The organism is Pseudomonas sp. Pdm06, from assembly GCF_014851795.1.
Lineage (GTDB): Bacteria > Pseudomonadota > Gammaproteobacteria > Pseudomonadales > Pseudomonadaceae > Aquipseudomonas > Aquipseudomonas fluorescens_AA.
Genome location: NZ_JACVAH010000002.1, coordinates 1 through 115,343, shown reverse-complemented (window position 1 = coordinate 115,343; position 115,343 = coordinate 1). Strand labels below are relative to the sequence as shown.

Here is a 115,343-nt window from a genome sequence, read left to right as displayed (position 1 = left end):
CTTGGGGTTCACCAGTTGCAACCCGGCGGCCCCCGCCAGGCCCAGTCGCGGGCCTTCAACCGGACGGTCCGGGTCGATGGCCTGGGCCGGGGCGCGAAAAATCTGCCAGGCCATCCAGCTCAACCAGGCAATGCCGGCCCATGACAGCACGGTCTGCACCCTGGCGTGGCGCGCCAGCACGTCGCCCAATCCGGTGCCCACCAGCAACACCAGCAAAGCCGCCGCGGCGCAGGCACCCAGAATGATCGGCAAGGTGGTGGCCAGGCCAAAGCGCGAGCTATGGCTCAGCACCAGGATATTGGTTGGGCCCGGGGTAATGGAGGCGACAAAGGCGAACAAGGCAAACGGCAGTAACTGGTCCATGGAGCAACGTCTCGGTGAATGATCGTCACTCGATCATCCCCACGAAGGCCCGCTCAGTCTGGAACAATTGAGCAGCGCTTGCGGTAGTCCGCCGGGCTCAGGCGATAGGCACGCTGGAACCAGCGCCCCAAGTGACTCTGGTCGGCAAAACCAAGCATGGCCGCCACCGCCCCGGCGCTCTCGCCAGAGGCCAGCAAGCGCCGGGCGCGGGCCAGGCGCAATTGGATCAGATAGGCATGGGGGGCCAGGCCGAAAGCCGCCTTGAATGCACGGCTCAGGCGAAAACGATCCACACCGGTAACCTGCGCCAGATCGTCCAGACCGATGTCGTCGCTCAGGTGACTGTGCAGGTAATCCCGGGCCTGCTGCGCCACCAATGGCAACCGCGGATCCGGGTTGATCCGCGCGCGCCAGTGCAGGTGTTGGGTCAGGTTGGCCAACAAGGTATCGAGGGCCGTCTGGCGCACGATGCGGATTTCCTGCTCATGCAGGCTCTGGAAGGCCAGGGCCGTGGCACTCGCCAGCCGCGCATCGTCGGTCAGGGTGGCGGCGAATCCCAATTGGGCGTTGTCCGGCGCCACGTCGAACAAGGAACGCAATTCGCGCTCCAGCCATTGGGGTTCCAGGTACAACGTGCGGTAGGTAAACCCGTGGTCGTGGGGCGCGTTGCCGTCATGCAACTCGCCGGGCTCGAGCAGGAACACCTTGCCCGGCGTGCTGTTGTGCTGCTGGCGACGGCAATGAAACTGCTGCACACCCTGCTCGGTCACGCCCACCAGATAGCTGTCGTGCCAGTGGGGATCATAGGCATGCCCCTCGAAATGCGCGCGCACGGTCTCGATACCGGACGTGGCGTCCTGCTTGAGATCGATCCAGTTGCGTGCCGCCATGAGCCGCCTCGTTTTGTGTATCCGACCGAAGCAGATTAACCGCTCGTAGGGATGACGTCTGGAAGATTTGTGCAATTGGGTGGGAGCGGGCTTGCTCGCGAAGGCGGTGTATCAGCCACCCCATGCATCGACTGATACACCGCCTTCGCGAGCAAGCCCGCTCCCACAGGTTATCAGCCTCGTCCTCAGCGTCAGGCTTGCGGGGTGATAGGCAGCACCGCTTCCACCGCCAGTCGGGCCAATTCGGCGTCTTGCTCGGCCTTGACCCCAGACACCCCGATAGCGCCGACGCACTGGCCGTCGTGGCGGATGGTCACGCCGCCTTCAAGCATGCCCTGCAGGTGCGGAGCGCTGAGAAACGCGTAGCGACCACCATTGATCATGTCTTCGAAAACCTTGCTGTCGCGCCGCCCCATGGCGGCGGTGCGGGCTTTTTCCGTCGCGATGTAGGCCGATAACGGCGAGGCATCGTCCAGGCGCAACAACCCGAGGGGATGGCCACCGTCGTCCACCACGCAGACCGAAACGGCCCATTGGCGCTGGTGCGCCAGTTCCTTGGCCGCCACAAGCAACTGCGCGACATCCTGTTCAGTGAGTACCGCTTTGCTTTTCATGGATCACTCCGTGCTGTGTCACAGGAAGCCCGCAGGCTAGACCTGCGGGCAAAAAAACAGCCTCGAACGTCATTCACCGTAGATATCGAAATCGAAGTACTTCTGGCGAATCCTGTCGTAGGTGCCGTTGGCGCGAATGGTCGCCAGTGCCTGATTGAAGCGGCCCGCCAGCGCATCGTTCTTGCGTACCGCAATGCCGATACCCGTGCCGAAGTATTGTTCTTCGGTGAAATTGGGCCCGACAAATTCAAAATCCTTGCCCTCGGGACGCTTGAGCAGGCTTTCATCGATCACCACCGAACTGGCCATGGTCGCATCCAGGCGTCCGCCCAGCAGGTCGAGGAAAATTTCATTCTGCGAACCATAGCGCACTACTTCGGCACCCGCCGGGGCAAAGTGATCGGTGACATAGCGATCGAAGTTGGTCGCCCGCTGTACGCCGATCCGCTTGCCCTTGAGCTGTACCGGGATGTCGTTGATAGCACTGCCCTTGCGAAACACCAGGCGCGCCGGGATCCGGTAGTAGCGGTCGGTGAAATCCACCGACTTCAAGCGCTCCGGGGTAATGGACATGGAGGAAATCACCGCATCGACCTTCTTCACCTTCAGCGCCGGGATCAAGCCATCGAACTCTTGCTCCTGCCAGACACAGCGGACCTTCATCTCGGCGCACAATGCCTGGCCGATGTCATAGTCGAAGCCGACGATGGCGTTGTCCGGGGTTTTCGAGGCGAATGGCGGGTAAGCCGCCTCGATGCCGATACGCAGCGATGATTCGGCGGCTTGCAGGCTCGCGCCGAACGCCAGCAGCGAGATGAAACCCAGGTTCAGGGCAATGCGTTTAACGTTCATTCATTTGCTCCAGATGCGATGTTATTGAGTTCGGGCGCTCCACAGAAGTCGCCCGTTATGGCAGCAGCAATGTGAACAAGCCCGGGCGGCGACTCTGGCGGTTGCCTACCCGGTGACAGCACAACGGTGATCCGGCCGGCGGCCTCAGACCGCCGCCGTGACAATCAACTCCAGCAAAATCTCGGGATCGTCGAAGGCCACTTGGGCGGTGGCCCGCGCCGGGGTGTGCGCGGCATCGACCCAGTCACTCCACAACGCGTTCATCGCCGCGAAATCCCGGACCATGTCTTTCATCCAGATCTGCACACTGAGCAGCCTGTGCTTGTCGCTGCCGGACGCGGCCAGCAGTTCATCGACCCGCTGCAACACCTGGCGGGTCTGACCCTGGATGTCCTGGCTGCAATCGGCGGCGACGACACCGCTGAGCCAGGCCACGCCGTTGTGCACGACGCTGCGGCTCAGGCGTGGGTTGCTTTCGATGCGTTGAATACTCATGAGGGTTCCTCGACAGAGAGACGCTCGCCCGCCAATTGGGCGAGCGTGATGGGTTTGAGGGGCGAACGGATGCGGTAATAGCCCACCTCGGTGGGTGAGACGTGACGGCGTTCGGCGATGATTTCGGTGACGCTCAGACCACACTGGCGTCCCTGGCACGGGCCCATGCCGCAACGGCCGAAGGCCTTGGCCTGGTTGGGCCCCAGGCAACCCAGGTCGACGTAGCGGCGGATGTCCCCGGCGCTGACTTCTTCGCAGCGGCACACGGTGACGTCGTCGGCGGGGATACGATTGCCGACCTGGGGGCGATACAGGGCGTCGAGCAGTGGCCGTGCGGCGCGGGCGCGGCGTAGTGCGTATTGCAGGGGCCGCGCCTGCGCCTGCTGGCCGGCAATGGCCAACGCGGCCAGGCGTCCTTCTAGTTGAGCCACCTGGGCTCCGCCGATGGCGCCACCGTCACCGGCGATGAAAATGCCCGGCATGCTGCTTTCACCCCATTGGTCGCGGCGGGTCACCCAGCACAGCTGCTGCTCGCTCCAATCATGCTCCAGGCGCAACGACCAACTGACCTGGGTGTTCGGCACCACGCCTTGATGCAGCAGGATCAAATCGGCGCGAATGCGCTGCGAACGGCCTTGGCTGTCGAAGCTCAAGGCGCAGGCCCGATCCGCGCCTTCAATCTGCAGGTTGCTCGCGCCGCGAAAATGCCGGACGCCGGCCCGCTTGAGTTCCGTCAGCAGCCCCAGCCCTTTGAGCAGGTCGCGCCAACCGCGCAGCGCACCGGGGATGTGTCGCCAGGCCCGCAGCAGATCGCTTCGGTGGCTGGTATCCACTAGGGCTTCAAGGACGATGCCGGCACGCAGGTATTGCACCGCCAGCAGGTAAAGCAATGGACCACACCCGGCCAGTACCACGGGCGTGGCCGGCACCATGGCCGCGCCTTTGAGCAGGATCTGCCCGGCGCCAGCGGTCATGACGCCCGGCAAGGTCCAGCCGGGAATCGGCATCGGCCGTTCGAAAGCCCCCGTGGCAATCAACAGGTGGCGCCCTTGCAAGACTTCGGCGCACCCCTCGACCAGGTAATGCACCTGGCACTGCGGCGTCACCTGCCAGATCGCCGCATTGGGCAAATAGCGAGCACCGCATTGGAGAAAGTCGGTGGCCAATGTCGCCCCGGCCCCGTAGTCGTCACCCAATACGGCGCGGCGACGTGCGTCAGCCTGGAGCACCTGGCGATAAATCTGCCCGCCTGGACTGGCCTGCTCATCCAGCACGACCACCGACAGGCCGTGGCGCCTGGCTTCGAGCGCAGCACTCATTCCCGCCGGGCCAGCGCCGATGATGATCAGGTCGATGACCGCGTTACTCATCGCCCTCCTCCTCCCACGGTGCCAGGCAAACGGCCCCGCGTTGACGACGCACGCGCATGCCGGCACGCACCGGCACCAGGCAGGCCTGGGTATTGGCTTGTCCGTTCACCTCCACCAGGCATTCGAAGCACACCCCCATCATGCAATAAGGCGCGCCGGGGCGGCCGTTGATGGCGCTCTCGCGGGTGTGTCGGATGCCGCAACCCAGCAGCGCCGCCGCCAGGGATACCTCGGCGGGTACCGTGAAGGGCGTGCCTTCGAATTCGATTTGCACGGTGTGATCTTCCGAGGCCAATGGCCGGAACAGACTGTCAGCAGACATGGCGCGCCTCTGTTGGCAAGTTGAAACGTTGCAGCCCGAATGGCTTCACCGCCGAATCATCGAATTCGCCGGCGATCCACGGCGCCAGGCGCAAGGCATGGACAGCGGCCAGCGTCACGCCGCTGTGGCAGCTGACAACCGACAGCCCCGGGCAGCTTGGCGGTGTTTCGTAGATTGGAAAGCCATCGGCACTCATCACTCGCAGCGCCCCCCAGGCCCGCACCAGTCGTACCTGGCCCAAGCGCGGGAAGCACTGCACCGCGCGCCGGGCAATGGCGGCCATGACCTGGCTGCCGGTGCCGTCATCCAAGCCCGTCGACTCGTGAGAATCACCCAGCTGCAGCGTGCCCTCGTCGGTCTGGCGGACATAGGTGGTGGGGTAATGCAGAAATGGCTCGAGCCGTTCGGTGACCAGGATCTGGCCACGATTCGGCTGCACCGGTACATCCAACCCCACCATGGCCCCCAGCGCCCGATTGCCGAGGCCGGCGGCCAGCACGACCTGGCGGGCAGACCAGCACTGCGCTCCAGCCCGCAGCTCGAACCCCTTGGCAATCGCGTCGATCGCATCGACACGATGGCCGTTGATGAGCCTGACCCCGCGAGACTGGCAGGCGGCAAAAAGCGAGCGCAGCAGCTTGAGCGGGTTGACGTGACCGTCCATGGGTGAAAAACAGCCGCCCACCACATCCGGCCCAATGCCGGGTAAGCGCGCGCGCAGTTGCGCGGCGTCCAGCTGTTCAAAGGGGTAGTCGCCGGCAAAGGCATCGCGCAGCCAATCCAGCCGACGGCTTTCTTCGGCCATTTCCGCGTCGCTCAGGCACAACTGGAAGCCACCCCGTTGGCGCAGATGAATGTCGATGCCGGTATCGGCTTGCAACGCCGCGGCAAACCGAGGCCAGAGCGCCACCGATTCCCGCGTCCACTGGGCATACGGACTCATGCGGTAGCCCTTGCCTTGGACCCAGAGCAAACCAAAGTTGCCCCGGGCGGCGCGAATAGCGTCATCGCCCTCGTCGAGCACGCTCACCTGGCGCCCGAGCAAAGCCAGTCCATAGGCGATGGACATGCCCACCAGGCCACCCCCTACGACAATGACATCAGTTTTTAGCATGGCTTTAGGATCGCTGTTTTCGGCGCCGATGATTCAATCAGGTGCCGGCCTATGGCTGGTTCAAGTGCTTTCGGTCGATCCTAGGGCGATGACAACGCCTTGAAAAATGCTTTATTTTGGCAACCTCATGTCTTTTTGTTATGGGTTGGTCCGCACCATGAATCTCCGTCAGTTGGAAGCCTTTCGCGCCGTCATCCTGGGCCAGACCGTGACCCGCGCCGCCGAAATGCTGCACATCTCACAACCGGCGGCGACCCGGCTGATCGCCAGCCTGGAAGAGGACATCGGTTTCAGCCTGTTCGACCGGGTCAAGGGACGGTTGCAACCCACCGCCGAGGCCATGACGCTGTATCAGGAAGTGCAACGTTCGTTACTGGGCGTGGAACGCATCGCGCGCACCGCCCAGGACATCCGCACGCTCAAGCGCGGTTCGCTGCACATTGCCTGCGCACCGGCCATGGGCCTGTCATTCGTACCTCGGGCGATTGCCGCGTTCATGGCCGAACACGATCAGGTACAGATCTCGCTGGTGGTGCATTCGTCCCGGGAAGTCGTGGACCTGGTGGTGGGTCAGCGCTGCGACCTGGGCCTGATCGTATTGCCTAATACGTACCCAAGCCCCCGCGCCGAAAAACTGCTGGCAACGCGCATGCTCTGCGCCCTGCCCGCTGGCCATCGCTTGCAGGACCAGACCACGATCCGCCCGGAAGACTTGCAAGGCGAACCGTTCATTTCCTACCCGCAGTCGATTGCCTCGCGCCAACACATCGATGCGATCTTCGCCGCCCATGGCGTGGACCGAGAGCTGCGGCTGGAAACCCAACTCTCGCTGCCCATGTGCGCATTCGTCGAACAAGGCTTGGGCGTGGCGTTGGTGGACGCCATCAGTGCCGTCGAGTACCGCGGCCAGGGCATCGTCTTCCGGGCCTTCGAACCGGCGATAGAAATGGACTTCAGCATGCTCCTGCCCATCCAGGGGCCGGTTTCCAGGCTGCAAGCCAGCTTTCTGGAGCACATGCAGCGATTCATTGAGGCGCAGGTGCCGGCGGCCTACCGGTTCTGACGCGCTCGTAAACCGGCAATCAATGGATCCACTGAACAAGCCAATCATCCATTTATCCAGCAAAACCGTTGACAATTAAATTAGTTAAGAGAGTTAATGGATCCACAGACAAGAACAACATCCGCCTGGAGATCCGTCATGTACCCCAAAAATGCCTGGTACGTTGCCTGCACCCCCGATGAAATCGCCGACAAACCCCTGGGCCGGCAGATTTGTGGTGAAAAGATGGTTTTTTACCGGGGCCATGAAGGTAAGGTCGCAGCCGTGGAAGACTTCTGCCCCCATCGCGGCGCCCCGCTCTCCCTGGGCTACGTCGAAAACGGCAACCTGGTGTGCGGCTATCACGGCTTGGTGATGGGCGCTGATGGCAAGACCGTCGAAATGCCGGGGCAACGGGTACGGGGATTTCCCTGCAACAAGACCTTCGCGGTGCAGGAACGGTATGGCTTCATCTGGGTCTGGCCCGGTGACCAGGCGCTGGCCGACCCGGCACTGATCCATCATCTGGAATGGGCTGAAAGCGATGAATGGGCCTACGGTGGCGGCCTGTTCCACATCCAGTGCGACTATCGCCTGATGATCGACAACCTCATGGACCTGACCCACGAAACCTACGTCCACGCCTCAAGCATCGGCCAGAAGGAAATCGACGAGGCGCCGCCAGTGACCACCGTCGAAGGCGATGAAGTGGTCACCGCCCGCCATATGGAAAACATCATGGCCCCGCCGTTCTGGCGCATGGCCCTGCGCGGCAACAACCTGGCCGATGACGTGCCGGTGGACCGCTGGCAGATCTGCCGCTTCACCCCGCCCAGCCATGTGCTGATCGAAGTGGGCGTGGCCCATGCCGGCAACGGCGGTTATCACGCCGCGCCGCAGTTCAAGGCGTCGAGCATCGTGGTGGATTTCATCACACCGGAAACCGAGACCTCGATCTGGTATTTCTGGGGTATGGCCCGGCACTTCCAGCCGCAGGATGAAGCCCTCACCGCGTCCATTCGCGAAGGCCAAGGCAAGATTTTCAGCGAAGACCTGGAAATGCTCGAACGCCAGCAGCGCAACCTGCTGGACCATCCGCAGCGCAACCTGCTCAAGCTCAACATCGATGCCGGTGGCGTGCAGTCACGCCGGGTGCTGGAACGCTGGATCGCCCGTGAGCGCGAGTCCCAGGCGGGGTTGATTGCCAGTACCCATCAGCCACAACCCGTGGAGCAACGGCCATGATCGAAGTTCAGGTCGCGGCGCGGCACAACGAAGCCCTGGACATCTGCAGCTACGAGCTGACCCGTGTCGATGGCGAGCCATTGCCGGCCTTCACCGCTGGCGCCCACATCGATGTGCACTTGCCCGACGGGCTGATTCGCCAGTACTCGCTGTGCAATCATCCCGAGGAACGGCATCGTTACCTCATTGGCGTGCTCAAGGACCCGGCGTCCCGTGGTGGTTCGCGCAGCCTGCATGAGCTGATCCAGCCAGGCATGCGCTTGCGCATCAGCGAACCACGCAACCTCTTTTCCCTTGCGCCCCACGCCCGGCGCAGCCTGCTGTTTGCCGGAGGCATCGGCATTACGCCGATCCTGTGCATGGCCGAGCACCTGGCCCAGAGCGGTGCAGCGTTCGAGCTGCATTACTGCGCCCGCTCCCGAGACCGTGCTGCCTTTGTCGAGCGCCTGCGCCAGGCCCCTTACGCTGACCGGGTGTTTCTGCATTTCGATGAAGCACCAGAAACCCTGCTGGACGCCGCCAGGGTGCTGGCCGCACCCGATAACGACCTGCACCTCTACGTGTGCGGGCCCGGTGGTTTCATGCAGCACATCCTCGACACAGCCAAGGGCCAGGGGTGGCAGGAAGACCGCCTGCACCGCGAATACTTCGCCGCCGCCCCTACCGACACCCGTGCCGACGGCAGCTTTTCAGTCAAGCTCGCCCGCACCGGCCAGGTCTTCGAAGTGCCGGCGGACCGCAGCGTGGTGCAGGTCCTGGAGAGCCATGGCATCGAGATCCCGATCTCCTGCGAACAAGGCGTGTGCGGCACTTGCCTGACCCGCGTGCTGGAAGGCGTGCCGGAGCATCGGGACATGTTCCTGACCGAGGCTGAACAAGCCTGCAACGACCAGTTCACACCGTGTTGTTCCAGGTCGAAGACCCCGCTGCTGGTGCTGGATCTCTAACACGAAACACTGTGGGAGTTGTGGTGAGTAAAAATCCTGCAATCACCCGAAAAACCATTGTGGGAGCGAGCTTGCTCGCGATAGCGGTGTGTCAGTCGCCATCAATGCTGCTGAGCCAACGCCATCGCGAGCAAGCTCGCTCCCACAAGGGCTCTGGGTAAGAGAAATTCTGCCGGGCGAGTTACTCCGAACGCAGAATCACCGTCATCCGCTCGTCAGCCAGCGTCGAGCCGAACACTTCGGCGTAGCGCAGGGTCGCATTGGCATGCTCGCGCATGATCGCCTCGGCACGGCCGCTCTGGCGATTGATCAGTGCGTCGAACACCGAATGGTGTTGCATGTGGGCATAGTTGAAGCGGCGAAACTCGCCGGCCATGTTCTGGCGATCCACCGCCAAGGCGGTGACTGAAGCGAAAGGCAGATGATCGTTGCGAGCCAGGGCGTCGGCGATCGCCGGGTTGTGGCTGCCTTCGACGATCACCTGATGAAAGCGCATGTTGAGGTCGTGATAGACCTCCAGGTCGTCCTCGGTCACATAACCTTTGGCGAACAGTTCATCCCCCTGCACCAGGCATTGCTCGAGTATCGCGCGCGCTTCTTCAGACAAGCCATGCTCAGCCGTCTGCCGTGCGGCCAGGCCCTCCAGCACGCCACGGACCTCCACAGCCCCGGCGATTTGCTCGGCACTGACCGAACGCACCTGAAAACCTCGCCCGCCAAAGCGCACCAGCAGCCCTTCCTGCTCCAGGGTGCGGAACGCCATGCGCACCGGCATGCGCGATACGCCGAACAACTCAGCCGTGGGAATTTCCATCAAGCGCTCGCCAGCGGCCAGCTCACCCGAGGCGATCATCTTGCGCAGCGCAACCAGCACCGTTTGGCCGGGCTTACTCATCCAGGCGATTCCAGAGAAAAGAAGCCGTCATAGTAGAAGGCTTGGCGCAACGTGTCACGGCAGTGCAAGGCCTTGATAAAAGCCGGTGGTTCTCAAATGCCCGCCAATTCCCGCAACTGCGCCAAAGTCCGCTCGTCCAGGCTAATCCCCTGCTCATTGGCCTTGCTGCGCTCGCGATGACGACGATCTCCCGGCAACCGCCGCAGCCCGACGCCATGCATCTGCCTGACCAGTTCCCGGCTGCGCTCGGCAAAGTCTTGCCCGGCGGCCTTGCTGGGGTCGATCACGATCAACAACTGGCCAGTCCACGGCGTCTTGGCGCCCGGATGATTGCTCCAGTCGAACTCGAAGGAAAAATTACCCCCGGTCAGGGCCGCCGCCAGCAACTCGACCATCATCGACAATGCCGAGCCCTTGTGCCCGCCAAACGGCAGGAGTGCCCCACCTTCGAGAATCGCCTTGGGGTCGCGGGTTGGTTGGCCAAGGCTGTCCACGCCCATGCCCGGCGGCAACAACTCGCCCTTGCGTGCAGCAATCTGCACGTCACCGTGGGCGATGGCGCTGGTGGCCAGGTCGAAGACAATCGGCTCACCGTCGGCCCGTGGTGCGGCGAAGGCAATGGGATTGGTGCCGAACAGTGGCCGGTCCGCGCCATGGGGCACCACGCAGGTCATGCTGTTGACCACGCTCAACGCCACCAGGCCTTCGTAGGCAAACGGCTCGACATCCGGCCAGAGCGCCGCGAAGTGATGGGAGTTGCGAATGGCCAGGACAGCGATACCGGCGCTGCGGGCCTTTTCCACCAGCAATGGCCGCGCGGCAGCCAGGGCTGGCTGGGCAAAGCCATTCCCGGCATCCACCGCGACGAACCCTGACGCCACGTCTTCGACCACCGGCACGGCCTTGCCGTTGACCCAGCCGCTGTTCAGCGTCGAGACATAACCGGGGATGCGGAACACCCCATGGCTATGGGCACCGTCGCGCTCGGCCCCGGCGCAGTTTTCAGCCAGGCACCGGGCGACTTCGGTCGACGTGCCATGACGCAGGAAAATCTTCTCCAGCAAGCTCACCAGAGCATCGAAGGACAGGGTGCAAGAGGCGGCATGATCGGATGGTGCAGACATCTGAAGCTCCGGAATGATTGTTGGAGGTAGCAACAGCGTGAAGGACCCGCCCGGTGATTAAACACTGTTTCAGGCGCGTACTGTCAATCCTTCCCCACTGCCGATCAAAGAAGCCCGGTGTGCAATAACTATGTACCACCTTTGCCCATCCATCGCTGCCTAGTCTGAGCGCTTACGCCCCATTCACGGCGCCTTGATCGAGAAGCAACGATGACCACTGAAACCACGCCACTGCTATTTCCCGAGGTATTGAACGCCACCCGCCTGGACCAACTGACCGCTCCCCACGGGCTGACCCAGGCCGACCTCGACTGGTTGCACCATGTCTCCCTGCCCAGCCATACGCAACGTGCGGCGCAGATGCCGCCGATGTCCGCCGAGACAATCCTGCTCCAGGCCGAGGACAAGGCACCGATTCCATTGGCCGGCTGCTTTACCCTCAAGGCCCTGCCAGATAACGACGCAGCCGACCACAAGTCTGCGTTCCTTTACACGCCGGACAAGGGGATTACCCAGTTCAGCGACCCGCAAGCCCTCGAGAACAAGATCGATGAAATGCTGCAGGACACCGCGGGGCGCGACGATCTGTTTCGCTACCTGTCGATTTCCCAGCGCAGCGAACTGAACAGCACGACCGACATCACACAAACCAGCCAGATCATCAACGAAGACGTTTTCAAGGCGCAGATCGAATCCATCGAATACGCCCAGCGCCTCAATGCCCTGGCCATGGTAGATGAGCTGATCAAACTGCCCGCACTGACCTCGATGCTTGACCAGGCATTGAACGAGCGGCTTCCCGACTTCGATCAACGACAGGCCCGCGTGGCGTTGCGCAAGGGTGTCCCGCTGGGCGATACCCATGCAATTCCGGTCACTGAGAGCATTGCGCTGAGCGACGCCGTGCTGGTGTACTTCCACCATCAGGGTTGGCCTGCCGGGCATGACGTCGACCTGACGCACCCCGGTACGAGCGCGCACACGGCGCAACAATGGGAAAACATCATCAAGGCCACGGCCAGGAACCTGATCCCCAAACTCAGCCAATGCATCAGTGCCTACTGGGAGGCGAACAGCCCCTTCCACCTGTCGCGCCGCCACTTTCTTGCCCGGGTCATTCGTGACGCACTGCGGGCCGCGATCCTGATCGAGCGCGAAAAAGGACAACTGACCCAAGCCCAGAGCCAGGAGCTGCTTCGACTGTTCAGGCCTTCGCGCCGGGAAGAGCCACTGCTGTTCATCGAAACGATTCGCCTCTGGGAATATGCGCCGCGCTTTGTCGAACTGGCGGGTTCGTTGATGATCAGCGGCAAGGATCATTATCTCTACACCCCCAGCCATGGCCTGCAGAAGGTCGCCAACTACCTGGGTTTCAAGGATGCGCTGTTCAAGCCCCCCGCCACAGTCGAGCCCGGGCAAGCGCTCTACAACCTCTTGAGCCTGGAAGAACGCAACCGTTTTCTGCGCTTCGACCAGCCGCAAGTGTCGGGCGAATCGGTGAACTTGCCAGTGGCCGAATCCCTGGCCGACGCGATCATTGCCAAACAGCTGGACAACTTGCACTACGCGTTGGAAATGTCCCGCCAGGGCGACGTCAACCTCCATTCACTCATCGACAAGGCGCTGGATATCCGCGCCTTGATCAACAAAAGCCTGCTGGATCAGAAAACCGATGGGCATTGGGGCACACGACCGGTGTTTTACGGAGACCTGCGACCGTCCAACTTCATGGCCGACCAACTGGAAAGGAAGATCAAGAGCTACACCGATGTCGAAGACGCCTTTCACACCCACTTCATCAAGCTGCCGCCCGCCAACACGGCCTTGCTGCACAGTGGGCTGGACAAGCTGCAGCCTGAACTGACCAACGTTTTCTCACTGGGCCTGCGGGCCGAGGCCGAACTCAGGGAGCGTGACGCAACGCTGCCGGCCGCCGCCCATGACTTGATCAGGAACGTTTTCGCCTACGACGCCGACTACCCGGACCGCACGCAGCGCCTGGGCGTCAGAGGTTTTCAACCGGATGTCTATTCGTTGAAGCTGACGTGCCGTACTGAAGAGCGCGTGATTTCCCTACACCTGACCAACTGTTTTTTAATGACCGAGCGCGGCGGCCTGGATACCCCCTACTCGGGCATGGCCATCCTTTGGTCCCCCGCCGGCGGCCTACAGGCTTTTGCGAACGTCGACCTGGCCACGGAGCAATTGAACAAAAACCTGCTGGACACTGGCAAACGCTTTGCCTGGCTCTCGAACCTGGCGCCCGCTCAACGCCTGCCCCACGGACGCTACCAACTCCAGGCCTATGAACTGCTGGAAGACAATGTGCTGGTGAATCGGATGAATTCGTTCATCGAACAGTTCAAGACCGAGCGCAATTACTTGAGCACGTTGAAGGTCGGGGATTGGAAACTCAGCGGATCGGCGTTGCGCAACAGCCTCGACGCCTTGCTGGCCAAAGGCGCGCCCACCAATCTGAAGCGCGCCGTGGACATCGCCCAAGCCAACAGGCGACAACAGACACTGCCCGCCTGGCTCGGTACGGCATCCCTGGAAGATCGACGCCTGCACATCGAACTGCTCGAGCAGTACAAGAACAGCGTGGTCGATGCCGATGCCAAGGACTATCTCGACGGTATCGAGCCATTGCGCACCTACGTGCATAAAAAGCTCAAAGCGTCACTGGACGCACGTTTCCCTGGAAAAAACCTCGACCCCGACACCCTCCAGATCACACCGAACCTTGCCGTCGTGGGGCCGGCCAGCGCGTTGACCGACTTTGCCTTGCATCATGTCGATGTGACCCGAAACGGCTTCAAGATTTCGTCAACCTCCACGCACAAACTGCCTGACGGCTTGAACGAGATGGCGGTCAGGCAAATATTATCGTCATTGGATATTCCCACCGCCTATAAAGCACAGGTCATGGACACGCTGTCCGGCTCTGCCGCGCCGGTCTTGCAAAGGAAGCGACGGTTCCGCCGACAACTCCCCTGGCAACTGCTGCAACACGCTCATGCCCGGCACCTGCAGCAACATCTCTCCAGCAAGGCATTCGACCTGATTCGCCAGGTACTGGACATGCCGGACGCCATCGCCCGTAGCGCGGTCGAAGGCGCCAGCGCGGTGTTTCGCCCAGTGGAACTGCTCAAGACCGGCGGCGCGGCGGCGGTCAAGGCCCTTGGGCTTTACCTGGTGGGTTCGAGCGCCCAGGCAAGCAACCCCCTTGTCCTGTATGCCCCTTATCACTCCGGTCATTGCTTTGCCGAATTCAAGGACGAAGCGAGTGTGGTCGCGGCATTCAACACGCCCGGCGCGCTCCAGGATTTGCTGATCCGCCGGCTTCCCAAAGACCAGCAAGCCATTTTCAAGAACCTGTTCGCTTCGACACTCGGGCACCTTTCGGAAATCACCCTGGGTTCCAACCCTGTTCGCACAAACCTGCTCGACACGCTGTTCGATGACAACACGAGGTTGCTGGCAGAGCTGTTGGGTTCCCAGGCACAGGACAAGCGCCAATTCGACTGGAGTACCGTCTTGCACCTGTTCAGCTCGGGCATCCGGTTAGTGGGAAGACAGTTGCCAGGCAAACTGACGTTCATAGAAACGCTGTGGGACAGTTACCAGGACTTCAAGGCTTCTTCCGAGGCCCTGCAAGCACGTGACTGGCAAGCCGGCTTGCACAACTTCATCGCCGGCGCCGCCGAGATGGTCTCGCTGGGCCTGCTCAATCGCGACGATACATTCGGTCTGCTCGATCCCGTTGAACCCGCCTTGCCAAGTGTCCCGTCGACGCTCAACTGGAAGGACATCGCTTCCACCGGCCAACTGCGTACCGACCTGGGCGTCTTCGAAGCCACTGGCGTCAGTCTGTCCAACCTGCAAAAAAACCTGGTTGATGGAACTTACAAGGCCATGGAAAACGGCAAGCTTTACATCCCCTTGGCCGGCAAAGTCTTTCAAGTGGCAAAAGCCGGCCAAACCTGGCGAATCATTCATGAACACGGCGAAGGGCCGTTATTGAAAAACTCCTCGGATGACCGGAAATGGGGGATCGACCCACAACGCCAAGCCATCCGCTTTGGCAAGGCCGGGTCGAAGATGGCCATCACCTATAGCGACTTCAAAGCCAAAGGTTCACTGAATATTGAAGCGCGAGGCATGACGGAAATACGCCGGAAATATCAGCATCGGGCAAATGCGATCGTGCAGGCCCTGGAGACCGCGCGGTTCTACTCGTTCAATGCCCTCCACAACCTCCATCAGCTCAAACAACAGGCTCTTCCAGGCTCCCGCCTGGACAGCTACCTTAAATTGTTTTTTGGTGTCAGCAACGTCGACGCCAGTCTGCTAAGCAAACTAGAGACAGCGATATCGCCAATATGCCGGGCATTGGCCGATCCCACCTGGGAACTGCAAAACGCGAACCGCATCGTTGTCGGCCACCTCAAACACCTGGAGGACAGAGCCACTGCATTCGTGCTCGAACCGGCCGCCGTTGGAAGAATCTACCTCACACAATTCTTCTTCGACATGGGATTGGATTGGTACAAGACCGTCGTCCCCGACACCTTTAATGTCGACGCCCATGCCCAGGCAGCGACCTTCATCCATGAAATCTCCCATCAGCTGCTCGACACCTTCGATATCATCTATCTGGACGCGGTACTGCCATTCCTCGACTTGATTTCAACAGCGACTTATCCAGGGCAAGTGCAATACACCAGGCAAAATGACCTGCAACTCAACGGACTTTCGTTGACCACCCCAAAATCCAAACTGTTCACGCAATGGGATAGCGCAGAAAACACCTACAAGAAGTTGGAGCTGCTGCCTTTATACAAAGAAACAACCCGGGAGATCCTGAAGATCACTGGCGCCAAAACCATGGACATCGCCCGCGATGATTTTCTGGATCCGATTTTGCCGGGCAAGCGCATCGACGTCATACTCCGCAACGCCGACTCGATCACGCTATTGATTTGTGAATTAGGACGGCAACTCGATGCGAGTCCCTCCCGGCAACTTGCCGTGCCGTGAGTTGCACAAGAGGGGGTTGTTGATCTTTTTTTCACGCAAAGTATGCGACGGTAGGCTACGACTGATGTTTGAGCGAAAAAAACAGGCTCATTGATGCGCAAACGCCATGACGGCAGTTCTCGGCAGCTCATGCCGAAGGTTAGAATGCGGCAAACCAGGACGAATCAATGACCGAACATACCCTCTCGGAAGCCGAATACGACGCCATTACCGATGCCGCAGCCCATTGGTGCATGCGATTGCATGCCGTCGACTGCACCGATGCCGAACGGCAGGCATTCAAGCAGTGGCACGATGCCGACCCCCTGCATGCTTTCGAATACGAAGCCATGCTGGAAATCTGGGATGTTGCCGATCATCTGCCGCGTGTCGAGGCCGCAGCCGCCACCGCCACTCCAGCGCCCAGGCCCCGGTCGCGCTGGAGCCGGTTGGCTGTCGCTGCCGCAGTGTTCGTCGTCGGCCTGCCCCTGGCCGCCTACACCGGCTGGAACCTGGACTGGATCGCCAATTCCTACCAGCGGTTCGAAGCCGGAACGAGCGTGCGCCATATCACCCTGAGCGACGGCAGCCAGGTGGAACTCAACCTGGGTAGCGAGCTGACCTTCGCCAACTACAAGAACGAGCGCCGGGTCACCCTGGAAAAGGGCGAGGCGTTTTTTGACGTCAGCCATGACAAACAGCATCCGTTTGTCGTGCGCGCGGGCCAAGGCCAGGTGCGTGTGACCGGTACTCGCTTCAACGTCTGGATGTACCAGGACCAGGTGTGGGTCACGCTGGTGGAAGGCTCGGTCAGGGTCACCAGCAACCAGGCGCTCACCCGTAACGGCCTGCAACTTTCGCCGGGCATGCAGGCGAGCTACAAGGCGGGCGATCATCAGCCCCAAGTCCGCGAAACGCCCCCGAACGACAGCTCGCTGGCATGGCGCAACGGCAAGCTGGTACTGGATGACCTCGCCCTGAGCGATGCACTGCCGTTGATCAACCGCTACCTCGAGCGTCCCGTCATGCTCGCTGACAACAGCACCGGCGGCCTGCGTGTCGGCGGTGTCTACAATATCAGCGAAGTACAGAACCTCGTGGCTTCATTGCCCAAAGTCCTGCCGGTCTACCTGACCCAGAACAAGGACGGCAACCCGGTGCTCAATTCCATCGGGCAGCGGCCGGTCCAATAACTGAAAGTCTCCCTGTGGGAGCAAAGCTTGCTCGCGATAGCGGTGGATAGATCTGCCTCGATCTGGAATGTACCGCCCTCATCGCGAGCAAGCTCGCTCCCACATTGGACGTGTGGGCAGCCCCCCCCTGTGGGAGCGAGCTTGCTCGCGATGACGCCTGCAAGCACAACAGCGGTTACTGCGTCGCCACCCTGCCCGCCTCATCACGCTCACGGATAATCACGGCCTGATAATGCGGATCGGCCTTGATCTGCTGTTCGGTGAAAGGCAGCACACTCCACTGCTTCTGCGAAAACGCCTGGGTCTGGTCGGCCGAATACGGTGAAGCGGGGTCGCTGGAAATGGAGAACGCCAACAATCCCTGGGCTTGCGGACCTTTACCGTCAAATGTCACCACTTGCAGGTAGCTGGTACCGCTGACCACCTCCCGCTTGCCGTTCGCTCCCGGCACGCTCTGGATCGCGTTATAAATGCCCAACTCCCCGGGGCCGCCGTGGATCGGCGTCTGTCGGCTGCCGCTGCTGGCCACCTGGACGTCCTGCCATCGGCTGTCCTTGGACAACCCCGCAACCTTCACCGCCTCCACCGAAGCCAGCATGGCCTCGCGCACAGCCTTGAACACCGGCGGTCGCTCGATCGCCAGGCCGCGGGGGGTGCGTTGCGGGTCTTTGGGATCGAACGCAACACGCCATGAATCCGGCACCGCCTGCAGCCGCTCCATGATCTGCTGGAAATACACAAACCCCAGACCGCTGTTCAGGCCGGCCTTGCGATCCCAGGCCTTGATGCTGGCACAGGCCTCGGCCAATGCCGGCGCATCGCCCCCCAGATCACCGGTGCAAACGCCGAGCAGGTCCGGCATCACCTGGTCAGCCAGGTAAACCTGATCGTCCATGACCATGCGCTGCAAATCCTCCACCTTCACCGGCCCATCCTTGGCCAACTGGCCCACCCGCTCCAGCGCAAAACGCGCCCGCAGACCCAGCGGCTGGCCTTGCTGGCTGATCACCGGGGAATAACCGGACAACGGCTGCGCAGGGTTGACCATCCAGGCCGAATCGTTGGAGTTCTGCACGTAATCGCGGCGCAGCAACTGCGGAAGCTTGTCGGCGGCATAAATGCCTTTTTGCACTGCGTTGGAATCGCTGCCCCAGGCACATTCGCTGCGGCTGCCATCCAGCACGATCAGCTGCAATCCGGCCCTGGGATCGCTGCACCGGGCCAGCTTGTCGGCGTCGACGTTCGGCACCACCGACACGTTCATGTAGAGGCTTTGCCCCTGGTCGTCCACCGCCAGGGTATTGACCCAGGGAATGCCTTGGATCTCATGGACAGCGTCCTGCAAATCCTTGAGGGTGACGGCCTTGTTCATGGCGTACCACTGGGCCAGCACGCGATCGTTTTCCAGGTTCGCGTCCCGCAGGCTATAGGCGAACTGGTTATCCCAGTCCAGCCGGCCGGGCCATTGCACGATCGGGCCGAACTGCGAGCCATAGACCACGCGGGAAACCGTCTGCACCTGGCCGTCGGGTTGCTTGATGTCCACCGCGACCGTCTGCTGGCTCATCGGCACGGATTTGCCATCGAGCAGGTAGCGGGTCGGATCTTTCGGGTCGAGCTGCAGCCGGTACAGGGTGAAATGCTTGGAACTGTCGACGGTGTGGGTCCAGGCCAGGTGCTGGCTGAAACCGATGTTGATCATCGGCAGGCCTGGCAGCGCCGCGCCCATGACGTCCAGCTTGCCGGGAATGGTCAGGTGCATCTGGTAGAAACGCATGCCGCCCACCCACGGAAAATGCGGGTTCGCCAGCAGCATCCCACGACCGTTGAACGAACGCTCACTGCCGATGGCCAGGGCATTGCTGCCGCGTTCCAGGGCAAAACGCTGCTGCCGGGTCGCGGCGGCGGCGAAACCGGCGACCGGGGCGTGCGCGCGTGCCGTCGCCTGGGGCGGTTGTGCGCCAGCCAGGGCTTCGGCGAACTGGCCGACGCCGCCTTCCACCAACAACCGACGGGTCAATTTGACCAGGTCCAGCGCAGTGATCGGCCGCACCCAATCGCTGGCGCATTGCTCGGGCAAGCCCTTGGCCTTGCGCTCGGCCAACGCGCGGTTGTAACCCGCCGCATAACCTTCGACCAGTTGTTGCACTTGAGGCGTCTGGGCCTGCCAGAAACCGGAGACCGCTTGCGGCGTGTTGAGCCAGCTGAAAAACAGATCGCTGACGCGGTTCTGCCGCTGCTCGACCGTGACCTGCTCGGGCCCGAAATAACGCGAGCGCTGGGCATTGACCGTGACGATCTCATTGGCCAGCAGGCACAGATTGTCCTGGGCGTAGGCATACCCGATGCCATAACCCAGACCACGCTCGTCCTGAGCCCGGATATGTGGCACGCCAAAACGGGTGCGACGGATCTCGGCACTGGCCTGTTGCCCATCGTCCTGTGCACTGACCACGGGGCTGAGCCCGAGGGCGATCCCTAGAAAAGCACCTGCAAGGCCAACCCTCGATAACTGCCCGGACATTCTCACGTTCACTCCTGATGAAAACTGCAGAAACCAGGACGGCTACCGGTGCGCCAGTAGACAAGCACTCGGCCCGCCTGGGAAATCACACGCCGTGTGCTGAACCGGAATGTGCCTACCTTGAAAACGAACCGGATGAAAAAAAATTAATGGCCGGACGCCGTTTGAATACGGGGGTTTGACGAAGCAGGGGCAATTTTTTCACATCACCGCCCTCATGATTGCGCATCCTCGTTCGTCCTATAACAGGAGAGTATTCGTGACCTTTTCTGATCTGGCTGGTAAGGAGTTTCTGCATGCGTAACGCGCAACTGCCCATGGAGGGCAAGCCAAGGCCGACCGGCGTCTCGCTGAGCGCCACCCACCGTGAATTCGAGAGGCCGCCAGAGCGCGGCGGCAATGACCACATCAGGCGCCTGCTCAAGAGCTTCGGGCTCAGGACCAGCCTGATTCGCCTCAAAGTCATCGACGCGTTGCTCAAGGCCGCCCACGAAAACCGCTGCCTGGGCGTGCGTGGTGTGCACAGCCAGTTATTGGGGCTGGACATTCCGTTGTCCTTTCTCAGCGTGCGCGAGGTGCTGAAGCGCCTGTGCAGCGAGGGCGTCGTGACCCTCAACCCCGATAAAAGCTACCGCCTGCACCCCAGCGCGATGGCCGTGCTCGAGGCCGAGGAATGAAGGCGGCGTTCAGGGCTTGACCTTGCGCCGCATCACGCCATTGATCACCACCACGATGACCGCCACGGCAATGGCGATGTATTGAAACAGCTGCTCGCTGATCATGCCCTTGCCCTGCATCCAGGACAGCCCGAGCATGATTGCCAGGACGACGAGGACGATCAGAATCGAGTATTTCAAACGTTGCGAATGAGTCATTGCCAATTTCCTGAATGTATCCGTTCTGTATCCGAAGGCTTGCCGATCCATACCTCATCTACCGGAATGACGACTCACCGACGGGGCCCTATGGTACAGCCGAAGGCGCGTCTTCGTGCAATCCGCTCGTTTTATCCCTTGGCTACCGACACCTAAAGCTGCGTCCCCCCAGGCCGATATATACGGAACTGCCCATTCGCCAGTTCCAGAAAATCGCCTTCGTGCAAGGATTCCTCGTATGCCCTCACTCCGAACGATCCAGGCTCGCTATACCCTGTTTCTGGTTATTTTCATGCTGGTGTTGTCCCTCCTGACCGTGGTGGGCATCAGTTACCTGGTCGCGCCCAAGCTGCGCCAGACGGAAGAGCAAGTGGCACTTAACCGCATCGCCGAGGTTGCCGAGCAGATCCAGGGCGAACTGAACAAGGTGCAGGCGCAGCAACGCAGCATTACCCAGACCATCCCGCTGCTCGACAGCGATGCCATCGACAAAGTGTTGCCGGGGCTGGTGGACCAGTACGGCGAGCTGAAAGTCTTCGGCGGCGGGATCTGGCCCTTGCCCAACCAGCGGGCCGAGGGACGCAGCAAATTCAGCACATTCTGGCACCGCGACGCGTCCGGCAAACTGGTGGTCAATACCTTCTGGAACAGTGACGCCGCGCCCAACTATTACGAACAACCCTGGCACAAGGGCGGCATGGCCACCCCACCGGGCAAATGCGCCTGGGCCGCGGCCTATAAAGACGACGCCAGCGCCGAACCACGCACCAACTGCGCCATGGCCATCCAGAAAAACGGCGTGCCTTACGGCGTTTCCACCATCGACGTGACCCTGGGCTTCTTCAATGAGCTGGTGGCACGCAAGGAAGCCGACCTGAGCGCCGAGATGCTGATCGTCGAAGGCGACGGCAAGATCATCAGCAACAGTTCGCGCATCAGTGGGCCGATCGTGCTGAAGAACATCAGCGAACTGGCGGCCACCTCGCCATTCGCCGCCCAGGTCAAGGCGGGCCTGGCCAAACGCGACCAGCCGCTGCAACGTGTGGAGTTCGACAACAAGGGCGAGGCCAGTACCTTCTTTATGCGCCCGATCGAAGGTTCGCCGTGGTTCCTTGCCACCGCATTGCCGACCCGCCTGATCACGGCCCAGCGCGATGATGTACTGAGCACACTGAGCCTGCTGCAGATCCCGATGGTGATCCTGCTGGTCTTGATGCAGCTTTACGCGATCCGCCAGTTGACCCATCGCATGAAGGTTCTCAAAGGCAACATCGACGCCTTGTCCACTGGCGATGCCGACCTGACCCGACGCATCACCATCCGGGCCGAGGATGAACTGGGGGCGATCGGGCACTCGGTCAACCGCTTCATCGCTTACCTGCAAGGCATGATCGGTGAAGTCACCCAGGCCACCGGCGCCATGGCGTCGAGCCTGGGCGATCTGCAGCGGACCTCGGCCCACACCAGCGAAATCCTGATGCGCCACGCCTCGGAAACCGACCAGACCGTGACCGCCATCACCCAAATGAGCTCCACGGCTGAAAGCGTCGCGCAAAACGCGGCCGAGACCGCGGCGTTCACCCAACGCGCCAACGAGCATGCCGATCGCTCCCGCGTGGTGGTCGGTGAGGCCTCCAACAGTGTGGTGGCCTTGATCGATGAAGTGGCCAGCGCCACCCGCAAGGTCGAGAGCATGCAACAGGACGCTCAGCGCATCACCGAGATCCTCGGTGTGATCGGCGCCATCGCCGGGCAGACCAACCTGCTGGCGCTCAACGCCGCCATTGAAGCCGCCCGGGCCGGCGAGCAAGGCCGTGGTTTTGCCGTGGTGGCCGACGAAGTCCGCGCCCTCGCCGCCCGCACCCAGGCCAGCACCTCGGAAATCAACGAAATGCTGACCCGCCTGACCCAAGGCGTGAGTTCGTCGGTCTCGGCCATGGAAAACACCCAGGCCAGTTGCCAGTCGGCCGCCGACGCGACCTCCCGCGTCAACTCGGGCCTGGACGAAATGGCCGGCTCGGTCAGCCAGATCAACAGCCTGAGCACCCAGATCGCCACGGCCGCCGAGCAACAAAGCGCGGTGACCGAGGAGATCAATCGCAGCATGGTGCAAATCCGCCACATGGTGGAGGAACTGGTGGAAAGTGGCCTGGCCAGCGAAACCAACACCCGGCAACTGCTGGAAGCCAACACACGGGTGAATGCGATCATGGGTCGGTTCAAGGTTCGCTAAAACCTCACCCTCCCCCTGTGGGAGTTGAGTTTCTGTGGGAGTTGAGCTTGCTCGCGATGCAGGCGACTCGGGGTCAAATTGCTACCGAGGCGCTGCTATCGCGGGCAAGCCTTGCTCCCACAAGGCCTTTCCCCCACAAAGCCTCGCTCCCACAGGACTGTATTCGCCCTCCCAACCTGACAATTCTGTAATCCCCGCCTCAGCCCCCTGTCAGCTCGTGCTCGCTACTCTGTTATCCTTGCGCCAAACCGTTCGACACGAGACCTCCTTCATGGCCAATCCCCTGCACCTGCTCGCCTTGAGCGCCCTGTTCATGACCACCCTGGCCCAGGCCGCCGAACCGGTCACCATCGATGTGCACCGTGACGCCAATTGCGGCTGCTGCAAAAAGTGGATCTCGCATTTGCAAGAAAACGGCTTCAAGGTCAACGACCATGTCGAAGCCGACATGGGTTCGGTCAAGCAACGCCTGGGCGTGGCGCCAAACCTGCGCTCCTGCCACACCGCCGAAATCAACGGCAAATTCGTCGAGGGCCATGTCCCGGCCGACCAGGTACTGGCGCTGAGCAAGCGCGATGACTTGCTCGGTGTGGCCGCACCGGGCATGCCCATGGGCTCGCCCGGCATGGAAATGGACGGCATGAGCGACGCTTATCAAGTGATCGGCCTGAAAAAAGACGGGACCCAAACCGTAGTGGCGGATTACCCGGCCCACTGATGGGCCAAGCCTATATCGGCTTGTTCTTGGCAGCATTTGGCGCGGCGACCTTGCTGCCGCTGCAATCGGAGGCCTTGTTGGTCGGCCTGTTGCTCAGCGAGCACTATGCTGTCTGGCTGTTGCTGGGGGTCGCCACGCTCGGCAACGTCCTGGGTTCGCTGGTGAACTGGTGGCTGGGCACGCGCCTGGAACACTTCAAGGACCGGCGCTGGTTTCCGGTCAGCCCGACACACCTGGACAAGGCGCGCGTGCATTACCAGCGCTTCGGCCGCTGGTCGCTGCTGCTCAGTTGGTTGCCGATCATCGGCGATCCGTTGACCCTGGTGGCCGGGGTGATGGGTGAGCCATGGCGCCGCTTCCTGCTGATCGTGACCGTTGCCAAAGGCTTGCGCTATGGCGTTCTCGCCCTGGCCACGCTGGGCTGGATGGGTTGAACATTCGGGCCGTTCGGTTGCCTGTGGTTAATGTCGCCATAATCGGATCGCGCCAGGATCGGCGGCGGCCACAAGGAGATTGACCATGTCCCGAACCCCCACGCGCTGGTTGCCCAGCCTCTTGCTCAGCGCCGCCCTGCCCCTGCTCGCCCAGGCCGCCACCCCGCCGGAAGGCCCGGCCTACGGCGCCCAGTTGGAGGGCTTCGAATACCCCTATACCCTCAAACACTTCGCCTTCCAGTCCCAGGGCAAATCGTTGCAGATGGGCTATATGGACGTGCCGGCCCAAGGCAAGGTCAATGGCCGCACCGTGGTGCTGATGCACGGCAAGAATTTCTGCGCCGCCACCTGGGGCGATTCGATCAAGGTGCTGAGCGAAGCCGGCTACCGGGTCATCGCCGCGGACCAGGTCGGTTTCTGCACCTCGAGCAAACCCGAGCATTACCAGTACAGCTTCCAGCAACTGGCGACCAACACCCAGGCCTTGCTCAAGGCCCTCGGTGTACAGAAAGCCATCGTCCTCGGCCATTCCACCGGCGGCATGCTCGCCACCCGGTACGCCTTGCAGTTCCCCGATCAGGTCGAGCGCCTGGCGATGGTCAATCCCATTGGCCTGGAAGACTGGAAAGCCTTGGGCGTGCCCTACCGCACCGTAGACCAATGGTACGCCCGTGAGCTGAAAGTCACCGCCGAGGGCATTCGCAATTACGAGCGCACGACCTATTACGCCGGCCGCTGGAAACCTGAGTTCGACCGTTGGGTGGACATGCTCGCCGGCTTGAACAAGGGCCCGGGCCATACACAAGTGGCGTGGAACTCGGCGCTGATCTACGACATGATCTTCACCCAGCCGGTCTATTACGAGTTCAAGGACCTGACCGTACCTACCCTGTTGTTGATCGGTACCTCCGACACCACCGCCATCGGCAGCGACATCGCGCCGTCTGCGGTAAAGGCCAAACTGGGCCACTACGAGGTATTGGGCAAGCAGACCGCCGGGCTGATTCCCCGCTCGACCCTGGTGGAGTTCCCCAATCTGGGGCATGCCCCGCAGATGGAAGAGCCGGATCGGTTCCACAAGGCCCTGCTGGGCTGGCTGGACAAACCCATTCCCTGACGAGGTGTTCCATGGCGGTGCAAATAGCAGTCATAGACGATTGGCAAGATGTGGCACGCGGTGTGGTGGACTGGTCGGCGCTCGACAGCGTCGGCCAAGTGACTTTTCTCCACGACTATCCCGCCGACCGCGACACCCTCGCCGAACGTTTGCAGCGCTTCGAGGTGATCTGCGTGATGCGCGAACGCACCGTGTTCGACGAAGGCCTGCTGCGCCGCCTGCCCAATCTCAAGCTGCTGCTCACCGGCGGCATGCGCAATGCCGCCCTGGACCTGAAGGCCGCCGCCGAGCTGGGCATCCAGGTGTGTGGCACCGATAGCTACAAGCACGCAGCACCCGAACTGACCTGGGCGCTGATCATGGCCCTGGCCCGCAACCTGGTGCAGGAAGCCAACGCCTTGCGCGCCGGTCTGTGGCAACAAGGCCTGGGGGGTGACCTGCACGGCAAGACGCTGGCGATCCTCGGCCTGGGCAGCATCGGTACACGGGTGGCGCAGTTCGGCCAGGTGTTCGGCATGCGGGTCATCGCCTGGAGCCAGAACCTCAGCGCCGAACGGGCCGCCGAAGTGGGTGTGACCTACGTCAGCAAGCAGGCGTTGTTCGAACAGGCCGACATTCTCTCGGTCCACCTGGTGCTCGGCGAACGCACCCGCGGCCTGGTGGATGCCCAGGCGCTGGGCTGGATGAAACCCGAGGCGCTGCTGGTCAACACCTCCCGCGGGCCGATCGTCGATGAAACCGCCCTGATCGACGCCCTCCAGCACCGGCGCCTGGCCGGTGCCGCCCTGGACGTCTTCGCCCAGGAACCCTTGCCTCTGGCCCATCCATTCCGCACCCTGGAGAACGTGCTGGCCACGCCTCATGTGGGTTATGTCAGCCGACAGAATTACCAGCAGTTCTATTCCCTGATGATCGAAGACCTGCTGGCCTGGGCGGCGGGCCAGCCGATTCGGTTGCTGACGCCGGCGGGCTGAATCCTACCCAAATACTCAGGACAACTTCCTTCTGTGGGAGCGGGCTTGCTCGCGAATGCGGTCTGTCAGTCACACATTTGCCCGACTGATGCATCGCATTCGCGAGCAAGCCCGCTCCCACAAAAAGTGTGTTTTGAGTGCCTACAGTTGACATCGAAACGCCATCAATCAGCCCGCCCTCCAATGGTGCATCGCGCCATTCCATCGCGCACGCCAATGAACCAACGCCCTCCCCCTACACTTTTTTCTTTGCAGGAAACTGCACTTCGTCGGTGCGTATTCCCCTTCGTCGTGTAAGACATTGCCGCTAAAAAACGTGATTGTCGGACAATGCGACGAACCGAGGCGCACCGCTCTAGGATATGACCTAGACTGCCTAACCGGGGGGAAAACCGACCGGTCATCCAGACGAAAAAAAGTCGAAACTTTTCGCAACGGCGACAGGTCAGGTTAGAGGTAGGGCAACAGCGACTGGTGCAGTCCTTGCACTGGTCATTGCAACAGCTCCTTCAGCTGATTCGCTTCGCCGCGTTTGGGTAGCCGTCGCTTTCCTTGCGTAGCGCTTGTGCGCCTGGCCGCAGGATTTGGCCAATGAAACAACAGCTCTGGCGCTTGCCGGAAACAGATCGAGAAAATGGGAGATATTTATGATCAGTGCTGCCTTGGAACCACAACAAGTCCGTTCTCAATTACCGCCGGCGGCCGAATCGCCGACGGCTCCGGTGCTGGCCACCGGCGGCAAGGCACTGCTCCCCGTCGTTCGACAGAATCCCAATCGCAAGAAAGTCTTGTTCGTCACCTCGGAAATCGCCGACCTGGTCAAGACCGGCGGCCTGGGCGATGTGTCCTCGGCACTGCCTCGGGCCATGGCCGGGCTGCATGATGTCCGGGTGCTGATCCCTGGCTATCCGCAAGTGATGAACAGCGGCAATCCGATCCACATCGTCGGCGAACTGGGTGGCCACGCAGCACTGCCGCCCTGCAAAATCGGGCGCATGGACATGGCCGACGGCCTGGTGATCTACGTACTGATCTGCCCCGAACTGTTTGCCCGCGAAGGCTCTCCCTACGGCGCCAACAACGGTCGCGACTGGCCGGACAACCACATTCGCTTCGCCCGCCTGGGCCTGGCCGCCGCCGACATCGCCGCCAACCTGGCACAGATCCACTGGTGCCCGGACCTGGTCCACGCCCACGACTGGCCAGCAGGGTTGGCGCCGGCCTACATGCACTGGCGCGGGCAACGCACCCCGACCCTGTTTACCATCCACAACCTGGCGTACCAGGGCGTGGTCAGCCTGGCGTCCTGCCCGGAACTGGGCATCCCCGAGCACGCCCTGCAACAGGAAGGCATGGAGTTCTACGGCAAACTGTCGTTTCTCAAGGCCGGGATGGCCTACTCCAGCCATATCACCACTGTCAGCGCCACCTACGCCCAGGAGATCACCACCCCGGCGTTTGGTTGCGGACTCGACGGTTTCCTCGCAGCCAAGACCCAACAAGGCTTGCTCAGCGGCATCCCCAACGGTATCGATGAAAGCTGGGACTCGGCCACCGACACCCACCTGTTCCGTCAGTTCGCCATGGGCGACTGGGAAGGCAAGGCTGTCAACGCCAACCATGTGCGTGAACTGTTTGGCCTCGACGACTCCACTGGCCCGCTGTTCGCCGTGGTGTCGCGCCTGGTCTACCAGAAAGGCCTGGACCTGACCGAAGCGGTCGCCGAGTTCATCGTCGAATCCGGCGGCCAGATCGCCATCATCGGCCGCGGCGAACCGGAGGAAGAACAGGCCATGCGCGAACTGGCACTCCGCTTCCCCGGGCGCATCGGCGTGCGCATCGGCTTCAACGAAACCGATGCGCGGCGGATGTTCGCCGGCAGCGATTTCCTGCTGATGCCGTCGCGCTACGAGCCCTGCGGCTTGAGCCAGATGTACGCCCAACGTTTCGGCTCGCTGCCGGTGGCGCGCAATACCGGAGGCCTGGCGGACACCATCGAAGATGGCGTCACCGGTTTCCTGTTCGACGAGTCCACCGTGGAGAGCTACCAACAGGCCTTGAGCCGGGCCTTCAAGGTCTTCGAGTTCCCCGGCCTGCTCAACGCCATGCGCTGCCGGGCCATGTCGGCACCGTTCAACTGGTGCCAGGCCGTGGAACCCTACGCCGAACTCTACGAACAGCTGGTGGCGAAGTCACTGGGAAAATCGGCCAGACAATGAGGTAACAATGACGTCAAGGACGCCTGAGACATGGACCCACGGGGCGGTCATGCTGGATGACGAGCACACCCGCTTCGCCCTCTGGGCCCCGGATGCCTTTTTTGTCAGTGTCGAGCTCGACACTGGAGATTCAATACCGCTACTGCCCCAAGCCGACGGCTGGTTCATGATCCAGACCCGTTGCCCCGCCGGCACCCGCTACCGCTACAACATCGATGGCGAGCTGGAGGTGCCGGACCCGGCCTCCCGCGCCCAGGCCGGCGACATCGACCGTCACAGCGTGGTGGTCGACCCCCATGCCTACCCCTGGCGACACACCCAATGGTGTGGCCGTCCCTGGCACGAAGCCGTGATCTACGAATTGCACGTGGGCGCCCTGGGCGGTTTCAACGGTGTCGAACAGCATTTGGCCCGCCTGGCCGGGCTGGGCGTCACCGCCATCGAGCTGATGCCGCTGGCGCAGTTTCCCGGCGATCGCAACTGGGGCTACGACGGGGTCTTGCCCTACGCGCCCCAAGCCTCCTACGGCACGCCTGAACAGCTCAAGCATCTGATCGACAGCGCCCACGGCCATGGGCTGTCCGTCATCCTGGATGTGGTCTACAACCACTTCGGCCCCGATGGCAACTACCTGCACCGCTATGCCAAGAGTTTCTTCCGCGAAGACAAGCACACGCCCTGGGGCGCGGCGATCGATTTCCGCCGCCGGGAAGTGCGGGATTTCTTCATCGACAATGCGCTCATGTGGCTGCTGGAATACCGCTTCGACGGCCTGCGCCTCGACGCAGTACACGCCATCGAAGCTCCGGACTTTCTCCAGGAACTGGCGGCCAGGGTGCGCGAACAGGTGGACCCGGCCCGGCATGTCTGGTTGACCGTGGAAAACGAACACAACCAGGCCAGCCTGCTGGAACAGGGCTACGACGCCCAGTGGAACGACGATGGCCACAATGCCTTGCACGTACTGCTGACAGGCGAGACCGACGCCTACTACGCCGACTATGCCGAGCAGCCGACGGAACAACTGGCACGTTGCCTGAGCCAGGGTTTCGTCTTCCAGGGCCACACCAATCGCCACGGCGAATCCCGGGGCGAACCCAGCGGTCACCTGCCACCGAGCGCATTCGTGCTGTTCCTGCAGAACCATGACCAGGTCGGCAACCGTGCCCTGGGCGAACGCCTGCATCAGCTCGCCCCGTCCCAGGCCTTGCAAGCGGCGACAGTCTTGTTGCTGTTGTCACCGATGATCCCGCTGCTGTTCATGGGCGATGAGGTGGCCGCCGAACAACCGTTCCTGTTCTTTACCAGTCATCACGGCGAACTGGCAGAACTCGTGCGCGAAGGCCGACGCAACGAGTTCAAGGCGTTCAGTGCCTTTGCCGATCCGCAGAAACGCGAGCGGATTCCCGACCCCAATGCGGCCAGCACCTTCGAGGTTTCACGTCCAAGCCTGGAATCGCAACGCGTGGAGCAGCAGGCCAGCGAGGCGCTGTATCGCCAACTGCTGAAAATCCGCCGTGAAGAGATCGTCCCGCGCCTGCCCGGTGCCCAGGCTCTGGGGGCCGATGTGCTGGGCCATGGCGCTGTCAGCGCACGCTGGCGACTGGGCGATGGCAGTGTGTTGCGCATCGACCTGAACCTTGGCGACCAGCCTGTCGCACACCCTGCCCCGGAAGAGGCACGCATTCTTTTCGAACATCCGCAGCAGGTCGTGGGTCTGTTGCAACAGGGCGTCCTTGCGCCCTACAGCGCGCTGGTCAGTCTGACGCAGGCGACAACCTTGCCCAACATCACTGGAGAGCGCCTATGAGCGATGCGCAACTGGAAATCCTCGCCAGCCGAGCGGGCCTGGCGGTGGATTGGATCGATGCCAATGGCCGGGCCCAGAAAGTCTCGCCGGCGGTCTTGCGTTCGGTCCTCACGGGCCTGGGCCATCCAGCCGGCAGCGCCCAGGAAATCGATGCCAGCCTGCTGCAGCTGCAGGAAGATCAACAGAACCATAAACTGCCACCGCTGATCACCGCCGATGTCGGGGCCAGCCTGGACTTGAGCCGCTACTTCGAGGCCGGGATACCCTGCGAAATCAAACTTGAAGACGGCGCGACGCTGAATCTGAACCTCGATGCCGACGGCAAGCTGCCGGGCATGGTCCCGGTGGGTTATCAGCATGTCAGCATCCGGGACCAGCATTTCACCCTGGCCGTCGCGCCCGCCCGCTGCTACAGCGTGGCCGATGCGGTGGACGACCCGACGCCTCGGGCCTGGGGCCTGAGCGCGCAGCTGTATGCCTTGCGACGCCCCGGTGACGGCGGCTTCGGTGATACCCAAGCCCTGGAAGAACTGGCTCGGGTGGCTGGCGAGCGCGGTGCCGAAGCCATTGCCATCAGCCCGATGCACGCGATGTTCAGCAGCGACACCGGGCGCTACAGCCCCTACTCGCCGTCCAGCCGACTGTTTCTAAACAGCCTGTACGCCGCCCCCGGCACCATCCTCGGTGAACGCGCCCTGCGCACCGCCATCGACGCCACCGGCTTGACCAACCAACTGCGCAACCTGGAAGAGCAGCCGCTGATCGACTGGCCAGTCGCCGCCCAGGCCAAGCAGAAAATCCTCCGCGCCCTGTACGACGGGTTCAGCCAGGGCGCGCACCCGCTGCATGAAGACTTCAGCAGTTTCCGCCACACCAGCGGCGAAGCCCTGGAAAACCATTGCCGCTTCGAGGCCTTGCAGGCCGAACGCGCCGCCCGTGGCGAAAGCCTCGACTGGCGGCAGTGGCCGGAAGAATGGCGCGATCCGCGCAGCGCGGTCCTGGCCCATTTCGCCGAAGAAAATGCCGACGAAATCGGTTTCTACGCCTTTTGCCAATGGTTGATCGCCCGTTGCCTGGAACGCGCCCAGAGCGCAGCCAAATCCAGCGGCATGGGCATCGGCCTGATCGCCGACCTGGCGGTAGGTGCCGATGGCGCTGGCAGCCAGGCCTGGAGCCGGCAGGACGAACTGCTCGCCTCGTTGACCGTGGGCGCACCGCCGGACATTCTCAATCGCTCCGGCCAAGGCTGGGGCATTTCGGCGTTTTCCCCGGAAGGCCTGGTGCGCAACGGCTTTCGCGCCTTCATTGAAATGCTGCGGGCCAACTTTGCCCACGCCGGTGGCTTGCGCATCGATCATGTCATGGGCTTGCAACGGCTCTGGGTGATTCCCAACGACGCCCCACCCAGCGACGGTGCCTACCTGTATTACCCGGTGGACGACCTGTTGCGCCTGCTGGCACTGGAATCCCATCGGCACCAGGCCATCGTACTGGGCGAAGACCTCGGTACCGTGCCGGATGGCTTGCGGGACAAACTCAGCGCCCGCTCGATCCTCGGCATGCGCGTGCTGCTGTTCGAACAGGACAACACCCATTTCAAACCCATCCTCGACTGGCCGGACAACGCCCTCGCCACCACCAGCACCCATGACTTGCCAACGCTCAACGGCTGGTGGCACGGTCACGACATCGACTGGAACGCCCGGCTGGACCTGATCGACTCCCACACCGAAATCGACTGGCGCAAGCACCGCGAGCGCGAACGCGAAGGTCTGCGCCAAGTGCTGAATCAGGATCCGCAGAATTTTCGCGAAGAACACCGCGAGACCGACCAGGTGCTGGATGCCAGCGTGCGCTTCCTCGGCCACACCCGCGCACCGCTGGTGTTGTTGCCACTCGAAGATGCCCTGGGCATCGAGGAGCAGGCCAACCTGCCCGGCACCATCGACACCCATCCCAATTGGCGCCGCCGCCTGGCCCGGCAGAGCCAGGCGTTGCTGGATCACCCGGACGCCGCCCGGCGTCTGGAAATACTCGCCTGCGCGAGACTTCAGGCGAACGAGCGTGACCGATGAAACAGCCATTGATCCAACCTCTGCGGGCAACGTTGCGCCTGCAGTTCCATAAAGGCTTCACCCTGGACGATGCCATACCCCAGGTACCGTACTTCGCCGCGTTGGGCATCAGCCACATTTATGCCTCTCCGCTGCTCAAGGCCCGGGCCGGCTCCATGCACGGCTACGACGTGGTCGATCCGACCCTGGTCAATCCCGAACTGGGTGGCGAAGCCGCGCTCAAGCGCCTGGTTGCAGCCTTGCGCGAGCACAGGATGGGCTTGATCCTCGACATCGTCTCCAATCACATGGCCGTCGGCGGCAATGACAATCCCTGGTGGCTGGATCTGCTGGAGTGGGGTCGACTCAGCCCGTACGGCGAGTTCTTCGATATCCAGTGGCATTCCCCCGACCCGCTGATGGAAGGCCAGTTGTTGCTGCCGTTCCTGGGCAGCGACTACGGCGTGGCCTTGCAGGAAGGCACCTTGCAACTGCGCTTCGATGCCACCCACGGCAGCTTCTACGTCGAGCACTATGAACACCGCTTCCCGATTTGCCCGATGCACTACGGCGAGCTGCTCAAACCCGCCGAAACCCTGCCCGTCGAACAGGCCGAATCGCTCAAGATCCTGGCTGAGCGCTTCACCACGCTCAATTACCAGACCGATGCCCACGCTCTCGCTCGCCCGCTGCAAACGGAGTTACGGGACCTGGCGGCACCCGCCGGCATCCTGGCCGCCATCGAGGCCAACCTGGCTGGCTACGACTCTACCCAGCCCCAGGGTTTCGAACGCCTGCATCAGTTGCTGGAGCGCCAGAGCTACCGGCTCGCCAGCTGGCGCACCGCGGCGGACGACATCAATTGGCGGCGTTTTTTCGATGTCAATGAATTGGGCGGGCTGCGGGTCGAGCGTCCGGCGGTATTCGAAGCCACCCATGCCAAGATCTTCGAACTGATCGGCGAAGGGTTGGTGGATGGGCTGCGGATCGATCACATCGACGGTCTTGCCGACCCTCGTGGTTACTGCCGTAAATTGCGCCGACGTGTGAATTCGCTGTCGCCGACCCGACACCTGCCGATATTCGTCGAGAAGATCCTCGGCGATGGCGAGACGTTGCGGCGGGACTGGAACATCGACGGCAGTACCGGCTACGAGTTCATGAACCAGGTCTCGCTGTTGCAGCATGACCCGGCCGGTGCCGCCCCCCTTGCCGAATTCTGGAGCCGGCACAGTGAGCGGCCGGCGCACTTCATCGAAGAAGCCCGCCTGGCTCGCCAGCAGATACTCAATGGCTCCTTGGCCGGGGATTTCGAAAGCGTTGCCCAGGCCCTGCTGCAAGTGGCCCGGGACGATGTGATGACCCGTGACCTGACCCTGGGCGCGATTCGGCGGGCCTTGCAGGAATTGGTCGTGCATTTCCCGGTGTATCGCATCTACATCACGCCGTTGGGACGCTCTGCTGAAGACGAGGTGTTTTTCAATCAGGCCCTGGAAGGCGCCCGGCAAACCCTCAGCGAAGCCGACTGGCCGGTGCTCGACTGCCTGGCCGGCTGGCTCGGTGGAATGCCTTGGCGGCAGCGCCCCCGCGGCAGCCAGCGCAAACGCCTGCGCCACGCCTGCGTACGCTTCCAGCAACTGACCTCGCCGGCCGCCGCCAAGGCCGTGGAGGACACCGCTCTCTACCGCTCGGCGGTGCTGCTGTCGCGCAATGACGTGGGCTATGACACTGAGCGTTTCAGCGCCCCGGCGCAGGCGTTCCACCAGGTGTGCCTCGAACGCCTCGAGCATTTTCCCGACAACCTGATGACCACCGCCACCCACGACCACAAGCGCGGCGAAGACACCCGCGCCAGGCTGGCCGTGCTCAGCGAGCGCGCCGACTGGTACACCGCCTGCGTGGAACAATGGCGCATCCTCTCGCCTTCGCTGCACAGCGACCCGGCGGCGCCCTCGGCCAGTGATGAACTGATCCTGTACCAGGCGTTGCTCGGCAGCTGGCCGCTGGACCTCGATCTCCAGGACCACCAGGCGCTGGCCGCCTACAACGAGCGCCTGTGGCAATGGCAACGCAAGGCCCTGCGCGAAGCCAAGTTGCAAAGCAGCTGGGCGGCGGTCAACGACGCTTATGAGCAAGCCACCCAGATGTTCCTCGAACGCCTGCTGCTGGGCGATGAGGGGCTGCCCTTGCGCAACGCCATCGCCGAGGCGGTCCAGGCCGTCGCGCCGGCGGGCGCCCTCAACAGTCTGGCGCAAACTTTGCTGCGCATGACCGTACCCGGCGTACCGGACCTGTACCAAGGCAACGAGTTCTGGGACTTCAGTCTCGTGGACCCGGACAACCGCCGCCCGGTGGATTTCCAGGCACGCCGCGAAGCGATGCAGGCCGACAACACCCCAGCCGCGTTGGTACGCGATTGGCGTGACGGTCGGGTCAAACAGGCATTGATCGCCCGGACGCTGGCCGTACGAGCCGAGTATCCGCAGTTGTGGCGCCAGGGCCGCTACCAACCGCTGGAAGTGCTCGGTGAGCAGGCCCATCGGGTGCTGGCCTTCATGCGTGAGGACTCGCAACATCGGGCGATCGTTGTCGTACCTGTCCATGCGGCGCATTTGCTGGAAAACAGTGCCGTGCCGCTGGTGGCTGCGTCGGATTGGGGCGATACCCGCGTATCGTTACCGTTCGCCGCCAAGGATGAAAAACTGAAGGGACTTTTTTCAAGCGCAACAGTCACACCCCAAAGGGAGCTGCTGATCAGCACCGCGCTGGGGAATTTCCCGGTCAATGTCTTTATCCAACCTTGAGTTGAATCAGGAGCACTGCGATGAGTACCGACGATAAACGCATTCGCGAATTCGCCTATCAGATCTGGGAGTCCGAAGGTAAGCCTGCCGGGCAGGAAAAACGCCACTGGGAGATGGCGCGCAAACTGGCTGAAGCCGAAGCGCTAGCGCCGAGCAAACCAGCCAAGGCCGCGAGTAAATCGGCGGCCAGCAAGACCGATGGCGCCAAGCCTGCTGCAACCAAGGCCACCACGGCCAAGACCGCCGCGAAAAATACCACGCCCAAGGCCAAGCCAGCGGCCAAGCCTGCCGCAGCGATCGTGCCACCGGCGAACAAGAGCGCCGACAAAAAGCCGCGGGCACCGCGCAAGCCACCGGCGGTTTGATTCCTCCTATCGGTCTCCTCGTCAGGTGGGAGCAACGCTTGCTCGCGAAACAGGCGCCTCGATGTCCGGAGGGACGCATCGCTTCATCGCGGACAAGCCTTGCTCCCACAGAGAAGCAACTTTGTCCCACGTAACGGGATAAATACCCCTCGCCACAGGTGAAGGGTGATGCCATCCCTTTCAAGTGAACCGCATCGCTGTATCTGTCTGTTTTTTTGCAGGAGCAACTATGACCCGTCCAAACAAAACCACGCCGCCGCCCGTTATCGAGGCTTCGCGGATTCGTGAAGGGCTGCCTTTTCCACTGGGTGCAACCTGGGATGGCCTCGGGGTCAATTTCGCGCTGTTTTCAGCCAATGCCACCAAGGTCGAACTGTGCATTTTCGATGATGCCGGCGAAGTCGAACTCGAACGCATCGAGCTGCCGGAGTACACCGACGAGATCTACCACGGTTATCTGCCGGATGCCCACCCGGGATTGATCTATGGCTACCGGGTCTATGGCCCATATGACCCGGCGAACGGTCATCGCTTCAACCCGAACAAGCTGCTGATCGACCCCTACGCCAAGCAACTGGTCGGCCAATTGAAGTGGTCCGAAGCCCTGTTCGGCTATACCATCGGCCACCCCGACGGCGACCTCAGTTTCGATGAGCGCGACAGCGCCCCGTTCGTTCCCAAGTGCAAAGTCATCGACCCCGCGCACACCTGGGGCCACGACCAGCGCGTCAGCGTGCCTTGGGACAAGACCATCCTGTATGAAACCCACGTGCGCGGCCTCACCATGCGTCACCCGTCGGTGCCCGAGAACCTGCGCGGTACGTTCGCCGGGCTGATGGTCGACGATGTGCTGGAGCATATCCGCAAGCTGGGTGTCTCTTCGGTGGAACTGCTGCCCATCCATGCCTTCGTCAATGACCAGCACTTGCTGCACAAAGGCATGACCAATTACTGGGGCTACAACAGCATTGCCTTCTTCGCGCCCGACCCGCGCTACCTGGCCAGCGGCAAGATCGCCGAGTTCAAGGAGATGGTCGCCCACCTGCACGAGGCCAACCTGGAAGTCATCCTCGACGTGGTCTACAACCACACCGCCGAGGGCAACGAACAAGGCCCCACCCTGTCCATGCGCGGTATCGATAACGCCTCCTACTACCGGCTGATGCCCGACGACAAGCGCTACTACATCAACGACTCCGGGACCGGCAACACCTTGGACCTGAGCCATCCCTGCGTGCTGCAGATGGTCACCGACTCCCTGCGCTACTGGGCCACGGAAATGCACGTCGATGGCTTCCGCTTCGACCTGGCGACCATTCTCGGCCGTTACCATGACGGTTTCGACGAGCGCCACAGCTTCCTCGTCGCCTGCCGCCAGGATCCGGTATTGCGCCAGGTGAAAATGATCGCCGAACCTTGGGACTGTGGCCCCGGGGGCTACCAGGTGGGACACTTCCCGCCGGGTTGGGTCGAGTGGAACGACAAGTTCCGCGACACGGTCCGCGCCTTCTGGAAGGGTGATGACGGCCAGCTCGCCGATTTTGCCAGCCGAATGACCGCCTCGGGCGAGATGTTCAACCAGCGTGGCCGGCGGCCGTATGCCTCGGTGAACTTCGTCACTGCCCACGACGGTTTCACCTTGCATGACCTGGTGTCGTACAACGACAAGCACAACGAAGCCAACGACGAGAACAATCAGGATGGCAGCAATAACAACCTGTCCTGGAACCATGGCGTCGAAGGCCCGACGGATGATCCGCAAATCAATGCGCTGCGCCATCGGCAGATGCGCAACTTCTTCGCCACCCTGCTGCTGGCCCAAGGCACGCCGATGATCGTCGCCGGCGACGAGTTTGCCCGTACCCAGCACGGCAACAACAACGCCTATTGCCAGGACAGCGAGATTGGCTGGGTCAACTGGGACCTGAGCGAGGATGGGGCGACGCTGCTCAAGTTCGTCAAGCGCCTGATCAAGTTGCGCCTGACCTACCCGATCCTGCGACGCGGACGCTTCCTGGTGGGTAATTACAACGAGGACATCGGCGTCAAGGACGTAACTTGGCTGGCCCCGGATGGCAGCGAAATGACCATCGAACAATGGCAGGACAGCCATGGTCGCTGCCTCGGCATGCTGATGGACGGTCGCGCCCAGGAAACCGGTATTCGGCGCAAAGGGGGCGATGCGACGCTGCTGCTGGTGGTCAACGCGCATCATGACATCGTCAACTTCCGCTTGCCGGAAGTCCCGGAGGGGAGTTTCTGGACCTGCATGGTCGACACCAACCAGCCGACCGTTCGTGGGCAGGAGCGCTTCGATTTCGATTCCGAATACTCCGTCACCGGACGCTCGCTGCTGCTATTCGAACTGCAACGCGAAGAAGAGGATTGAAATACCTGCTGTAAACAGCCATAAGGAACCGCAAGGACGCGGTTTTTTTATTCCACACCGTCCAGTTTCAAGAAAAAAATGCAGCTCAGATGCACATGTCACGAGACGGATCGGCTGACATGGTCAATACTTCTCCCTGCGGTAGTCTCCAGGATTCGGAGCGCTGTGAATCGCAGTCATGCCCCATCGGCGCCATCGGACAGTAGGCCCGGTGCATGGCTGAAAGATTGAATACACACAAGGATGTCGCTTATGAAGCCCGCCTCTCGCCTGCCTGGCCGGCAGCACCCGCAAATCTGGAACAGTGCCGCGCAACTGGCCGATATTCCGATCATCAGTACCCAGACACTCATTCCCGCCGGCGCTCGCGCCGTCATCCTTGCCCCACACCCGGGCGATGAGATCGGGGCCTGTGGCGGATTGCTGCAGTTGCTGAACAACCTGGACCAGCCCATGTTGCTGATCTCGGTCACCGATGGCGCCCTCGCCCACCCCGGCTCACCGCTGTGGAACGACGAACGCCTGCGTGCGCACCGCCCTCACCCCCAGGAAAGCGTCGACGCCCTGCATCGTCTGGGCATCGCTGCCCATGGCCTGCAATGGGTGCGCGGCGGTTTTCCGGAAAAAAACCTGGCCGAACACGAAACCGAACTGGCCACGTTTATTGCCCGTCACCTGCGCCCCGGTGACGTGGTGTTCAGCACCTGGCGCCAGGACGGCGACAGCGACCACGACACTGTCGGACGCGCTGGAGCATTGGCCGCCGACAGGATCGGAGTGGCGTTCAACGAGCTGCCGGTATGGGCCTGGCACTGGCCGGTCCGCGAGCAGAATAAAATCCCCTGGCACCGGGCCCGCAAACTGCGCCTCGACGTCTGGACCACCGCCCGCAAACGTCACGCCATGCACGCCTACGTCAGCCAACTCAGCGGCGAACCGGCGAGCGGCATCGCCCCGCTGTTGCCCAGGGTCATCCTTGACCGGATGGGCTTGCCCTATGAGATTGTCTTCATCTGAACGCCTGCCTGTAGGAACTGGACTTGTTCGCGATGGCGGTGGTTCAGATACACCGCTATCGCGAGCAAGCTCGCTCCCACATTGGATCTTTGGGAATGCAACCTCTGCGTGCGCCCCCCTGTGGGAGCGGGCTTGCCCGCGAAGGCGGTGGTACATTCAGTGATGATGTTGGATGTACCGACGTCTTCGCGAGCAAGCCCGCTCCCACAATGGATCGGTGCTGTACGCAACATCTGGGCACACCGCCAAAAACTGTGAAGCGAGCGTGCTTGCGATAGCGATCGGCGGGGACACGAAAAATCCGGAACTGCCGGCGCTTTGGATCAGTCGCATGAACAAGTACGTCTGATTCAGGAGTGAACGTGACTCAAGATCCCGATTGGCGAGCCGTCGAACCAATGCCATCGGACGCGCCTGCGGCGGTTCATCGGCTGCGGGTCCTGACGGTCAACACTCATAAGGGCTTCACCGCCCTCAACCGGCGCTTCATCCTGCCCGAATTGCGCGAAGCGGTGCGCAGTACCGGCGCCGATCTGGTGTTCCTGCAAGAAGTGCTCGGCGAACATGACCGCCACGCATCACGCTACGACAACTGGCCCCAGACGTCCCAGTATGAATTCCTCGCCGACAGCATGTGGAGCGACTTCGCCTATGGCCGTAATGCGGTCTACCCCGATGGCCACCATGGCAACGCCTTGCTTTCCAAGTACCCGATCCGCCAGTTCCGCAATCTCGATGTGTCCATCACCGGCCCCGAGCGGCGCGGGTTGTTGCATTGCGTGCTGGATGTGCCAGGCCACGCCGCGGTCCACGGGATCTGTGTGCATTTGAGCCTGTTGGAAAGCCATCGCCAGTTACAGCTCAAGCTGCTCTGCCAACTGCTCGACTCGCTGCCCGAGGACGCCCCGGTGATCATTGCCGGTGACTTCAACGACTGGCAACTGCGCGGCAACCTCGCCCTCGCCCGCCGAGGTTACTTGCACGAAGCCTTCGAACACCACCTGGGCCGCCCCGCCAGGACCTATCCGGCCCGCTTCCCGCTGTTGCGCCTGGACCGCATCTACTTACGCAACGCCAGCAGTCATTCCCCGCAAATACTGGGCAACAAACCCTGGACTCACCTGAGCGATCATCTGCCGCTTTCGGTGGAAGTGCATTTGTAGAGCAGGCCTTTCCTCAGGCTTTCTGCCCGTGGACCTGTAAGTTCTGACAGTAGCGACACCCTTTATTCGTTGCTACGGTGCCATTCCATACAGCGAGCGTTGCCAGGCCCTGTGTGCCATCTGTTGTGCAACCGATGCTGAAACCGGTATCCATGGGGATGCCGATGCAGAGGGATAGCACATGATTCGGCACGATAAAGGATTCAATCGGCTGTTCAACGCCTTGTGGGTATCGGCTCCCTTCCTGTTACCCGCACCCGCCGCCATGGCAGCCTGCACGCTGGCGCCAACCGCCGGCAATGACACCTATGTCTGCGACAGCGGCACCAGCCCCGGGCTGACGGACCTTTCAGGTAACAACAGCCTGACCATGCCCGCCAGCGGCAGCGGCGTCATTAGCGGCGATGTCACGTTCGGCAGCGGCGTCGACACCATCGAGATCAACGCCAACGGCGTGATTGACGGTGATGTCGAGCAAGGCTCGGAAGCCGACTCTTTCGTCATGAACGGCGGCAGGATCCTCTCCCTGGCTCAAGGCGACGGCCTCGATGAGTTCCTGATGACCGGTGGCACCATCGTCGATGCGTTCGAAGACGGCGACATCGCCAAGATGACGGGCGGTACCATCGGCCGGGTCGACATGAAGCTCGATGACAACGTTTTCGATATGTCCGGCGGCAATATCATCGGCAACCTGGTGACCGGTTTCGGCCAGGACACCATCATCCTCTCCGCGGGACGCATCGGCGGCAATGTCAGTGTCAGCGGCGGCAACGACAGCATTACCGTCAGCGGCGGCGAAATCCTCGGTGAGGTCCGGGCCAGTGCCGGCGATGACCAGTTCCAGTGGAGCGGCGGCCTCATTCACTCGGCCATCCTGATGGGCGAAGGCAACGACACGGCGCTGTTGAGCAACCTCGACGAAACCGGACTGAGCATCACCCCCAACGTGAATGGCGGATTGGGCCAAGACGTCCTGACCTTTGAAGGCAGCACCTCCAGCACCGGCGCCCGCTACCTCAATTGGGAAACGGTCAACCTCACCCAAGGCTCGCAACTGGACCTTAACGACACGCTGACGCTGGGTGACAGCGCCACCGGCACCGGGACGCTCAACATCGAGAGCGGCAGCACGCTGACGGCAACCCAAGGCGTTATCGCCCCTTTTACTGCCGGTCAATTGGCGACGCTCAACAATGCCGGCACGATAGACCTTACCCAGGGCAACACCCGCACCAACGACACACTTACCGTCCAGGGCAATTACGTCGGCGACAACGGCCAGTTGCACGTGCAAACGGCCGTCGGCGCCGATGGCTCCGCCAGCGACAAACTGGTGGTCAATGGCGGGACACTCACCGGCAATACCGCCATTACGGTCACGAACCTGGGCGGCACGGGCGCACTGACGACTCAGGATGGCATCGAAGTGGTCCAGGCCCAGGGAGGCGCGGTCAGTGACATCGATGCCTTTTCCCTGGCGCAGTCCGTCTCGGCCGGCGCGTTCGATTACCGCCTGTTCAAAGGCGGCGTGAGCGGTAATCAAAACAACTGGTACCTGCGCTCCACCGTGGTCGCCGGACCAGTAGCGGCGCCCATCCCGACGGCGCCTCCCGCGCCGGGCGCGCCCCCCGTCCCGACGCTGCCGCCCTTGCCAACCGCAGTGCCCGGCGCGGCCCCCATCCCGTTGTATCGCCCGGAAGTGCCGACCTGGTCGGTACTGCCTCCGGCGGCGGCGCAATTGACGTTGATGGCCCTCGGTACGTTCCATGACCGTCAGGGTGACCAGCGCCTGCTCACGGAAACCGGCGCGTTCGGCGCGGGTTGGGGCCGGGTCTATGGCGTAGACCTGGATAAAACCTGGGCCGGTACGGTGACGCCGCAGTTCGATGGGTCGATCAAGGGGTTCCAGGTGGGCAACGATTTGTACAGCTCGCTTCTGTCCGGCGGCCAGACCCAGCGCATTGGCTTCTTCGTCGGGCACACGGAATTGAACGGCAATGTCAAAGGCTTCAACCTGGGTTTCGAAGGCCGGCGCGCCGGCAAGATAGAACTCGACGGCGACAGCTACGGGCTCTACTGGACGCTCACCGACCCCAACGGCGGCTACGTCGACGCCGTGGTGATGGGCACGCGATTGAACGGCGACAACCGTTCCGAGCGTGGCCTGAAAATCGACAATCGCGGGCACGCCTTGACCGCTTCGGCGGAGACCGGCTACCCCTTCAAGGTGACCACTGACTGGGACTTTGAACCCCAGGCCCAGATCATCTACCAAAAGGTCTCCCTGGATACGCAAAACGATGGGGTCTCCAAGATCGAATTCGATTCCGACGGTGCCTGGACCGGCCGCCTCGGTGCGCGCCTCAAGGGCCGCTACCAGGTCAGCGGCATGCCCGTGGAACCGTACCTGCGCGCCAATCTCTGGCATACGTTTTCCGGCACCGATTCGGTGATATTCGACGACACCGAACGGGTCGAGACCCAGCAGCGCGCCTCCACCGGTGACCTCGGGATTGGCGTCACCGTGAGCCTGGCGCCTAGCGTCGCCCTGTACGCCGGCGCGAACTACAGCCAAAACCTCGACAGCAACCAGCAACACAGTGTCATGGGCAACGTCGGTTTTCGGATCAGTTGGTAGGCAGGGCCTACGACAGAGGCTTGACGCCCGAATATCCACCACAATAACCAATTGAAATCAGCGCTTTATTAGCGCTGATTTCACCATGCCATTCATCGTTCATTTTCTTGACGCGCCGCCATCAGTCTTCTTGACTACACCATACTACCCCCGGAAATACAGTCAGGGGCAGGCCTCTGGAACCCGTCAAGACGGGCCGCCAGAGGCTTGCCCCAATCCATTCGGTCGCCCCTCATTCGGGGTAGGAGAGACGCCAAAAAAGCGAGAAACGCATGCGATTGCAAGGCAGGCCCCCATGAAAACTTCCCTCCGTCCACAAGAGTTCACCACCACTTTCCATACCGTCTCGACATCGTTGCTGCTGCTTTCATCCATGGAGGTCCAGGCCTGGCCTGCCGAGGAGACCGTGCAGCCCTGGTACGACCGAACATCATCCACCCACCTCGATACCGCACTTGTTGGAAGTGAACCTCCTTCCGGCAAAAGTCCCGCCCTGTTCACATTGCGCCACGGCGACGGTCATACCCAGCGCATGGGACTGATCAGTGGGCAACACCAGATCATTTCAACCGGTGGCGGCCTACTGGTGATGCCCGCGCTGGCCGACCCGGACAAAGATGCCCTCAACCTGAAAGGTTCGAGCCTCGGCGCCTATTGGAGCCTGACCGGCCCCGCGGGCTGGCACGTCGACCTGAGCGCCAGCGGCGGCCGGGTCAACGGCTACAGCCGCACCGAACAAGGCCAGCGCCAGGCCACCGAAGGCCATGCGGTGACGCTGTCGGTCGAAGGTGGCTTCCCTATTGGCATCAGCACCCACTGGGTGGTCGAACCCCAGGCGCAACTGATCAACCAGCGCGTCACCCTCGATACGCCGAATGCCGAGAGCGGCACCGGCGATGAATTGAGCAGTTGGAGCGGCCGCGTTGGCGCACGCCTCAAAGGTAACTACCAGGTCAACGGCCTCGGCGTGGAGCCTTACCTGCGAACCAACCTGTGGCACACCGTCCAGGGCGCCGGCACAGTGTCCCTGGATAAGGTCGACAAGATCAGCAGCAGCCGAAAATCCTCTACCGTCGAAGTCGGCCTGGGCCTGGTGGCCCGGGTCACGCCGGCGGTAAGCCTGTATGTCAGCGCCGATTACAGCAGTGACGTCGACGACAACGACCTCAACGGCATCATTACCAGCATGGGGGTGCGGATGCGCTGGTGACGTCAACTCTGTAGTCGATCCCCTTGTGTAGGAGCTGCCGGAGGCTGCGATCTTTTGATCTTTCGCTTGGGACTCAAGTGTCCGGGGGAAGATCGCAGCCTCGTTTCACTCGTCAGCTCCTACATCGCTCTTACGACGTCGTCCGGCGCAAGCGATCTGCTGCCACTTAAAAAACACCTCCATTAAGGCGTATAACGCTAAAAGCGTTTCATGCCTGCAAGCCGTTCGCCCATGGCTCATTTCATTGATGGAGTAACGACATGACCACAGCCCCCTTCCTCGCCAACCTGTTCCCCGGTGCCGCCGACATCCCCGACGCCTACCGCCTCGAAGGTCGGATCGAGCAGCGCGAATACCTGGTCGACGGCGTCCTGCAAACCTGGCAAGGGCCGCTGGCCGTCGTCCGCAGCCCCGTCTACCTGACCGGCGAGTTGGGTGATGAACAAGTGATTCTCGGCAGCACGCCCCTGCTGGATGCCGAGACCGCCCTCACCGCCCTGGACGCCGCCGTCCGGGCTTACGATCGCGGCCAGGGCCAGTGGCCGACGATGCGCGTCGCCGAGCGCATCCGCCATGTGGAAACCTTTCTGGCGCGCATGCGCGAGCAGCGCGAAGCCGTGGTCAAGTTGCTGATGTGGGAGATCGGCAAGAACCTCAAGGACTCCCAGAAGGAATTCGACCGCACCTGCGATTACATCGTCGACACCATCAATGCCCTCAAGGAACTGGACCGCCGCTCCAGCCGTTTCGAGCTGGAACAGGACACGCTCGGGCAGATCCGTCGCGTTCCCTTGGGCGTGGCCTTGTGCATGGGGCCCTACAACTATCCGCTGAACGAAACCTTCACCACCCTGATTCCGGCCTTGATCATGGGCAACACCGTCGTGTTCAAGCCGGCCAAACTCGGTGTGCTGCTGGTACGGCCGCTGCTCGAAGCCTTCCGCGACAGCTTCCCGGCGGGTGTGATCAACGTGATCTACGGCAGCGGCCGGGAAACCGTCAGCGCGCTGATGGCCAGCGGCAAGATCGACATCTTCGCCTTCATTGGCACCAACAAAGCCGCCAGCGACCTGAAGAAACTCCACCCGCGCCCGCACCGCTTGCGTGCCGCCCTGGGGCTGGATGCGAAGAATCCCGGGCTGGTGCTGCCGGATGTGGACCTGGACAACGCGGTCAGCGAGGCGCTGACCGGCTCGCTGTCCTTCAACGGCCAACGCTGCACGGCGCTGAAAATCCTGTTTGTCCATGAAGACGTGGCACCGGCATTCATCGAGAAATTCAATGCCAAGCTGGCCGGCCTGAAACCCGGCATGCCATGGGAAGCCGGTGTGGCACTGACGCCGCTGCCCGAGGCGGGCAAGGTCGACTACCTGCATTCACTGGTCGCCGATGCGGTCGCCAAGGGCGCGGAAGTGAAGAATGTCCACGGTGGCGAATCACGCAATTCGTTCTTCTATCCGGCGGTGCTGTATCCGGTGAACACGGCGATGCGGGTCTACCACGAAGAACAGTTCGGCCCGGTCGTGCCCATCGTGCCGTACCGCGACCTCAACACCGTGGTCGATTACGTACTGGAGTCCGACTTCGGCCAGCAGCTCAGCATTTTCGGCACCGACCCGGCACAAGTCGGCAAGCTGGTGGACACCTTCGCCAACCAGGTCGGCCGCATCAACATCAACGCCCAGTGCCAGCGTGGCCCGGACACCTTCCCGTTCAATGGCCGGAAGAACTCGGCCGAGGGCACCTTGTCGGTCCACGATGCGCTGCGCACCTTTTCCATCCGCACGCTGGTGGCGACCAAGTTCCAGGAGAGCAACAAGGCGTTGATCAGCGACATCATCCGTGAGCGGGATTCCAACTTCCTGACCACGGACTACATCTTCTGAGCCACGTGTTCTGATCCGCGCCCGAACGGTGGGCTACGACAGGGCTGGGCGACGCCACTTGATGCCCCAGCCCTGTTGCATGCCGGCAGCCGCCAGCAGGATCGCCGCCACTCCCAGCCATTGCAGCGGTTCGAGGCGATGGCCGAAGGCGAACCAGTCGACGAAGATCGCCGCGATCGGATAGATGAACGACAAAGCCCCGGTCAACGCGGTCGGCAATCGCTGGATGGCGCTGTACAGCAGCACGTACATCACGCCGGTGTGCATCATGCCCAGGGTCAACAGGCTGGCCCAGGCCTGGGCGTGTTGCGGTAACGCCGAGAAGTTCGCCCAGGGCGCCAGCAGCAACACGCCGGTGCTGACCTGGATCAGGGCGATCAGATGGGGTGGTGTGCCAGTCAGGCGCTTGATGATCAACGCCGCGACGGCGTACAGCAGCGCCGCCCCCAACGCCAACGCAATGCCCAGCAGATAGTCACCTCCGCCCTGCCCTTGCTCACCATGGGCACTGACGATGGCCAGCATTCCGAGAAACGACACCGCCAGCCAGAACAGTTTTTGCGCAGTGATTTTCTCCCCCAGGAACAACGCCGCCAGGCCTACCAACATGAACGGCTGGACGTTGTACACCGCCGTGCCGATGGCGATCGAAGCACGGGAGTAAGAGGCAAACAACAACACCCAGTTACCGACGATCGCCACACCACTGAGCACCGCCAGCAGAAAGGTGGTACGGGTGAGAATGCCGGGCCGCAAAAAGCCGAAACCGGCGCAGATCAGCAGCAAAGTCAGGGCACCGAACACGCAGCGCCAGAACACCACATCCAGCACCGGCAAACCGGAAACCAGCACGAACCAACCAATGGTTCCGGAGATCAGCATGGCAGCGGTCATTTCCAGCGAACCACGGCGCAAGGTCTTGTCCATCTTCAGGCTCCTTCAGCAAGTGGGCACAGTATGCCGAGCCGACCGGGGCCTTCTCCATGGCTTGAAAAAGGCTAAACTGCGTTTCGACCTTTTTTATCAAGGCAACTTCACGCATTCGCCTAATGGAGCTGAAATGACTGACGACATTGACCAGATCCTCATCAGTGCCCTGATGGAAGACTCCCGACGCTCCCTCAAGGCCCTGGCAAACCTCAGCGGCCTGTCCTCCCCCAGTGTCGCCGAACGTCTTCGCCGGCTCGAGGAGCGCGGCGTGCTCAGGGGCTACACCGTCGAGGTGGACCCCAAGTGCTTCGGCTATCAACTCCAGGCCATCGTGCGCATCCGCCCGCTACCGGGACAGTTGCAGGAAGTGGAGCGGCAGATCCAGGCCATCGCTGAATTCACCGAATGCGACAAGGTCACCGGCGACGACTGTTTCATCGCGCGCCTGCATGTGCGCTCGATGGAACAGCTGGATACCTTGCTGGACAAGCTCAATGTCCACGCCGAAACCAGTACGGCCATCGTCAAGAAGACCCCGGTCAAGCGGCGGTTGCCGCCGATGGCGTGAGTGGAAACCGGCCTCGGATCGCCCGAGGCCGGGAAAGCGTGTTATTCGAGCTCTTCCAACTCGGGACTGCGCTGCACTTTGTGCACTTGTTCCTCGGGCGCGTTGCTCGCTTTGATCAACCTGAGCGTCTGGAGCTTGGTGCAGGCATTGACGCCATCCGCATAGACGCCGCTGTGGTTGCACTTCCAGTCATAGAAATTAGCCAGGGCTCCGGACAGTTGCAGGCTGTAGTCCGTGCTTTGCGTGCCCGGGCTGAACGGTTGACCGGCTGGAATGTTCTGGAACCATTGCATCCAGACATCGCCTCCCACAGGTGGCGGGTTGGCCTGGAACGTCGGGTTCATGATCGCCAATTGCTGGTACTCGGCGGTCATGTGGCAACTCAGGCAGGACGCCTGGGGGTTATCCACCGGCCCATTGAGTCGCCCGTTCCAACCCAGGTGGGTCGGTGGCAGTTCCTGGGTGTTGGCGTTGATCGCGGTCTGTTTCAGGGCCGGGTTGATCTTGGTGACCACCGGCTTGGGGTTGGTAAAGTCGTTGCCGGTTTCCTTGGGATCATTGCCCCACATGATCCCCACCGGCACCAGGTTGTTCCAGTTCGCCTTGCCGGTCTTGGCGCCGTTGTATTGGAACGTGCCGAACAGCCAGCCGGTATCGCTCACGCGGGTGTCGCGCACGGCAATGTCCATCTGAATCAGCGCCACTTTGGTGACGTGCCGTTTGGTCGAAGTGAAGGTTTCGGCGGTGTAGGCGTTCCAGAGCAATGGGTTCGCCAGGAACGGCACCGTCTTGACGTCTATATCGGCGAACAACGCCTTGCAGACCACCGTGCCGTTGGCAAAGCTCTTGGGTTTGGAGGTATGGCTTGGGTCTGGATTATCCGGGTCTTTCCAGACCTGGCCGATAGTGTAGGCCCCTATATCGTTATAGATACCCACCGCGTAGGTCTGCCCGCTGTCGGTCTGCGTACTTGCCAGTTGCCCGGGCTGAATCGGTGCCTCCTTGGTCAGCCCGCTGATGCCTTCACGACCGTTGGGACCGTAATGCTGCCAAGGCATGTGATACCACTGGCGAACCTTGTTCTTCTGTACCTTCCAGCCAATTTCAGTATTGCCTTCCAAGCAATACTTTTTCACTTCCTCCATGTACGGGCGCCAGGTTTCAAAGTCATTGGAGAATGTCTTGGGCAAATGTTGAAAGAATGCCGGTACCGACGCTGCGCCCGGGGCCACCTTCGGATAATCCTGGCTGAGCTGGAACGGCGCTCCGGAGTATGCACTCTTGGGCGGGGCGTAGCCGAAATCGGGGAAGACTCCGGCATGGACGCTAGCGGTGGACAATGCCCCCGTCAGGACCAGCCACGCGATGATCTTTCCTTGAGGCTGCTTCATCAATATCTCCTTATAGGGAAACGCCTGCTATCGCATCGGATTCCTGGCCGATGTGCAGGGCCTCCTTCTGTTATCAGGCTGCAGCACGATGCCCAAGCCTGCTCACGGTCCTGCGGAGTCGCCTTGATAGCCCCTCAATCCCAACGAACGGCCACGACCAGACCGGGCTCGGTGGCCGAATACTTAATGGGGGGAAATTCAGGTAGGTAACCAAGCGATCCACTTCTTGCCTCCCATGGCAATACGCTTCCATTTCCTAGGTGTAGATCATTTATTCAAAGGTGCCATCTGTTTCAGATTTTTTGTTGGCCATTGGCCACAACTCAAAACACGGGCGAAAAAAAGCCCGCCGAAGCGGGCTTTTCGTTCATCGTGGATGCAATCAGTCGTCACGACCCATCAGGCCGAACAGCTGCAGCAGGCTGACGAACAGGTTGTAGATCGATACATACAGGCTGACAGTCGCCATGATGTAGTTGCGCTCGCCGCCGTGGATGATGGCGCTGGTCTGATACAGGATGCAGACCGACGAGAACAGCACGAAGCCGGCGCTGATCGCCAGTTGCAGGCCGCTGATCTGGAAGAAGAAGCTGGCCAGCACGGCCCCCATCAGGACGAAGAAACCTGCGGTGATGAAACCGCCGAGGAAACTCATGTCCTTGCGGGAAATCAGCACGTAGGCCGACAGGCCACCGAATACCAGGGCGGTCATTGCAAAGGCCGAGCTGACCACTTCGGCGCCGCCCTGCATTTGCAGGTAGCGATTGAGGATCGGGCCGAGCAGGAAGCCCATGAAGCCGGTCAGGGCGAAAGCCGACACCAGGCCCCAGGCCGAATCACGGAGTTTGTTGGTGAGGAAGAAAAGGCCATAGAAACCGATCAGCACGACGAAGATGTTCGGGTAACCCACCCGCATCTGTTGTGCGACGTAGGCCATCACACCGCTGAAAGCGAGTGTGAGTGCCAGCAGGCCATAAGTGTTGCGCAGGACGCGGCTAACCTCTAGCTGCTCAGCCTGCACGCTGTTGTTCACTGCGTAATCCTGTTCGCGCATGGCGACACTCCTCCGGTTTTGAAACATTCAGTGGCAAGGATCATAACAGACGCTCTGTAACAAGCTACGTAGAGAGTTTGACAGTGTGTTTCATTCGGGTATTATGGCGCCCGCAACGCAATACGGAGGTGTGGCCGAGTGGTTTAAGGCAACGGTCTTGAAAACCGTCGACTGTAACAGGTCCATGAGTTCGAATCCCATCGCCTCCGCCATCTTCTAACGTTAAAGCCCTGATTATTCAGGGCTTTTTCGTGTCTGGCATTCAGAACGCCAATTGCAGCTTTAACATTGGACACCGCTATGGCAAACCCTCCCAAGCCAATCAAGGAAAGAAAAGTGACCAGTAAAACCATCGGCTCCATCGGTGCTGCAATCATCGGCATCGTCTTGTTGTGCGTACTGTTCGGCAGTTGGTACACGGTCGACGAGACCGAGCGCGGTGTGCTGCTGCGCAACGGGGCGCTGGTCGGGGTGGTTGAACCGGGATTGTCCTTCAAGACGCCCTTCATCGAATCCGTACGCATGATCAGCGTCCAGAGCCAGGTCACCGCGTACGAAGACCTGCAGGCCTACAGCAAGGATCAACAGTCCGCCCAGCTCAAGGTGTCCGTGTCCTGGCATATCGCCCCTTCCGATGTGGCGAAGGTCTATACCCAGTTCAAGGACCTTGAAGGCATCCGCGACCGGATGATCAGCCGCCAGGTGCCGACCCAAGTGGAAAACGTATTTGGCAAGTTCAACGCCGTGGCTGCCGTGCAGAACCGCGTCCAACTGGTCAACGATATTTCCACGGCCATCAAGGCCACCATTACCGGCCCCGTGATCATCGACAGCGTCCAGGTCGAAAACATCGACTTCAGTGATGCCTACGAAAAAGCCATCGAAGCGCGCATGGCCGCTGAAGTCCAGGTCAAGACCCGCGAACAGCAACTCGCCACCGAGCAGGTCCAGGCGCAGATCCGGGTGACCCAGGCCCAGGCGGAAGCCGATTCGCAAGTGGCCCAGGCCAAGGCAGACGCACTGGCAACCGAGCTGCGCGGCAAAGCCGAAGCCGAGGCCATCAAGGCGCGGGCCCAGGCCCTGGCCAGCAACCAGAACCTGGTGGAGCTGACCAAGGCCGAGCGCTGGAATGGCGTACTGCCCACCACCGTGCTGCCGAACAGCGCCATGCCCTTCATCGACATCAAGTGACACCCCTGGCGCGGCCTGCCTGGCCGCGCCTGCTTCATCCCGAAGCGCCCTCACCAAGCACCGCCCCTCTCGTTAGCGCTACACTCGGCAATGAACCCGACTTGACTTCAAGTGTTTCCTCGCCGCATCGGGTCTGCTCAAGTTGCTGGCGAAGCGCTTCAAATGCCTGCCCACCACGTTCCAGTTGTGCGGTCTGTTCCCTGGCTAATCCCTCAGCCACAAGAAGCCGCTGGACGGCTTGCGTTCTTTGCTGCGCGAGCTGCTTCACACTGGCCCGCATATGCGGATAGGCGTCCAGCGCGTGTGTCTCAATCGCCTCACCGGAAAGCAATTGCTTCAGGATTGCAGTGAGTTCCTGCATCGGCATTTTTTCTTGAAGAACATTGGTCTGTCCTTTGCTCATCGAGTCGAAACTCAGGATCTGACAGCAAACCGACGGTGATTGCTTGTACGAGCCTGCTGAGCCGCTTGCTCCTGTCTGCCACACACAAAAGAAGCCTCCCTGCAGGTGCCATCGCATCGTGCATCTGTAGGATAGCTATCCTCTCTTAACCTGCCGATACTCGCCCTAAGGCCCTGCCCACGTCCAAACGACGTTCCGGCCCTTAATGACTTCGTGACGAAAACAATAAAAATGTCGCACAGAGGTACATACGAATGAGCCGTCATAATCATGGTCACGCCAGCCTCCTGGAGGCGTTTAGCGCGATGACACTGGAGCTTCAGCGCCTGGCGCAGAACAAAGACATCGAGCATTTCCACCAGGCCGCGCTGAGCTGCATCAGCCAATTGTTGCCCTTCGATAGCGCTTGGTGGGGCCGTGCAGCGCTGATTGACGGGTTGCCGGAAGAGCACAGTTCCTACCTCTACAAACTTCCCCGCAGCTATCTGCCGGACTGGCAATCGATTCGCCATATCGACGTGACCGTCGGCAAGGTCCATGACATCCCGGGACAAGCGGTCATCGTCGACATGCGTAACCCTTCCAACGGCCCCGGACTCAACTGGCTCGGCGAATCCTATGGTATTGGCGAATTGCTGTGCATTGTGTACGTCGACCCGCAAACCCACCTCAGCGATCACCTCACGGTATATCGCGCTCCCGACGCACCGCGTTTTACCGAGCAGGACTGCCTGTTGTTGAACAACCTCATGCTTCATCTGGTGGCGGCGGTATCGGCCAATCAGATTCGCACTCTGGTGGCCATGCGCGAAACCCTCACCAACCCGCGCAATCTGGCGCTCGCCGTGTGCGACCAGCGCGGCACTCTGCAATGCGCGGAGCGTGGTTTCGTCGACTTGCTGCTGAGCGAGTGGCCGGACTGGACTGGCCCTTGCCTGCCGGTAGCAATGGACGCACAGGGATATGAAGGCAAGCACTTGCAGGTCGAAGCCTCGACGGTCGGTGACCTGTTCCTGCTGGCAGCCCGCAGCCGCACTGTGCTAATGCAACTGAGTCCACGCGAAAACGATGTGGCTCAAGGCTTCGGCGAAGGAAAGACCTACAAGGAAGTCGCCCGCGACCTGGGCATGTCACCCAATACCGTGCGCCACCACATCCGCGCCATCTATAGCAAACTCGGGGTCAAGGACAAAGCCCGTATTGCCCATCTGCTGCACGCCCCACCTGACTGATCCACACCGCTGACTCTCGCTGACTTTTTCGCGGTCCTTCTGACCGCCTCGGGACGCTTTTGCCTTTTTTTTACCCCTCTGCCACGTACGGGCGATTCATTCGCCGCACAACAACTCAAAGAAGAGACGCAATGCCCATGACCAGTACCTTCACCCGCAATACCGCACTAGCCCTCATCAGTGGTCTGTCGAGTCTGCAAGCTGGTGCCGCCGACCTCAACGCCCGGGATTTTTTCGGCGCCCCTTCGGGTACCACTCTGGGCGTGCTGTATTTACCGGCAAGCCGCGCCAATGATTTCCATGGCCCGGCCGACAGTACCGGCAAGGCCGACCTGAAGGTCAACGCCGTTGCTTATCGCCAGGTATTTTTCACCGACATCTGCGGCACGCTATGCACTCCACAGTTCATCGTACCCTTCGCCGACATCAACGCCCGCCTGCCGGGTTCCAGCCAACACACCGGAGAAAGCGGTTTCGGTGATCCTCAGGTCGGCGGAACGCTGTTCTTCATCAACGACCCCGCCTCCCGCACCTACAGCGGATTGCTGACCCTGATAACCCTCCCGGTGGGTGAGTACCACGGCAAAAATCCAGATGTGTCGCCTGGTGCCAATCGCTGGGGCGCCACCTTCGTTTACAACTACACCCAGGGTATCGGTGAAAAATGGGTGCTGGAAGCCAACCTCGAAGCTCAGCTCTATGGCAAGAACGACGACTACTTCAGCAACGACCTGAAACAAGACCCGCTGTATCGCCTGCAAGCCTTTGCCTCCTACGACTTCACTGCAAGCACCTATGGCGCGTTACGACTGATCCACGCCGATGGCGGCGAGTTGCGGATCAATGACCAGCGCATCGATGACACCCACAAGCGCTACACCCAGGCGGGTTTCGAAGTCGGTCACTGGCTAGATAAACAGAATCAGTTGATGTTCAGCCTCTCGCAGAACGTTGCCACCGACAACGGCTATCACGGCACCGACGCGCTGCTGCGTCTGGTCCATGTGTTCTGAATTAATTCATCGGAGTTTGACCATGAACACCCAGACCAAACCGCTGACCAATCAAAGTCTGCTCGCACCATCCCAACTGGCATTGCTGGCGGCCATTGTACTGTTCGCCGCCATTACCCCAACCATCCTCATGACTGCACCGGCAGTGGCGGCGCAACTGGCGACTCAATGGCAGTTGAGTCCGTCACAAATCGGCGATCTGTTCTCCACCGAACTCGGCGCCATGAGCCTGGCCACCCTGCCCGCTCTCTGGTGGCTGAAACGTATCGACTGGCGCCGAGCCGCCTTGCTGTCCGGGGTTCTGTTTATAGCAGCCAACCTGTTCTCGATGCTTGCCCATGATTATTCGATGCTTTTGGCATTGCGCTTTTGCAGCGCTCTGGCGGGCGGTTCGTTGATGATCATTTGCCTGTCCAGCGCTGCCTCGACGTCCAACCCCGGTCGCGTCTACGGCTTATGGGTGATGGGGCAACTGGTGGTCGGGGCGATTGGTTTGAGCATCCTGCCACGCCTGTTCGAACACTACGGGCTGTCGGCCTGCTACTTGATCCTCGCCGGGCTTATGACCATTTTTCTGCCACTGACGCGTTACTTTCCCCAAGGCAGTCCTCCAACTGAAAAAACCGCCGAGCACGTAGCCCTTGCCTCGAAGTGGAAGGCCATACTGGGCATTCTTGGCATCCTGAGTTTTTACATCAGCCTCAGCGGTGTCTGGACCTTTATCGGCTCCATCAGCACCCACGCCGGCCTCTCTGCCGAGTCCAGCGGCGAGATTCTTTCCATCGCCACGATGACAGGCATTGTCGGTGCGGGTTGTGCCTCGCTAATTGGCAATCGTCTGCCACGCCTGCTGCTGTTGCTACTGGGTTACGGACTGATGGCAGGCTCGGTGCTGTTGTTGCTAGGCCAACCCGAAATGCTGCGTTTTGCGTTGGCAGCGCTGCTGTTCAAGTTCACCTGGACCTTCATTCTGCCGTTGATTCTGGCCTGCCTGGCCGACCTCGACCGTTCCGGAAAACTGATGAACGCCTCCAATCTGGTGATCGGCGGAGGCCTGGCCATCGGCCCGACAGTCGCCGGCCGGTTGATCGAAGCCAGCGGCAGTTTCCAAGCGCTGCTGATCGGAGGGACCTGCATCACCTTGCTATCTCTGGTGTTGATTCTGAGCTGCCGCCCTAGCGCATGAGCAGCCCTTTTACCCTAAAGAAAATGGAAACGACGATGAGCCGAAAAAGTGCATTTTTCTTCGACGAACTCAGCCTTTGGCATAGCGCCGGACTGCACGCCTTGACCTTGCCAGTGGGAGGTTGGGTGCAACCGCCCGCTGCTGCCGGCCACGCCGAATCGCCAGAAACAAAACGCCGGTTGAAGAGCTTGCTGGACGTCTCTGGCCTAACCCGACACTTACAGGTACGAAGCGCCAATGCGGCAACGCATGAGGACCTGCTGCGGGTTCATACGCCTGACTACCTGCAACGCTTCAAGGCCATGAGCGATGCCGGTGGCGGTGAATTGGGGCCGAACGCGCCCATCGGACCCGGCAGTTATGAAATAGCCAGGCTCTCCGCCGGGCTGGCCATGGCAGCGGTCGATGCCGTGCTATCCGGCGAGGTCGACAATGCCTATTCCCTTTCACGCCCACCGGGCCACCACTGCCTCGCCGACAGCGCCATGGGCTTCTGCTTCCTGGCCAATATCGCCATCGCCATCGAGGCCGCAAAAGCTCAACGAGGCCTGGGCAAAGTCGCAGTGATCGACTGGGATGTGCACCACGGCAACGGCACGCAATCCATCTTCGAAGATCGTGGTGATGTGCTGACCATTTCGCTGCATCAAGATGGCTGCTTCCCTCCCGGTTACAGCGGTGAGGCCGATCGCGGCCGCGACGCGGGATTGGGTGCGAATATCAATATTCCATTGCCCCCCGGCAGTGGTCATGAGGCTTATCTCTATGCGATGCAGCGTATCGTGATTCCGGCACTGGAGCGTTTCGAGCCAGAGTTGATCATCGTCGCCTGCGGCTACGACGCCAACGCCGTCGACCCACTGGCGCGGATGCTGTTGCACAGTGACTCGTTCCGGCAAATGACCCGATGTGTATGCAAAGCCGCCGAACGCCTGTGCCAAGGCCGTCTCGTTCTGGTGCATGAAGGCGGGTACTCCGAAGCGTATGTGCCGTTTTGCGGGTTAGCAGCGATTGAGGAACTGGCGGGCATCAGGACTGAAGTTACAGACCCCATGTTGGAGTTTGTGCAGATGCAGCAACCGAAGGAGGAGCTTGCCGCGTTTCAGCGGCACTTGATCGATGAGTTGGCCGAAACACGCTGAGATTTGGTACTGACAAGATTGCGGGTCAGTTGAGGCCCACGCGTGGCGAAAAAAAACCGATGCCATGACAGGCATCGGATTTTTTTGCCAGCAAAGATCAAGCGTCGGGCCTTGATTGCTCCTCTGGGCAAGCTTCGAACGGCTCTGGCAGCCACAGACATAGAGCCCGGCAGCCATAGTCAATGAATCGCTCCGGGTTTCGTAGACACCTCCATACCTTAAAATGAGGCCAATCAGGAGGTGCCATGAGCAACCCGCGTTATCCCGAAGAATTCAAAATCCAAGCGGTCGATCAAGTGACCGAAAAGAAGCTTCCCGTCGCTGACGTAGCGGCCCGTCTTGGTGTGTCGACGCATAGCCTCTATGCGTGGATAAAGCGCTACAGCAAACCTCAAGAAGAACGGCAGCAAGACGATGACCAGCACGCTGAACTGCGTCGACTGCGAGCGGAACTCAAGCGGGTCACTGAAGAGCGAGACATCTTAAAAAAGGCCGCCGCGTACTTTGCCAAGGAGTGCGGCTGAAGTACGTCTTTATCAAGCAGCGCGCGGGCGACTATTCCATTCGACGGCTTTGCCTGACGCTGAAAGTCCATCCCAGTGGTTATTACGCCTGGTTGTCTGAGCCGCAATCTGCACGCGCTAAAGATGATCAGCGATTGCTGGGTTTGATTCAGCATTCATGGCTGGAAAGTGGCGGAGTGTATGGCTATCGCAAAATCCATGATGATCTTCGCGAGGTCGGTGAAGATTGTCGTCGGCATCGTGTGGCGAGGCTGATGCGTCTTGAGGGGCTGCGCTCTCAGGCAGGGTATCGACGACGTCCTGGAAAGTACGGAGGTAAGCCAACAGTCGCCTCACCCAATTTACTGAAGCGCCAGTTCGATGTCGTAGAACCCAACAAAGTGTGGGTCACCGACATCACCTACATTCGCACGTACGAAGGCTGGCTGTATTTGGCTGTGGTGCTGGATCTGTTTTCTCGTCAGGTCGTTGGCTGATCAATGAAGTCGTAGATGACCAGTTGTCTGGATGCTCGTAGCGATGTGTTCGACTACATCGAGATGTTCTACAACGCAAAACGCCGTCATGGTTTCAACAATCAGCTGTCACCGGTAGAGTTTGAAAAGCGTTACGCAATGAGCTTGCAAGGTGTCTAGAGAATCCGGGGCGATTCACCCTCACCAAGCACTGCCCCTCTCGTTAGCGCTACACTCGGCAATGAACCCCACGTTCATCGTTAGCAGGGAGCTCAACGTGTACCCAGGCAAAATCAGACCGACACGCTCCACCGTACGACGCTTATCTCGCCTCCCCTTCGGCTCATGTCTTGAGCAACTCCCTCCCCTCGGCAATTCACCGACGCATTCGATAAGCACCCTGGACAGGAGAGTAGCGTGACCACTCTTATCAAAAAATATAAATGGCCCGCCCTGTTGGCCGTCGCGCTTATTGTGTTTTCCGCACTGATATTCTTTTTGATCAAGTCATACACGTACGACTCATCGACCTACTTCGAGTCCCGCGACTTCATTCGTCAACTCAAACAATCCGACGCGAACTGGAACGGCAAGATCCTGAGGAAAAAGATCGGCATCAACAACAACCTGTCACTGGCCGCGCCCCCGGAGGCCGACAGTCGCTGGCAGCAGTTGGAACGACTCAACAACTCCAGCCCCCTGGCGGCACTTTGGGCGTCCCGGCGCAACGGTTATGTGGATGCCGTCAAGAACAAGACCTTGCTGGTGGAGCAATTCGAACAACACAACGCCCGGCTGCGCACGTCCCTGGATGCGCTGCCGCAGGCCGAAGACCAGATTCAAACGCTGCTCAAGGACATGCATATCGAAAGCCCCTTGGAGCGCCTGACCGCGGCGTCCAATGTGCTTGAGTTGACCCTGACGACACTGGAGTTCGGGCTTTACGTCACGACGGACAAAGCCCGGGAAATACAAGGCAAGTTGACTGAGCTGGAGCCGTACGTTCACCAGTTGCCCGCCGCCTATCAGGCGCCCTTCATCAGCCTCATCCAGCACGTCAAGACCATTGTCCAGGAGCAACCGGTGGTCAATGACCTGCTTGACCGCATCAGCGTCATTCCGGTTGCCCAGGAACTGGACAACATCAATGAGCTGTTGAACGAGACACAGCGCAGGACTGCCGCAACCGACCGTCAATACCACATCTACCTGGCCGTGTGCGCCAGTCTGATGGCTCTGCTGATGATCTACCTGGCGGTGCGCCTGGTTCGCAGCTATGCCGTGATCAATCAGATCAACCAAGCGTTGCAATCGTCCAACGAACGCCTGGAAGAGCGCGTGCAGGAGCGCACCCGTGAGTTGATGGAAGCCGAACGCGAACTGGTGGATGCGGCCCGAATGGCGGGCATGGCCGAAATCGCGACGAATGTGTTGCACAACGTCGGCAATGTGCTCAACAGCGTCAATATCTCCGCCGAGCTGGTGACTCGCAAGTTAAGGAGCAGCAAGACGCAGGGACTCACGAAAGCGGTCAACATGATGAACGAACATGCCGAGGACCTTGGCCGGTTCATTACCCTTGATGAAAAAGGCCGGTTGCTGCCGCGTTACTTCAACGAGTTGGTCGACTCCATTGCCGCCGAACAGAAACTGCTGATCGATGAGTTGGCACAGTTGACCAAGAGCATCGATCACATCAAGGAAATCGTCACGACTCAACAGACTTACGCAGGGGCCGCCAGGCTGATCGAACCGCTCAACGTCAGCGACCTGTTCGAAGATGCGCTGCGCATGAATTCGGGCGCCCTGAGCCGGCACCACGTCACCGTCATCAAGGATTACCAGGACGTACCCGCGATCATGGGGGACAAGCACAGGTTGTTGCTGATCCTGATCAACTTGATCAGCAACGCCAAATTCGCCATGTCGCATATCAGCGAACATCCGCGTGAAATGACCCTGGGGATCCGTATCCTCGACGAAACCCAGCTGTGCCTGAGCGTCAAGGACCGCGGAGAAGGCATTTCCCCAGAAAACCTGGCGCGCATCTTCAACCATGGTTTCACCACCCGCAAGGACGGTCATGGCTTTGGCCTGCACAGCTGCGCCCTGGCGGCGGTTGAAATGAACGGCCGCCTCCATGTCCATAGCGACGGCCCCGGGCAAGGCGCGCTGTTTACCCTGGAGATCCCGTTGGAGTTGGCGCGCGCCTGACCAGCGAAGGACGCAGGTTGACCCACCGAGATCGCGAGCAAGCTCGCTCCCACAGGGGATCTATGATGGACGTACTCTTGATGCGCACCCGGGGAAAAACTGTGGGAGCGAGCTTGCTCGCGATAGCGGTGTGGCTGTCACCCAGATTTGAATCTACTGACCGCATCGCGAGCAGGCTCGCTACCCCCTATTTCGTGTTCCCAGGCCGGCCGCTACGGCTTCTCCGGGTCGGCAATGCCGCCGCGTAGGCCAGCGCTTCCTCCCGGGAAGCAAAGGAGCCCAACCGGTCAGCCTGGGTACAGACTCTCCATGGGCCGCTGTTTACGCTGAGCACGTCATAACCGTTGATGTGCATTTTCGTCATCATCGCAGTACTCATGATCACCTCCGACTTTAACAAGGGTGCATCGCCTACCATACACGCTGATTACCCACGGCTGCCGACCGGACGTCGTGAAGCCCACTGCACCCGTGGTGCCCTCAGTGGGAATCCGAATCCCACAACCAGTCCCACAATCCCGGCAAATGGACGGGCTCTGCGCTGTGATCGACCGTCCGGGCCAAGGCCGCTCGCTCCAATGCCTGGTGGTCATCGTAGAACGGCCTGGCGGCGGTCCTCATGCCGGTGGCCTGGGCGCTGTCGAGCAGGATCTGCAGGTATTCGCGGGCATGTCGGGCGGTATAACGATTGATGTCGTGAAAGGTCACCACCACCGGAATGACCCCATCCACCGCTGGCAGTTGTCCGGCGGCGATGCGCTCGCGCACCTCGGAGAGTTGTCGGGTCAGGTTGATCCGCCGCCGAGGGCTCATCGTGATGCCCCAGACCTTGCCGTCATTGGCGCTCAGGTCGGTCAACAAGATGTGCAGGCCATGTTGCCGGTAGGCAGCTGCGGTACGCCTGTCGAAACTCCAGAAAGGTGGCCTGACCAGGGACGGTGCCGAACCGGTCATGGCGGCAATATCACTCCCGCCGCGGGTGAGCGATTGCTCCAGCTCATCAGGGCTCAGGAACCGATGATTGGTGTGCCAGTAGGTCGCCGTGTGGAAACCCAGCACATGGCCTTCCTGCTGCTGCCGACGCATCACTGAGCGGCCGATATCACTGCCGCCGGCCCGCGGCCCGCGGGTCTGCAGAAAAAACACGGCCTTGATGCCGGGCTGTACCGGGTTGTCTGCGAGCGCATCCAGCACCTCCAGGCTAGGGTTCCAGATAGACGAGGCGCTGGGACCATCATCGAATGTCAGCAGGAAACGGATCGGGGGTTGTGCGTGCAAGCGTTGTTCGGTTTGCGGCGTCAGTTCGATGGGGGCGCCAATGCAGCCCGATAAACCGATGGCGAGGGCTGCGATGGACAGGACCCTGGCGATTTTTTTCATGTTTTGCCTTTAGTTGATGCCGCGTTGCTTCGCCTTTGATCCCTGGCCGACGGTGTTGAAGCCCACCTTGGAGAAGGGTAACCGGGTTTGGTTCCTTGCAGTAAACAATGGCTGTTCGCAAATTTTTTCGTTGCCCTGCGCTTGAGCTTGAGCGGTATTAATTTGACCGTCTGGAAATTCGATGGAATTTTCCGAATGTCTTTGCATCCATCCGTATAGGACTATATTAGGGAGGATTTATGGGCGGGCCATCGCTTTACATCATTGACTACATACTCCATGGCGAACCCAAGTCATTCATTATTCGCGCAGAAGTGATGAATAACTCCGAGGCTTGGCATTGGGCCAGTTGCGACGCGGGAGTCGGGCGCATACCGAAATTCGGCAGGGAGAAGGTCAAGCGGGTTTCCAAGCCCCTGGCGGAAAAATACGGCATTACCGATGTACGCTGGCGGGCGAGCGTCGCGCCGACCTGGGTCAAGGAGTCCGGCTGAAATAACGTGTACCACTTCCGGCGCGCCGGTTGTCTGGCCGGGCGCCGGATTCTTCGACAGATCCGAAATAACTCAACTACGCTTAAACCACAGCATGACCCGCCCCTGGCGGGTTTCGTGCTGCCTCATCAACCCTGAATGGAGGTGTGACATGTCCGAAAAAGAGTCCATCACCACCCTGCTCACCCTGCTCGAATCACGTCAGGCCAGGCTCACGGCAGCCTGCAAGGAAATCGCCGATTGGGTCGACCACCAAGGTGGGCACCCTACCGCGGTGCGTATCCGCGACCGGCTCAACGACATCGACAAAGACGCTCCGTCGATCCAGAGCGCGCTGACGTCACTCAAGCCCGCCGAGCCGCCGCTGCCCAAGTTCCGCTGACACGCTACGTCAGAGGTTTCCCTTGAGTTCTACCGGTCGGAAAACCGATGGAACGCGGCCATTTTTTGCGCCTCGAAATGGATAGGCACCGGGGCAAATCAAAGAATTTTCGCCCATGGCGCGTGCATGGCCGCGCTATCCCCGCTCATTCAGATAAGCGACCCACCGCTCATAGGCTTCATGTTGACGCTGAACCGCCTCATCCCAAGTCGATCCGCTCATCTGATGGACACATATGAGCTTCATCATTTCCGCTGTTGCCGTATCGAGCTCCACCAAGAGCTCGTGGGATTTGATCTTGAAGTCTTCAACGGTGGTCATCTGTCTGTCCTTCCCCTACCGGGGCCAGCCATTGCACCCAACATGGATTCATTTTTTCGAAGCTGATTCCCTTTGAGGCGATAGCCGGTCGAAAGCCCGGTGCTGACGGTAGAGAAGATCGACTGGAGCGATGACAAGCTCAAATGAACTCAGCTTTTCCCACCCCGTCATGGTCGTACGGATAGGACCCTGAAAAATCGATATTTGAACGAGCAACTAATGCCAGGCTCAAATATTGCAGATATATTTCAGTTTAATGACAGTCACGGATCGAACACCACCATGAAAATTCGAGCGACCGTCATCTGCGAGGACAATCGCCACGTCCTGCTGGTTCGCAAAGCCAATAGCCGCTGGGCGTTACCCGGCGGTACCGTCGAACGCGGGGAAACCCACGCGGGAGCAGCCATCCGGGAACTGGCGGAGGAAACTGGCCTGGACGTCGAGAACCTGCTCTATCTGATGCGAATCAATGACGGGCAAACCGAGCACCATGTGTTCGAAGCCTCAGTCAGCGACTCGTCGGCGGCCCGGCCACAGAATGAAATCAGCGATTGCCTCTGGCACCCGCTGGATGCCATTGCCCAACTGCAAATGAAAAAGGGCACGCGGGATATTCTCGAGGCATTTCGCCGGCGGTTGTAACGAGTCGGTACAAGCGGGAAACTGAAACGAACAAGGGTTTGCATTAGCTTTCGCTCGCAAACCCTTGATTTTAGATGGTGCCCGAAGCCGGAATCGAACCGGCACGCCCTTACGAGCGGGGGATTTTAAGTCCCATGCGTCTACCAGTTTCGCCATTCGGGCGGTAGCGCGGTTAGCCATGGGAACGTCGGCAAAATCCAATGGCCGAAGTCCTGGCTGGTGCAGCAAGAGGGGGAATATATACATCCCTCCCCTGTGAAGCAAGGTAGCTTATGCCCTTTTCAAGACAAAACCTTTCAATGCTTTGAAAATAAAAAAGCTCCGTAAATCATAGATCTACAGAGCTTTTTAAAAGTGGAGGCCGAAGTCGGAATCGAACCGGCGTAGGTGGATTTGCAATCCACTGCATAACCATTTTGCTATTCGGCCTCAAGACGCTTGATGCGATGCAGCCACATCAACCGCGGTACAAACCTGATCAGGAAACAAGCCACTTACTCAGCGCTATCCCCTTGAAAACATTGAGATTTTTTACGTCCCAGTGCGTTCGATGGGCGCAATTATGTACTCATTTGCCTAGGCTGACAACCCCTTGATTTCAAAAAAAATTCGTCCAACGGCCAGCTTCCGCCAGACAACTGCATTGGGGTGCCAGGTGGAGGGTGGAAGGCTTTTGGAGTCGCTGCGCAACCCAGTGGGAGCAAGTTCCCTCGCCACGGGGAACGCCACAGGCCTTAGAGACAGTCGCAGCCCTGCACCATTATGGGTAACATACCGGCCTTCCCGCAGCCCTTCTGCGACCTGCCAAATAAGCCCATTCCATGCCTTTCGAACTCAGCGTTGACCTCACTACCCTCGCTATCCTTGCCGTTGTCGCCTTCATTGCCGGTTTCATCGATGCCATCGCCGGTGGTGGTGGGCTGCTGACCACGCCGGCGCTGCTGACCGCAGGTTTGCCGCCTCACCTGGTCCTGGGAACCAACAAACTCAGCTCGACCTTCGGCTCGGCGACGGCCAGTTTCACTTTCTACAAGCGCAAGCTGTTCCACCCAAGGCAATGGACCCACGCCCTCGTCGGCACTCTGATCGGGGCCCTGACCGGTGCCATCGTCGCCCATTACCTGCCTGCCGAGTGGCTGAACAAGATGCTGCCGGTGATCGTCTTCGCCTGCGGCCTGTACCTGTTGTTTGGCGGCACGCCCAAGGCGCCTCTGGACAGCGACGCACCGATCAAGAAGACCTGGCAGTCGCCCCAGGGCTTCAGCCTGGGTTTCTATGACGGCGTGGCCGGACCGGGTACCGGTGCGTTCTGGACGGTCAGCAGCCTGCTGCTCTACCCCATCGACCTGGTGAAAGCCAGTGGCGTGGCGCGCAGCATGAATTTCGTCAGCAACATCGCGGCGCTGTCGGTGTTCATCTTTTCCGGACAGGTGGACTGGGTGATCGGCCTGAGCATGGGCCTGTCGGTGATGATCGGCGCGTTCTTCGGCGCTCGCACCGCCATCAGCGGCGGCGCGAAGTTCATCCGACCGGTGTTCATCACCGTGGTGCTGGGTTTGACCGTGCGCCTAGCCTGGCAACACTGGTTCAGCGTGGCCTAAGCGCCGCGCCACATAAAGGTCGATCAGGTAGCGAGCGATCGAGCGCGAAGCCGGCAACGGTGGCAGGTCGTGGACGTTGAACCATTGGGCGTCCTCGATTTCATCTTCCTGGGGCACGATGTCGCCGCCGGCATATTCAGCATGAAAACCGAGCATCATCGAATGGGGGAACGGCCAGCACTGGCTGCCCACGTACTGGATGTTCTTCACTTCGATACTGACTTCCTCACGCACCTCCCGCACCAGGCAATCCTCGGCCGACTCGCCGGGCTCGGCAAACCCCGCCAGGGTGCTGTAGACGCCCGTGACGAAACGCGGCGAACGGGCCAGCAGGACTTCATCGCCGCGGGTAATCAACACGATCATGCTCGGTGAAATCCGCGGGTAGTGGCGCAGGTCACAGGCATCGCAATACATGGCCCGCTCCAACGGAATCTGGCTCATGCGCTTGCCGCAACTGCCACAGAAGCGATGCTCCCGGGCCCAGGTGCCGATTTGTGCCGCATAGCCCAACACCTTGTACAGCGTGTGGTCGCCCTCGAGCATGAACGCCCGCAGGCCTTTCCAGTTGCAGCCGGGAATGTCCAGCGAGTTGTGCAATTCCAACAGGTAGACCGGCTCGCCATCCAGGTGACCGATGCCGTGCTCGGCGAGAATCGACAGGTCTTGGCGCTTGAGCCACTCGCGGGGGAACAGCGCGCCGTTGTCGTCGAACAGAAAGCCTTCCGGGCTACGGGCCACGGCCCAGCCGCCAGGAAGATCGGTATCGAGTACTGCGGTGGTCCAGCGTGAAATCATGGTCAGTCAATCCAGAAATTCGGGTTTCTGTTTGCTCATATGGGCGGCCATGGCCACGCGCAGGTCGGTCGATTGCAACATGGCGGCGTTCCAGGTGGCGACGTATTCCAGGCCGTCGTCAATGCTGTGGTCGCGCATGTAGCTGATCATTGCCTTGGTGCCGGTCACGGCAATCGGCGACTTGGCGGCGATTTCCCGGGCAATGCCCATCACGCCGTCAAGCAGGCTGGCGGTGTCGCTGTAGACACGATTGACCAGGCCGATGCTGCGCGCTTCTTCGACACCGAAGGTACGCCCCGTATAAGCGAGTTCACGCAGCATGCCGTCCCCGATGATCCGCGGCAAGCGTTGCAATGTGCCAACATCGGCAGCCATGCCGATATCGATTTCCTTGATGGAGAACTGGGCGTCCTCGGCGGCATAACGCATGTCGCATGCGGCGATCAGGTCAATGGCACCGCCCAGGCAATAGCCTTGAATGGCCGCGAGCACCGGCTTGCGACAATTGTCCACGGCGTTGAACGAGGCTTGCAGTTGCAGGATCTTGCGCCGCAACAGCCGTGCATTGCGTCCCACGTCCTTGCCCAGCTCGTTGGCCACGCCCGCCAGCATCATCAGGTCTATCCCTGAGGAAAAATGCTTGCCGGCACCGCTGAGCACCACCACCCGCGCCTCATCGGTGTCATCGATCCATTGGAAGATCTCGATGATCTCGCGCCAGAAATCAGCGTTCATCGCATTGATCTTTTCCGGGCGATTGATCTGCACATGGGCGATGTTGTCGGCGAGTTCGACGTTGAACGCTTGGTATTGCGGCATGGCAGTGATCCTTTATCGGCTGAAAAGAGGCCTGAACTATAACAAGCCATCGCGACAGGACGTAGGCAGTGCATCGGCCAAAAGCGGGACTTGCGTACCGCAGGATTCATTGTGGGAGCCGAGCTTGCTCGCGATGACGGCTGAACATTCAATATTGATGCAAGCTGACCCACCGCCATCGCGAGCAAGCTCGGCTCCCACAGGGGGGCATTGATGTGTGATTACTCGCGCGCCTCCATTTGCCCATCCCAACCACCGCCCAACGCCGCAATCAGTTGCACGCTGGCAATCAAGCGGCTCTGTTGCAGGCTCAGCATGCTGCGTTCGTTGCTCAGCGCGGTGGCCTGGACAGTGACCACGTCGAGGTAGGCAATCAATCCGGCCCGGTATTGGTTCTGCGTCAGGCGCAGGGATTCCCGGGCGGCGTCGAGGGCTTCCTGGCGCACGCGAGCTTCGTCTTCCAGCACCTTGAGCTGGATCATGTAGTTTTCCACCTCGCGCAAGCCATCGAGCACGGTCTGGCGATAGGTGGCGACGGTCTGGTCATACGCCGCAACGGTGCGGTCGACTTCCGCCGAACGCTGGCCGCCATCGAACAGCGTCATCGCCAGTTGCGGCCCTACCGACCAGAAGCGGTTCGGCACGCTCACCCAGTTGTCGTAGGTACTGCTGCTGTAGCCGCCGCTGAGGCTCAGGGTCAGGTCCGGGTAATACGCGGCCTTGGCGACGCCGATGTTGGCATTGGCGGCCATCACCGAGCGCTCTGCCGAGGCGATGTCCGGCCGGCGCTCGAGCAGTTGCGAGGGCAGCGCCACCGGGATCTGCGGCAGGCTTGGGATGTCCTGGACCTCCGCCAGGTTGAATTCCGCCGGTGGCAGGCCGATGAGTACGGCGATGGCGTTTTCGAACTGGGCTCGCTGCCAGATCAGGTCGATCAGGTCGCCCTGGGTGGTCTTGAGCTGGTTTTGCGCCTGGGCCACCGCGTCCTTGCCGGAGACCCCGGCACGGTACTGGTTTTCGGTCATTTTCAGCGAGCGCTGATAGTTGTCGACGGTGGTTTGCAACAAACGCTTCTGCTCATCGATCACCCGCAGTTGCAAGTAGTTCTGCACCAGTTCCGATTGCTGGCTCAGGCGCATCGCCGCCAGGTCGGCGAAACTGGCTTGTGCGCTCGCCTCGTCGGATTCCAGGGTGCGGCGCAACTTGCCCCACACATCCGCTTCCCAGCTGACGCCAGCCTGGGCGTTGTAGGTGTCGCGAATGCCGCTGGACGAACTGCTCAAGCTCGAACTGCTGCTGCCGGTGCCCTGGCTGGAGCGCGTCTTGCCAACGGTCAGGTCCACGGTGGGGAAAAACGCGCCACGAGCATTGCGCACCAGTGCCCGGGCCTGCCGGTACTGGGCTTCGGCCTGGGCCACGGTCTGGTTGGAGGCGTTGAGCTTGTCCACCAGGCCGTTGAGTTGCGTATCGCCGTAGAGCTCCCACCAGGCGCCCCGGGCCAACGCATCGCTGGGGTTGGCCTGGCGCCAGCCCTGGGCCTCCTTGTACTGCACCGGGGCGGCCGCCGCAGGGCGCTGGTAATCCGGGCCGACGGCGCAGGCGCTGAGCATCGCCACGCACAGCACCAGGCTCAGCACCCGCGAGCCACGGGCGGTCGCCAACGTTGCGGCAAGATTGAAAGGCGAACGGTCGGTCATAGCGGAGTTTCCAGGGCAGCATCAGTGCGCACGCCACGCCAGCGGTTGAAGCGATGGCGCAGCTTGTCGAGATAAAGGTAAACCACCGGCGTGGTATAGAGCGTCAGCACCTGGCTGAACACCAGCCCGCCGATGATGGTCAGGCCCAGCGGCTGGCGCATTTCCGCGCCTTCGGCGGCGCCGAGCAGCAGCGGCAAGGCCCCCAGGATCGCCGCCAACGTGGTCATCAGGATTGGCCGCAATCGCAGCAGGCAAGCGCTGCGGATCGATTCCAGCGGCGTCTGCCCGGCACGCTCCAGTTGCAGCGCCAGATCGATCATCAGGATGGCGTTTTTCTTCACCACGCCGATCAGCAGAAACAGCCCCAACAGCGAGATCAGGCTGAACTCGCTGCCCAGTGCGTAGATCGACAACAAGGCGCCGACCCCGGCCGATGGCAAGGTGGACAGGATGGTCAGCGGATGGATGTAGCTTTCGTACAGCACGCCCAGCACCAGGTACACCGCCAGCAACGCGCCGAGGATCATGAACGGCTGGCTCTTCTGGGTGGCGGCGAACGCGTCGGCGGTACCGGCCATTTTCGCGATGACATCCTCGGGCATCCCGAGCTTGGCAATCGCCCGCTCGATAGCCGCGGTGCCCTGCTCCACCGTGACGCCTTCGGCCATGTCGAAGGAAATGCCCTCGGAAGCGAACTGGCCTTCATGGCTGACCCGGTCGTCCTCCAGGCTGTTCTCGTAATGGGCAATGGCTGACAGCGGTACCCGCGCGCCGTCGGCGGTGATCACCTGGACCTGCTCGAGAGTGCTCGGGTCCTGGGCATACTTGGGATTGACCTCCATCACCACCTGATACTGGTTGAGACTGTCGTAGATGGTGGAAATCTGCCGCTGGCTGTAGGCGTTGTTGAGCACCGCGGTAACCATGTCCATGTCGATGCCCAGGCGCTTGGCCTGGTCGCGGTCCACCACCAGCGTCACCTGCTGCGCCCCGCCACCGTCGCGGGCATCGATGGCGGTCAGCTCCGGCAAGGCCCGGAAGGCCGCCACGACCTTGGGGTACCAGGTGCGCAGTGACGCCAGGTCGGCGCTTTGCAGGATGTAGGAATACTGCGAAGTGGTCTGCTCGCGCCCGCCACCGAACTGCAGGTCCTGGTCGGCCATCAGCATCAATTGGCCGCCGGGGACCTTGGGCATTTCCTTGCGCAAGCGCTCGATGACCTTCTGCGCGGAAATGCCCCGCTCCTTGATCGGCTTGAGGCGCACCAGCATGAAGGCGTTGTTGGTACCGTTGTTGCCGCCGATGAAACCGGCGACGCTTTGCACGGCCTCGTCCTTGAGCACGGCACGGCGGAAGATTTCCATCTTCGGCTGCATCACATTGAACGATAGCCCGTCGTCGCCACGCACGAAACCGATCAGTTGACCGGTGTCCTGCTGTGGCATGAAGGTTTTCGGCACCACCACATACAACGCGACGTTCACGCCGATGGTCACCAGCAAGCTGAGCAAGGTCAGGCGCCGATGGCGCAGCACCCAGTCCAGGCTGGTGGCGTAACCACGGACCATCCGCTCATTGAGCCCCTGGCTCCAGCGCTGCAAGCGGTTTTCCTGCCCCGGTACGTGAGGCTTGAGCCAGCGGGCGCAGAGCATCGGCGTGAGCGTCAGCGAGACCACCAGCGAAACCACGATGGAGGCCGCCAGGGTGATGGAAAATTCGCGGAACAGGCTCTCGATGATGCCGCCCATGAACAGGATCGACAGGAATACTGCTACCAGCGAGACGTTCATCGACAGCAACGTAAAGCCGACTTCTTCGGCCCCCAGGTAGGCGGCTTTCATCGGTGGCACGCCTTCGTCGATGTGCCGGGAAATGTTCTCCAGCACCACGATGGCGTCGTCCACCACCAACCCGGTCGCCAGGATCAACGCCATCAGCGACAGGTTGTTCAGGGAGAAACCGTACAGGTACATCACCGCAAACGTGCCCACCAGCGACACCGGCACCGCCAGGGTCGGGATCAACGAGGCGCGAAAGTTGCCGAGGAACAGGAACACGACCAGCACCACCAGGGCCACGGCGATCAGCAAGGTCATTTCCGCTTCATGCAGGGTGGCCTTGATCACCGGCGAACGGTCCATCGCCAGGTTCAGCTTGACGCTGGCCGGCAGCACGGCCTGCAACGCCGGCAACTGCGCCTTGATCTCGTTGACCGTCTCGATGATGTTGGCCCCGGCCTGGCGGTTGATCACCAGCAGCACGGCGGCATCGTCGTTGAAGAAACCGCTGTTGTAGCGATCCTCGACGCTGTCGGTGACTTTCGCCACGTCCTTGAGCCGCAGCACCGAGCCGTCCTGGTAGCGGATGATCAGCGTTTCGTAGTCCTTGGCCTTCTCCAACTGGTCATTGGCCTGCACCTGCCACATGCGCCGGTCGTCCTCCACCGAACCCTTGGGCCGGCGTACGTTGCTGTCGGCGATAGCGGTGCGCACATCGTCCAGGGCCACGCCGTACTGATTGAGCAACTGTGGCTCCAGTTCGATGCGCACCGCTGGCAACGAACTGCCGCCGATCTGTACCTCGCCGACGCCCGACACCTGGGACAGGCTCTGGGACAGGATGGTGGATGCCAGGTCGTAGAGCTGGCCTTTTTCCAACACATCCGAGGTCAGCGACAGCACCATGATCGGCGCCTGGGACGGGTTGACCTTCTTGTAGGTGGGCATGCTGCGCATGCCGCTGGGCAACAGGTTGCGCGACGCATTGATGGCCGCCTGCACTTCCCGGGCGGCGCCGTTGATGTCGCGGTCCAGGTCGAATTGCAGGATGACCCGCGTAGAACCCTGGCTGGAGCGACTGCTCATGGTGTTGACCCCGGCGATAGCGCCGAAGGAGCGTTCCAGGGGCGTGGCCACGGTGGAGGCCATGACCTCGGGGCTGGCGCCCGGCAGGCTGGCCTGGACCACGATCACCGGAAAATCCATCTGCGGCAGCGGCGAAACCGGCAGCAGGCCGAAGCACACGCCACCGAGCAGCATGATGGCGAAGCTCAGGAGCATGGTCGCTACGGGGCGGCGGATGAAGGGGCCGGAGAGGTTCATCGGCCACCGTTCCGGGCTTCAGACCAAAGACCGAAAAGAATGACCGGACTTTTGTGGCGAGGGAGCTTGCTCCCGCTTGAGTGCGCAGCGCTCACAAAGGGGGCCGCTGCGCAGCCCAGCGGGAGCAAGCTCCCTCGCCACAGAAAGCCCGTCCAGCCCAGGTTTGCGGGCTTCGTCGTCATACCCGCACCTCTTTCCCTTCCGGCTTGGCAAAGCGGCGGCCCAGGCGATCGAAATACAGGTAGATCACCGGCGTGGTGAACAACGTCAAGACCTGGCTCACCAACAACCCACCCACCATCACCAAGCCCAGGGGCTGGCGCAGTTCGGCGCCGGAGCCGGTGGCGAACATCAGCGGTATGGCACCGAACAACGCCGCCAGGGTGGTCATCAGGATCGGGCGGAAGCGCAGCAACGCCGCCTGGTAGATCGCCGTCTGCGGGTCCATGCCCTGGTTGCGCTCTGCATCGAGGGCGAAGTCGATCATCATGATCGCGTTCTTCTTGACGATGCCGATCAGCAGGATGATGCCGATGATCGCGATCATGCCCAGGTCATTGCCGCTGAGGATCAACGCCAGCAAGGCGCCGATGGCCGCCGAGGGCAAGGTGGAAAGGATGGTGATCGGGTGGATGTAGCTTTCGTACAGCACACCCAGGACGATGTACATGGTCACCACCGCCGCCAGGATCAGCAGCAAGGTACTCGACAACGACGCCTGGAACGCCTGGGCCGCGCCTTGGAATTCGGTCTGCACGCCTACCGGCATGCCGATGTCCTGCTGGACCTTCTCGATCATGTCCACCGCATGCCCGAGGGCCACGCCCGGCGCGAGGTTGAACGACATCATCACCGCCGGAAACTGGCCGATGTGGGCTATCGCCAGTTGCGCCTGGCGCTCTTCGACCCGGGCCAGGCTCGACAAGCGCACCTGCCCTCCATCGGTGGTCTTGACATGGATCTGGTCCAGCGCCTGCGGTCCGATCCGCTCCCCGGCCTGGGCCTGCAACACCACGCGGTACTGGCTGGCCTGGGTGTAGATGGTGGAGATCTGCCGCTGGCCGAAGGCGTCATACAGCGCATCGGTGATGTTCGACACCGAGACGCCCAGGCGTGAAGCCGCGTCGCGGTCGATCACCAAGTAGACCTGCAAGCCCTTGTCCTGCAGGTCGCTGGCCACGTCGGTCAGTTCCGGCTGGCGGCCCAGGGCCTCGACCAGGCGCCCGCTCCAGAGGCTGAGCAATTCGGCGTCCGGCGATGACAGGCTGAACTGGTATTGGGTACGGCTGACCCGGTCTTCGATGGTCAGGTCCTGCACCGGCTGCATGAACAGGCGAATGCCCACCAGTCGATCCAGTTGTGGCTGCAAGCGGGCAATGATCTCGGTGGCGCTGTCATCCCGTTCGCTGTGGGGCTTGAGGTTGATCAGCAGGCGACCGCTGTTGAGCGTGGCGTTGTCGCCGTCCACGCCGATGTAGGACGACAGGCTCTGCACCGCCGGGTCGGCGAGGATCACCTTGGCCAACTGCTGCTGGCGCTCGCTCATGGCGGCAAAGGAGATCGATTGCGGCGCCTCGGAAATGCCCTGGATCACCCCGGTGTCCTGCACCGGGAAAAAGCCCTTGGGCACGGCCAGGTACAGCACCACCGTCAGCACCAGGCTGCCCACCGCCACCAGCAGGGTCAGTGGCTGATGCTTGAGCACCCACTGCAACTTGCGCCCGTAGGCAGCGATCAACCAGTCGATCCAGGCGCCGCTGGCGCGGTAGAAACGGCCCTGCTCTGCTTCCTTGGGCTCGCGCTTGAGCAAGCGGGCGCACATCATCGGCGTCAGGGTCAGGGACACCACCAGGGAGATCAGGATCGCCACCGCCAGGGTGATGGCGAACTCGCGGAACAAGCGCCCGACCACGTCGGCCATGAACAACAGCGGGATCAGCACGGCGATCAGCGACAGGGTCAGGGAAATCAGCGTGAAACCGATCTGCTTAGCGCCCTTGAGCGCAGCCTGCAACGGGCTGTCGCCCTCCTCGATGAAGCGGGCGATGTTCTCCAGCATGACGATGGCGTCGTCCACCACGAAACCGGTGGCGATGGTCAGGGCCATCAGGGTCAGGTTATTGATGGAAAAACCGGCCAGGTACATCACGCCAAAGGTGCCGATCAACGACAACGGCACGGCCACCGACGGGATGATCGTGGCACTGACGCGACGCAGGAACAGGAACGTCACCATGACCACCAGGGCGATGGCGATCAGCAACTCATGCTGCACGTCGGTGACCGAGGCGCGGATGGTCTGGGTGCGGTCGGTCAGCACGGTGACGTCCAGGCCGGCCGGCAGGTTATCGGTGATGCTCGGCAGCAAGGCCTTGATCCGGTCCACCACCTCGATGACATTGGCCCCCGGCTGGCGCTGGATGTTCAGCAACACGGCCTGGTTTTCATTGGCCCAGGCGGCAAGGCGTTCGTTTTCGGCCCCGTCGACGATCTCTGCCACGTCCTTGAGCCGCAGCGGCGAGCCATTGGCGTAGGCCAGGATCAGCTCGGCGTAGTCCTTGGGCGAGGTCAACTGGTCGTTGGCATCGAGCATCGAGACCCGGGTCGGGCCGTCGAAGTTGCCCTTGGGCTGGTTGACGTTGGAAGCACCAATCAGCGTGCGCACATCCGCCAGGTTCAGGCCGTTGGCCGCCAGGGCCTCGGGGTTGACCTTGATTCGCACGGCCTGGCGCTGGCCACCGGCGATGGTGACCATGCCGACGCCGCTGATCTGGGCGATTTTCTGCGCCATGCGGGTGTCCACCAAGTCATTGAGCTTGGGCAGCAGCATGGTCTTGGAAGTGATCGCCAGGGTCAGCACCGGGGTGTCGGCCGGATTGACCTTGTTGTACACCGGCGGCGCCGGCAGGTCCTTGGGCAGCAAGTTGGTGGCCGCATTGATCGCGGCCTGCACCTGCTGCTCGGCGACATCCATGTTGATGTCGAGGTTGAAGCGCAGGGTAATCACCGACGCGCCGCCGGAACTAGTGGAGGCCATTTGCGTCAGGCCCGGCATCTGCCCGAACTGCCGCTCCAGGGGCGCGGTGACCGCACTGGTCATCACATCGGGGCTGGCGCCCGGGTACAGGGTCATCACACGGATGGTCGGGTAGTCGACCTGGGGCAGTGCCGACACCGGCAGCAACCGGTAGGCGATCAGGCCGGCGAGGATGATCGCCAGCATGCTCAGGGTGGTGGCGACCGGGCGAAGGATGAACAGCCGCGAGAGATTCATGCGCCGCCCTTGTTCGCCTTGTCGGCCTCAGCCGGCTCAGGCACCGCCGCAGACTTGCCTTGCAAGTGCTCGGTCGGCGTGGTGGGCATCTCCTGGCTGTCGTTGACCACCTCCACTTCGCTGCCTTCCTTCAGGCGATCGGTGCCTTCGAGCACCACCCGGTCGCCAGCGGCCAGGCCTTCGGTGACCACGGTGTTCGTACCGTCGCTGGCCCCGATCTTCAGTTTCTTGATGGTGACCTTCTTGTCGCCCTCCAGGGCGTAGACGAAGGTGCCGTTGGTGCCGAACTGGATGGCCGCCGTCGGCGCCAGGACCACGCCTTTGAGGGTGTCGGCCAGCAGGTGGACGTTGACGAACTGGTTGGGGAACAGCGACTGGTCGCGGTTCTCGTAGCGGGCCTTGAACTTCAAGGTGCCGGTGGTGACATCGATCTGGTTGTCCAGGCTTTGCAGCAGGCCACTGGCCTGGCGCTTCACGTCGCCCCGGTCCCAGGCTTCGACGGGCAGCTTCGCCCCGCTGCGATAACGGGCGAGCACGGTGTCGAGGTTGTTCTCCGGCAAGGTGAACACGACGCTGATGGGTTGAGTCTGGGTAATGACCGCCAGGGCTGTGGTGTCGTTGGCCGACACCAGGTTGCCGATGTCCAGTTGGCGCAAGCCCACGCGGCCGGTAATCGGCGCGCGGATCCTGGTGAATTCCAGGTTGAGCTTGGCGTCGTTGACCGCCGCCTGGTTGGTCTTGACCGTGCCCTGGTACTGGCCCACCAAGGCCGCGGCGGTGTCGAGGGTCTGCTTGGCAATACTGTCTTCAGCGTAGAGGCCGCGATACCGTTCAAGGTCGACCTGGGCATTTTTCAGTTGGGCCTGGTTCTGCAAGAGCGTGCCTTCGGCCTGGAGCAAGGCGTTCTGGTACGGGCGTGGATCGATCTCGGCCAGCAAGTCCCCAGCCTTGACCATTTGGCCCTCTTCGAAGGCGATCTTGACCAGTTCGCCACCCACGCGGCTGCGCACATTGATGGTGTTGAGGGCCGTGACCGTACCCAGCGCCTTGAAGTACAGCGGGAAATCCCCGATCACCGCCGGCGCCACACGCACCGGGATCGGCCCCGTCGCCCCACCGAACCCCGGTCGCATGCCACCCGAACGTCCCACGTGCCCCGTCGCGGCCTTGTCCCCCTCCCCCGGCTTCTGGGCCGAACCACCGGGCCAGAACTTCCAGGCCAGCGCCGCGACGACCAACAGGACGAACAGGCCGAACAGCCAGCGACGGGAATTGCGGGAAACAGACGATTGCATGGAGTGATCAACCATTGGGCGCGTGGACTTCTTTTACGGGAGGCTGAACGATAAGCACTGGCGGGTATTTAGCAAAGCGCCTTTACCGGCAATTTACGTTGGGCTTACCTTTCGAATAGTCAGCTAAAGCCTTGAAGCACAAAAGAAAACGGCCTGGACAGGGCCAGACCGTTAACAATTGTAATAAATACCTTATTTCATTCCACTTATTTCAGAACAGCCAGGGCCGCATCGTAGTTCGGCTCTTCAGCGATTTCCTTGACCAGCTCGCTGTGCAGCACGGTGTCATTTTCGTCCAGCACCACCACGGCACGGGCAGTCAGGCCTTTGAGTGGACCGTCGGCAATCGCCACGCCGTAGTCCTGGATGAACTCAGCACCGCGCAGCGTGGACAGGTTCTGGACGTTTTCCAGGCCTTCGGCACCGCAGAAGCGCGCCTGGGCAAATGGCAGGTCGGCGGAGATGCACAGCACCACGGTGTTGTTCAGTTCGTTGGCCTGAGCGTTGAATTTGCGCACGGAGGTGGCGCAGGTCGGCGTGTCGACGCTTGGGAAAATGTTCAGCACTTTGCGCTTGCCGGCGAAGTCCTTCAGGGAAACGTCCGACAGATTGCCGGCGACCAGGGAAAAGGCTGGTGCCTTGGAACCAGCTTGTGGCAACTGACCGTTGACTTGGACCGGGTTGCCTTTGAGGGTGACTTGAGCCATGAACGGATTCCTTCTGACAGTTTGAAAATGGTGAGGCCGGAGTTAACCACGAAATGCTCGCGCGACCTATGGGCGGACATAAAAAGACATGGCGTCGACACCCCGGCAACGGCGATGGCTATTTGGCCTTGAGCTGCAGAAATGACTGATGCAAATCCGCCGCCCAGCCATCGATGACCCCTTTGACGTCATCGGGCTTCATGACCTGGGATTCGTTGGACAGTGGCTTGCCCGTGCCCTTGCGCACCACCTGGGCGACCACCGCGTTATTGCCTCCGTCGAGAAAAACCGCTTCGGTGCCCAAGGTGGTTTCCTGGTCGCGAATACCGCTGGCGGTGCTGACAGCGGCCGCCACCAGCGCAATCGGGACCACCTCATACGGTTTCAAGCCTTCGGTCTTGCTACTGACAGCCGTGATCGCCGCCCGTATCACCAATACACCCGGCCCAGGGACGGTCGCCAGGGGCAAGGACTTCCCCGCCTCCCGCATGAGGGCCTGATCGTAATACGCGGTGATGCCCGACAGCGTGGCCTGGGGGATCTTCACGGTCGGCTGCGGTTTGGGGTAAAGCTGCGTCGGCTCGATATAGAGGCTGGTGTACTTGTTCAGATCGATCTTCGGATCGACCCAACGCATGACCTCGGCCCCCGACGGCGACTTCTCTTCCTTGAGGCGGCTGTAATCCCCCAGGAACCCGGAATATTCATCCGGCTGGGTGACTTTGCTCGAACAACCCGCCAAGGCGAGCGAGGCCATGCAAACAAAGCCGATCATCGACGAAAACTTCATGCTGTCACTCCTGTAAGCCACACGAGGCGGGGCCGGAACTACAGGTATAGCCAATGGACAGGCTTTTGCCTGCCCTGAAAAGAACAAGTGATTCAGCCGCGCTCGCGAGGTATCAGGCTCTGCAATTGTTGGGCGAGGAAGTTTGCATCGAAGGCAAACGTGTCGGGGTCCTTCAACCCATTGGTCCGGCGCCATTGCCATTGCGTCGATGGCGGCTGGCACACCAGGGAAATGCTGCCGTGACGGGTCGCGGCCAGGCCGATGATCGACAAAGAAACCAAGCCGCCCACACCCATCACATCCGGCACGAACTCCACCGGTTTACCGGTAATGGCCAAGGTCAGTTTTTCGGTCTTGAAAGCGGATGTTTCTACAGGAACGTTCGACCCGTGAGCCACATACGTCTCACGGTTCAGTTCCAGCAGGCCGAGCGCCATGACCGGTGCCAGCCATTGCTCGATTTGCCCGTACAGCGCCTCGATCTGTTGCGTCCAAACCGCCGACTGGGCCTGGTGCAGTTGTTTCTTGTGCGCTTCGCTGTCGGCGTAGTGACGAAGCATCTCGCCCAGTTGCTGTACATCGTCCATGGGCCGTTCCTCGATTAGGGAGTACTGCGAAGCTGGATGATGACAGGTCCAAGAAGCCGGCGTACGTAAAAGCCACTTTACCTGCGTGACTAATCCTTCAGCGCAGTCGCGCCATGGCGAGGGTGTCCACCCAACGTCCGTCACGCACGGCATAGTCGCGCATCAGGCCTTCGCTTTCGAAGCCGAACTTGCGGTACAACCCGATGGCTGCTTCATTGTCGGCGTACACCGTCAGCTCGACCCGGCGTAGGTTCATCCAGTTGTCGGCGACGTCCAGCGCGGCGGCCAGCAGCATCGACCCCACGCCTTTGCCCTGCCAGGCGACAGCCACCCCCATGCCGAGGCTGCCGCAATGGGCCCGAGGCACTCGCGAAAACTGCTCCAGCCCCAGGTTGCCGATGACTTCACCCGCGTGCAGGGCCACCAGTTTCAACAAACGCTCGTCATCCGTCGCCAAGCGCTTGCGCCAGACTTCGGTGGACTGGAAAGGCATTTGCAGTACCTGGCGAGTCACCGCCGGGTCGTTGTAGAGCGCGGTGACACCGGCGATGTGGGCTTCAGTGAAGCGTGCGAGGGTAATCGAAGGCTCGGACATGGGGGCTCCTTCCTGGAGGCGCGACAAGGCCGACCACTATAAGCCGCGTCAGGTTACATCGGGAACCAGTGGGAGTTGTTGGTGGATGCTGAGTCTGTGGGCGCCCAAGAACCCATGTGGGAGCCGAGCTTGCTCGCGATGACGGCGGCACATTCAATATCAATGCAAGCTGAACCACCGCTATCGCGAGCAAGCTCAGCTCCCACAGGGAATTGTTGCTGGATGCTGAATCTGTGGACACCCAAGAACCCATGTGGGAGCGAGCTTGCTCGCGATGACGGCGGCACATTCAATATCAATGCAAGCTGAACCATCGCTATCGCGAGCAAGCTCAGCTCCCACAGGGGATTGTTGGTGGATGCTGAATCTGTGGACACCCAAGAACCCATGTGGGAGCCGAGCTTGCTCGCGATGACGGCGGCACATTCAATATCAATGCAAGCTGAACCACCGCTATCGCGAGCAAGCTCAGCTCCCACAGGGAATTGTTGGTGGATGCTGAATCTGTGGACACCCAAGAACCCATGTGGGAGCGAGCTTGCTCGCAATGACGGCGGCACATTCAATATCAATGCAAGCTGAACCACCGCTATCGCGAGCAAGCTCAGCTCCCACAGGGAATTGTTGCTGGATGCTGAATCTGTGGACACCCAAGAACCCATGTGGGAGCGAGCTTGCTCGCGATGACGGCGGCACATTCAATATCAATGCAAGCTGAACCACCGCTATCGCGAGCAAGCTCAGCTCCCACAGGGAATTGTTGCTGGATGCTGAATCTGTGGGCGCCCAAGAACCCATGTGGGAGCCGAGCTTGCTCGCGATGACGGCGGCACATTCAATATCAATGCAAGCTGAACCACCGCTATCGCGAGCAAGCTCAGCTCCCACAGGGAATTGTTGGTGGATGCTGAATCTGTGGACACCCAAGAACCCATGTGGGAGCGAGCTTGCTCGCGATGAGGCCCTTCCAACCGGCATCGATGTCTAATGAACGACCGCTATCGCGAGCGAGCTCGCTCCCACAGACAGGCTACTTCCGGCTTCGGTCAGGCCTGGAACCAATCCCGCCGCTCATCCAGCGTGTGGTAGATCAGTTCACGCAGCATCTGCACCTCAGGCGAGCCTTCGGCCTGGGCATTGACGGCCATCCACAAGTGCCGTTGCATCGACAGGCCGAACACTTGCGGCAACGCCACCAGACCTCGGTCGAAGCGGCTCATGTACTGCGGCAACAGGCCGATGCAGGCACTGCAGCGAATCATTTCCAGCATCAGTTCGTAGGATTGCACCTGCACCACACCGGCCCGGCGTTGTTCTATCAAGGCGTTCCACGGTGCGAAGCCGTCCACGTGCCGATCCGCCTGCCATTGCACCAGCATGTAATCGTTCAGGTCGTCCAGGCAGTCCGGGCGCGTGGCCGGGCGTGAGTAGCGCTTGGCGATGTGCGGCACATAGTCCAGCCGCGCCAGTCGATCCGCGGGCAATGTGGCGAAACTCGGCCCCGGCCCCAACGTGTGGGCATCGCTCAACCACAGCACCAGGTCGGCGCTGACGGCTTGCAGCGCCAGGTCACTGTCCAGGGTGATGATCTGCAGTCGCACGCTGGCGTTGCGTCGCAGCAATGAAATCAGGTCACGGCCCAGGATGTCATGCAGTATCGACTCGGCCACGGCCAGGCGAATCAAGGGTTGATCGTTCAAGGGCGGCGCGCTTTCGTGGGCCAGGCTGATCAAGCGCGCCTGCAACTGCCGGCCCTCGCGGCTGAGGGTCAAGGCGCTGCCCTGGAAGCTGAACAGCGAACGTTGCAGCCGCGCCTCCAATTGCGCCAACTGCTTGCGTAGCCAGGTCGCCTTGACGTTGAGGCTGCGGGCCGCTTGCATGAAACAGCCGCAACGGGCACTGACCAGGAAGCACTGCGCCACCTGCGGCTCGATACCGCCGGCCATGGCCAGCCACGGGTCGGGGGCACGCAACGGTGTGCGGTATGCGGTGACAGCCTGGCGTCCTGCGGGCTCGATGAAGGTCATGGGTGACTCCCTGTCGGTTGTACGAATACGTAATGCTGTGTAGGAGCTGCGTAGGAGCTGTCGAGTGCAACGAGGCTGCGATCTTTCCCAATACACTTGAATCTCAAGCGAAAGATCAAAAGATCGCAGGCTTCGCCAGCTCCTACAGAGCCCAGCGGGAGCAAGCTCCCTCGCCACAGGCCTGGGGTGGACCTGCCTAAAGCCCCTCCTCCAACACCTTGCTCAACTGCGCGCCATCGATGCTCAACGTCGCCGTGTCGAGCATGCCGTCCAGGTACGCCTTGGCGATCTGTTCCTGGCGCTGGGCACGCAAGGCCTGGGTCAGGCGCTCGCGGACTTCATCCAGGGTCGCCTCTCGGGCCGGTTGTTGCTCGGTGAGCTTGATGACATGGAACCCTGCCGGGCTCTGCACCGGGTCCGATACCGCGCCGACCTTCAAGCGCGCCACGGCCTCGCGCACCGGCGGCACCAGTTGCTGCAACGGCTGGTAACCACTGTCACCGCCGCGCTCGGCACTGGTGCGGTCCTGGGAAAAACGACTGGCCAGGGCGCCGAACTCAGCGGGTGAGGCCTGGGCTTTCTTGCTCAATTCCAGCGCTTGCCGGCGCACCGCCTCCACGGTTTGCGGTTCGGTGGCTGCCAGGAAAATCTGGCTGACACGGTACAATGCCGGCGCGGTCCAGTTGGCTTTCCCGGCGTCGTAAGCCTGCTTCAACTCGTCTTCACTGGGATACCCGGCCGGCACCTGGCTCACCGACTGCAAGTAATCGCGAAACACAATCTGCTCAGCCGCCGCTCGTGTCTGCCGCTCCACCTCGGGCCGCTGACGCCAACCCTGGGCATCGGCCTGCTCCAACACGGCTTTTTCCGCCAGGCGGGCACGGATCCAGCCCTCCAACGCAGCCCGATTACCCCGCATTTGCTGACGAACCTCGGGGGCCAGTGCGGCCAGCAAGGTCTTGAGCTCTTCGCGGCTGACCTGCTGGTTGCCCAGTCGGGCCAAACTCGGCGAGTCGGCCGAAACAACACTGGCGGTCTGCACCGCGGCGACCGGATCGCTGCCCGGCCGCAGGCCCAGCACCAGCGCCACGGCGATCAGGCCCAGCGCGGCGGCACTGATGACGAAGGTCGGCTTTTTCACGATGCGACGGCCTCCTCCAAGGGCGCCTCGACGGGCTCGGCCGGGGTTTGCGCCCGCGCCGCGTTCTGGCTGTACTCACGCAGGTAGACAATGAATTCCTGCAACAGGCGGTCCCACAGTTCCAGGTGACTGCGCAGATGATCGGCACTCACGCCCGCCGCAACCACGACGTCCATTTCCATCACCAGGAATTCGCCTTGCAGCGACAACCGGGCAAAACGTCGCGAGGCGTTCCACAGTTCTGCCAACCCGGCCGGCAATTGGCCCTGCACCCGCAACGCACAGCTGAAGGTGAAGTCCAGGTATTCGCCTGCAGTCGCCGCCGGATTGCCGAAACGCACGGCAAAACCGATGCCCTGGCTGGCACTGAGCAGTTGCACAATGCCGTTCTGCTCGGTTTCGTTGACCCGATAACCCGCCGCCTGCAACAACTCAGTCAGGGATTTTGCACCGACGTTTTCAATCATTGAGGTCATGTTCGATTCATCCTTGTTCTGTTCAGTGAGTGATCGAGGCCTGGGGCGCATCGAAACGGTTCTTGTAGAGATCATCGCCAAACCCTTGGGCCAGCTCTTCGAAACGCACCCGGGCCTTGGCCGCGAACGGCTGGCGGATCTTCACGATGTCAGTCACATCAATGGTTTCGTAGGCATGCAGCAGCGTCTTGGCGACTTCGTACATCTGCTGATTCTTGACCGAACATTGCTGCACTTGTGTGTCACGCTCGGTCAATTGCGCCTCCAGGCGGGCGCGCTCGGCCTCTTTGCCGCGAGCCAGGACCAGCAGTTCGTCGTAGGCTTTCTTGAACTTGCCCATTTGCTCGTTGCTGGCCGCCACCTGAGCCTGGGCCTGGCTTTGCAGGTTTTGCTGATGCCCAGCCAGTTGCTCATTCAGGGCCTGGGCCTTGCTCAATTGCGCGGTCAATTGCTTGATCTGCGCCTGGGCCTCCTTGGCCTGGCTCTCCGCGGCCTGCCGGGCGGCACTGGCCTGGGCCTGTTCGCTTTGCAGGGTTTGCAACTGGGCGGTGGTGCTGCGCAGTTGCGCCCGCAGGCGTTCTTCCAGGCCTTCGCCGTGGGCGCCGCCGCTCAGAAGCAGGCCCAGCACCAGTAACGCGGCCGGACATTGGTAGATGGCACGCCTTTTCATGAGGCCTCCCTGCGCTTAGAAGCGCGTGTTGATTTCAAGCTGCAAGACATCGATGTCGTACGGCGCGCCGTACACCGCTTCGGAACTCAACCAGCGACCGGTGGCGAAGACGTTGCTCGCCAGGCCATAGTTGCCGCCCAGGAAATAACCCTTGGCGTTGGTGCCCCCCAGATGGAATGACGAATCGTTGAAGCCGTCCGGCAAGGCGTCCGGCTGGATGTACTTGTAGCCGGCGAACAGGTTCCAGTCGCCCTCACGCTTGAGTTCCAGGGAGTTGCCAAGGGTGAACTGGAGCATCCAGGCGTTGGCGCCGCTTTCCACCTCGCCATCGCTGTCCAGGTTGTTGGCGAACTGCCCCGCGGAGCGCTTGCGCATCTCGCCTTCGTCGTAGCCCAGGTTGTGGACGTAGTGGGCCTGGCTGCGCAGTTTCAGGTCTTCGGGCAGATCGGTGTCCCACGCGAAGTTCAGGTCCAGCAGGTTGAACTCCGAGGCCAGGCCGACGTATTGCGGCTGTGGCGTGGTCGACGGGTTGAGGGGGTTGGGCGTGATGTCGCGCAGCAGGAACACGGTGTTGCCTTTCTGCATGAACGCTACCCGCGAACCGTCGCTGTCACAGCCTGGATCACCGGCCCAGGGCTGGCACGGCGAAGAACGCTGGCCTTCGATGTCGTCGAAGCGGTAATAGGCCAACGCGCCCTTGATCCGGTTGCTGTCGTTGATGGCCCAGTTGGCCCCCAGTTGCGCACCGTACAACCATTTGTTGTCGCTCTCTTCCTTGTCGCTGCCATTGCTGGTGCTGGTGTCGTTGGTGTACTCCACCGGGAACGCGCCGACGGTGCCGAACACACCCCAGTCCTGATTGAGCTTGTGGTTGAAATTCGCCGCCACGCCATCGAAGTTCAGGTCGCCGGAATACAACAGGTCAGTGGAGAAAAACGGGTTGGCGAAACGCCCGCCGGTCAGGGTCAATTCGTCCGAGGGTTTCCAGGTCAGGTAGCCCTGGTCGAGCCAGATGTCTTTTTTGCCAAAGCCACCACCGAGGGTCTGGGTGGTGGACACCGGGTTGTTGTCCGAGCCGGTGCCGATGCGGATGCCCGCCGTCCATTGCGGAGCAATCACGGCCTTCATGCCCAGGCGGGCACGCAGGCGGAACAGGTTTTCCCGGTCTTCGCGGGTATTGAGCAACGGCGGCAGGCTGGAACTGCTGTTGGGGTTGACGTCGTAAGGCCCCTTGTCATTGAGCCGGGCGAAATCGACGATTTCGTTGCTGTTGGTGCCTGAGTAATAGCGCGACTCGTCCCGCAGGCGAATGTCGCCATCGAAACTGATGCGTGAGACCCAATCCGGGAAGGTGTTGGGCTGGGCCCAGTTTTCCTGCTTGGCGGTGGCCATGACTTCGGCCTTGACCTGGTCGCGGATCTGCTCACGCACGATATTCGGCACGTATTGCACCCGTACGTCCCCCGGCGCACCAGCCGGCGTCGCGGCGACTGTCGTGGCGGCTTGGCGGGCCTGCACGGCTTCCCGTTCGGCCTGGGCGATCAAGCCATCGGCCTGGTCCTGTTTCAACACGCCCTGCTGCACCAGCAGGCGGATCAGATTGATCGTGGCGTTTTCCGAAGGCGCCGGGGCGGCGGCCGCGTGGCCGGCCAGGCTCAGGACCACCAGGCCGATCGCCCACGACAATCGATTCACATTGGAAATCATCTGCACACAACTCCTGTTGGCAAACTTTCAAATAGTCGGTTAACCCGGCCGCCGTCCCTGCAAGGACAGGCGCACGGGCAAAGTCAGGGAGGCCGGTGGCCGTTCACTCAAATGGGGCGCGGTACGCAGGGCGGCGATCACTTGCTCATCCACCTGCGGGTTGCCGCTGGACTTGACCAGCTCAACGCGGGTGATCTCCCCCACCGCGCTGAGCCAGACATCGGCCTGCAGCGAGAACGCCAGGCTGCGCAAGTCGGGGTTTTCCCGCAGCAAACGCTGGAAGGTGAACGCCAGGAACTGGCTGTAAGTGCCATTGCCCAGGCGCCCGCCCCCTGCCCCGGCCATGCCGCCGCCCTTGCCGGCACCGATGTTGAACGCGTCGTTGCCGGACTGGGCATCGCCGTCCATTTGCATCGGGTTCGCCAGGTCATCCACCGGCGACGGCGGCGCTTCTTCTTCGGGCTTGACCTCTTCGGGTTCCGGGGTCGGCTCTGGCTCGACCACTTTCTCCTCGACCTGGGGTTCCGGCTCCTTGGGCTTCTCTGGCGGTGGTGGGGGCGGAGGCGGCAGCGGGATGATGGTCGGCACCTTCGGGGCTTCGCGGCGCACGCCACTCATGTCGTTGGCCCACTGCCACAGCAACCAGGCCGCGACGGCGCCCAGCAGCAGGCCGGCGGCCCACTTGAGCAGGCGCAGCGGCGAAGTCTTCACCGGGGGCGGATCGATGGGAAGTCTGGCGGTCATGATCAGCCCTGGCTCGGTTTGCCGGTCACGAGACCGACCTGGGACAGCTCCAGGCGCCGCAACAGATCCAGCACTTCAATGACTTTCTGGTACTGCACCGTCGCGTCGCCGCGCACGATCACCGGGAAGTCCGGGCTCTGCGCCTTTTCGATGCGCAGGCGCTCTTCCAGCTCGGCCAGGGTCACCGGGTAGGCATCGAGGAACACCTGCCCGCCATCGTTCACCGAAATCGCCTTGGTCTTGGCCTCGGATAACGACACCGAGGCACTGGCCTTGGGCAGGTTGATCTGGATACCTGACACCTGGGCCGTGGCCGTGAGGATGAACATCACCAGCACCACCATGAGCACATCCACCAGCGGCGTGATGTTGATACTGTCGACCGCTGCATCATCGTCGTCATCGTGTGAAGCGTTTACGCTAGCCATGGCGACTCCCTCAGGCCGGTACGGACGATTGGACGTGATGACCGCGACGAGGGGCCGCTTCACCGGACTGGCCTTCGCCGTGCATCTCCGCCAGGCGTGTGATGAACTCGTCGACAAAGACCCGCATGTCGGCGCTGACTTCCTTGTTACGGGTGATCAGGCGGTTGTAGCCAAACAACGCCGGGATCGCGACGAACAGGCCCATGGCAGTGGCGAGCAATGCCGCGGCCATGCCCGGGGCGATAGCGTTGATGTTCACGTCGCCGGCCATGGCCGTGCCGAGGAACACCACCATGATCCCCAGCACAGTGCCGAGCAGGCCGATGTACGGCCCGCCGGCGATGGCGTTGGACAGGGTCGAGAGCTTCGAACTCAGCGCTTGGTTCTCGCGGGTGCGCACGCCATCCATCGAGCAACGGATCGCTTCGATGGTGGCCGCTGACACCGACGAGGTGTCAGCACCCTGTTCACGGCGGGTGCGGATTTCCTTGACGGCCACCAAGTACAAGCGCCACAGCGATGAATGTTGCAGGCGCTGGGCGAGGTCCTGGTCGTCGGCGAACATTTCCAGGCGCGTGCCGATCTTGGCGAACTGCTCGCGGAAGGCTTCGTTGGCGGCACTGAGGCGGCTGACCATGCGGTTCTTGCGGATCATGATGATCCACGACTGGAACATCATCAGCACCAGCACCCCGATGATCACCCAAGCGTCGAGCGGCACGGCGTTGAGCAGGAACCCCAGGCTGCCGAAACCGAAGCCGGACTGCTCTTCATCGACGCCGTAGGCCACCAGTTTCGATTCGGCGCCCTGGGCATTGGCGTCAGCCAACAGCAACGGCGCCGGGCGAGCGACCTTGGACAGACGCGCTTCGTCCATGGCGCCGCTGAAAGGCGCGAAGGCTCCGGTGGAGACATCAGCACCCAGGGCGATCGGCGAATTGAACGCCGGCATCGCCACCGCCAGGCTCGCGGCCTCACGCCCGTTGACGTACAGCACGACCCGGTCGCCCGAGGCGGTCAACGCCAGGTGCTGCCATTGACCGGGGTTCAGCGGCTGGGTCGAGACCGCGCGCTGGTCATTGATCGCTACGAACGGCACACCCTGGTTGACCCCGACCAACAGGCTGGTAGCAGCTTCGCGACGGGCCAGGATCACTTGTTCGCCACTGGCCTGGTCCTGGCGCAGCCAGGTGCTGAAGGTGAACGCCGCGCCGGCACTGTGTTGCAACGACGGACTGGCCGGCAACAACAACGGCTGGCCGTTGAACTGCAAGGCCCGCCCGATCACACCATCAATGCTCACGCCGGTCGCGCCCTGGGCATTGTTGCCGTAGGCCGTGGTATCCCGAGGCGGTACGCCGGTGGCGCCGTCGAAGTGGTACAGCGCGGTGTAGTCCGGGTCGAAGGTCAACTGGCCGCTGCTCGTGGCCGGCGCCTTCTGGTTGCCGTAATACATCCACACGTCCTGGCGCTGACCGCCCTCCACGCTCGGCACGTCGACCCAGATCAGCGCCATGCCCATCAGCGGGTCGAAGCTTTCGATCTGGTGATTGAGCACGGTCTTGTCGTCGGCACTGACGAAACGCAAGTCCGAGCCGTCGTCCTTGACCCCGTCGAAGGTGAAGTTGCCGGTGTGCAAGCGCACCAGCAACGCGGTGCGGCCCAAGGCCTGGGCGATGGCGGCGCCCTGGGGCGTGGTGTCCACCGAAATCTGTTTGCGATAGTGCCAGTCGTCCTGCCACCAGGCGTTGGCGGTCGCCGGAAGCACCAGCCCCAGGCAGATCAACAGGGATAACAATAAGCGTTGCATGGACATGACTCCTGGGTTCAAAACGTCGCTTGCAGGTTGAAGTGCAGGCGCGATTCCTGTTTCGAGGTGTTCGGCCCTTCGAGCAGCGGATAGCCCCAGTCGAGGCTGCCGGACAGCCATTTGCTCAGGCTCGCGCGGGTGCCGAGGCCGACGCTGGCGAGGCTGTAGTCGGCTTCCTGGTCGGGCAGTTCGTCACGCAAATACAGCTGCGCGCCTTCGGCGAAGGCATAGAAACGCCACTCCTGAACATAACTGCCGAGGAACTTGGCCAGGGACGGGGTACGCAGCTCCTGGGACAGCAGGTAGCCGTCATCGCCGGTGCGCTCGGCAGCCAGGTAGCCGCGCACCGAGGTGGCGCCACCGGCGGAGAATTGCTCGTTGGAAACCAGCGGCCCGGAGGCCAGTTGGAAGGCAGCCTTGGAGACGGTCTGCCAGTCGTTGCCGAAGGTGAAGGTGTAATTGCCGTCGCCCTTGAGCACCGCGAAGCTGGGGCTGGCGCGATAGCGCTTGTAGTCGAACTCTTCGTCGGAGCTGCCATAGCCCAGCAGGCTCCGGGTACCCGCCACCAGACTCAGGCCGAGGCCCAACTGGCTGTTTTCGCTGTAGCGAAAACCGTTATAGGCGAAGGTGAACGGCGCGTACTTGAGTGGCGCCTTGTCGCTGGCACCGCCCAGGTTCAGCTCTTCCTCGAAGTCCTTGAAATCCACCCCGACCGAAAAGCTGTTGGCCCATGCCCCCGTGGACGGCAGGCTGTAGATCGCCGACACCCCGTAGGAATGCCCTTTGCCCAACACGTTACTGCCGCCGACGGTCGCCACGTTGCTGTCGGATTGGTACCCCGAGAACTGCACACTCCAGCGTTCGCTCAGCGGCGCGGTGTAGGAACCCGACCAGACCTTGGCGTTTTCGGTGTCCTGGGGCGCGGTGAAGAAAGTCAGCGAAACGCTGTGGCCCAGTTGCCAGAGGTTGTTGTAGCCCAGGCTGGCGACCGTGCGCAGCTTTTCGGTGTCGGCACTGTAGTCGTTGTTCAGCTCCAGGCTGGCCTGCCAGGGGTCCTGGTCTTCGACTTGCAAATCCACGTCCATGGTCCCGGGGCGCTGGCCTTCGCGCACCAGCGGCATGACCTGGCGTCCCGGGGTCTTGTTCAACTGCGCCAGCTCTGCCTGGACCCGGGCGAAATCGGGTACCTCGCCTTCCTTCAGCGACGGCACGTCCTCACGGATTTCAACGGGCGAATAGTGCTTGGCCCCTACCACGCGCACCCGACCGATCTTGGTCTCGCTGACTTGCAGGTAAACGATGCCGTCTTCGACTTTCTGCTCCGGCAGCTCGACGAATACCGATTGATAACCGCGGGCCTGATAGGCTTTTTGCAGGGCTTCCCGGGCGCCTTCGATGTCGCTCAAGGCCTTTTGCGGCCCCAGGAACGGGTACACCGCTTCCTCGATGGCCCGGGCATCGAGCACGGTGTTACCGCGCACGAAATACTCGTTCACATCCACCAGGCGCGTCGGCGCCGCATCGGCCTGCTGCCCGCCTTCGCCGGCAAAGGCCGACGGCCCCCCGACCGCCAGTAGCAGCCAGCCCCACAGCGCCGGCCGCGATTTGAAGAAATGCTCCACACCACCCCCTGAATTCAAAGTACGGCTCAATTGCTTATGGTCGATGTCGTGGCGTGCCGGGCCAGCCAGGTGTGCAGAAGCGCGAAGTTCAAGGAGAACTCCGGCATTTGCAGCAAGGCGCCACAGAACACTTCACCGATGATTTTCTGGATGAGCCGCACCGCCCGCGCATCGCCCAGCAGCGTGGCGAGGTCTTTGCTCAGGACATTGAAGCTCCAGACCTTTTGGTTCAGGTCCAGGCCGACGAACCAGCGGAACAGCAGGTTGTAATTGAGTTGTTCGTAGAGTTGCTGCTCGCTGGGCACCGAATAGAGCAGTTGCAGCAGGAGGATGTGCATGGCGGTTTGCGGTGCGATCAGCATCTGGGCATTGGCGTTGAGGCCCTGCAGCACATCACGATGGTCATCCAGCAGATCGTCGATCTGTGGACGCAGCAAGACCAGTGAATGGCCTTGCGGAATGTAGCTGGACACCTCCTTGAGCGCGCCCTGCCAGTCATCCTGGGAAACGATCCAGACCCACGGCGCGCCGTAGCGATACACCGAGACCGGCTGCTTGCGCGCCGCCTCGACGATCTTCGACAGCCGTTGGTCAAGCTCCTGCATGCCCACTTTCGAATAACGTTCCATAGTCCCCATCGCCTCACTCCCGGCTTCGCGCCCCGGCTCCAAACGACCTGAAAGGTCCCCTCGAACACGTCACACAGGCATGACGGGAATGGCGATGTGCTACCGAACTTTTGTCATGAAAGCTTCATTTTGGAGGGTAAGGGGGGAGTGAGCTTTTTGTGGGAGCGAGCTTGCTCGCGATGGCGGTGGGTCTGTTGGCGGTGATGTCAGCTGGTCAGCCGTCATCGCGAGCAAGCTCGCTCCCACAAGGGTTCTCGGGTGGAGACAGGGTTTGTGTCCCCTCCCCATTCCAGTGTGGGAGCCGAGCTTGCTCGCGATGGCGGTGGGTCTGTTGGCGATGATGTCGGCTGGGCAGCCGTCATCGCGAGCAAGCTCGGCTCCCACAGAGGTTCTCGGGTGGAGACAGGGTTTGTATCCACCCCCATTCCAGTGTGGGAGCCGAGCTTGCTCGCGATGGCGGTGGGTCTGTTGGCGATGATGTCGGCTGGGCAGCCGTCATCGCGAGCAAGCTCGGCTCCCACAGAGGTGCTCGGGTGGAGACAGGGTTTGTGTCCACCCCCATTTCAGTGTGGGAGCCGAGCTTGCTCGCGATGGCGGTGGGTCTGTTGGCGATGATGTCGGCTGGGCAGCCGTCATCGCGAGCAAGCTCGCTCCCACAGAGGTGCTCGGGTGGAGACAGGGTTTGTATCCACCCCCATTCCAGTGTGGGAGCTCGGGTGTTGGCGAGAAAGCCTGTGCCTTTACTGGTGCTGCACCTGCACCATCGAGCTCACCTGCACCCGCGCCTGCATCTGTTCCGCCCCGCCACCCCGGCGCATGCCGCGTACCGGGCAGGCGTCGAGGTAATCCAGGCCGATCGCCAGTTTCAGGTGGCGATCGGGAAGGGTCAGGCGGTTGGTCACGTCGAAGCTGTACCAGCCATCATCCAGCCAGGCTTCGGCCCAGGCGTGGCTTGCCAGGTGGCTTTCATCTTCGGTGCACAGATAGCCGGAAACATAGCGCGCTGGAATACCCAGGCTGCGCGCGCAGGCCAGGAAAGCGTGGGTATGGTCCTGGCAAACCCCCGTTCCACCGGCAAACGCCTCGGCGGCGGTGCTGTTGACCGCTGTCGTGCCGGGGCTGTAGGGCATCCGCTCGGCCAGGCCGTTCATCAGGTCGGTCAAGGCCGACCGATCGCGTCGGCCGGCACATTGTTCCACGGCGAAGGCGCTGAGGGTCTCATCCGCCTGGGTGAGGCGGCTGGTGCGCAGAAACGGCAGCGGTGACTGAGGGTCCGGTTCCATCGCGATGGACTGATGGATTTCCACCTCGCCATACGCCGTCAGCACCAAGGCACCGTGGGGCTCGTCCATGGTCATCACGTGAAGAATGTTGCCATAGGGGTCAATCTGGCTGCGCACCAGGCGCGGCAGCTCCAGATGCCATTCCAGGATGCGCTGGCGCTGAGTGTCCCGGGGCGTCAGGCGCAGGAACTGGATGCTGGTGCAGACTTCGTCGGCGTAGCTGTAAGTCGTGTCGTGGCGTATGGACAGTTTCATACGACCTCCAGGTAAGACTCATGGACGGTCTGGCCCAAGTGGCGGATCTGACCAATCAGGTCGGTCAACCATTGGTGCAAGCCCGACGCCAGGATTTCGTCGATTCCGGAATAGCGCAGGCGCGCATTCAACTCGGCGGCCAGGCGTTGGGCCGGCCGGCCGTTGTTGCCCGGCAAGCTGGCGAGGATATGGTCCAGTTCCTCGATACACGCATGCAGCGAGCGTGGGACGTCGGCCCGCAACAGCAACATCTCGGACACCTGCTCGGCATTGGGCGCGTTGCGGTAGATCTCGTTGAACGCCTCGAACGAAGACAGCGCGCGCAACAAGGCACTCCACTGGTAATAGCCACGGGCCGAGTTGTCGCTGACCTCTTCCGACTCCTCGCCGAACATTTCATAGCGAGCATCCAGCAGGCGCAGGGTGTTGTCGGCCCGTTCGATAAAGGTCCCCAGGCGGATGAAACAGTAGGCATCGTTGCGCATGATGGTGCCCGATGTCGCGCCACGGAACAGGTGCGAACGCTCCTTGACCCATTCGCAGAAATGGCTGATACCGTAGCGCCCCAGGCCGTTGCTGGCGATGTTGCGCATCTCCAGCCAGGTGGCGTTGATGTTTTCCCACATGTCGGCGGTGATGCGCCCGCGCACGGCATGGGCATTGGTCCGCGCAGCTCGCAGGCAGCTATAGATACTGCCGGGGTTGGTTTCGTCCAAGGCGAAGAAATGCAGCATGCGCTCGGTGTTGAGCGCGTCATAACGGGCGTTGTAGTCGTCCAGCGTACCGGCCGCCAGCAGCGACATCGCCAGCTCGGCATGGCCATCGCTGCGTCCGGCCTGGGGCATCAGCGACAGCGAATAACTGACTTCGAGCATGCGCGCCAGGTTCTCGGCGCGCTCCAGGTAGCGGGACATCCAATAGAGGTCCGAAGCAGTTCTTGAAAGCATGTCTTAGTCCTCCACTACCCAAGTGTCTTTGGTGCCGCCGCCCTGGGACGAGTTCACCACCAGCGAGCCTTCGCGCAGCGCCACGCGGGTCAGCCCGCCGGGCACCAGGCGCGTTTCCTTGCCCGACAGCACGAACGGACGCAGGTCGATGTGGCGCGGCGCGATGCCGCTCTCGACAAAGGTCGGGCACGTGGACAGGCTCAAGGTCGGCTGGGCGATGTAGGCTTCGGGACGGGCCTTGAGGCGTGCGCGGAAATCTTCGATCTCCGCCGCGCTGGCGGCCGGCCCGACCAGCATGCCGTAGCCGCCGGAGCCCTGGGTTTCCTTGACCACCAGATCTGGCAGGTTGGCCAGCACATGGGACAGGTCCTGGGGCTTGCGGCACTGCCAGGTGGGCACGTTCTTCAGGATCGGTTCTTCGGTGAGGTAGAAGCGGATCATCTCGTCGACATAAGGGTAGATCGACTTGTCGTCGGCCACGCCTGTGCCGACCGCGTTCGCCAGCACCACGTTGCCCGCACGGTAAACAGCGATCAGCCCGGGCACGCCCAGCATCGAATCGGGGTTGAACGACAGCGGGTCGAGGTAGGCGTCGTCAAGGCGACGGTAAATCACGTCCACCTGTCGAGGGCCGGCGGTGGTGCGCATGTACACGTGGTCGTCCCGCACGAACAGATCGGCCCCCTCCACCAGCTCCACGCCCATTTCACGGGCCAGGAAGGCGTGTTCGAAATAGGCACTGTTGAAGCGTCCCGGCGTCAGCACCACGGCGGTGGGGTTTTCCAGGGGGCTTGAGCTCTTGAGGGTGTCGAGCAACAGGTTCGGGTAATGATCGATGGGGGCCACGCGCTGGGCGGCGAAGAGCTCGGGGAACAGGCGCATCATCATCTTGCGGTCTTCGAGCATGTAGCTCACGCCGCTGGGCGTGCGCAAGTTGTCTTCCAGCACGTAATAGCTGCCGTCACCGTCGCGAACCAGGTCGACACCGGCGATATGGGCGTAGATGCCCCGGTGCAGGTTCAGGCCCTGCATCGCAATCTGGTAGCCCTCGTTGGCGAGCACCTGCTCGGGGGGGATGATCCCTTCCTTGAGGATGTGCTGCCCATGGTAGATGTCGGCCAGGAACATGTTCAGGGCCTGGACCCGCTGGATGCAGCCACGCTCGACCATTTGCCATTCACTGGCCTTGATGCTGCGGGGAATGATATCGAAGGGGATCAGGCGCTCGGTGCCCTGCTCGTCCCCGTAGAGGGTGAAGGTGATGCCGGCCCGATGGAACAGCAGGTCGGCTTCGCGGCGGCGTTGTTCCAGCAGTTCAAGCGGGGTGTCCGCCAGCCAGCGCGAGAAGGCTTGGTAATGCGGGCGGCAGTCACCCTTTGCGTCATACATTTCATTAAAAAAAGCGTGGGGCATAGCCAACTCCCAGCCGCGTTCTACACGGCATTTCTTATCACTTCGTCATTCCGACGGTTCGGCCTTGCCTTGCTTTAAACCTGCTTGATTGCGTACGGTCCTGGAATTGCCCTCTGTTGCTCTTCATGGATGGCGTGTCCTGGCCTGAAAGGCCGGGTTTTCAATACTTAGCAAAGGGTGTGCCTAAGCGTGACGGTGTCACGTACTGGATAGAAGAAGTATTGCAAAACCGCAAAAAGGCGAAATTATTTTTCGATCTGGCGACATTAACGACCATAAATGCGGGCGCCCTTTCTCTCGAACGGGGCTTGAAAGGCTCTTGAGGGGGTGGAAGGAGACAGCCGTGCCCCACAAGAGGGAAGTTTTTACTCATTCATCCACGGCTAACCCTTCACGCGCCGCACTCAACCCCAAGCAGTGAAAACCTGAACGCACTGCAACGTTGCAGGAAAATGCACGGATTCATACCGTCGCCCCAGCTTGAAGCAGCACGGCCGTTCACCTCAAGTCAATGCGCCCTCGACACTGGCGACGATCATCTCCAGGTCTGTGGGCAGGTAACCTCGCTTGACCACCAGGTTTTCCTCTCGGCCTCGCGCCCTCCAAGTAGGCAGTTCGGCCACCGGGATGCGCTGGTAGAGAAGATTGGTATTGGTCGCTCCGGTCCATTTGGTCGTTCGCGCGATCTGTTCATTGCCGGCGTTTTCGATGAATCGAGTGCGCATGCCCAGCAAAGCCGCGGCATCCATCGCACCGCTGCGCATGCCCAGGTGCACCAGTTTGCAATTCCATTCGGCACTTTTCATGCGCAGGAAAATGGCATATTCGGCAGCACGGTTCGGCCCGATGATTTTCTGGTTGGGGTTGCCGTTGTCCAACTTCCAATACTCCCCCCAGACCTGAAGATTGGCTCGGGACACGGGACCGTCAGCTTGGTCGAGTTGCCCCAGGTGGGTCGTCAGCTTCTCGTTGAGGTCCCGGTTGGTCCTCGGGCGTCCGACCACGATGACGTTACAACCTTTTTTCAACAGCCGGTGACACACCTGCCCCAACCCCGTCCAACTGTCGTCCAACTCGGGATGGGCGCCGCCGTCCTTGCCGCTGAAGCGGGTCCAGACAATGACGTAGCTCTGGCCCTTGACCACCCCTTTGAACGCCAGGAACTTGTCGAGGCGATACGCCCAGTAGCGATTGGTATTGGGATCGACATTGTCCCACTTGGCGATGCTGCCCTTGCCGTCGCCACTGAGCACCGACGCTGCGACATCGGTGGTGGCGCCGCCCACGGGGCACAGTTTTGCGCCGTTGGCGACGCCGGCCAGGAATCCCAGTACCGCGTCGGTGAAGGGTGGCAGCGCACTTTTATTGATCCTGGCGTCGACCACCAGGCGACACGTCTCGCAGGCAGCCTTGGCATCGGTGACCAACACCGGCAACAACCGAGCGGCCTTTACCCCACAGGAAGTGCCATAGAACTTGACCAACCGCTTGGCCGCCGCCTCGTCAGCGGCCGCGTAGAGCAAGATCAGTCGTGAGCTGAGGTCATGGCGCAACGCGGCGCCGACAGCGAACTGATCACCCGACATGTACGCGCCCTGGTAGTAATAAGTGCACTTCTGGCCGACGAATTGCGCCGGTGTGTTTTTCCGCGCATCGGTGAACAGCGAGCCACCTGTGGCATTCGCCTCGTCCAGCATGTCCTGGTACTTGCGTTTGTCCTGGTCCCGCAAATAAAGCGCCAGGGCATCCAGACACTGGTTGATGCTTTGATTGGTCTCGACCAATGGAGTGGCCCCCACCCGCCACTTGAGGGGAAAGGCTTGAGTGGGCTGCGACAGCGCCTGCACGGCCGCCTGGGTCGTCGGAAAGCAAACCTCCAGATCGCTCCCCAGGAAGCGCTTGATAAGGGCTTCGTGGGGTTTGAGCATCACGTAAGTTTGGCCCATCAACGACCAGGCTGTGATTGAGATATCGGCGACTTTGAAGGGCATCCTTCCTCCCCCGGGACACGTTGCAGGGTTATCCGAAAACAAACGGGTGTCCGCGCACCAAGCGTAGACCAATTCCCCTTGGGTCGCGGGCAAGCTGCCTTCGGTCGCCTCCCGAACACAAACTCGCCGTGGGGATTTGCGCCATTAGTATTATGGTATACCATCATACGCACAGACACTCTTACCCTCACAACGGAGCAGCTCATGAGTTTCGAAATTCGTAAGATCGTCAGCTATGTCGAAGAAACCTTTATCGAAGGCGGTAAGGCTGCGGACAAGCCTGTGACCATGGTCGGGCTGGCGGTCGTGATGAAAAATCCCTGGCTGGGTCGCGGTTTCGTCGAAGACCTGAAACCGGAAATCCGCGCCAACTGCTCCGACCTCGGCGCACTGATGGTCGAGCGCCTGGTGGGCATCATCGGTGGCGCCGAGAAGATCCAAGCCTACGGCAAGGCCGCGGTGGTCGGTGCCGATGGTGAAATCGAGCATGCCTCCGCCGTGATCCACACCCTGCGCTTTGGCAACCATTACCGTGAAGCGGTCAAGGCCAAGAGCTACCTGAGCTTCACCAACAAGCGCGGCGGCCCTGGCACTTCGATTCAGATCCCGATGATGCACAAGGACGACGAAGGCCTGCGTTCGCACTACATCACCCTGGAAATGCAGATTGAAGACGCCCCGCGCGCCGACGAAATCGTCGTGGTGCTGGGCTGCGCCGATGGCGGCCGCCTGCACCCGCGCATCGGCAACCGCTACATCGACCTGGAAGAACTGGCCGCCGAGAATGCGCAGTGATCCAGCCTGGGCAACCACAATAAAAAAGGCATGCAGGAGCGCTCCATGATTCGGCTCACCGCTGAACTCACCCCGGCCGGCACCAGCTACCTGGCGACCGGCCAAGGCCAACCCGTGGTCTTGATCCACGGCGTGGGCCTGAACAAAGAAATGTGGGGGGGCCAGGTCGTTGGCCTGGCCACGCAATACCGGGTGATTGCCTACGACATGCTCGGCCATGGCGCCAGCCCCCGTCCGCAAAGCGGTACCGCGCTGCTGGGCTACGCCGACCAGTTGCTGGAGCTGCTCGACCATTTGCAACTGCCCCAGGCAACGGTGATCGGCTTTTCCATGGGTGGCCTGGTGGCCCGTGCGTTTGCCTTGCATTACCCGCAGCGCCTGCAAGGCCTGGTAGTGCTCAACAGCGTGTTCAACCGCAGCGCCGAACAGCGCGCCGGGGTCATCGCCCGCACCGCCCAGGCCGCCGAGCATGGGCCGGACGCCAATGCCGAGGCGGCGTTGTCACGCTGGTTCAGCCGTGAATACCAGGCCGCCAACCCGGCACAGATTGCCGCGTTGCGCCAGACCCTGGCGCAGAATGATCCCCAGGGCTACCTGACCACCTATGAATTGTTCGCCACCCAGGACATGTACCGCGCCGATGACCTCGGCAATATCCAGGTGCCGACGCTGATCGCCACCGGCGAACTGGACCCTGGCTCGACACCGGAAATGGCCCGGCAATTGGCCGAGCGCATTCCCGGCGCCAGCGTTGCCGTGCTCGCCGAACAACGGCATATGATGCCAGTAGAATCGCCGCGCCTGGTCAACCAGCTGTTGCTGGAGTTTCTCGACACCGCAAACGCCCGGCAAAACCAAATAAAGGGGATCGTTGCATGACACTCGCACGTTTTTCGATGTGCATCGGCGGTGAATGGGTCGATGCGCTCTCCGGCAAGACCTTCGAAAGCCTGGACCCGGCCCTGGCTCAACCCTGGGCCGAGTTGCCCGACGCCGACGAGGCCGATGTCGAGCGCGCCGTCCAGGCGGCACAGAGCGCTTTCGACAGCCCGGCCTGGCGCGGCTTGACGGCCACCGCACGGGGCAAGTTGCTGCGTCGACTCGGAGACCTGATCGCCGAGAACAAGGAACAATTGGCCCAATTGGAAAGCCGCGACAACGGCAAACTGATTCGCGAAACCCGCGGCCAGGTCGGCTACCTGCCGGAGTTCTTCCATTACACCGCAGGCCTGGCCGACAAGCTCGAAGGCGGCACCCTGCCCCTGGACAAGCCGGACCTGTTCGCCTACACGGTGCACGAAGCCATGGGCGTGGTCGCGGCGATCATTCCCTGGAACAGCCCGCTGTACCTGACCGCGATCAAGCTTGCCCCGGCGCTGGCGGCTGGCAACACCATCGTGATCAAACCGTCCGAGCACGCCTCGGCCACGGTCCTGGAGCTGGCCCGTCTCGCCTTGGAAGCCGGCATTCCACCGGGGGTGGTCAACGTCGTCACCGGTTACGGCCCCAGTACCGGCGCGGCCCTTACCCGCCATCCGCTGGTGCGCAAGATCGCCTTCACCGGCGGCGCTGCCACGGCGCGGCATGTGGTGCGCAGCAGCGCCGAAAACTTCGCCAAGCTGTCACTGGAACTGGGTGGCAAGTCACCGAACATTATCTTTGCCGACGCCGACCTGGACAGTGCGATCAACGGGGCGATTGCCGGGATTTATGCGGCATCCGGCCAAAGCTGCGTGTCCGGTTCGCGCTTGCTGGTGCAGAACGAAATCTATGACGAATTCGTCTCGCGCCTGGTCGAACGGGCCCAACGCATCCGCATAGGCAACCCACAGGAAGACGCCAGCGAAATGGGCCCCATGGCCACCGCGCAGCAACTGGCCGTGGTCGAAGGCCTGGTGGCCGACGCCATCGCCGAAGGGGCGCGCCTGCGCCTGGGCGGCAAGCGTCCACAGAACCTGGGCGACGGTTGGTTCTATGAACCGACCCTGTTCGAATGCGACCGCAACTCGATGAAGATCATGCAGGAAGAAGTCTTCGGCCCAGTGGCCTCGGTGATTCGATTCAAGGACGAAGCCGAAGCCCTGGCGATCGCCAACGACTCGCAGTTCGGCCTCGCCGCCGGCATCTGGACCCGCGACCTGGGCCGTGCCCATCGACTGGCCCGGGATGTGCGCTCCGGGATCATCTGGGTCAACACTTACCGTGCGGTGTCGGCCATGGCACCCATCGGTGGCTTCAAGAACAGCGGCTATGGACGCGAGAGCGGTATCGACTCGGTGCTGGCCTATACCGAACTGAAAACGGTGTGGATCAACCTGTCCCAGGCGCCCATGCCTGATCCGTTCGTGATGCGCTAGGAGTCCTGAGAAATGATCGAACCCGGCATCTACAAAGAAGTCATGAGCTCCTTCCCATCCGGCGTCACGGTGGTCACCACCTTGGACCCGGACGGCAATATCGTCGGCATCACCGCCAGTGCGTTCAGCGCGCTGTCGATCGACCCGGCGCTGGTGCTGTTCTGCCCCAACTACGGCTCCGACACCTACCCGGTCCTGCGCGACAGCAAACAGTTCGCGATCCACCTGCTATCCGCCGACCAGACCGCCGAAGCCTATGCCTTTGCCGGTAAAGGCAAGGACAAGGCCAAGGGCATCGATTGGCACCTGAGCGAACGGGGCAATCCGTTGCTGAGCAAAGCCACGGCGATCATCGAGTGCGAACTGTGGCGCGAATACGACGGCGGCGACCACGCGATCATCGTTGGCGCGGTGAAAAACCTGATCCTGCCCGAGCAGCCGGTGACGCCGATGATCTACCACAAAGGCAAGCTGGGCCCGCTGCCCACGCTGGCCTGATGGCCATACCCTCTCCTGTGGGAGCGAGCTTGCTCGCGATAGCGGTGTGTCAGTCACAGTCATGTTGGAGGTGCTGCCGCCATCGCGAGCAAGCTCGCTCCCACAGGTCCATCAACTTTTCAGGGAGCCCCCATGAGCAATGAAAAATACGAACAAGGCCTGAAGATCCGCACCCAGGTGCTGGGCCAGGACTACGTCAACCGTTCCATCGAGAACGCCGACGATTTCACCCGGCCACTGCAGGAAATGGTCACCGAGTATTGCTGGGGCCACGTCTGGAGTCGCGAGGGCTTGTCGCTCAAGGAACGCAGCATGATCAACCTGGCAATGATCTCGGCGCTCAATCGCCCGCATGAACTCAAGCTGCATGTGCGCGGCGCCTTGCGTAACGGCCTGAGTCGTGAGCAAATACGCGAAATTCTGCTTCAGGTCGGTATCTATTGCGGCGTCCCCGCTGCCGTGGACAGCTTCCGGCTTGCCCGTGAAGCCTTCGCCGAAGCCGATGCCGAGGCCCCCAGTCAACCCTCGGCTGTTTGATCTGAACGTGCACGGATGTTGCCCGTTTGGCATGGACAGCCATATTACAGAGCGGACCCCATGAAACGCCTGCCACTCGACGACAGCTTCAAGGTCAATCGCAACCCCGTTACCCTGCGCGAGATCGTGCTGGATAAACTGCGAAGCGCCATCATGAACTTCCAGCTTCTGCCGGGCGATCGCCTGGTCGAACGCGATCTGTGCGATCGCCTGGGTGTGAGCCGCACGTCGGTACGCGAAGCGCTGCGCCACCTGGAATCCGAAGGCCTGGTGGAGTTTGCCGATGCCAAGGGGCCGCGGGTCGCCATTATCACTTTGGCCGACGCCGTCGATATCTATGAGCTGCGTTGCGTGCTCGAAGGCCTGATCGTCCAGCTGTTCACCCTGCGCGCCAAGGCCAAGGACATCAAGGCCCTGGAAAAAGCCCTCGCGGAGAACCGCAAGGCCCTCAAGGAAGGCGAACTGCAACAAGTCATCGATTCGGTACAAGGCTTCTACGACGTGCTGCTCGAAGGCTCCGGCAACCATGTCGCCGCCACCCAGCTGCGCCAGTTGCAGGCACGCATCAGCTATTTGCGGGCGACCTCGGTGTCCCAGGAAAACCGTCGCGGCGACAGCAACCAGGAGATGGAGCGCATGGTCGAGGCGATCAAGAGCGGCGATCCCCTGGCGGCCCACCAGGCCTGCGTCGATCACGTGCGCGCCGCGGCCAAGGTCGCCCTGGAGTACCTCAAGCGCAAACAGGAAGAGACCGGTGAAATCCCCGAGATCATCCCGCCCATCGCCCTCAAAGAACCGCGCATAGGTCGCTAGCCATGTTCAGCCCGAGCTTTTGTCCAAAGTGCGGCGGCAGTGACCTCGATCACCGCCTGCCAGCGGGCGATACCCATGAGCGACTGATGTGTGGCGGTTGCGGCTACATCCACTACGTCAACCCGAAGATCATTGCCGGCTGCATCATCGAGCAGGACGGCAAGTACCTGCTGTGCCAGCGCGCCATCCCGCCACGCCCGGGCACCTGGACTCTGCCGGCCGGCTTCATGGAAGGCGGTGAAACCACCGAACAGGCGGCGCTGCGCGAAGTCTGGGAAGAAACCGGCGTACGCGCTGAAATCGTCTCGCCCTACTCGATCTTCAGCGTGCCGAAGATCAGCGAGGTGTACATCATCTTCCGCGCCACCGCGGTGGAGATCACCGGTCAGTTCGGCCCGGAAACCCTCGCCTGCCAGTTCTTCGCCCCCGAGGACATTCCTTGGGACAGCATCTACTACCCGGCCATCCGGCAGATCCTCGAACGTTATATCGAGGAACGCCAGGCCGGGGTCTATGGCATCTACATCGGCAACGACGACAGCGGCAAGATTCACTTCATCCGCTGACGGGCGCCACGCCCTCGACAATGATCACCTCGGCCCGGGCCACGCCCTCGCGATGATGCCTGGCCGCCTGATACTGCGCCGAGTGATAGCAGGCCAGCGCCTGTTCGTAAGAGTCGAACTCGATCACCACGCTGCGCTGCGGCGTGGCCCGGCCTTCCATCGCTTCGCTGCGCCCGCCCCTGGCCAGCATTCGTCCGCCATATAACGCGAAGGCCGCCGGTGCCCGCTGGGTGTATTGGCTGTATTGATCGGGGTCGGTGACATCCACGTGAGCAATCCAGTACGCCTTCATAGTGACCTCTCGGTTTATTTTGTATTATGGTATACCATAATAGATCTCCAGCAAGCCTTCATCAAAACACAGAGAGCCCGTCATGGCCTTTAACAGCATTCAGGAAATCATCGAAGACTACCGCCTGGGCAAGATGGTATTGCTGGTGGATGACGAAGATCGGGAAAACGAAGGCGACCTGCTGCTGGCCGCCGACTGCTGCGACGCCCAAACGATCAGCTTCATGGCCCGCGAAGCCCGTGGGTTGATCTGTCTGACGTTGACTGACGAGCACTGCCAGCGCCTGGGGCTTGAGCAGATGGTGCCGAGCAATGGCAGCGTGTTCAGCACCGCGTTCACGGTTTCCATCGAGGCCGCCACTGGCGTGACCACCGGTATTTCCGCCGCCGACCGGGCTCGCACCGTCGCCGCCGCCGTGGCCATCGATGCGGGGCCCAACGACATTGTGCAGCCGGGGCATATCTTCCCGCTGCGGGCCAAGGAAGGCGGTGTCCTGACCCGTGCCGGGCACACCGAAGCCGGTTGCGACCTGGCGCGCCTGGCAGGTTTCACGCCCGCGTCGGTGATCGTCGAAGTGATGAACGATGACGGCACCATGGCCCGCCGACCGGACCTGGAGATTTTCGCCCGCAAGCACGGGATCAAGATCGGCACCATCGCCGACCTGATCCACTATCGCCTGAGTACCGAGCACACCGTGGTGCGTATCGGCGAACGGGAACTGCCCACGGTACACGGCACCTTCCGCCTGTTCACCTTCGAAGATCGCATCGAAGGCGGCGTGCACATGGCGATGGTGATGGGCGACATTCGCCGGGAAGAACCGACCCTGGTGCGGGTGCATGTGATCGATCCGTTGCGGGACCTGGTGGGTGCCGAATACAACGGCCCGTCCAATTGGACGTTGTGGGCGGCCTTGCAGCGGGTGGCCGAGGAAGGTCGCGGCGTGGTGGTCGTGCTGGCCAACCACGAATCCTCCCAGGCGCTGCTCGAGCGCGTACCACAACTGACCCAGCCGCCACGACAATTCAGCCGCTCCCAGTCGCGCATCTATTCTGAAGTGGGCACCGGCGCGCAGATTCTCCAGGACCTGGGCGTCGGCAAATTGCGGCACTTGGGACCACCACTCAAGTACGCGGGGCTGACGGGATATGACTTGGAAGTGGTGGAGAGCATTCCCTTCACCGGATAAGCCTGAGGCCCACCCAAATCCCCTGTGGGAGCGAGCTTGCTCGCGATAGCAATGGACCTGCCAACCTGAATGTTGACTGACACACCGCTATCGCGGGCGAGCTCGCACCCATAGGGTTCGCCCCAGCAATGACAAGGAAAAATCTGCCCTCGGACAGATAGCCGGTACGGCAAAATGCTTGCAGAAAGCTTGGAATACCATAATATGATATTCCATAGACCGAACGCTCCAGCCAACCCTTGGCGCGGTCGTCCGCAAGGCCAGTTGGACCAATGCTCCCGACAAGTGGGCAAACAGAAGCCCACTCAATAAACACAACAATGAGGGCGTGAAAATGGTGTTGAAGAAAAGTGCAGCCGCAATTCTTTTTGCCGGCCTGCTGAGTGTCACCAGCCAGGCGACGATGGCCGCTGAAAGCGTCAACTTCGTCAGTTGGGGCGGCAGCACCCAGGACGCGCAGAAGCAGGCTTGGGCCGACCCGTTCAGCAAGGCCAGCGGCATCACCGTGGTCCAGGACGGCCCCACCGACTACGGCAAGCTCAAGGCCATGGTCGAAAGCGGCAACGTGCAGTGGGATGTGGTCGACGTCGAGGCGGACTTCGCTCTGCGTGCCGCGGCCGAAGGCCTGCTCGAACCCCTCGATTTCTCAGTGGTGCAGCGCGACAAGATCGACCCGCGCTTCGTCTCTGACCATGGCGTCGGCTCGTTCTACTTCTCTTTCGTCCTCGGTTACAACGAAGGCAAGCTCGGCGCCGGCAAGCCGACGGACTGGTCCGCGCTGTTCGACACCAAGACCTATCCCGGCAAACGCGCCCTGTACAAATGGCCAAGCCCAGGCGTGCTGGAGCTGGCGTTGCTGGCCGACGGCGTCGCGGCAGACAAGCTCTATCCGCTGGACCTGGACCGCGCCTTCAAGAAACTCGACACCATCAAGAAAGACATCGTCTGGTGGGGCGGCGGCGCTCAGTCCCAACAGTTGCTCGCGTCCGGCGAAGCCAGCATCGGGCAGTTCTGGAACGGCCGGATCTATGCCTTGCAACAAGACGGCGCTCCGGTCGGCGTAAGCTGGAAGCAGAACCTGGTCATGGCCGACATCCTGGTCATCCCGAAGGGTTCGAAAAACAAGGCCGCCGCCATGAAGTTCCTGGCCAACGCCAGCAGCGCCAAGGGCCAGGCCGACTTTTCCAACCTGACCGCCTACGCCCCGGTCAACGTCGACAGCGTTGCACGCCTGGATTCGGTGCTCGCCCCCAACTTGCCGACCGCCTACGCCAAGGACCAGATCACGCTTGATTTCGCGTATTGGGCCAAGAACGGTCAGGACATCGCGACACGGTGGAACGAATGGCTGGTCAAATGAAAATGTCGGCAACGACCTCCCCTCGCACCGGGAGCGCCATTGGCGCTGCCAGTGCGGTACAGGCCAAGGCGGCGACGCACACCCCGTCGCTGGCACAGCGCTGGCGCGGGGCCGGTAACCTGGTCCCTGCCCTGCTGTTTCTTGGCCTGTTCTTCCTGGCGCCGTTGATCGGCCTGCTGCTGCGCGGCGTGCTGGAGCCGGTGCCCGGGTTGGGCAACTACGAGCAATTGTTCGCCAACTCGGCCTATGCCCGAGTGCTGTTCAACACCTTTTCGGTGGCCGGGCTGGTCACACTGTTCAGCCTTCTGCTGGGTTTTCCCCTGGCCTGGGCCATCACCCTGGTGCCCCGTGGCTGGGGGCGCTGGATGCTGAACATCGTGCTGCTGTCGATGTGGACCAGCCTGCTGGCCCGCACCTACTCCTGGCTGGTGCTACTGCAAGCCTCCGGGGTGGTGAACAAGGCGTTGATGGCACTGGGCATCATCGACCAGCCGCTGGAGATGGTGCACAACCTCACCGGCGTGGTGATCGGCATGAGCTACATCATGATCCCGTTCATCGTCCTGCCGTTGCAGGCGACCATGCAGGCCATCGACCCGATGATCCTGCAGGCCGGCTCCATCTGCGGCGCCAGTCCCTGGACCAACTTCTTCCGGGTATTCCTGCCGCTGTGCCGGCCGGGGCTGTTCTCCGGCGGGCTGATGGTGTTCGTGATGTCCCTCGGTTACTACGTGACCCCGGCACTGCTGGGCGGTGCGCAGAACATGATGCTGCCGGAATTCATCATCCAGCAGGTGCAATCGTTCCTCAACTGGGGCCTGGCCAGTGCCGGCGCCGCCTTGTTGGTGGCGATCACCCTGGTGCTGTTCTACTTCTACCTGAAGCTCCAGCCGGAATCCCCGGTGGGCGCCAGCAACGCGAGGTAAGCCGCCATGCTCCTGACTCCCAATGCCATGAGCCGGCGCATGCGGTTCGGCCTGTATTTCACCACCGGCCTGATCGCACTGTTCCTGCTGTTGCCCATCGTGTTCATCGTGCTGCTGTCGTTCGGTTCGTCCCAATGGCTGGTCTTCCCGCCGCCGGGCTGGACACTCAAATGGTACGGCCAGTTCTTTTCCAACCCTGACTGGATGAACGCGGCACTGACCAGCCTCAAGGTCGCGGTGCTGACCACCGTCTGCGCCGTGGCACTGGGCCTGCCGACAGCGTTTGCCCTGGTGCGCGGGCGCTTCCCGGGCCGGGAAATGCTCTATGGCCTGTTCACCCTGCCGATGATCGTGCCGCTGGTGATCATCGCCGTGGCGGTGTATGCGCTGTTCCTCAAGCTCGGCTACACCGGGACGATGTTCGCGTTCGTGGTCAGCCACGTCATCGTCGCGCTGCCGTTCACCATCATCTCGATCATCAACTCGCTCAAGCTGTTCGACCAATCCATCGAGGACGCTGCGGTGATCTGCGGCGCCTCACGCCTGCAAGCGGTGTTCAAGGTGACCTTCCCGGCCATTCGCCCGGGCATGGTCGCCGGTGCCCTGTTCGCGTTCCTGGTGTCGTGGGACGAGGTGGTGCTGAGCGTGATGATGGCCAGCCCGACCCTGCAAACCTTGCCCGTCAAGATGTGGACCACCCTGCGCCAGGACCTGACGCCTGTGATCGCCGTCGCTTCGACGCTGCTGATCGGCCTCTCGGTCTTGGTGATGGTGATCGCCGCCGCCTTGCGCCGGCGCAATGAAATCAGCGCCTGAGCGCCTAGGAGAACACGATGAGTGCCGTCAAAGACCCCGCACAACAGAACAACAAGACCCTGGTCAGCCTGCGCAACCTGAACAAACACTACGGCGACTTTGCCGCCGTGGACGATATTTCCCTGGAGATCCAAGACGGCGAATTCCTGACCTTCCTCGGTTCCAGCGGCTCGGGCAAGAGCACCACGCTGTCGATGCTGGCCGGGTTCGAAACCCCCAGCAGCGGCGAGATCCTGGTGGGCGGCAAATCCCTGGTCAACGTACCGCCGCACAAACGCGACATCGGCATGGTGTTCCAGCGCTACTCACTGTTCCCGCACCTGTCGGTGCGCGACAACATTGCCTTCCCCCTGGCGATCCGCAAACTGGCCGGCGCCGAGCGCGAACGCCGGGTCGACGCCATGCTCAAGCTGGTGCAACTGGGAGAGTTCGCCCATCGTCGCCCTTCGCAACTGTCCGGCGGTCAGCAGCAGCGCGTGGCGATTGCCCGGGCACTGGTCTATGAGCCACGCATCCTGCTGATGGACGAACCCCTTGGAGCCCTGGATAAAAAGCTCCGTGAAGACTTGCAGGATGAACTGCGCCAATTGCATCGGCGCCTGGGCATCACCATCGTCTACGTCACCCATGACCAGGAAGAGGCCATGCGCCTGTCCCAGCGCATCGCGATTTTCAGCCACGGCAAGATCGTCGGTCTGGGCAGCGGCTACGACCTCTACCAGAATCCACCGAACGCTTTCGTCGCCTCGTTCCTGGGCAACTCCAATTTCCTCAAGCTCAAGGCCCAGGGCAACGCAGTGGCGACCTTCGAAGGCCAGTCGCTGTCGATCCGCCTGACTGCCGGCCTGCAAACGGACCAGGACGTGCTGCTGATGGTGCGCCCGGAAAAAGCCCTCGCCCTGAGCGTCGAGCAAGCGGCCCAGGAACCCTTGGCGGCCGGTTGGAATGAGGTGTCGGCCAAGGTCGTCGAAGTGCTGTTCCTCGGTGAAAGCCAGACTTGCAGCGTGGTGACGTCCGGCGGCACGGCCATGACCGTCAAGGCGCTGTCCGCCGCCGGCATGCCGCTCAAGGCCGGCGACCCGGTGCGCGTGCGTTGGGCCACCGCCGACGCCTGTGTCTACACCCAATGGGCCGAGAGCGACCTGAACAAGGCCGCGGGAGCTCATTGATGAACATTGCGCGCCCACAACCGATAAAACCCGAGGATCGTCCGATGATCGATGCCAGCGTCTACAAACAAGTCATGGGCTCGTTCCCGTCCGGCGTGACGGTGATCACCACCCTCGATGACGACGGCCAGGTAGTCGGCCTCACCGCCAGTGCCTTCAGCTCCCTGTCGATGGACCCGGCCCTGGTGCTGTTCTGCCCCAACTACAGCTCCGACTCCTATCCTGTGCTGATCAAGAACAAGCGCTTCGCCATCCACCTCCTCTCCGGCGGCCAGCAGAACGAAGCCTACGCCTTTGCCCGCAAAGGCAAGGACAAGGCCCAGGGCATCGCATGGACTTTGAGCGAACGGGGTAACCCGCTGCTGAGCAACGCCACCGCCATCATCGAGTGCGAACTGTGGCGCGAATACGAAGGCGGCGACCACGCCATCATGGTCGGCGCCGTGAAGAACCTGATCGTTGCGCAGCACACACCGGGGCCGCTGGTTTATTGCCACGGCAAGATGGGCGCCCTGCCCGTCCTCGCCTGAACCGATCGTCAACAATAAAGAGAAAGCGCCATGAAATTTTCCCTGTTCGTACACATGGAGCGCTGGGACGAAAGCGTCAGCCATCGCCAGTTGTTCGAAGACCTGAGCGAGTTGACCCTGTTGGCCGAGGCCGGCGGCTTCAGCACCGTGTGGATCGGCGAACACCACGCCATGGAATACACCATCTCGCCAAGCCCGATGCCGCTGCTGGCGTACCTGGCCGGCAAGACCACCACCATCCACCTGGGCGCCGGCACCATCATCGCGCCGTTCTGGCACCCGCTGCGGGTCGCCGGTGAATGCGCGCTGCTGGACGTGATCAGCAACGGTCGCATGGAAGTCGGCCTGGCCCGGGGCGCCTACCAGGTGGAGTTCGACCGCATGGCCGGCGGCATGCCAGCCTCCTCCGGCGGCCAGGCCCTGCGGGAAATGGTCCCGGTGGTGCGCGCCCTATGGCAAGGCGACTACGCCCATGATGGCGAGATCTGGAAATTCCCCACCTCCACCTGCGTGCCCAAGCCAATCCGCAAGCCTCACCCGCCGATGTGGATCGCCGCCCGCGACCCGGACTCCCACAACTTCGCCGTCGCCAACGGCTGCAACGTGATGGTCACGCCGCTGATGAAAGGCGATGAGGAAGTCCTGGACCTGAAGAACAAGTTCCAGGCCGCCCTGGACAACAACCCCGACGTGCCACGCCCGCAACTGATGGTGCTGCGGCACACCCATGTCCATGCGGTGGACGATCCCGAAGGCTGGAAAGTCGGCGCCCAGGCCATCTCGAAGTTCTATCGCACTTTCGATGCCTGGTTCGGCAACAAGCAGGTGCCGGTCAACGGCTTCCTGGCGCCAAGCCCGGAAGAGAAATTCGCCGAGCGTCCGGAGTTCCAATTGGAGAACATCCGCAAGAACACCATGATTGGTACACCGCAGGAAATCATCGAGCGGATCAAGTACTACCAGGAACTGGGCGTGGACGAATTCAGCTTCTGGTGCGACAACAGTTTGCCCCATACCGAGAAGAAAAAATCCCTGGAGCTGTTTATCCAACAGGTGGTGCCGGCTTTTCGGTGATCCGTTGTACCGCCATCGCAAGCTTGCTCGCGATGGCGGTGTGTTTGTCAAAAAGATTGGGCATGTATTGGCCCAATCGCGAGCAAGCTCGCTCCCGCAAGGCTTTCGTTCACCTGAAACATATGTGTCAAATGTGACAATTGCCCCCACTACCTCGCCGCTGCCCCGCAAACCACTATTAACGGCTCGCAAAGCCGCATAACGTACCGCGCAAAAGGATCAACTCTGATTAAGGATGATGCGCGTGGGGGTTTATCGGTTGCTGCTGGCCATGTTGGTGGCAGTTTCTCATATGGGTGTGACGTTCATGGGTTTGAACCCCGGCGTCGTTGCCGTGGTGTCCTTTTTGATCATCAGCGGCTTCGTGATGACCTCGCTGATCGAGAGGACCTACAACACCCCGGGCCAGATCGGCCTGTTCTACATCGATCGACTGTTGAGGCTGTACCCGCAGTTCCTGGTGTATTTCGTCATGTCCTGCGCGGTGATCCATTTCCTCTTGCCTGGAACGCCCCAGGCAGCCGCCCTGACCCTGGAAAACATCGCCACCAGCCTGCCGATCGTGCCGTTGGGTTTCTACATGTTCGGCATCACCGTGCCCGAGATCCTGCCACCCGGTTGGTCCCTGGGACTGGAAATGTGCTTTTACCTGCTGATCCCGTTCCTGATCCTCTACAAGACACGGGGTGTCGCCTTTGCCGTGTCCGTGACGGTGTTCATGGTCGCTTCCCTGGGCTACCTCGATACGGACATCTACGGCTACCGCCTGCTGCCGGGCGTGCTGTTCATTTTCCTCTGCGGCAGCTACCTGTATCGGGCCCAGGCCAAAGGGCTGTGGATCGTGTCCATCACCCTGTTCGTTGCCGCCTTGATGTTCCTGGCTATTGTCGTGGGGATCATTCCCCGTCGGCCGTTCAACGCCGAGGTGACCCTGGGCATCGCCCTGGGCCTGCCTGCGGTGTTTCTGCTCGGCAGAATGAAGCATCACCGGCTCGATGAGTTCCTGGGCAACATCAGCTATGGCGTGTTCCTCAACCATTTTGTGGTGATGTATGTGTTGCGGGCGTTCTGGCCGGTGGAGTACAGCGCCCTGATCATCACGGCCGTGCTGGTGCTGTCGTTCGCGTTGAGTGGCGTTTCGTACTATGGGGTCGAGCGACCGGCGCTGAAGCTTCGTCATGCCCTCAGGGCAGGCATTAAGTACGGTGCCACGGCTCCCGTTGGCAGCACGGCGACTTAGCCTCTGGCCGCCGTACAAAAAAATGCCCGGGACGCAGGTCCCGGGCATTTTGTGTTTCAGCGCAGCAAAATCAGAATGTCACGCTGGCGCTCAGCTTGGCGGTACGCGGCTCGCCGACGTTGACCTGCAACTCGCTGCCGGTGGAGGACGGGTAGTACTGCTTGTCGAACAGATTGTCCACGTTCAACTGCAACGAGGTCTTGTGCCCCATCACCGGCGCTTCCCAACGCAGGAAAGCGTCGGCGACGGTGTAGCTGCTCAGCCAGAAATCGTTGGCGTTATTGGCGGCGCGTTCGCCGACGTAGCGCGCGCCAGCACCGGCGTGCCAGGCGCCAAATTCGGCGGGGACGTTCAGGTGGTGGGTCAGGTAGAGGCTGGCGGTGTGTTTCGGAGCATCGGCGAGACGGTGACCTTCGTCATCCGGATCGTCGAGAATCTCCGTATGGGTGTAGGCGTAGGTACCGATCAGGTCCCAGCGGTCGGCCAGACGCCCGGTAATATCCAGCTCCAGGCCTTGGGAGCCGACTTTGCCGGCGGCTTCCGACAGAGTCACAGCGTTGACAGTGGTGGAAGTTACGACGTTCTTCTTTACGATGTCGAACAGCGCAAGGTTGATATTCAAACCCGGCAAAGGATCGTACTTGGCGCCGATTTCATAACTGCGGCCCTCTTCCGGATCGAAGGTATTGCCGGCGTCGTCTACTGTGTCATTTGGTTTGAACGACCGGCTGTAATTTCCGTACAGCGACAGGGTGTCGGTGGCTTTGTAGACCAGGCCGAGGAAGGGTACGAAGGCGTCACCGTTGTCATCGCGATTGACCTCGTAGTCACTACCAAGTCCCTGGTCGCTGTATTGATCGTAATGCTGATAACGCCCCCCCAATACCAAAATCCAGCGATCGTCGAGATGCCAGTTGTCCTTCAAATAGACAGAACTGGAATTCAACTGGTTGCGCAGATCGCTTTGAGTTGGGCTGATCACGCTGGGCTCAGCCAGACCGCCATAAACCGGCGATGTGATATCGAAACCAGCCTGAGCCTTTCCACGGTAGGTCTTGCCACGAAACTGATCGGACACTTGATTATCGACGCCAACCAACAGGTCATGGCGCTGGCCGAACAACTCCTGCTTACCGATGAAATCCCAACTGGCATAACGAGTTTCGTCGTCGTAATGAGCGCCATTGGCGGCTCGCTGAAAAACAGCGGTTTTCGACAGACTCGGCTGCGCAATCGAAAGACTGTACCGATCATTGTTCCAACCATAGGTAACCCGCGTTTTCCACGCGTCGCTCAACTCATACTCGAACCGCGCCGTCGCCGTTTCGCGAATCCCCACGCTCTTGGCCCAAGGCTCATCAAGACGCTTGTCGTAATCGATGTCAGCCGGATGCCCGTTGGTGAACACCGTGCCCCGGTCAAACGGATTGGAGTATTCGTTGTACTCATAACTCAGGTTCAACGAGGCCCGCTCACCCGTCCAAGCCAGGGACGGCGCCACCAGCGTGCTCTCATTGACCCCATAGTTGCGCCAGTAGTCCTCATGACCGCGCTCGGCAATCAGGCGATAAGCCAGGCCGGTATCGCCCAGCGGCCCGGTGGTGTCCAGGGCCATGGTGCCGCCGCCTTCGCTGTAGGCCGAGCCGCTCAGCGTGGTGCTTTGGGTGTATTCCGGTTTCTTGCTGATGACGTTGATCAGGCCGCCGGGCTCCAGCGCGCCATACAGCATCGAGGCCGGGCCCTTGAGCACTTCGACGCGGTCGGTGGTGGCGCTGAAGTTGTGGCCCAGGTTCGAACGCACGCCGTCGCGCAGGATCGAGCCGTCGTCGTTGGTGCCAAACCCGCGTTTGACCAACGAGTCCCTCGAGCCGCCCAGGGTATTGCCCTGGCTGACGCCGCTGACGAACTTCATCGCGTCGTTCAGCGAGCGCACCTGGTAGTCCGCCAGGGTCTGCTGGGTCACCACGTTGATCGACTGCGCCTCTTCCTTGATCGGTACATCGCTCTTGCTCGCCGTGCTGGCTTGCGACGTCGTATAGCCCTCGTCCTGAGTGACACGACTGCCCTGGATATCCGTGGCCGGCAGTTCGACAGCGTCCTGCGCCCACAACGGGCTTGCAATGAAGCAGCAGGACAGAGTTGGCAACACACACTTGATGAAGACGTTGCGATTTGCGAGGGGGGTGGAACGATTCAAGACGCGCACTCATGGAAGGGACGTTAATGAGAGCAAATATACTTTGAGAATCATTCCCAGTAAATCTTTTGTATCAAGTGATGATCACCCCAACCCCCTGTGGGAGCGGGCTTGCACGCGAAAGCGGTGTGTCAGTGATATTGGATTAACCTGACACCACGCCTTCGCGAGCAAACCCGCCCCCACAGGGTGATATCAAATCGCCTCACCGCCCTAAAGCTTTGGCGCTCGCGGTCGAATGTATTCCATTAAGAGATTTTTTTGCCCAGGAGCAGCGGCATGCAGACGTTGAAGGACTTGTACGAGTCTATCGAAATGCAGTTTTTCGATACCCTCACCAAAAAACTCTCGAGTCTTTTCCTGTTGGTGCTGGTCAGTGGCTTGTTGTACTGGGTGGCCGTCAGCGCCCGCGCCGAGATCCTGCTGCTGTTGCGCAACGCACAGTTGGACGGTGCATTGCTGGGGCAGATCGAAGGCCGGCTCGACAGTCTTACCCATGCCCTGCTCTTCGGCGCGGTCCTGACGCTGGGCATGATCAGTTTCATGGTCTGGTATTTCCGCCACCTCATCGTGCGCCCCGTCACCGCCATGACCAAGGCCCTGGAAGAGATCGCCAACGGCGAAGGCGACCTGTCCAAGGACCTGCCGCTGGTGACCCACGACGAGATCCGCGTGTTGGCTGGCACCTGCAACCGATTCCTGGCCAAGCAGCGGGAGATCATCAGCAATGTCCAGGCGCTGACTGTGCACATCGCCGTCGAGTCGGCCCGCTCGCTGAAGAACATCAGCGACTCCAGTGACAGTGCCACCCACCAGGCCCGCTTCGCCAAGGAAGTGATGGACCAGAGCAACACCGCCGTGGGCCGCATCGAAGAAGTCTCGCGCCAGACCCAGGGCATCTCCAGCACCACCGCCCAGAACCTGAGCATGGCCCGCGACTCCTACGCCGAGCTACTGGAAGTAACCGGCAACATCAGTGAGATTTCCAGCAACCTCGGTGAATTTGCCACCTTGGTGAGCGCCTTGAACCAACGTTCCTCGAGCATCAAGTCGATTGTCGGGTTGATCCAGCAGATCTCTGCCCAGACCAACCTGCTGGCCCTCAATGCCGCCATCGAAGCCGCCCGGGCCGGCGAAAGTGGCCGTGGCTTCGCGGTGGTGGCCGATGAAGTGCGCACCTTGGCGCAGAATGTCAGCCGGGCCACCGACGATATCTCGCGCAACATCGACGCCATGCTCGAGGAAGTCAGCTCCACTCACGAGCAGACCACGCAGATCAGCCACAGCGCCCGGGAAACCCAGAAAGTGGTGGAGCGCGCCTCCGGCCATTTCGAAAGCATGATCGTCGATTTCGAATCCACCAACGGCAAGCTGGCGGACATCGCGACCCATATCCAGCAGTTCGCCGACAGCAACACCGGGATCAACGACCGGGTGACCCAGATTCATGCCGACAGCCAGTTGATCGACCAGCGCATGCAGCATTCGGCAACGGCCACCCGCGACCTCTCCGGCGTGGCCGAAAAGGTCCAGGCACTGCTGGGCCGGTTCGTGCTCGGCCACGGCAAGCTGGACGCCGCCATTACCCGCGCCAGCGAGTGCCGCGACACGCTCCAGGTCCGCCTGGAAACGCTGCAACGCGAAGGCCTGAACCTGTTCGATCAGAATTACCAACTGATTCCCGGTACCGATCCCAAACAGTACATGGCCAGCTACACCGAACGCTTTGCCCAGGTCTGCCAGGAAGAATGCGACAAACTCACCCGCAGCACGCCGGGGGGCAAGGTTTCGTTCATTGTCGACAGCAAGGGCTACTGCCCGGTGAACAACAGCTGGGTCTCCAAACCGCCAACCGGCGACCGGGCGGTGGATTTGCCGGTGTGCCGCAACAAGCGAATCTTCAACGACCCGATCGGCCTGCGAGCGGCGGGCAACGTCCAGCGCTTCCTGCTGCAGACCTACCTGCGCGATACCGGGGAAATCATGACCGAGATCGACGTACCGTTCTTCTTCGGCGGCCGCCATTGGGGCAACTTGCGGGTGGGCTTCGATGCGGCGGTGTTGTTGGCGGAGTGATCAACAGCGGAATCAAGCCAGACAACTACCCTGTGGCGAGGGAGCTTGCTCCCGCTCGGCTGCGCAGCAGTCGCAAAACCGGCTGATACGGTCGGCCTGAAGAACCGTCGGGGCCTGCTTCGCACGCCAGCGGGAGCAAGCTCCCTCGCCACAAGGGGATCTGTGGCGTAAGCAAATCCTGAGACCACCCCAAAAACAACTGTGGGAGCGGGCTTGCTCGCGAAAGCGGTGTGTCAGCCACATCAATGGCGACTGACCCGACGCCTTCGCGAGCAAGCCCGCTCCCACAGGGGGTTGGGTTTAGCTCAATTCAACAGCACTTGGGCCCACCCTTGCCACCGTAACGGGCCTCCTGGCGTTCGCGAAAGAACGCCTCGTAGTCCATCATCGGTTTGTCCGGGTGCTTGGTTTGCATGTGCTCGACGTAGTTGTCGTAGTCGGGCATGCCGACCATCAGGCGGGCGGCCTGACCGAGGTATTTACCGAGGCGACTCAAGTCATTGAACATCGTTGCAATCCTCTATCAAGCGTCCGGCACGGCCTGGAATGGCGCTTCTTTGTCCGTGCGTTCCTTGGTGCCCCAGGCGGCGATGCCGACCTTGAGCGCGTAGAACAGGATGCTGAAGACCACGAACAGGAACAACACCGTCAGCGTGGCGTTGGTGTAGGCGTTGAACACCACGTGCTGCATCTGCTCGATGCTCTTGGCAGGGGCCAGGACCTGGCCGGCCGCCAGGGCATCGTTGTATTTGCGCGCCAGGGCCAGGAAGCCGATCGCCGGGTTGGCGTCGAACAGCTTGATCAGGCCCGCCGTGGTAGTGCAGATCAACAGCCAGACCGCCGGCAGCATGGTCACCCAGACGTAGCGCTGGCGCTTCATCTTGATCAGCACCACAGTGGCGAGCATCAGGGCGATACCGGCCAGCATCTGGTTGGAGATGCCGAACAGCGGCCACAAGGTGTTGATGCCGCCCAGCGGATCGATCACGCCCTGGTACAGCAGGTAACCCCACAGCGCCACGCAGCCTGCGGTGGCGATCAGGTTGGCGGTCCAGGATTCGGTACGCTTGAGCGCAGGCACGAACGAGCCCAGCAGGTCCTGGAGCATGAACCGCCCGGCACGGGTGCCGGCGTCCACGGCCGTGAGGATGAACAGCGCTTCGAACAGGATCGCGAAGTGGTACCAGAACGCCATGGTGTTTTCACCCGGCAGCACCGAGTGCAGGATCTGCGCGATCCCCACCGCCAGGGTCGGCGCACCGCCGGCACGGGCCAGCACGGTGGTCTCACCGATGTCCTTGGCCACCGCTTGCAGCGCCTCGGGCGTGATGGCAAAACCCCAACTACTGACGGTCTGCGCCACGGCCACCACGTCACCGCCGACGATGGCCGCCGGGCTGTTCATGGCGAAGTACACGCCCGGCTCGATCACCGAAGCGGCCACCATGGCCATGATCGCCACGAAGGACTCCATCAGCATGCCGCCGTAACCGATGTAGCGGGCGTTGGTTTCGTTATCCAAAAGCTTGGGCGTGGTGCCCGAGGAGATCAGCGCATGGAAGCCCGAGACCGCGCCGCAGGCGATGGTGATGAACAGGAACGGGAACAGCCCGCCCTTCCACACCGGCCCGGTGCCGTCGGTGAACTGGGTCAGCGCCGGCATTTTCAGCTCGGGCATGGTGACCAGGATGCCGATCGCCAGGGCGACGATGGTGCCGATCTTGAGGAAGGTCGACAGGTAGTCCCGCGGGGCCAGGATCAGCCACACCGGCAGCACCGCCGCGACGAAACCGTAGCCGATCAGCATCCAGGTGATCTGGATCCCGGTGAAGGTAAAGGCCTTGGCCCAGACCGGGTCGGCCGCGATTTGCCCGCCCAGCCAGATCGACCCCAGCAGCAACAGCACGCCGATGATCGAGATTTCACCGATGCGGCCCGGGCGGATGTAGCGCATGTAAATGCCCATGAACATCGCGATCGGGATGGTCGCCATCACCGTGAAGATCCCCCACGGGCTCTCGGCCAGGGCCTTGACCACGATCAGCGCCAGCACCG

96 protein-coding genes, 3 tRNA genes and 1 pseudogene (1 of these 100 running past the window's edge) are annotated in these 115,343 nt (G+C 61.5%); 51 read left to right on the top strand and 49 right to left on the bottom strand.

Going from position 1 to position 115,343, the window contains the following annotated elements; genetic code table 11:
- The 8 genes from IB266_RS03720 to IB266_RS03685 all read right to left on the bottom strand — a co-directional run.
- Positions 1-363 carry the 5' portion of a LysE family translocator gene (locus tag IB266_RS03720; protein ID WP_192260211.1) on the bottom strand. 240 nt of this gene lie to the left of the window's left edge, so only the first 363 of its 603 coding nucleotides appear in the window; its start codon is at positions 361-363; its stop codon lies beyond the left edge, outside the window.
- 53 nt (positions 364-416) lie between these two features.
- The gene (locus IB266_RS03715) at positions 417-1,253 is read right to left on the bottom strand and encodes an AraC family transcriptional regulator (protein ID WP_192260210.1); all 837 of its coding nucleotides are present in this window, start codon (positions 1,251-1,253) and stop codon (positions 417-419) included.
- Positions 1,254-1,444: 191 nt separating this feature from the next.
- The gene (locus tag IB266_RS03710; RefSeq protein WP_192260209.1) at positions 1,445-1,867 is read right to left on the bottom strand and encodes a GlcG/HbpS family heme-binding protein; all 423 of its coding nucleotides are present in this window, start codon (positions 1,865-1,867) and stop codon (positions 1,445-1,447) included.
- A 69-nt stretch (positions 1,868-1,936) separates the two neighbouring features.
- On the bottom strand, positions 1,937-2,719 hold the full coding sequence (locus tag IB266_RS03705) for an ABC transporter substrate-binding protein (protein ID WP_192260208.1): 783 nt from the start codon (positions 2,717-2,719) through the stop codon (positions 1,937-1,939).
- Positions 2,720-2,863: 144 nt separating this feature from the next.
- The gene (locus IB266_RS03700; RefSeq protein WP_060742253.1) at positions 2,864-3,214 is read right to left on the bottom strand and encodes a RidA family protein; all 351 of its coding nucleotides are present in this window, start codon (positions 3,212-3,214) and stop codon (positions 2,864-2,866) included.
- Positions 3,211-4,584 carry an NAD(P)/FAD-dependent oxidoreductase gene (locus IB266_RS03695; protein WP_192260207.1) on the bottom strand — a complete coding sequence of 458 codons (1,374 nt, stop codon included), beginning with the start codon at positions 4,582-4,584 and terminating at the stop codon, positions 3,211-3,213. Before IB266_RS03695 ends, IB266_RS03700 begins: the two co-directional genes overlap by 4 nt.
- Positions 4,577-4,906 carry a (2Fe-2S)-binding protein gene (locus IB266_RS03690; RefSeq protein WP_060742251.1) on the bottom strand — a complete coding sequence of 110 codons (330 nt, stop codon included), beginning with the start codon at positions 4,904-4,906 and terminating at the stop codon, positions 4,577-4,579. Before IB266_RS03690 ends, IB266_RS03695 begins: the two co-directional genes overlap by 8 nt.
- Entirely contained in the window at positions 4,896-6,020 is a 1,125-nt protein-coding gene (locus tag IB266_RS03685; RefSeq protein WP_192260206.1) for an NAD(P)/FAD-dependent oxidoreductase, read from the bottom strand. The genes IB266_RS03690 and IB266_RS03685 overlap by 11 nt, the downstream gene beginning before the upstream one ends.
- A gap of 157 nt (positions 6,021-6,177) precedes the next feature.
- On the opposite strand from IB266_RS03685, the gene IB266_RS03680 reads away from it, so the two are divergent.
- From IB266_RS03680 to IB266_RS03670, 3 genes are all read left to right on the top strand, one after another.
- Positions 6,178-7,083: a LysR substrate-binding domain-containing protein gene (locus IB266_RS03680; protein ID WP_192260205.1), complete on the top strand. Its 906-nt coding sequence runs from the start codon at positions 6,178-6,180 to the stop codon at positions 7,081-7,083.
- A 138-nt stretch (positions 7,084-7,221) separates the two neighbouring features.
- Positions 7,222-8,307: an aromatic ring-hydroxylating oxygenase subunit alpha gene (locus IB266_RS03675; protein ID WP_192260204.1), complete on the top strand. Its 1,086-nt coding sequence runs from the start codon at positions 7,222-7,224 to the stop codon at positions 8,305-8,307.
- Positions 8,304-9,254 carry a PDR/VanB family oxidoreductase gene (locus IB266_RS03670; RefSeq protein ID WP_192260203.1) on the top strand — a complete coding sequence of 317 codons (951 nt, stop codon included), beginning with the start codon at positions 8,304-8,306 and terminating at the stop codon, positions 9,252-9,254. The genes IB266_RS03675 and IB266_RS03670 overlap by 4 nt, the downstream gene beginning before the upstream one ends.
- 181 nt (positions 9,255-9,435) lie before the next feature.
- Here the strand turns inward: IB266_RS03670 and IB266_RS03665 are convergent, their stop codons facing one another.
- Positions 9,436-10,149: a GntR family transcriptional regulator gene (locus tag IB266_RS03665; RefSeq protein ID WP_003202123.1), complete on the bottom strand. Its 714-nt coding sequence runs from the start codon at positions 10,147-10,149 to the stop codon at positions 9,436-9,438.
- Between the two features lie 92 nt (positions 10,150-10,241).
- Positions 10,242-11,273 (bottom strand): Ldh family oxidoreductase, encoded by a 1,032-nt coding sequence (locus tag IB266_RS03660; RefSeq protein WP_192260202.1) that lies wholly within the window; start codon positions 11,271-11,273, stop codon positions 10,242-10,244.
- Between the two features lie 210 nt (positions 11,274-11,483).
- On the opposite strand from IB266_RS03660, the gene IB266_RS03655 reads away from it, so the two are divergent.
- Both IB266_RS03655 and IB266_RS03650 read left to right on the top strand, forming a co-directional pair.
- Complete coding sequence (locus IB266_RS03655) at positions 11,484-16,313, top strand: dermonecrotic toxin domain-containing protein (protein WP_192260201.1); 4,830 nt, start codon at positions 11,484-11,486, stop codon at positions 16,311-16,313.
- Between the two features lie 167 nt (positions 16,314-16,480).
- Positions 16,481-17,485: a FecR family protein gene (locus tag IB266_RS03650; RefSeq protein ID WP_192260200.1), complete on the top strand. Its 1,005-nt coding sequence runs from the start codon at positions 16,481-16,483 to the stop codon at positions 17,483-17,485.
- 175 nt (positions 17,486-17,660) lie between these two features.
- Here the strand turns inward: IB266_RS03650 and IB266_RS03645 are convergent, their stop codons facing one another.
- Complete coding sequence (locus tag IB266_RS03645; RefSeq protein ID WP_192260199.1) at positions 17,661-20,009, bottom strand: acylase; 2,349 nt, start codon at positions 20,007-20,009, stop codon at positions 17,661-17,663.
- A 296-nt stretch (positions 20,010-20,305) separates the two neighbouring features.
- On the opposite strand from IB266_RS03645, the gene IB266_RS03640 reads away from it, so the two are divergent.
- Positions 20,306-20,686, top strand: coding sequence for a hypothetical protein (locus tag IB266_RS03640; RefSeq protein WP_060742244.1), 381 nt, complete (start codon positions 20,306-20,308; stop codon positions 20,684-20,686).
- 9 nt (positions 20,687-20,695) lie between these two features.
- Here IB266_RS03640 and IB266_RS03635 read toward each other — a convergent pair whose 3' ends face one another.
- Positions 20,696-20,884 (bottom strand): hypothetical protein, encoded by a 189-nt coding sequence (locus tag IB266_RS03635; protein ID WP_042731964.1) that lies wholly within the window; start codon positions 20,882-20,884, stop codon positions 20,696-20,698.
- A gap of 238 nt (positions 20,885-21,122) precedes the next feature.
- Between IB266_RS03635 and IB266_RS03630 the strand changes: the two genes are divergently transcribed.
- The 16 genes from IB266_RS03630 (at position 21,123) to IB266_RS03555 (ending at position 45,918) form a co-directional block, all read left to right on the top strand.
- Entirely contained in the window at positions 21,123-23,117 is a 1,995-nt protein-coding gene (locus IB266_RS03630) for a methyl-accepting chemotaxis protein (protein ID WP_192260198.1), read from the top strand.
- Positions 23,118-23,388: 271 nt separating this feature from the next.
- Positions 23,389-23,835 carry a DUF411 domain-containing protein gene (locus tag IB266_RS03625; RefSeq protein WP_192260197.1) on the top strand — a complete coding sequence of 149 codons (447 nt, stop codon included), beginning with the start codon at positions 23,389-23,391 and terminating at the stop codon, positions 23,833-23,835.
- On the top strand, positions 23,835-24,269 hold the full coding sequence (locus IB266_RS03620) for a YqaA family protein (RefSeq protein ID WP_092164390.1): 435 nt from the start codon (positions 23,835-23,837) through the stop codon (positions 24,267-24,269). Before IB266_RS03625 ends, IB266_RS03620 begins: the two co-directional genes overlap by 1 nt.
- A gap of 85 nt (positions 24,270-24,354) precedes the next feature.
- A complete protein-coding gene (locus tag IB266_RS03615) occupies positions 24,355-25,386 on the top strand; it encodes an alpha/beta fold hydrolase (RefSeq protein WP_192260196.1) in 1,032 nt (343 codons plus the stop codon).
- An 11-nt stretch (positions 25,387-25,397) separates the two neighbouring features.
- Positions 25,398-26,360: a D-2-hydroxyacid dehydrogenase family protein gene (locus tag IB266_RS03610; protein ID WP_192260195.1), complete on the top strand. Its 963-nt coding sequence runs from the start codon at positions 25,398-25,400 to the stop codon at positions 26,358-26,360.
- Between the two features lie 647 nt (positions 26,361-27,007).
- Positions 27,008-28,579 carry a glycogen synthase GlgA gene (gene glgA, locus IB266_RS03605; RefSeq protein ID WP_192260194.1) on the top strand — a complete coding sequence of 524 codons (1,572 nt, stop codon included), beginning with the start codon at positions 27,008-27,010 and terminating at the stop codon, positions 28,577-28,579.
- Between the two features lie 7 nt (positions 28,580-28,586).
- Positions 28,587-30,389, top strand: coding sequence for a malto-oligosyltrehalose trehalohydrolase (gene treZ, locus IB266_RS03600; RefSeq protein WP_192260193.1), 1,803 nt, complete (start codon positions 28,587-28,589; stop codon positions 30,387-30,389).
- A complete protein-coding gene (gene malQ / locus IB266_RS03595; protein WP_192260192.1) occupies positions 30,386-32,464 on the top strand; it encodes a 4-alpha-glucanotransferase in 2,079 nt (692 codons plus the stop codon). Before treZ ends, malQ begins: the two co-directional genes overlap by 4 nt.
- Positions 32,461-35,247, top strand: a complete 2,787-nt coding sequence (locus IB266_RS03590; RefSeq protein WP_192260191.1) for a malto-oligosyltrehalose synthase — start codon at positions 32,461-32,463, stop codon at positions 35,245-35,247. The genes malQ and IB266_RS03590 overlap by 4 nt, the downstream gene beginning before the upstream one ends.
- A 20-nt stretch (positions 35,248-35,267) precedes the next feature.
- Positions 35,268-35,612 (top strand): DUF2934 domain-containing protein, encoded by a 345-nt coding sequence (locus tag IB266_RS03585; protein WP_192260190.1) that lies wholly within the window; start codon positions 35,268-35,270, stop codon positions 35,610-35,612.
- 229 nt (positions 35,613-35,841) lie between these two features.
- Positions 35,842-38,001, top strand: a complete 2,160-nt coding sequence (gene glgX, locus IB266_RS03580) for a glycogen debranching protein GlgX (protein ID WP_192260189.1) — start codon at positions 35,842-35,844, stop codon at positions 37,999-38,001.
- Between the two features lie 252 nt (positions 38,002-38,253).
- A complete protein-coding gene (locus IB266_RS03575; protein WP_092199433.1) occupies positions 38,254-39,018 on the top strand; it encodes a PIG-L deacetylase family protein in 765 nt (254 codons plus the stop codon).
- Between the two features lie 398 nt (positions 39,019-39,416).
- Positions 39,417-40,181: an endonuclease/exonuclease/phosphatase family protein gene (locus IB266_RS03570; RefSeq protein ID WP_219738694.1), complete on the top strand. Its 765-nt coding sequence runs from the start codon at positions 39,417-39,419 to the stop codon at positions 40,179-40,181.
- Positions 40,182-40,362: 181 nt separating this feature from the next.
- Entirely contained in the window at positions 40,363-42,822 is a 2,460-nt protein-coding gene (locus IB266_RS03565) for an autotransporter outer membrane beta-barrel domain-containing protein (protein WP_192260188.1), read from the top strand.
- 295 nt (positions 42,823-43,117) lie between these two features.
- On the top strand, positions 43,118-44,032 hold the full coding sequence (locus IB266_RS03560; RefSeq protein ID WP_192260187.1) for an autotransporter outer membrane beta-barrel domain-containing protein: 915 nt from the start codon (positions 43,118-43,120) through the stop codon (positions 44,030-44,032).
- A gap of 260 nt (positions 44,033-44,292) precedes the next feature.
- Complete coding sequence (locus tag IB266_RS03555) at positions 44,293-45,918, top strand: NADP-dependent glyceraldehyde-3-phosphate dehydrogenase (protein WP_192260186.1); 1,626 nt, start codon at positions 44,293-44,295, stop codon at positions 45,916-45,918.
- Between the two features lie 33 nt (positions 45,919-45,951).
- Here IB266_RS03555 and IB266_RS03550 read toward each other — a convergent pair whose 3' ends face one another.
- Positions 45,952-46,845, bottom strand: coding sequence for a DMT family transporter (locus IB266_RS03550; protein WP_192260185.1), 894 nt, complete (start codon positions 46,843-46,845; stop codon positions 45,952-45,954).
- A 133-nt stretch (positions 46,846-46,978) separates the two neighbouring features.
- Here IB266_RS03550 and IB266_RS03545 point away from each other — a divergent pair, with 133 nt between their 5' ends.
- Positions 46,979-47,416, top strand: a complete 438-nt coding sequence (locus IB266_RS03545; RefSeq protein WP_192260184.1) for an Lrp/AsnC family transcriptional regulator — start codon at positions 46,979-46,981, stop codon at positions 47,414-47,416.
- 41 nt (positions 47,417-47,457) lie between these two features.
- Here IB266_RS03545 and IB266_RS03540 read toward each other — a convergent pair whose 3' ends face one another.
- Both IB266_RS03540 and IB266_RS03535 read right to left on the bottom strand, forming a co-directional pair.
- Entirely contained in the window at positions 47,458-48,807 is a 1,350-nt protein-coding gene (locus tag IB266_RS03540) for a hypothetical protein (protein ID WP_192260183.1), read from the bottom strand.
- A gap of 382 nt (positions 48,808-49,189) precedes the next feature.
- The gene (locus tag IB266_RS03535; protein WP_025213780.1) at positions 49,190-49,861 is read right to left on the bottom strand and encodes a Bax inhibitor-1/YccA family protein; all 672 of its coding nucleotides are present in this window, start codon (positions 49,859-49,861) and stop codon (positions 49,190-49,192) included.
- A gap of 124 nt (positions 49,862-49,985) precedes the next feature.
- Between IB266_RS03535 and IB266_RS03530 the strand changes: the two genes are divergently transcribed.
- Positions 49,986-50,073, top strand: a tRNA-Ser gene (locus IB266_RS03530).
- A 124-nt stretch (positions 50,074-50,197) separates the two neighbouring features.
- Positions 50,198-51,052 (top strand): prohibitin family protein, encoded by an 855-nt coding sequence (locus tag IB266_RS03525; RefSeq protein ID WP_081015426.1) that lies wholly within the window; start codon positions 50,198-50,200, stop codon positions 51,050-51,052.
- A gap of 34 nt (positions 51,053-51,086) precedes the next feature.
- Here IB266_RS03525 and IB266_RS03520 read toward each other — a convergent pair whose 3' ends face one another.
- On the bottom strand, positions 51,087-51,455 hold the full coding sequence (locus IB266_RS03520; RefSeq protein WP_192260182.1) for a hypothetical protein: 369 nt from the start codon (positions 51,453-51,455) through the stop codon (positions 51,087-51,089).
- Positions 51,456-51,709: 254 nt separating this feature from the next.
- On the opposite strand from IB266_RS03520, the gene IB266_RS03515 reads away from it, so the two are divergent.
- The 6 genes and pseudogenes from IB266_RS03515 (at position 51,710) to IB266_RS03490 (ending at position 59,221) form a co-directional block, all read left to right on the top strand.
- Positions 51,710-52,687 (top strand): helix-turn-helix transcriptional regulator, encoded by a 978-nt coding sequence (locus IB266_RS03515; protein ID WP_192260181.1) that lies wholly within the window; start codon positions 51,710-51,712, stop codon positions 52,685-52,687.
- Positions 52,688-52,818: 131 nt separating this feature from the next.
- On the top strand, positions 52,819-53,700 hold the full coding sequence (locus IB266_RS03510) for a transporter (RefSeq protein ID WP_192260180.1): 882 nt from the start codon (positions 52,819-52,821) through the stop codon (positions 53,698-53,700).
- A 22-nt stretch (positions 53,701-53,722) separates the two neighbouring features.
- The gene (locus tag IB266_RS03505) at positions 53,723-54,886 is read left to right on the top strand and encodes an MFS transporter (protein WP_192260179.1); all 1,164 of its coding nucleotides are present in this window, start codon (positions 53,723-53,725) and stop codon (positions 54,884-54,886) included.
- A gap of 35 nt (positions 54,887-54,921) precedes the next feature.
- Positions 54,922-56,028, top strand: coding sequence for a class II histone deacetylase (locus IB266_RS03500; protein WP_192260178.1), 1,107 nt, complete (start codon positions 54,922-54,924; stop codon positions 56,026-56,028).
- A 245-nt stretch (positions 56,029-56,273) separates the two neighbouring features.
- Positions 56,274-57,187, top strand: a pseudogene (locus tag IB266_RS03495) (IS3 family transposase).
- A 237-nt stretch (positions 57,188-57,424) separates the two neighbouring features.
- Complete coding sequence (locus IB266_RS03490; RefSeq protein WP_192260177.1) at positions 57,425-59,221, top strand: DAHL domain-containing protein; 1,797 nt, start codon at positions 57,425-57,427, stop codon at positions 59,219-59,221.
- A 187-nt stretch (positions 59,222-59,408) separates the two neighbouring features.
- Here IB266_RS03490 and IB266_RS30635 read toward each other — a convergent pair whose 3' ends face one another.
- Positions 59,409-59,600: a DUF2188 domain-containing protein gene (locus IB266_RS30635; RefSeq protein ID WP_072405740.1), complete on the bottom strand. Its 192-nt coding sequence runs from the start codon at positions 59,598-59,600 to the stop codon at positions 59,409-59,411.
- A 101-nt stretch (positions 59,601-59,701) separates the two neighbouring features.
- Complete coding sequence (locus IB266_RS03485; RefSeq protein WP_192260176.1) at positions 59,702-60,601, bottom strand: polysaccharide deacetylase family protein; 900 nt, start codon at positions 60,599-60,601, stop codon at positions 59,702-59,704.
- A 239-nt stretch (positions 60,602-60,840) separates the two neighbouring features.
- Here IB266_RS03485 and IB266_RS03480 point away from each other — a divergent pair, with 239 nt between their 5' ends.
- The gene (locus tag IB266_RS03480) at positions 60,841-61,095 is read left to right on the top strand and encodes a DUF6555 family protein (protein ID WP_060742222.1); all 255 of its coding nucleotides are present in this window, start codon (positions 60,841-60,843) and stop codon (positions 61,093-61,095) included.
- A gap of 151 nt (positions 61,096-61,246) precedes the next feature.
- On the top strand, positions 61,247-61,477 hold the full coding sequence (locus IB266_RS03475) for a hypothetical protein (RefSeq protein WP_003201752.1): 231 nt from the start codon (positions 61,247-61,249) through the stop codon (positions 61,475-61,477).
- Positions 61,478-61,612: 135 nt separating this feature from the next.
- On the opposite strand, the gene IB266_RS03470 is transcribed toward IB266_RS03475, so the two are convergent.
- Positions 61,613-61,798, bottom strand: a complete 186-nt coding sequence (locus tag IB266_RS03470; RefSeq protein ID WP_060742221.1) for a hypothetical protein — start codon at positions 61,796-61,798, stop codon at positions 61,613-61,615.
- A gap of 282 nt (positions 61,799-62,080) precedes the next feature.
- Here IB266_RS03470 and IB266_RS03465 point away from each other — a divergent pair, with 282 nt between their 5' ends.
- A complete protein-coding gene (locus tag IB266_RS03465; RefSeq protein WP_060742220.1) occupies positions 62,081-62,443 on the top strand; it encodes an NUDIX hydrolase in 363 nt (120 codons plus the stop codon).
- Positions 62,444-62,518: 75 nt separating this feature from the next.
- On the opposite strand, the gene IB266_RS03460 is transcribed toward IB266_RS03465, so the two are convergent.
- A tRNA-Leu gene (locus IB266_RS03460) sits at positions 62,519-62,605 on the bottom strand.
- A 193-nt stretch (positions 62,606-62,798) separates the two neighbouring features.
- Positions 62,799-62,872: transfer RNA gene (locus IB266_RS03455), tRNA-Cys, on the bottom strand.
- Between the two features lie 392 nt (positions 62,873-63,264).
- Between IB266_RS03455 and IB266_RS03450 the strand changes: the two genes are divergently transcribed.
- Complete coding sequence (locus IB266_RS03450; protein WP_192260175.1) at positions 63,265-64,044, top strand: TSUP family transporter; 780 nt, start codon at positions 63,265-63,267, stop codon at positions 64,042-64,044.
- Here the strand turns inward: IB266_RS03450 and nudC are convergent.
- From nudC to IB266_RS03330, 24 genes are all read right to left on the bottom strand, one after another.
- Positions 64,012-64,842, bottom strand: a complete 831-nt coding sequence (gene nudC, locus IB266_RS03445; protein ID WP_192260174.1) for an NAD(+) diphosphatase — start codon at positions 64,840-64,842, stop codon at positions 64,012-64,014. The two genes, IB266_RS03450 and nudC, sit on opposite strands and share 33 nt — an antisense overlap.
- A 6-nt stretch (positions 64,843-64,848) precedes the next feature.
- Positions 64,849-65,661 carry a crotonase/enoyl-CoA hydratase family protein gene (locus IB266_RS03440; RefSeq protein ID WP_192260173.1) on the bottom strand — a complete coding sequence of 271 codons (813 nt, stop codon included), beginning with the start codon at positions 65,659-65,661 and terminating at the stop codon, positions 64,849-64,851.
- Between the two features lie 221 nt (positions 65,662-65,882).
- The gene (locus IB266_RS03435) at positions 65,883-67,358 is read right to left on the bottom strand and encodes an efflux transporter outer membrane subunit (protein ID WP_192260172.1); all 1,476 of its coding nucleotides are present in this window, start codon (positions 67,356-67,358) and stop codon (positions 65,883-65,885) included.
- Entirely contained in the window at positions 67,355-70,459 is a 3,105-nt protein-coding gene (locus tag IB266_RS03430; RefSeq protein WP_192260171.1) for an efflux RND transporter permease subunit, read from the bottom strand. Before IB266_RS03430 ends, IB266_RS03435 begins: the two co-directional genes overlap by 4 nt.
- Before the next feature lie 178 nt (positions 70,460-70,637).
- Complete coding sequence (locus IB266_RS03425) at positions 70,638-73,733, bottom strand: MdtB/MuxB family multidrug efflux RND transporter permease subunit (RefSeq protein WP_192260170.1); 3,096 nt, start codon at positions 73,731-73,733, stop codon at positions 70,638-70,640.
- Positions 73,730-75,043: an MdtA/MuxA family multidrug efflux RND transporter periplasmic adaptor subunit gene (locus tag IB266_RS03420; RefSeq protein ID WP_192260169.1), complete on the bottom strand. Its 1,314-nt coding sequence runs from the start codon at positions 75,041-75,043 to the stop codon at positions 73,730-73,732. Before IB266_RS03420 ends, IB266_RS03425 begins: the two co-directional genes overlap by 4 nt.
- 191 nt (positions 75,044-75,234) lie before the next feature.
- A complete protein-coding gene (tpx, locus tag IB266_RS03415; RefSeq protein ID WP_018602018.1) occupies positions 75,235-75,735 on the bottom strand; it encodes a thiol peroxidase in 501 nt (166 codons plus the stop codon).
- 118 nt (positions 75,736-75,853) lie between these two features.
- Complete coding sequence (locus IB266_RS03410; RefSeq protein WP_192260168.1) at positions 75,854-76,525, bottom strand: DUF3313 domain-containing protein; 672 nt, start codon at positions 76,523-76,525, stop codon at positions 75,854-75,856.
- 92 nt (positions 76,526-76,617) lie between these two features.
- Complete coding sequence (locus IB266_RS03405) at positions 76,618-77,112, bottom strand: hypothetical protein (protein ID WP_192260167.1); 495 nt, start codon at positions 77,110-77,112, stop codon at positions 76,618-76,620.
- Between the two features lie 97 nt (positions 77,113-77,209).
- The gene (locus tag IB266_RS03400; RefSeq protein WP_192260166.1) at positions 77,210-77,707 is read right to left on the bottom strand and encodes a GNAT family N-acetyltransferase; all 498 of its coding nucleotides are present in this window, start codon (positions 77,705-77,707) and stop codon (positions 77,210-77,212) included.
- A 1,046-nt stretch (positions 77,708-78,753) separates the two neighbouring features.
- Positions 78,754-79,734 carry a LysR family transcriptional regulator gene (locus IB266_RS03395; RefSeq protein ID WP_192260165.1) on the bottom strand — a complete coding sequence of 327 codons (981 nt, stop codon included), beginning with the start codon at positions 79,732-79,734 and terminating at the stop codon, positions 78,754-78,756.
- A gap of 196 nt (positions 79,735-79,930) precedes the next feature.
- Positions 79,931-80,875 carry a peptidylprolyl isomerase gene (locus IB266_RS03390; protein ID WP_192260164.1) on the bottom strand — a complete coding sequence of 315 codons (945 nt, stop codon included), beginning with the start codon at positions 80,873-80,875 and terminating at the stop codon, positions 79,931-79,933.
- Positions 80,872-81,351, bottom strand: coding sequence for a YbjN domain-containing protein (locus tag IB266_RS03385; RefSeq protein WP_192260163.1), 480 nt, complete (start codon positions 81,349-81,351; stop codon positions 80,872-80,874). The genes IB266_RS03390 and IB266_RS03385 overlap by 4 nt, the downstream gene beginning before the upstream one ends.
- 22 nt (positions 81,352-81,373) lie before the next feature.
- Positions 81,374-82,021, bottom strand: a complete 648-nt coding sequence (locus tag IB266_RS03380; RefSeq protein ID WP_092164334.1) for a DNA repair protein — start codon at positions 82,019-82,021, stop codon at positions 81,374-81,376.
- 15 nt (positions 82,022-82,036) lie between these two features.
- Positions 82,037-83,728 carry a putative porin gene (locus tag IB266_RS03375; protein WP_192260161.1) on the bottom strand — a complete coding sequence of 564 codons (1,692 nt, stop codon included), beginning with the start codon at positions 83,726-83,728 and terminating at the stop codon, positions 82,037-82,039.
- Between the two features lie 39 nt (positions 83,729-83,767).
- A complete protein-coding gene (locus tag IB266_RS03370) occupies positions 83,768-84,472 on the bottom strand; it encodes an energy transducer TonB (protein WP_192260159.1) in 705 nt (234 codons plus the stop codon).
- A 2-nt stretch (positions 84,473-84,474) separates the two neighbouring features.
- Complete coding sequence (locus IB266_RS03365) at positions 84,475-84,900, bottom strand: ExbD/TolR family protein (protein WP_003201710.1); 426 nt, start codon at positions 84,898-84,900, stop codon at positions 84,475-84,477.
- A gap of 10 nt (positions 84,901-84,910) precedes the next feature.
- Positions 84,911-86,710, bottom strand: a complete 1,800-nt coding sequence (locus IB266_RS03360) for a DUF2341 domain-containing protein (RefSeq protein WP_192260158.1) — start codon at positions 86,708-86,710, stop codon at positions 84,911-84,913.
- A 17-nt stretch (positions 86,711-86,727) separates the two neighbouring features.
- Positions 86,728-88,290: a ShlB/FhaC/HecB family hemolysin secretion/activation protein gene (locus tag IB266_RS03355; RefSeq protein WP_412548286.1), complete on the bottom strand. Its 1,563-nt coding sequence runs from the start codon at positions 88,288-88,290 to the stop codon at positions 86,728-86,730.
- A gap of 68 nt (positions 88,291-88,358) precedes the next feature.
- Positions 88,359-88,961, bottom strand: coding sequence for a transposase (locus IB266_RS31035; protein ID WP_192260154.1), 603 nt, complete (start codon positions 88,959-88,961; stop codon positions 88,359-88,361).
- A gap of 740 nt (positions 88,962-89,701) precedes the next feature.
- Complete coding sequence (locus IB266_RS03345) at positions 89,702-90,499, bottom strand: transglutaminase family protein (protein WP_192260152.1); 798 nt, start codon at positions 90,497-90,499, stop codon at positions 89,702-89,704.
- A complete protein-coding gene (locus tag IB266_RS03340) occupies positions 90,496-91,446 on the bottom strand; it encodes an alpha-E domain-containing protein (RefSeq protein ID WP_003201699.1) in 951 nt (316 codons plus the stop codon). The genes IB266_RS03345 and IB266_RS03340 overlap by 4 nt, the downstream gene beginning before the upstream one ends.
- A gap of 3 nt (positions 91,447-91,449) precedes the next feature.
- Positions 91,450-92,859, bottom strand: a complete 1,410-nt coding sequence (locus IB266_RS03335) for a circularly permuted type 2 ATP-grasp protein (RefSeq protein ID WP_003201697.1) — start codon at positions 92,857-92,859, stop codon at positions 91,450-91,452.
- A 503-nt stretch (positions 92,860-93,362) separates the two neighbouring features.
- Positions 93,363-94,850, bottom strand: coding sequence for a hypothetical protein (locus IB266_RS03330; protein ID WP_192260150.1), 1,488 nt, complete (start codon positions 94,848-94,850; stop codon positions 93,363-93,365).
- 204 nt (positions 94,851-95,054) lie between these two features.
- Between IB266_RS03330 and IB266_RS03325 the strand changes: the two genes are divergently transcribed.
- The 7 genes from IB266_RS03325 to IB266_RS03295 all read left to right on the top strand — a co-directional run bounded on the left by IB266_RS03325 (position 95,055) and on the right by IB266_RS03295 (position 100,416).
- A complete protein-coding gene (locus tag IB266_RS03325) occupies positions 95,055-95,645 on the top strand; it encodes an amino acid synthesis family protein (RefSeq protein WP_192260148.1) in 591 nt (196 codons plus the stop codon).
- Between the two features lie 45 nt (positions 95,646-95,690).
- Positions 95,691-96,524 (top strand): alpha/beta fold hydrolase, encoded by an 834-nt coding sequence (locus tag IB266_RS03320; protein ID WP_060742198.1) that lies wholly within the window; start codon positions 95,691-95,693, stop codon positions 96,522-96,524.
- Positions 96,521-98,002, top strand: a complete 1,482-nt coding sequence (locus IB266_RS03315) for an aldehyde dehydrogenase (protein WP_192260146.1) — start codon at positions 96,521-96,523, stop codon at positions 98,000-98,002. The genes IB266_RS03320 and IB266_RS03315 overlap by 4 nt, the downstream gene beginning before the upstream one ends.
- Positions 98,003-98,014: 12 nt before the next feature.
- The gene (locus IB266_RS03310; protein ID WP_060742196.1) at positions 98,015-98,500 is read left to right on the top strand and encodes a flavin reductase family protein; all 486 of its coding nucleotides are present in this window, start codon (positions 98,015-98,017) and stop codon (positions 98,498-98,500) included.
- A 132-nt stretch (positions 98,501-98,632) separates the two neighbouring features.
- Positions 98,633-99,037 carry a carboxymuconolactone decarboxylase family protein gene (locus IB266_RS03305; protein WP_060742195.1) on the top strand — a complete coding sequence of 135 codons (405 nt, stop codon included), beginning with the start codon at positions 98,633-98,635 and terminating at the stop codon, positions 99,035-99,037.
- A 60-nt stretch (positions 99,038-99,097) separates the two neighbouring features.
- Positions 99,098-99,850, top strand: a complete 753-nt coding sequence (locus IB266_RS03300) for a GntR family transcriptional regulator (RefSeq protein ID WP_103309674.1) — start codon at positions 99,098-99,100, stop codon at positions 99,848-99,850.
- Positions 99,851-99,852: 2 nt separating this feature from the next.
- Positions 99,853-100,416 carry an NUDIX hydrolase gene (locus tag IB266_RS03295; protein ID WP_192260144.1) on the top strand — a complete coding sequence of 188 codons (564 nt, stop codon included), beginning with the start codon at positions 99,853-99,855 and terminating at the stop codon, positions 100,414-100,416.
- Here the strand turns inward: IB266_RS03295 and IB266_RS03290 are convergent.
- Positions 100,406-100,708, bottom strand: coding sequence for a DUF1330 domain-containing protein (locus IB266_RS03290; RefSeq protein WP_060742193.1), 303 nt, complete (start codon positions 100,706-100,708; stop codon positions 100,406-100,408). The two genes, IB266_RS03295 and IB266_RS03290, sit on opposite strands and share 11 nt — an antisense overlap.
- A gap of 82 nt (positions 100,709-100,790) precedes the next feature.
- Here IB266_RS03290 and ribBA point away from each other — a divergent pair, with 82 nt between their 5' ends.
- The 8 genes from ribBA (at position 100,791) to IB266_RS03250 (ending at position 109,015) form a co-directional block, all read left to right on the top strand.
- A complete protein-coding gene (gene ribBA, locus IB266_RS03285; protein ID WP_192260142.1) occupies positions 100,791-101,900 on the top strand; it encodes a bifunctional 3,4-dihydroxy-2-butanone-4-phosphate synthase/GTP cyclohydrolase II in 1,110 nt (369 codons plus the stop codon).
- A gap of 334 nt (positions 101,901-102,234) precedes the next feature.
- Positions 102,235-103,260, top strand: a complete 1,026-nt coding sequence (locus tag IB266_RS03280) for an ABC transporter substrate-binding protein (protein ID WP_060742191.1) — start codon at positions 102,235-102,237, stop codon at positions 103,258-103,260.
- Positions 103,245-104,186, top strand: coding sequence for an ABC transporter permease (locus IB266_RS03275; RefSeq protein WP_412548282.1), 942 nt, complete (start codon positions 103,245-103,247; stop codon positions 104,184-104,186). The genes IB266_RS03280 and IB266_RS03275 overlap by 16 nt, the downstream gene beginning before the upstream one ends.
- A gap of 6 nt (positions 104,187-104,192) precedes the next feature.
- Positions 104,193-105,002 carry an ABC transporter permease gene (locus IB266_RS03270; protein WP_003201669.1) on the top strand — a complete coding sequence of 270 codons (810 nt, stop codon included), beginning with the start codon at positions 104,193-104,195 and terminating at the stop codon, positions 105,000-105,002.
- A 17-nt stretch (positions 105,003-105,019) separates the two neighbouring features.
- The gene (locus tag IB266_RS03265) at positions 105,020-106,171 is read left to right on the top strand and encodes an ABC transporter ATP-binding protein (RefSeq protein ID WP_027913031.1); all 1,152 of its coding nucleotides are present in this window, start codon (positions 105,020-105,022) and stop codon (positions 106,169-106,171) included.
- 44 nt (positions 106,172-106,215) lie between these two features.
- Positions 106,216-106,701, top strand: coding sequence for a flavin reductase family protein (locus IB266_RS03260; protein WP_192260512.1), 486 nt, complete (start codon positions 106,216-106,218; stop codon positions 106,699-106,701).
- Positions 106,702-106,731: 30 nt separating this feature from the next.
- Entirely contained in the window at positions 106,732-107,775 is a 1,044-nt protein-coding gene (locus tag IB266_RS03255; RefSeq protein ID WP_060742189.1) for an LLM class flavin-dependent oxidoreductase, read from the top strand.
- A gap of 244 nt (positions 107,776-108,019) precedes the next feature.
- A complete protein-coding gene (locus IB266_RS03250) occupies positions 108,020-109,015 on the top strand; it encodes an acyltransferase (protein ID WP_318646569.1) in 996 nt (331 codons plus the stop codon).
- A 70-nt stretch (positions 109,016-109,085) separates the two neighbouring features.
- Here the strand turns inward: IB266_RS03250 and IB266_RS03245 are convergent, their stop codons facing one another.
- Positions 109,086-111,173 (bottom strand): TonB-dependent siderophore receptor, encoded by a 2,088-nt coding sequence (locus IB266_RS03245; protein ID WP_412548285.1) that lies wholly within the window; start codon positions 111,171-111,173, stop codon positions 109,086-109,088.
- Positions 111,174-111,491: 318 nt separating this feature from the next.
- Between IB266_RS03245 and IB266_RS03240 the strand changes: the two genes are divergently transcribed.
- Positions 111,492-113,288, top strand: coding sequence for a methyl-accepting chemotaxis protein (locus IB266_RS03240; RefSeq protein WP_060742187.1), 1,797 nt, complete (start codon positions 111,492-111,494; stop codon positions 113,286-113,288).
- Positions 113,289-113,598: 310 nt separating this feature from the next.
- On the opposite strand, the gene IB266_RS03235 is transcribed toward IB266_RS03240, so the two are convergent.
- Together IB266_RS03235 and IB266_RS03230 are read right to left on the bottom strand one after the other, a co-directional pair.
- Positions 113,599-113,796, bottom strand: a complete 198-nt coding sequence (locus IB266_RS03235) for a YbdD/YjiX family protein (RefSeq protein WP_003182142.1) — start codon at positions 113,794-113,796, stop codon at positions 113,599-113,601.
- A 15-nt stretch (positions 113,797-113,811) separates the two neighbouring features.
- Positions 113,812-115,343, bottom strand: a 1,532-nt coding sequence (locus IB266_RS03230) for a carbon starvation CstA family protein (RefSeq protein WP_192260134.1), incomplete at its 5' end; no start/stop codon positions are given.

Coding starts and splice junctions, on each gene's coding strand:
- treZ (WP_192260193.1), top strand. CDS start 28,587: ATGACGTCAAGGACGCCTGAGACATGGACCCACGGGGCGGTCATGCTG.
- IB266_RS03670 (WP_192260203.1), top strand. CDS start 8,304: ATGATCGAAGTTCAGGTCGCGGCGCGGCACAACGAAGCCCTGGACATC.
- IB266_RS03320 (WP_060742198.1), top strand. CDS start 95,691: ATGATTCGGCTCACCGCTGAACTCACCCCGGCCGGCACCAGCTACCTG.
- IB266_RS03325 (WP_192260148.1), top strand. CDS start 95,055: ATGAGTTTCGAAATTCGTAAGATCGTCAGCTATGTCGAAGAAACCTTT.
- IB266_RS31035 (WP_192260154.1), bottom strand. CDS start 88,961: ATGGAACGTTATTCGAAAGTGGGCATGCAGGAGCTTGACCAACGGCTG.
- IB266_RS03565 (WP_192260188.1), top strand. CDS start 40,363: ATGATTCGGCACGATAAAGGATTCAATCGGCTGTTCAACGCCTTGTGG.
- IB266_RS03535 (WP_025213780.1), bottom strand. CDS start 49,861: ATGCGCGAACAGGATTACGCAGTGAACAACAGCGTGCAGGCTGAGCAG.
- IB266_RS03515 (WP_192260181.1), top strand. CDS start 51,710: ATGAGCCGTCATAATCATGGTCACGCCAGCCTCCTGGAGGCGTTTAGC.
- IB266_RS03480 (WP_060742222.1), top strand. CDS start 60,841: ATGGGCGGGCCATCGCTTTACATCATTGACTACATACTCCATGGCGAA.
- IB266_RS03545 (WP_192260184.1), top strand. CDS start 46,979: ATGACTGACGACATTGACCAGATCCTCATCAGTGCCCTGATGGAAGAC.
- IB266_RS03295 (WP_192260144.1), top strand. CDS start 99,853: ATGTTCAGCCCGAGCTTTTGTCCAAAGTGCGGCGGCAGTGACCTCGAT.
- IB266_RS03705 (WP_192260208.1), bottom strand. CDS start 2,719: ATGAACGTTAAACGCATTGCCCTGAACCTGGGTTTCATCTCGCTGCTG.
- IB266_RS03395 (WP_192260165.1), bottom strand. CDS start 79,734: ATGACCTTCATCGAGCCCGCAGGACGCCAGGCTGTCACCGCATACCGC.
- IB266_RS03260 (WP_192260512.1), top strand. CDS start 106,216: ATGATCGATGCCAGCGTCTACAAACAAGTCATGGGCTCGTTCCCGTCC.
- IB266_RS03635 (WP_042731964.1), bottom strand. CDS start 20,884: ATGACTCATTCGCAACGTTTGAAATACTCGATTCTGATCGTCCTCGTC.
- IB266_RS30635 (WP_072405740.1), bottom strand. CDS start 59,600: ATGAGTACTGCGATGATGACGAAAATGCACATCAACGGTTATGACGTG.
- IB266_RS03620 (WP_092164390.1), top strand. CDS start 23,835: ATGGGCCAAGCCTATATCGGCTTGTTCTTGGCAGCATTTGGCGCGGCG.
- IB266_RS03435 (WP_192260172.1), bottom strand. CDS start 67,358: ATGACCGACCGTTCGCCTTTCAATCTTGCCGCAACGTTGGCGACCGCC.
- IB266_RS03430 (WP_192260171.1), bottom strand. CDS start 70,459: ATGAACCTCTCCGGCCCCTTCATCCGCCGCCCCGTAGCGACCATGCTC.
- IB266_RS03685 (WP_192260206.1), bottom strand. CDS start 6,020: ATGCTAAAAACTGATGTCATTGTCGTAGGGGGTGGCCTGGTGGGCATG.
- IB266_RS03640 (WP_060742244.1), top strand. CDS start 20,306: ATGCGTAACGCGCAACTGCCCATGGAGGGCAAGCCAAGGCCGACCGGC.
- IB266_RS03380 (WP_092164334.1), bottom strand. CDS start 82,021: ATGAAAAGGCGTGCCATCTACCAATGTCCGGCCGCGTTACTGGTGCTG.
- IB266_RS03485 (WP_192260176.1), bottom strand. CDS start 60,601: ATGAAAAAAATCGCCAGGGTCCTGTCCATCGCAGCCCTCGCCATCGGT.
- IB266_RS03655 (WP_192260201.1), top strand. CDS start 11,484: ATGACCACTGAAACCACGCCACTGCTATTTCCCGAGGTATTGAACGCC.
- IB266_RS03265 (WP_027913031.1), top strand. CDS start 105,020: ATGAGTGCCGTCAAAGACCCCGCACAACAGAACAACAAGACCCTGGTC.
- IB266_RS03240 (WP_060742187.1), top strand. CDS start 111,492: ATGCAGACGTTGAAGGACTTGTACGAGTCTATCGAAATGCAGTTTTTC.
- IB266_RS03405 (WP_192260167.1), bottom strand. CDS start 77,112: ATGGACGATGTACAGCAACTGGGCGAGATGCTTCGTCACTACGCCGAC.
- IB266_RS03300 (WP_103309674.1), top strand. CDS start 99,098: ATGAAACGCCTGCCACTCGACGACAGCTTCAAGGTCAATCGCAACCCC.
- IB266_RS03520 (WP_192260182.1), bottom strand. CDS start 51,455: ATGAGCAAAGGACAGACCAATGTTCTTCAAGAAAAAATGCCGATGCAG.
- IB266_RS03510 (WP_192260180.1), top strand. CDS start 52,819: ATGCCCATGACCAGTACCTTCACCCGCAATACCGCACTAGCCCTCATC.
- IB266_RS03465 (WP_060742220.1), top strand. CDS start 62,081: ATGAAAATTCGAGCGACCGTCATCTGCGAGGACAATCGCCACGTCCTG.
- IB266_RS03305 (WP_060742195.1), top strand. CDS start 98,633: ATGAGCAATGAAAAATACGAACAAGGCCTGAAGATCCGCACCCAGGTG.
- IB266_RS03420 (WP_192260169.1), bottom strand. CDS start 75,043: ATGGTTGATCACTCCATGCAATCGTCTGTTTCCCGCAATTCCCGTCGC.
- IB266_RS03315 (WP_192260146.1), top strand. CDS start 96,521: ATGACACTCGCACGTTTTTCGATGTGCATCGGCGGTGAATGGGTCGAT.
- IB266_RS03275 (WP_412548282.1), top strand. CDS start 103,245: ATGGCTGGTCAAATGAAAATGTCGGCAACGACCTCCCCTCGCACCGGG.
- IB266_RS03270 (WP_003201669.1), top strand. CDS start 104,193: ATGCTCCTGACTCCCAATGCCATGAGCCGGCGCATGCGGTTCGGCCTG.
- IB266_RS03540 (WP_192260183.1), bottom strand. CDS start 48,807: ATGAAGCAGCCTCAAGGAAAGATCATCGCGTGGCTGGTCCTGACGGGG.
- IB266_RS03340 (WP_003201699.1), bottom strand. CDS start 91,446: ATGCTTTCAAGAACTGCTTCGGACCTCTATTGGATGTCCCGCTACCTG.
- IB266_RS03710 (WP_192260209.1), bottom strand. CDS start 1,867: ATGAAAAGCAAAGCGGTACTCACTGAACAGGATGTCGCGCAGTTGCTT.
- IB266_RS03410 (WP_192260168.1), bottom strand. CDS start 76,525: ATGAAGTTTTCGTCGATGATCGGCTTTGTTTGCATGGCCTCGCTCGCC.
- IB266_RS03680 (WP_192260205.1), top strand. CDS start 6,178: ATGAATCTCCGTCAGTTGGAAGCCTTTCGCGCCGTCATCCTGGGCCAG.
- IB266_RS03700 (WP_060742253.1), bottom strand. CDS start 3,214: ATGAGTATTCAACGCATCGAAAGCAACCCACGCCTGAGCCGCAGCGTC.
- IB266_RS03385 (WP_192260163.1), bottom strand. CDS start 81,351: ATGACCTCAATGATTGAAAACGTCGGTGCAAAATCCCTGACTGAGTTG.
- tpx (WP_018602018.1), bottom strand. CDS start 75,735: ATGGCTCAAGTCACCCTCAAAGGCAACCCGGTCCAAGTCAACGGTCAG.
- IB266_RS03590 (WP_192260191.1), top strand. CDS start 32,461: ATGAAACAGCCATTGATCCAACCTCTGCGGGCAACGTTGCGCCTGCAG.
- IB266_RS03575 (WP_092199433.1), top strand. CDS start 38,254: ATGAAGCCCGCCTCTCGCCTGCCTGGCCGGCAGCACCCGCAAATCTGG.
- IB266_RS03290 (WP_060742193.1), bottom strand. CDS start 100,708: ATGAAGGCGTACTGGATTGCTCACGTGGATGTCACCGACCCCGATCAA.
- IB266_RS03335 (WP_003201697.1), bottom strand. CDS start 92,859: ATGCCCCACGCTTTTTTTAATGAAATGTATGACGCAAAGGGTGACTGC.
- IB266_RS03615 (WP_192260196.1), top strand. CDS start 24,355: ATGTCCCGAACCCCCACGCGCTGGTTGCCCAGCCTCTTGCTCAGCGCC.
- IB266_RS03550 (WP_192260185.1), bottom strand. CDS start 46,845: ATGGACAAGACCTTGCGCCGTGGTTCGCTGGAAATGACCGCTGCCATG.
- IB266_RS03475 (WP_003201752.1), top strand. CDS start 61,247: ATGTCCGAAAAAGAGTCCATCACCACCCTGCTCACCCTGCTCGAATCA.
- IB266_RS03645 (WP_192260199.1), bottom strand. CDS start 20,009: ATGTCCGGGCAGTTATCGAGGGTTGGCCTTGCAGGTGCTTTTCTAGGG.
- IB266_RS03375 (WP_192260161.1), bottom strand. CDS start 83,728: ATGATTTCCAATGTGAATCGATTGTCGTGGGCGATCGGCCTGGTGGTC.
- IB266_RS03555 (WP_192260186.1), top strand. CDS start 44,293: ATGACCACAGCCCCCTTCCTCGCCAACCTGTTCCCCGGTGCCGCCGAC.
- glgA (WP_192260194.1), top strand. CDS start 27,008: ATGATCAGTGCTGCCTTGGAACCACAACAAGTCCGTTCTCAATTACCG.
- IB266_RS03660 (WP_192260202.1), bottom strand. CDS start 11,273: ATGTCTGCACCATCCGATCATGCCGCCTCTTGCACCCTGTCCTTCGAT.
- IB266_RS03585 (WP_192260190.1), top strand. CDS start 35,268: ATGAGTACCGACGATAAACGCATTCGCGAATTCGCCTATCAGATCTGG.
- IB266_RS03505 (WP_192260179.1), top strand. CDS start 53,723: ATGAACACCCAGACCAAACCGCTGACCAATCAAAGTCTGCTCGCACCA.
- IB266_RS03650 (WP_192260200.1), top strand. CDS start 16,481: ATGACCGAACATACCCTCTCGGAAGCCGAATACGACGCCATTACCGAT.
- IB266_RS03440 (WP_192260173.1), bottom strand. CDS start 65,661: ATGCCGCAATACCAAGCGTTCAACGTCGAACTCGCCGACAACATCGCC.
- IB266_RS03625 (WP_192260197.1), top strand. CDS start 23,389: ATGGCCAATCCCCTGCACCTGCTCGCCTTGAGCGCCCTGTTCATGACC.
- IB266_RS03235 (WP_003182142.1), bottom strand. CDS start 113,796: ATGTTCAATGACTTGAGTCGCCTCGGTAAATACCTCGGTCAGGCCGCC.
- IB266_RS03470 (WP_060742221.1), bottom strand. CDS start 61,798: ATGACCACCGTTGAAGACTTCAAGATCAAATCCCACGAGCTCTTGGTG.
- IB266_RS03330 (WP_192260150.1), bottom strand. CDS start 94,850: ATGCCCTTCAAAGTCGCCGATATCTCAATCACAGCCTGGTCGTTGATG.
- IB266_RS03370 (WP_192260159.1), bottom strand. CDS start 84,472: ATGACCGCCAGACTTCCCATCGATCCGCCCCCGGTGAAGACTTCGCCG.
- IB266_RS03280 (WP_060742191.1), top strand. CDS start 102,235: ATGGTGTTGAAGAAAAGTGCAGCCGCAATTCTTTTTGCCGGCCTGCTG.
- IB266_RS03360 (WP_192260158.1), bottom strand. CDS start 86,710: ATGCAACGCTTATTGTTATCCCTGTTGATCTGCCTGGGGCTGGTGCTT.
- nudC (WP_192260174.1), bottom strand. CDS start 64,842: ATGATTTCACGCTGGACCACCGCAGTACTCGATACCGATCTTCCTGGC.
- malQ (WP_192260192.1), top strand. CDS start 30,386: ATGAGCGATGCGCAACTGGAAATCCTCGCCAGCCGAGCGGGCCTGGCG.
- IB266_RS03345 (WP_192260152.1), bottom strand. CDS start 90,499: ATGAAACTGTCCATACGCCACGACACGACTTACAGCTACGCCGACGAA.
- IB266_RS03675 (WP_192260204.1), top strand. CDS start 7,222: ATGTACCCCAAAAATGCCTGGTACGTTGCCTGCACCCCCGATGAAATC.
- IB266_RS03690 (WP_060742251.1), bottom strand. CDS start 4,906: ATGTCTGCTGACAGTCTGTTCCGGCCATTGGCCTCGGAAGATCACACC.
- IB266_RS03255 (WP_060742189.1), top strand. CDS start 106,732: ATGAAATTTTCCCTGTTCGTACACATGGAGCGCTGGGACGAAAGCGTC.
- IB266_RS03715 (WP_192260210.1), bottom strand. CDS start 1,253: ATGGCGGCACGCAACTGGATCGATCTCAAGCAGGACGCCACGTCCGGT.
- IB266_RS03665 (WP_003202123.1), bottom strand. CDS start 10,149: ATGAGTAAGCCCGGCCAAACGGTGCTGGTTGCGCTGCGCAAGATGATC.
- IB266_RS03695 (WP_192260207.1), bottom strand. CDS start 4,584: ATGAGTAACGCGGTCATCGACCTGATCATCATCGGCGCTGGCCCGGCG.
- IB266_RS03450 (WP_192260175.1), top strand. CDS start 63,265: ATGCCTTTCGAACTCAGCGTTGACCTCACTACCCTCGCTATCCTTGCC.
- IB266_RS03570 (WP_219738694.1), top strand. CDS start 39,417: ATGCCATCGGACGCGCCTGCGGCGGTTCATCGGCTGCGGGTCCTGACG.
- IB266_RS03425 (WP_192260170.1), bottom strand. CDS start 73,733: ATGAATCTCTCGCGGCTGTTCATCCTTCGCCCGGTCGCCACCACCCTG.
- IB266_RS03500 (WP_192260178.1), top strand. CDS start 54,922: ATGAGCCGAAAAAGTGCATTTTTCTTCGACGAACTCAGCCTTTGGCAT.
- glgX (WP_192260189.1), top strand. CDS start 35,842: ATGACCCGTCCAAACAAAACCACGCCGCCGCCCGTTATCGAGGCTTCG.
- IB266_RS03310 (WP_060742196.1), top strand. CDS start 98,015: ATGATCGAACCCGGCATCTACAAAGAAGTCATGAGCTCCTTCCCATCC.
- IB266_RS03400 (WP_192260166.1), bottom strand. CDS start 77,707: ATGTCCGAGCCTTCGATTACCCTCGCACGCTTCACTGAAGCCCACATC.
- IB266_RS03560 (WP_192260187.1), top strand. CDS start 43,118: ATGAAAACTTCCCTCCGTCCACAAGAGTTCACCACCACTTTCCATACC.
- ribBA (WP_192260142.1), top strand. CDS start 100,791: ATGGCCTTTAACAGCATTCAGGAAATCATCGAAGACTACCGCCTGGGC.
- IB266_RS03365 (WP_003201710.1), bottom strand. CDS start 84,900: ATGGCTAGCGTAAACGCTTCACACGATGACGACGATGATGCAGCGGTC.
- IB266_RS03630 (WP_192260198.1), top strand. CDS start 21,123: ATGCCCTCACTCCGAACGATCCAGGCTCGCTATACCCTGTTTCTGGTT.
- IB266_RS03610 (WP_192260195.1), top strand. CDS start 25,398: ATGGCGGTGCAAATAGCAGTCATAGACGATTGGCAAGATGTGGCACGC.